Annotated in this window: 87 protein-coding genes and 2 pseudogenes; 34 read left to right on the forward strand and 55 right to left on the reverse strand. The window is 66.6% G+C overall.

Annotation, left to right across the window (positions count from 1 at the left end; all coding sequences use genetic code 11):
* Positions 1-43 precede the first annotated feature (43 nt).
* Positions 44-154: pseudogene (locus tag PVW49_RS15035) on the reverse strand (SDR family NAD(P)-dependent oxidoreductase); the annotation flags it as partial.
* 32 nt (positions 155-186) lie between these two features.
* Between PVW49_RS15035 and PVW49_RS15040 the strand changes: the two are divergent.
* Together PVW49_RS15040 and PVW49_RS15045 are read left to right on the forward strand one after the other, a co-directional pair.
* Entirely contained in the window at positions 187-543 is a 357-nt protein-coding gene (locus tag PVW49_RS15040; RefSeq protein WP_274590919.1) for a hypothetical protein, read from the forward strand.
* A gap of 132 nt (positions 544-675) precedes the next feature.
* On the forward strand, positions 676-2,511 hold the full coding sequence (locus PVW49_RS15045; RefSeq protein ID WP_274590920.1) for a sigma-54-dependent Fis family transcriptional regulator: 1,836 nt from the start codon (positions 676-678) through the stop codon (positions 2,509-2,511).
* Positions 2,512-2,513: 2 nt separating this feature from the next.
* Here the strand turns inward: PVW49_RS15045 and PVW49_RS15050 are convergent, their stop codons facing one another.
* From PVW49_RS15050 to tnpC, 11 genes are all read right to left on the reverse strand, one after another.
* On the reverse strand, positions 2,514-3,755 hold the full coding sequence (locus tag PVW49_RS15050; protein WP_274590921.1) for a HupE/UreJ family protein: 1,242 nt from the start codon (positions 3,753-3,755) through the stop codon (positions 2,514-2,516).
* Positions 3,756-3,810: 55 nt separating this feature from the next.
* Positions 3,811-4,395 carry a VOC family protein gene (locus PVW49_RS15055; RefSeq protein WP_274590922.1) on the reverse strand — a complete coding sequence of 195 codons (585 nt, stop codon included), beginning with the start codon at positions 4,393-4,395 and terminating at the stop codon, positions 3,811-3,813.
* A 125-nt stretch (positions 4,396-4,520) separates the two neighbouring features.
* Entirely contained in the window at positions 4,521-6,098 is a 1,578-nt protein-coding gene (locus PVW49_RS15060) for a GMC family oxidoreductase (RefSeq protein ID WP_274590923.1), read from the reverse strand.
* A 12-nt stretch (positions 6,099-6,110) separates the two neighbouring features.
* Positions 6,111-6,698 (reverse strand): hypothetical protein, encoded by a 588-nt coding sequence (locus PVW49_RS15065; protein WP_274590924.1) that lies wholly within the window; start codon positions 6,696-6,698, stop codon positions 6,111-6,113.
* 77 nt (positions 6,699-6,775) lie between these two features.
* The gene (locus tag PVW49_RS15070) at positions 6,776-7,078 is read right to left on the reverse strand and encodes a DUF1330 domain-containing protein (protein WP_274590925.1); all 303 of its coding nucleotides are present in this window, start codon (positions 7,076-7,078) and stop codon (positions 6,776-6,778) included.
* Positions 7,079-7,128: 50 nt separating this feature from the next.
* The gene (locus tag PVW49_RS15075) at positions 7,129-7,827 is read right to left on the reverse strand and encodes a lipoate--protein ligase family protein (protein WP_274590926.1); all 699 of its coding nucleotides are present in this window, start codon (positions 7,825-7,827) and stop codon (positions 7,129-7,131) included.
* Positions 7,824-8,504 (reverse strand): 2-oxo acid dehydrogenase subunit E2, encoded by a 681-nt coding sequence (locus tag PVW49_RS15080; protein WP_274590927.1) that lies wholly within the window; start codon positions 8,502-8,504, stop codon positions 7,824-7,826. Before PVW49_RS15080 ends, PVW49_RS15075 begins: the two co-directional genes overlap by 4 nt.
* Positions 8,501-8,734, reverse strand: a complete 234-nt coding sequence (locus PVW49_RS15085) for a lipoyl domain-containing protein (RefSeq protein WP_274590928.1) — start codon at positions 8,732-8,734, stop codon at positions 8,501-8,503. The genes PVW49_RS15080 and PVW49_RS15085 overlap by 4 nt, the downstream gene beginning before the upstream one ends.
* A gap of 72 nt (positions 8,735-8,806) precedes the next feature.
* A complete protein-coding gene (locus tag PVW49_RS15090; protein ID WP_274590929.1) occupies positions 8,807-9,835 on the reverse strand; it encodes an alpha-ketoacid dehydrogenase subunit beta in 1,029 nt (342 codons plus the stop codon).
* 13 nt (positions 9,836-9,848) lie between these two features.
* Entirely contained in the window at positions 9,849-10,838 is a 990-nt protein-coding gene (locus tag PVW49_RS15095; RefSeq protein ID WP_274590930.1) for a thiamine pyrophosphate-dependent dehydrogenase E1 component subunit alpha, read from the reverse strand.
* Between the two features lie 475 nt (positions 10,839-11,313).
* Complete coding sequence (gene tnpC / locus PVW49_RS15100) at positions 11,314-12,417, reverse strand: IS66 family transposase (protein WP_274590931.1); 1,104 nt, start codon at positions 12,415-12,417, stop codon at positions 11,314-11,316.
* On the opposite strand from tnpC, the gene PVW49_RS15105 reads away from it, so the two are divergent.
* On the forward strand, positions 12,373-13,425 hold the full coding sequence (locus tag PVW49_RS15105) for an IS110 family transposase (protein ID WP_074837893.1): 1,053 nt from the start codon (positions 12,373-12,375) through the stop codon (positions 13,423-13,425). The genes tnpC and PVW49_RS15105 overlap by 45 nt on opposite strands.
* A gap of 265 nt (positions 13,426-13,690) precedes the next feature.
* Here the strand turns inward: PVW49_RS15105 and PVW49_RS15110 are convergent.
* The 8 genes and pseudogenes from PVW49_RS15110 to PVW49_RS15145 form a co-directional block, all read right to left on the reverse strand.
* Positions 13,691-14,308, reverse strand: a pseudogene (locus tag PVW49_RS15110) (IS66 family transposase zinc-finger binding domain-containing protein); the annotation flags it as partial.
* Positions 14,309-14,370: 62 nt separating this feature from the next.
* On the reverse strand, positions 14,371-14,718 hold the full coding sequence (gene tnpB, locus PVW49_RS15115; RefSeq protein WP_067921507.1) for an IS66 family insertion sequence element accessory protein TnpB: 348 nt from the start codon (positions 14,716-14,718) through the stop codon (positions 14,371-14,373).
* Positions 14,715-15,089 (reverse strand): IS66-like element accessory protein TnpA, encoded by a 375-nt coding sequence (tnpA, locus tag PVW49_RS15120; RefSeq protein ID WP_274590932.1) that lies wholly within the window; start codon positions 15,087-15,089, stop codon positions 14,715-14,717. Before tnpA ends, tnpB begins: the two co-directional genes overlap by 4 nt.
* Positions 15,090-15,246: 157 nt before the next feature.
* Positions 15,247-15,468 carry a hypothetical protein gene (locus tag PVW49_RS15125; protein WP_274590933.1) on the reverse strand — a complete coding sequence of 74 codons (222 nt, stop codon included), beginning with the start codon at positions 15,466-15,468 and terminating at the stop codon, positions 15,247-15,249.
* Entirely contained in the window at positions 15,438-15,824 is a 387-nt protein-coding gene (locus tag PVW49_RS15130; RefSeq protein ID WP_274590934.1) for a winged helix-turn-helix domain-containing protein, read from the reverse strand. The genes PVW49_RS15125 and PVW49_RS15130 overlap by 31 nt, the downstream gene beginning before the upstream one ends.
* A 233-nt stretch (positions 15,825-16,057) precedes the next feature.
* Positions 16,058-17,575, reverse strand: coding sequence for a tripartite tricarboxylate transporter permease (locus tag PVW49_RS15135; protein ID WP_074836086.1), 1,518 nt, complete (start codon positions 17,573-17,575; stop codon positions 16,058-16,060).
* A 12-nt stretch (positions 17,576-17,587) separates the two neighbouring features.
* Positions 17,588-18,070 carry a tripartite tricarboxylate transporter TctB family protein gene (locus tag PVW49_RS15140; RefSeq protein ID WP_274590935.1) on the reverse strand — a complete coding sequence of 161 codons (483 nt, stop codon included), beginning with the start codon at positions 18,068-18,070 and terminating at the stop codon, positions 17,588-17,590.
* A gap of 266 nt (positions 18,071-18,336) precedes the next feature.
* Entirely contained in the window at positions 18,337-19,317 is a 981-nt protein-coding gene (locus PVW49_RS15145) for a tripartite tricarboxylate transporter substrate binding protein (RefSeq protein ID WP_048533361.1), read from the reverse strand.
* Positions 19,318-19,426: 109 nt separating this feature from the next.
* On the opposite strand from PVW49_RS15145, the gene PVW49_RS15150 reads away from it, so the two are divergent.
* The 3 genes from PVW49_RS15150 to PVW49_RS15160 are packed head-to-tail and all read left to right on the forward strand — an operon-like array spanning position 19,427 to position 22,469.
* Positions 19,427-20,092, forward strand: a complete 666-nt coding sequence (locus tag PVW49_RS15150) for a response regulator transcription factor (protein WP_048533360.1) — start codon at positions 19,427-19,429, stop codon at positions 20,090-20,092.
* A complete protein-coding gene (locus PVW49_RS15155; protein WP_048533359.1) occupies positions 20,089-21,465 on the forward strand; it encodes a sensor histidine kinase in 1,377 nt (458 codons plus the stop codon). The genes PVW49_RS15150 and PVW49_RS15155 overlap by 4 nt, the downstream gene beginning before the upstream one ends.
* Positions 21,435-22,469, forward strand: coding sequence for an ABC transporter substrate-binding protein (locus PVW49_RS15160; protein WP_074836083.1), 1,035 nt, complete (start codon positions 21,435-21,437; stop codon positions 22,467-22,469). Before PVW49_RS15155 ends, PVW49_RS15160 begins: the two co-directional genes overlap by 31 nt.
* 51 nt (positions 22,470-22,520) lie before the next feature.
* Here PVW49_RS15160 and epsE read toward each other — a convergent pair whose 3' ends face one another.
* A complete protein-coding gene (gene epsE / locus PVW49_RS15165; protein ID WP_274590936.1) occupies positions 22,521-23,780 on the reverse strand; it encodes an exopolysaccharide biosynthesis GT4 family glycosyltransferase EpsE in 1,260 nt (419 codons plus the stop codon).
* Between the two features lie 96 nt (positions 23,781-23,876).
* Here epsE and PVW49_RS15170 point away from each other — a divergent pair, with 96 nt between their 5' ends.
* From PVW49_RS15170 to PVW49_RS15195, 6 genes are all read left to right on the forward strand, one after another.
* Positions 23,877-24,716, forward strand: a complete 840-nt coding sequence (locus tag PVW49_RS15170) for a glycosyltransferase (RefSeq protein WP_274590937.1) — start codon at positions 23,877-23,879, stop codon at positions 24,714-24,716.
* A gap of 8 nt (positions 24,717-24,724) precedes the next feature.
* Positions 24,725-26,092 (forward strand): oligosaccharide flippase family protein, encoded by a 1,368-nt coding sequence (locus PVW49_RS15175; protein WP_244526461.1) that lies wholly within the window; start codon positions 24,725-24,727, stop codon positions 26,090-26,092.
* A gap of 104 nt (positions 26,093-26,196) precedes the next feature.
* Complete coding sequence (locus PVW49_RS15180) at positions 26,197-32,613, forward strand: type I polyketide synthase (protein ID WP_274590938.1); 6,417 nt, start codon at positions 26,197-26,199, stop codon at positions 32,611-32,613.
* A gap of 2 nt (positions 32,614-32,615) precedes the next feature.
* A complete protein-coding gene (locus PVW49_RS15185) occupies positions 32,616-33,608 on the forward strand; it encodes a glycosyltransferase family 2 protein (RefSeq protein WP_074836077.1) in 993 nt (330 codons plus the stop codon).
* Positions 33,605-38,149, forward strand: coding sequence for a MupA/Atu3671 family FMN-dependent luciferase-like monooxygenase (locus tag PVW49_RS15190; RefSeq protein WP_274590939.1), 4,545 nt, complete (start codon positions 33,605-33,607; stop codon positions 38,147-38,149). The genes PVW49_RS15185 and PVW49_RS15190 overlap by 4 nt, the downstream gene beginning before the upstream one ends.
* A 243-nt stretch (positions 38,150-38,392) precedes the next feature.
* On the forward strand, positions 38,393-39,700 hold the full coding sequence (locus PVW49_RS15195; protein WP_274590940.1) for a GumC family protein: 1,308 nt from the start codon (positions 38,393-38,395) through the stop codon (positions 39,698-39,700).
* 24 nt (positions 39,701-39,724) lie between these two features.
* Here PVW49_RS15195 and PVW49_RS15200 read toward each other — a convergent pair whose 3' ends face one another.
* From PVW49_RS15200 to PVW49_RS15225, 6 genes are all read right to left on the reverse strand, one after another.
* Positions 39,725-40,807 (reverse strand): CpsD/CapB family tyrosine-protein kinase, encoded by a 1,083-nt coding sequence (locus tag PVW49_RS15200; protein ID WP_274590941.1) that lies wholly within the window; start codon positions 40,805-40,807, stop codon positions 39,725-39,727.
* Between the two features lie 105 nt (positions 40,808-40,912).
* The gene (locus PVW49_RS15205) at positions 40,913-43,006 is read right to left on the reverse strand and encodes an NAD-dependent epimerase/dehydratase family protein (protein ID WP_274590942.1); all 2,094 of its coding nucleotides are present in this window, start codon (positions 43,004-43,006) and stop codon (positions 40,913-40,915) included.
* A 5-nt stretch (positions 43,007-43,011) separates the two neighbouring features.
* Complete coding sequence (locus tag PVW49_RS15210; protein WP_274590943.1) at positions 43,012-43,986, reverse strand: glycosyltransferase; 975 nt, start codon at positions 43,984-43,986, stop codon at positions 43,012-43,014.
* Complete coding sequence (locus tag PVW49_RS15215) at positions 43,983-45,218, reverse strand: glycosyltransferase (protein ID WP_274590944.1); 1,236 nt, start codon at positions 45,216-45,218, stop codon at positions 43,983-43,985. Before PVW49_RS15215 ends, PVW49_RS15210 begins: the two co-directional genes overlap by 4 nt.
* On the reverse strand, positions 45,215-46,171 hold the full coding sequence (locus PVW49_RS15220) for an NAD-dependent epimerase/dehydratase family protein (protein ID WP_274565768.1): 957 nt from the start codon (positions 46,169-46,171) through the stop codon (positions 45,215-45,217). Before PVW49_RS15220 ends, PVW49_RS15215 begins: the two co-directional genes overlap by 4 nt.
* The gene (locus PVW49_RS15225) at positions 46,159-47,280 is read right to left on the reverse strand and encodes a Gfo/Idh/MocA family protein (protein WP_274590945.1); all 1,122 of its coding nucleotides are present in this window, start codon (positions 47,278-47,280) and stop codon (positions 46,159-46,161) included. The genes PVW49_RS15220 and PVW49_RS15225 overlap by 13 nt, the downstream gene beginning before the upstream one ends.
* A 237-nt stretch (positions 47,281-47,517) precedes the next feature.
* Between PVW49_RS15225 and PVW49_RS15230 the strand changes: the two genes are divergently transcribed.
* Complete coding sequence (locus PVW49_RS15230; protein ID WP_274590946.1) at positions 47,518-48,291, forward strand: WecB/TagA/CpsF family glycosyltransferase; 774 nt, start codon at positions 47,518-47,520, stop codon at positions 48,289-48,291.
* A 33-nt stretch (positions 48,292-48,324) separates the two neighbouring features.
* Here the strand turns inward: PVW49_RS15230 and dxs are convergent, their stop codons facing one another.
* The 6 genes from dxs to PVW49_RS15260 form a co-directional block, all read right to left on the reverse strand.
* Positions 48,325-50,253 carry a 1-deoxy-D-xylulose-5-phosphate synthase gene (dxs, locus tag PVW49_RS15235; protein ID WP_274590947.1) on the reverse strand — a complete coding sequence of 643 codons (1,929 nt, stop codon included), beginning with the start codon at positions 50,251-50,253 and terminating at the stop codon, positions 48,325-48,327.
* An 18-nt stretch (positions 50,254-50,271) separates the two neighbouring features.
* Positions 50,272-51,141, reverse strand: a complete 870-nt coding sequence (locus PVW49_RS15240; RefSeq protein WP_274565771.1) for a polyprenyl synthetase family protein — start codon at positions 51,139-51,141, stop codon at positions 50,272-50,274.
* Positions 51,142-51,235: 94 nt separating this feature from the next.
* Positions 51,236-51,478 (reverse strand): exodeoxyribonuclease VII small subunit, encoded by a 243-nt coding sequence (locus PVW49_RS15245; protein ID WP_048533345.1) that lies wholly within the window; start codon positions 51,476-51,478, stop codon positions 51,236-51,238.
* Positions 51,475-52,401 (reverse strand): histone deacetylase family protein, encoded by a 927-nt coding sequence (locus PVW49_RS15250; protein ID WP_274590948.1) that lies wholly within the window; start codon positions 52,399-52,401, stop codon positions 51,475-51,477. The genes PVW49_RS15245 and PVW49_RS15250 overlap by 4 nt, the downstream gene beginning before the upstream one ends.
* 235 nt (positions 52,402-52,636) lie before the next feature.
* On the reverse strand, positions 52,637-53,338 hold the full coding sequence (locus tag PVW49_RS15255; RefSeq protein WP_048533343.1) for a response regulator: 702 nt from the start codon (positions 53,336-53,338) through the stop codon (positions 52,637-52,639).
* Positions 53,335-53,829: a MarR family winged helix-turn-helix transcriptional regulator gene (locus PVW49_RS15260; RefSeq protein ID WP_274590949.1), complete on the reverse strand. Its 495-nt coding sequence runs from the start codon at positions 53,827-53,829 to the stop codon at positions 53,335-53,337. The genes PVW49_RS15255 and PVW49_RS15260 overlap by 4 nt, the downstream gene beginning before the upstream one ends.
* Positions 53,830-53,990: 161 nt before the next feature.
* Here PVW49_RS15260 and PVW49_RS15265 point away from each other — a divergent pair, with 161 nt between their 5' ends.
* Positions 53,991-54,860: a branched-chain amino acid aminotransferase gene (locus tag PVW49_RS15265; RefSeq protein WP_274590950.1), complete on the forward strand. Its 870-nt coding sequence runs from the start codon at positions 53,991-53,993 to the stop codon at positions 54,858-54,860.
* A gap of 325 nt (positions 54,861-55,185) precedes the next feature.
* Here the strand turns inward: PVW49_RS15265 and PVW49_RS15270 are convergent, their stop codons facing one another.
* The gene (locus tag PVW49_RS15270; RefSeq protein ID WP_048533340.1) at positions 55,186-55,872 is read right to left on the reverse strand and encodes a response regulator transcription factor; all 687 of its coding nucleotides are present in this window, start codon (positions 55,870-55,872) and stop codon (positions 55,186-55,188) included.
* Between the two features lie 152 nt (positions 55,873-56,024).
* Between PVW49_RS15270 and ribA the strand changes: the two genes are divergently transcribed.
* Together ribA and PVW49_RS15280 are read left to right on the forward strand one after the other, a co-directional pair.
* Positions 56,025-57,119, forward strand: coding sequence for a GTP cyclohydrolase II (gene ribA / locus PVW49_RS15275; RefSeq protein WP_074836113.1), 1,095 nt, complete (start codon positions 56,025-56,027; stop codon positions 57,117-57,119).
* The gene (locus tag PVW49_RS15280) at positions 57,119-57,598 is read left to right on the forward strand and encodes a L,D-transpeptidase family protein (protein WP_274590951.1); all 480 of its coding nucleotides are present in this window, start codon (positions 57,119-57,121) and stop codon (positions 57,596-57,598) included. The genes ribA and PVW49_RS15280 overlap by 1 nt, the downstream gene beginning before the upstream one ends.
* Positions 57,599-57,601: 3 nt before the next feature.
* Here PVW49_RS15280 and PVW49_RS15285 read toward each other — a convergent pair whose 3' ends face one another.
* From PVW49_RS15285 to sfsA, 8 genes are all read right to left on the reverse strand, one after another.
* Entirely contained in the window at positions 57,602-58,090 is a 489-nt protein-coding gene (locus PVW49_RS15285; protein WP_148562898.1) for a hypothetical protein, read from the reverse strand.
* 3 nt (positions 58,091-58,093) lie between these two features.
* Positions 58,094-58,585, reverse strand: a complete 492-nt coding sequence (locus PVW49_RS15290; protein WP_274590952.1) for an RNA pyrophosphohydrolase — start codon at positions 58,583-58,585, stop codon at positions 58,094-58,096.
* A 58-nt stretch (positions 58,586-58,643) separates the two neighbouring features.
* Positions 58,644-59,978 carry a S41 family peptidase gene (locus tag PVW49_RS15295; protein WP_048533337.1) on the reverse strand — a complete coding sequence of 445 codons (1,335 nt, stop codon included), beginning with the start codon at positions 59,976-59,978 and terminating at the stop codon, positions 58,644-58,646.
* Between the two features lie 7 nt (positions 59,979-59,985).
* Positions 59,986-61,107 carry a murein hydrolase activator EnvC family protein gene (locus tag PVW49_RS15300; protein ID WP_074836058.1) on the reverse strand — a complete coding sequence of 374 codons (1,122 nt, stop codon included), beginning with the start codon at positions 61,105-61,107 and terminating at the stop codon, positions 59,986-59,988.
* Positions 61,104-62,627 carry a 2,3-bisphosphoglycerate-independent phosphoglycerate mutase gene (gpmI, locus tag PVW49_RS15305; protein ID WP_274565776.1) on the reverse strand — a complete coding sequence of 508 codons (1,524 nt, stop codon included), beginning with the start codon at positions 62,625-62,627 and terminating at the stop codon, positions 61,104-61,106. Before gpmI ends, PVW49_RS15300 begins: the two co-directional genes overlap by 4 nt.
* A gap of 107 nt (positions 62,628-62,734) precedes the next feature.
* A complete protein-coding gene (gene map / locus PVW49_RS15310) occupies positions 62,735-63,547 on the reverse strand; it encodes a type I methionyl aminopeptidase (protein ID WP_074836055.1) in 813 nt (270 codons plus the stop codon).
* Positions 63,548-63,665: 118 nt separating this feature from the next.
* The gene (locus PVW49_RS15315) at positions 63,666-64,523 is read right to left on the reverse strand and encodes a DMT family transporter (protein WP_074836053.1); all 858 of its coding nucleotides are present in this window, start codon (positions 64,521-64,523) and stop codon (positions 63,666-63,668) included.
* Positions 64,524-64,549: 26 nt separating this feature from the next.
* Positions 64,550-65,257, reverse strand: a complete 708-nt coding sequence (gene sfsA / locus PVW49_RS15320) for a DNA/RNA nuclease SfsA (RefSeq protein ID WP_274590953.1) — start codon at positions 65,255-65,257, stop codon at positions 64,550-64,552.
* 45 nt (positions 65,258-65,302) lie between these two features.
* Between sfsA and PVW49_RS15325 the strand changes: the two genes are divergently transcribed.
* Positions 65,303-66,025 (forward strand): competence/damage-inducible protein A, encoded by a 723-nt coding sequence (locus PVW49_RS15325; RefSeq protein ID WP_074836050.1) that lies wholly within the window; start codon positions 65,303-65,305, stop codon positions 66,023-66,025.
* On the forward strand, positions 66,022-66,750 hold the full coding sequence (locus tag PVW49_RS15330) for a GNAT family N-acetyltransferase (protein ID WP_274590954.1): 729 nt from the start codon (positions 66,022-66,024) through the stop codon (positions 66,748-66,750). Before PVW49_RS15325 ends, PVW49_RS15330 begins: the two co-directional genes overlap by 4 nt.
* 55 nt (positions 66,751-66,805) lie before the next feature.
* On the opposite strand, the gene PVW49_RS15335 is transcribed toward PVW49_RS15330, so the two are convergent.
* Positions 66,806-67,159, reverse strand: a complete 354-nt coding sequence (locus PVW49_RS15335; RefSeq protein ID WP_048533329.1) for a PRC-barrel domain-containing protein — start codon at positions 67,157-67,159, stop codon at positions 66,806-66,808.
* A gap of 194 nt (positions 67,160-67,353) precedes the next feature.
* Here PVW49_RS15335 and PVW49_RS15340 point away from each other — a divergent pair, with 194 nt between their 5' ends.
* The 7 genes from PVW49_RS15340 (at position 67,354) to PVW49_RS15370 (ending at position 74,965) form a co-directional block, all read left to right on the forward strand.
* Complete coding sequence (locus PVW49_RS15340; RefSeq protein ID WP_048533328.1) at positions 67,354-67,926, forward strand: peroxidase-related enzyme; 573 nt, start codon at positions 67,354-67,356, stop codon at positions 67,924-67,926.
* 47 nt (positions 67,927-67,973) lie between these two features.
* Positions 67,974-68,843 carry an OmpA family protein gene (locus PVW49_RS15345; protein WP_274590955.1) on the forward strand — a complete coding sequence of 290 codons (870 nt, stop codon included), beginning with the start codon at positions 67,974-67,976 and terminating at the stop codon, positions 68,841-68,843.
* A gap of 218 nt (positions 68,844-69,061) precedes the next feature.
* Complete coding sequence (locus tag PVW49_RS15350; protein WP_170850524.1) at positions 69,062-70,480, forward strand: pyridoxal phosphate-dependent decarboxylase family protein; 1,419 nt, start codon at positions 69,062-69,064, stop codon at positions 70,478-70,480.
* A gap of 179 nt (positions 70,481-70,659) precedes the next feature.
* The gene (locus tag PVW49_RS15355; protein WP_048533325.1) at positions 70,660-72,144 is read left to right on the forward strand and encodes an AMP nucleosidase; all 1,485 of its coding nucleotides are present in this window, start codon (positions 70,660-70,662) and stop codon (positions 72,142-72,144) included.
* A gap of 131 nt (positions 72,145-72,275) precedes the next feature.
* Positions 72,276-72,566 carry an HU family DNA-binding protein gene (locus PVW49_RS15360; RefSeq protein WP_048533324.1) on the forward strand — a complete coding sequence of 97 codons (291 nt, stop codon included), beginning with the start codon at positions 72,276-72,278 and terminating at the stop codon, positions 72,564-72,566.
* A 138-nt stretch (positions 72,567-72,704) separates the two neighbouring features.
* Entirely contained in the window at positions 72,705-73,619 is a 915-nt protein-coding gene (locus tag PVW49_RS15365; protein ID WP_074836044.1) for a cation diffusion facilitator family transporter, read from the forward strand.
* Positions 73,620-73,756: 137 nt separating this feature from the next.
* Positions 73,757-74,965 carry an aminopeptidase P family protein gene (locus tag PVW49_RS15370; RefSeq protein WP_274590956.1) on the forward strand — a complete coding sequence of 403 codons (1,209 nt, stop codon included), beginning with the start codon at positions 73,757-73,759 and terminating at the stop codon, positions 74,963-74,965.
* 474 nt (positions 74,966-75,439) lie between these two features.
* Here the strand turns inward: PVW49_RS15370 and PVW49_RS15375 are convergent, their stop codons facing one another.
* Entirely contained in the window at positions 75,440-76,357 is a 918-nt protein-coding gene (locus tag PVW49_RS15375; protein ID WP_048533321.1) for a DMT family transporter, read from the reverse strand.
* Between the two features lie 147 nt (positions 76,358-76,504).
* Here PVW49_RS15375 and PVW49_RS15380 point away from each other — a divergent pair, with 147 nt between their 5' ends.
* From PVW49_RS15380 to PVW49_RS15390, 3 genes are all read left to right on the forward strand, one after another.
* Positions 76,505-78,667, forward strand: coding sequence for an esterase-like activity of phytase family protein (locus PVW49_RS15380; protein WP_274590957.1), 2,163 nt, complete (start codon positions 76,505-76,507; stop codon positions 78,665-78,667).
* 142 nt (positions 78,668-78,809) lie between these two features.
* On the forward strand, positions 78,810-79,565 hold the full coding sequence (locus tag PVW49_RS15385; protein ID WP_274590958.1) for a class II aldolase and adducin N-terminal domain-containing protein: 756 nt from the start codon (positions 78,810-78,812) through the stop codon (positions 79,563-79,565).
* Positions 79,562-79,978: a DUF1810 domain-containing protein gene (locus PVW49_RS15390; RefSeq protein WP_274590959.1), complete on the forward strand. Its 417-nt coding sequence runs from the start codon at positions 79,562-79,564 to the stop codon at positions 79,976-79,978. The genes PVW49_RS15385 and PVW49_RS15390 overlap by 4 nt, the downstream gene beginning before the upstream one ends.
* An 11-nt stretch (positions 79,979-79,989) precedes the next feature.
* On the opposite strand, the gene PVW49_RS15395 is transcribed toward PVW49_RS15390, so the two are convergent.
* On the reverse strand, positions 79,990-80,472 hold the full coding sequence (locus PVW49_RS15395) for a lytic transglycosylase domain-containing protein (protein ID WP_274590960.1): 483 nt from the start codon (positions 80,470-80,472) through the stop codon (positions 79,990-79,992).
* Between the two features lie 134 nt (positions 80,473-80,606).
* On the opposite strand from PVW49_RS15395, the gene PVW49_RS15400 reads away from it, so the two are divergent.
* Together PVW49_RS15400 and PVW49_RS15405 are read left to right on the forward strand one after the other, a co-directional pair.
* Positions 80,607-81,467: an SDR family oxidoreductase gene (locus tag PVW49_RS15400; RefSeq protein WP_274590961.1), complete on the forward strand. Its 861-nt coding sequence runs from the start codon at positions 80,607-80,609 to the stop codon at positions 81,465-81,467.
* Positions 81,464-82,057, forward strand: coding sequence for an exopolysaccharide biosynthesis protein (locus PVW49_RS15405; RefSeq protein WP_274565783.1), 594 nt, complete (start codon positions 81,464-81,466; stop codon positions 82,055-82,057). The genes PVW49_RS15400 and PVW49_RS15405 overlap by 4 nt, the downstream gene beginning before the upstream one ends.
* On the opposite strand, the gene PVW49_RS15410 is transcribed toward PVW49_RS15405, so the two are convergent.
* Both PVW49_RS15410 and PVW49_RS15415 read right to left on the reverse strand, forming a co-directional pair.
* Positions 82,026-83,342 (reverse strand): glycosyltransferase family 4 protein, encoded by a 1,317-nt coding sequence (locus PVW49_RS15410; RefSeq protein ID WP_274590962.1) that lies wholly within the window; start codon positions 83,340-83,342, stop codon positions 82,026-82,028. The two genes, PVW49_RS15405 and PVW49_RS15410, sit on opposite strands and share 32 nt — an antisense overlap.
* A gap of 5 nt (positions 83,343-83,347) precedes the next feature.
* On the reverse strand, positions 83,348-84,769 hold the full coding sequence (locus PVW49_RS15415) for a hypothetical protein (protein ID WP_274590963.1): 1,422 nt from the start codon (positions 84,767-84,769) through the stop codon (positions 83,348-83,350).
* 214 nt (positions 84,770-84,983) lie between these two features.
* Here PVW49_RS15415 and PVW49_RS15420 point away from each other — a divergent pair, with 214 nt between their 5' ends.
* Together PVW49_RS15420 and xsc are read left to right on the forward strand one after the other, a co-directional pair.
* On the forward strand, positions 84,984-86,141 hold the full coding sequence (locus tag PVW49_RS15420) for a glycosyltransferase family 4 protein (RefSeq protein WP_274565786.1): 1,158 nt from the start codon (positions 84,984-84,986) through the stop codon (positions 86,139-86,141).
* 144 nt (positions 86,142-86,285) lie between these two features.
* The gene (xsc, locus tag PVW49_RS15425) at positions 86,286-88,055 is read left to right on the forward strand and encodes a sulfoacetaldehyde acetyltransferase (RefSeq protein ID WP_274565787.1); all 1,770 of its coding nucleotides are present in this window, start codon (positions 86,286-86,288) and stop codon (positions 88,053-88,055) included.
* Between the two features lie 42 nt (positions 88,056-88,097).
* Here xsc and PVW49_RS15430 read toward each other — a convergent pair whose 3' ends face one another.
* The gene (locus PVW49_RS15430; protein WP_274590964.1) at positions 88,098-88,946 is read right to left on the reverse strand and encodes a phosphate acyltransferase; all 849 of its coding nucleotides are present in this window, start codon (positions 88,944-88,946) and stop codon (positions 88,098-88,100) included.
* A 32-nt stretch (positions 88,947-88,978) separates the two neighbouring features.
* Between PVW49_RS15430 and PVW49_RS15435 the strand changes: the two genes are divergently transcribed.
* Both PVW49_RS15435 and PVW49_RS15440 read left to right on the forward strand, forming a co-directional pair.
* Positions 88,979-90,115, forward strand: coding sequence for a citrate/2-methylcitrate synthase (locus tag PVW49_RS15435; protein ID WP_274590965.1), 1,137 nt, complete (start codon positions 88,979-88,981; stop codon positions 90,113-90,115).
* A complete protein-coding gene (locus PVW49_RS15440; RefSeq protein ID WP_274590966.1) occupies positions 90,112-90,570 on the forward strand; it encodes a hypothetical protein in 459 nt (152 codons plus the stop codon). Before PVW49_RS15435 ends, PVW49_RS15440 begins: the two co-directional genes overlap by 4 nt.
* A 6-nt stretch (positions 90,571-90,576) precedes the next feature.
* On the opposite strand, the gene PVW49_RS15445 is transcribed toward PVW49_RS15440, so the two are convergent.
* The 7 genes from PVW49_RS15445 to PVW49_RS15470 form a co-directional block, all read right to left on the reverse strand.
* Complete coding sequence (locus PVW49_RS15445) at positions 90,577-91,215, reverse strand: DUF1523 family protein (RefSeq protein WP_048533307.1); 639 nt, start codon at positions 91,213-91,215, stop codon at positions 90,577-90,579.
* A 154-nt stretch (positions 91,216-91,369) separates the two neighbouring features.
* Positions 91,370-91,645 (reverse strand): hypothetical protein, encoded by a 276-nt coding sequence (locus tag PVW49_RS15450; RefSeq protein WP_274590967.1) that lies wholly within the window; start codon positions 91,643-91,645, stop codon positions 91,370-91,372.
* 3 nt (positions 91,646-91,648) lie between these two features.
* Positions 91,649-92,983, reverse strand: a complete 1,335-nt coding sequence (locus PVW49_RS15455) for a DUF6638 family protein (RefSeq protein ID WP_274590968.1) — start codon at positions 92,981-92,983, stop codon at positions 91,649-91,651.
* A gap of 3 nt (positions 92,984-92,986) precedes the next feature.
* On the reverse strand, positions 92,987-93,394 hold the full coding sequence (locus PVW49_RS23750; RefSeq protein ID WP_350153864.1) for a hypothetical protein: 408 nt from the start codon (positions 93,392-93,394) through the stop codon (positions 92,987-92,989).
* Entirely contained in the window at positions 93,382-94,092 is a 711-nt protein-coding gene (locus tag PVW49_RS15460) for a hypothetical protein (RefSeq protein WP_274590969.1), read from the reverse strand. Before PVW49_RS15460 ends, PVW49_RS23750 begins: the two co-directional genes overlap by 13 nt.
* Positions 94,093-94,478: 386 nt before the next feature.
* Positions 94,479-96,416: an AAA family ATPase gene (locus PVW49_RS15465; protein WP_274590970.1), complete on the reverse strand. Its 1,938-nt coding sequence runs from the start codon at positions 96,414-96,416 to the stop codon at positions 94,479-94,481.
* 44 nt (positions 96,417-96,460) lie between these two features.
* Positions 96,461-97,579, reverse strand: coding sequence for a hypothetical protein (locus PVW49_RS15470; RefSeq protein ID WP_274590971.1), 1,119 nt, complete (start codon positions 97,577-97,579; stop codon positions 96,461-96,463).
* Between the last annotated feature and the right edge of the window lie 393 nt (positions 97,580-97,972).

Raw genomic sequence — 97,972 nt, forward strand, 5'->3', positions numbered from 1 at the left:
TTAGTTTACGCCAGATCCTGTCCAAAAGATGGGGAGTAGCTCAGTCGGCGTTGCGGCCGTGCAGCAAGACGCTGTGGCCCTCGTCAGCCAGCGTCTTGGCGGTCAGCAGGCCTATTCCGTCGGTTGCGCCGGTGATGAGAATGGTCTTGGTCATGGGGGGCCTCAGTTGAAGGTCGGCGGTACGTGATGTGCCGACTGTTCAAGGGCGGTCTTGACGGGCGCGGGGTTGAAGCGCAGGTTCATCGCGACGTGGTTCACGCCGATGGTCTCCAGCTGTTGCAGGCACCCTGTCAGCCAGCGGCGTCCCGTCTGCATCTCGCCTGGACCGATTCCGGAACACCTCGGCTGGTCAGCGCGAATGGACACACGGCAGAGCTCGACCTGGCGCAGATGCGCTGCCGGGCGATCTTCGACGACTGCGCCTCCTTGCGGGCGACGACACTGGCGAAAATGGGGCTGTCGGTGAACCCGGTCTGGAGCGTGGCGCGCGAGATCGCTGCGGGGCGGCTGGTGCATGGCTTTCATCGTGTGGGCTCGTGTTGAGACGATTTCGCAACAGAGTTTCTCTTTTCCGAAATGGGACATAACCCGCCTGAGCAGGAGTTCAGTTTTCCGAAATCGTGTATAATATTCGGCGCCGTTTGCCTTTAGTATCGGGACGACGGAGGAGACATGATGACCCTTGCCCCACATCCGGGCCCCGAGGCCGCGCTTGGCGCGTCCTGGCAACGCTGCGAATTGAAGTACAAGCTGGCGCGCGACACCGCTCGCCCGATCCTGCGCATGCAATCTTCGGAGGTGACGCCCAGGCTCCAAGAGATGATCGAGCGCACCGGCGGGCGAAACGGCATCTTCCGGCAACTGGCCGGTATCGCCGCCGAAACCGGCGCCTGCCTCGTGGTCACCGACGCTGACGGCGTGCTGGTGCGGCTGGAGGGCAAGCAAGGCAGCCGCGACCTGTTCGAGCGCAAAGGCATCGCGCTGGGCTCGGTCTGGGATGAGCGGGTGGCCGGCACCAATGGCGTCAGCATGGCGCTGTCGGAGAGGGCGGCCTTCACCGTGCGCGGGCAGGATCACTACTTCTCTCTGCTGAAGCCGTTTTCCTGCACCGCCGTGCCGCTTTTCGATGCCGAGAACGAGATAGTGGGAGCGATCAACTTCTCGATGGTGGACCGTGGGAATCACGCGGATTACCTCTTTGCCCGGCAACTGCTGGGAGCTGCGGCCGACCGGGTGCAGCGGCTGCTGTTCGAACGCCGGTTCGACAGTTCGATGCTGGTGACGGTCGCCCCCGGTGCCGGTCGTGACCTGCTGCAGAACAATGAGCTGGTGGCGGTCAACGAAGACGGAATCATCCTTGGGGCCACGGCGCGCGCGCATCTGCTCGCGGGCAGCGAGGCACCTGCGAAGCTGAAGGGTCAGTCCTTCGAAACGGTGTTCGGCGCGGAGCCCGCCTCGCTGGTCCAGGTGCCGGACCGCGTGTTGAGTGTGCGTCACGGCGGCGCCTCGCTTGAGATCACCGCGCGCGTCCCGTCCGAGCGGCGCGTGGCCGGCAGACCGCCGAAACCCACGCCACAGGCGGCTCCGGCCAACCCCCGGCGGCGCCAGCTGGCTCCGTCGCTCAATCGCCTGTCGCTGGGTAGCGAACGGATGGCAGCCATGTGCGCCCGGGCGCAGGCCTACTACCGCCGGGGCTTGCCCTTCGTGATTGAAGGGCCATCGGGCACCGGCAAGTCCAGCCTCGTGGCGGCCCTGACCGACGACGCCGGATCGGCGCAGATGATGACGGTGGATTGCGCCACGCTCGACGATATCCCGGAAGACCGCGCCTATTTCAAGACCCTTGTAGGGCAGGCGCAGGTCGCAGGCGCGCTCTCGGACAGCCTCCGGGAGCCGGTCACTATCGTCTTCGAGAATGTCGACGAAATGCCGGGCTTTGCGCAGGCCGGGTTGCGCGCCGTGCTTGAGATCTTCGACGCGACCGAGGGCACCGACATGCCCCGTATCATGGCCACCAGCCGCCATTCTCTGAGACAGAACGTCGAGCAGGGGCTGTTCCGCGACGACCTCAATTTCCTGCTGGCCCGCGCGGTGGTGGCGCTGCCTGCGCTGGCAGAGCGCGAGCGGATCGACGCCCTCGCGCGCGACCTCGCAGGGTCACTGGCTGGCGCGGAGGTGGAGATCACCGAAGAAGCGCTGGCGGTGCTGCGCGCCCATCCCTGGCCGGGCAACCTGCGCGAATTGCGGAACGTCCTGCAACAGGCGCTGATGGAGGGCAACGGGAGGCGGATTTCGGCCGTCGAGCTTCTGGACCTGGCACCCCCCGCGACCCTGCAAGCCGGCGCACCCGCCGTACCAAGATCCGTGGCAAACTACGACGAACGCAGCATGATTGAGGACGCTCTGGCCGGCGCGCGCTGGAACGTCAGCCAGGCCGCGCGAACCCTCGGCATGGGCCGCGCGACCATCCATCGCAAGATGAAGCAATTCGGGATTTCCCGGCCCGCCTGAGCTCAGGCAAAGGCGCTGGTCGCGAGCCCCATGCGCGCCCATGTCTCCGACAGGGCCAGCAGCGCGACCCCGAGCGCCATCCCCCGCCGCCAGGCCGAGGTTCTCGTGGGCAGGGCGTGGTCCAGCACCCGGACGATCGGCAATAGCAGCGCGTAGAGCGCGAACTGGCAGATCTCCAGCCCCAGTGCGAAGGCCACCAGATTCGAGGCATCGAAATCTCCGGCGAAGGTCGCCGTGGAGGCGGAGGCGGCAAAGCCATAGCCATGGATCAGCCCGACGATCAGCAGTGCGACCGGGCCGAAATCGGCAGGCTTGCGGGCAAAGATGGCGATCCCGGTCACGACGATCGACAGGGCGATGGCCAATTCCACCAGCGGGATGAACCAGCTGGCCTGAGGCGCCACGCCGTAGAGGCCTGCGGCCAAGGTCGCGACATGCCCGAGGGTGAAGGCCGAGGCCCAGCCCAGAGCTTGCCGCCAGCCGCGCGCCGCGAGGGCGATCAGCAGGATCAGGGCAAGATGGTCGGCACCGTTATAAATATGCTCGGCTCCGCTGAGCGCCGTCTGCGTCAGCTGCGCAACACGGGTGGTCGCGGCGGCAAAATGAACGTCGAAGGGGCCCAGCACCGCTTGGGTCTCTGTGACCTCTGCGCGGTACAGCTTGAGGACGGTGCCGAAGCGGTCCATCACCGCGAAACGCGCACCGAGATCGGAGGCGAGGCGGAGGTCGCTGTCGAGGCCCCCCGGGGCCATCAACAGGAGATCGAGCGTGGCGTCGAAGTAGGGAACCGGGCCTGTTCCGGCGGGGGCGGCGAGGGCAGATCGCGCGGTCTTGAGGGTGCCGAAACGCGGACGGGCGTCATCGTCATGAAGGCGGATCGCACGGATTTCCGGGGTCACCGCGCGGCCATCGATCTCAAGCATCAAAAGGCGGCTCAAGGCGGCCTGCACTCCAGGGTCGGCAAGGTCGAGCGCGTTGGGATCGATCAAGGCCTCATCGCCCATGGCAAAGGCAAAGGGCGGTAGACCTGTCTCGGCCCGGCCCTGCCAATCGTCGGGCAACAGGGCCAGAGGCGCCGGCAGGCGCATGAGGACCGCCAGTTCGCCCCGGGTTTCGGTGACATGGATGATCCGCGGATCGGAATAGCTGAAATGCGCGCGGGCGATATGCGGTGTGGCGAAGGCCAGCAGCGCCCCGATCAGCAGCGACAGCCAAGGCGCAAGCGCCCGGTTCGGCAGGCTCATGACAAGCTCCTTTCCGAGGTAAATTCCCGGTCGCAGCGGGTCGGGGCGAAGCAAATTAATCGCGCGGGTCCCAGAACCGCTTGTCGGTTTCCTGCTCGTACACCATCCCGTCGGGGTAGCTCACCAGCTCCATCTGCATCCCCCAGGGCGACAAGAAATAGACCCATTCCTGCCCTTCCGAGCCGGTGCCGGTCAGCGGATGCGGGTCTTCAAGAACGTGGACGTCATTCGCGCGCAGGTAGTCCACGGCCTCGCGGATGTTATCGACGTAGAATGCGATGTGATAGCCGCCGATGTCGCTGTTCTTCGGCGGCTCGGGAGCCTGATCGGGAGAGGAATACTTGAACACCTCCAGTGCCGGGCCGTTGCCGCATTTGACCATGGTGATCAGCTCGATCACCGCGCGCGGATTGACGTTGAGGTTGTCTTTCATCCAGTCGTTCTCGAAAGGGCCGAAGGGACCGAAGGAATAGAAGCTCTCGCAGCCCATCACGTCGACAAGGAAGCTCACCGCCTTGTCGAGGTCGGGCACGGTGATGCCGATGTGCTGGGTGCCGCGCATGCCGGGCAGCTGGGCTTTTGCGGCGGCGGGCAGGGTCAGCGCCGCGGCAAGGGCGGCGGCGGTCAGGATCTTGCTCATGTCTTTTCTCCTTGAAATTGGGCGAGCGGTCGGCGCGCGCGGGATGCAGCCTGCGCGTGTGGGGCCTTTGCCTCCCAATGCAGCCGGGTCCGGAGACCCGACCACACCGGGGAGGAACCGCTGGTTCAGATGTTCTGCGCGTTCATTTCCTGCGCGATGTACTCGGCCTGCCGGATCGCCAGCGCAACGATGGTCAGGGTCGGGTTGCAGGCCGCGGACGAGGTGAACTGGCTGCCGTCCGACACGAAGAGATTGTCGATGTCGTGGCTTTGGCCATGGGCATTGACCACGCCCTTCGAGGCATCCGCGTGCATCCGGTTGGTTCCCATGTTGTGCGAGGCCGGATAGGGCGGCAGTTCGTAGATGTCCGTCGCGCCCACAGATTCGTAAATCTGCGACGTAGACTCGACCATATGCGCGGTCATCGCGTGGTCATTGTTGTGTGGCGTCTTGGCGACGATCGGCACCGGCAACCCGTGCTGGTCCACCTCGCTGCCATGCAGGGTGATGGCGTTCTGCTCCTGCGCGAGGTCTTCGCCCAGTGCCCAGACACCCGACATCTGGTCATACTGCTCCATCGCGCGCGAGAAGCTGCGCCCCCAACCGGTGTTGCCGGGCTCCAGAAAGGCCGCCATGAAGGGCAGGCCCAGCGACAGGAACTCGAGGTAGTAGCCGCCATTGAAGCCCCGCCCGGGATCGTGTTTCACGTCATCACCGACGACCCCGGCGACCGAGGTGCCACGAAACATGCGCACCTTTTCCGGCATCACCGCGTAGATCCCCGTCGAGGTGTGGCACATATAGTTCTTGCCCACCTGGCCGGAGGAATTGGCCAGCCCGTCGGGAAACATCGACGAGGCGCTGTTGAGCAGCAGACGTGGGCTTTCGATGGAATTGCCGGCGACGCAGACGATCCGCGCCTTTTGAAGGTGCTGGTTGCCCTCGCTGTCGGCATAGAGCACGCCGGTGACCTTGCCAGTCGCGTCATGCTCGATCTTCAGCGCCATGGCGTCGGTACGCACTTCGCAAAGCCCGGTGTCCTCAGCACGCGGCAGTTCGCTGACCATGGTCGACCATTTCGCGCCGATGGCGCAGCCTTGCATACAGAACCCGATCTGTTGGCAGGCCGGTCGGTCATCGCGGTCAACCGAGTTGATCGCCATGGGACCGGAGTTGTAATCCGTCCGCCCGGTGCGGCGGCAGCCCTCGGCCAGAACCCGAAAGCCGTTGTTCCAGGGCAGGTGCGGCATGCCGGTGGTCTTGCCGGTGACGCCCATCTTGAGCTCGGCCTTCTCGTACCACGGCTCCAATTCCTCGAGGCTGACCGGCCAGTCCTCGACATTCGCGCCCTCGACCGTGCCATAGGTGGAGCGGGTCTTGAACTCCCACTCCTTGAAGCGAAGGGCGACACCTGCCCAATGCACGGTCGAGCCGCCATAGCCTTTGACGATCCAGGCCGGCAGCGTCGGGTGGTTGACCGCCCCGTGCCAGCCGCCCGCCGAGTGACGCTTGTCGAGCCAGGAGATCTTCTGGAACATCGTCCATTCGTCGTTCTCCATGTCCGAGCTGTCGAGCCGCTTGCCGGCCTCCAGCACCACGGACTTGATCCCCTTCTGCGCCAGCTCGTTGGCGAGTGTCCCGCCCCCCGCGCCGGAGCCGATGATGACGACCACGCTGTCGTCTGTTTTCTCGAAAGTTGTCATGATCCGCTCCCCTCAGCTCTGCACGTTGGCCATGCGTTCTTCGAGGCTCGGGCCCTCGGGAACGAAGGTGATGTCTGAAAAGCCGCGGTCGATGTATCCGCCGTATTCGACCGACGATCCCTCGTAGCCGAACAGCGGCCAGACATCGGCGTTGTTGTAGATGGCGAAATAGGCGGTCCAGCGGACGCCCTGGAAAAAGCCGTCATGCTGGAAGGCGCGCAACACGCCTTCGCGGGCGTCGGTATCTTCGATCTGTACGTAAGGTGTGCCGAAGAGGCTCTTGGCCTGAGCGTCGATCCGGGCGAGGCCGTCGCGCAGGTCGCTGACCGCCGCGGCATCGCCCTCGGCGTTCGCGATCACTGCCTTTGCGATCTCCTCGTAGTGGCTGATCTCAAGCAGGTCCGGATGCGGATAGATGTCCTGGATCATGCGCAGGAGCGTGGCGTCCTGGCCCGTATCAAGCGGAGTAGCGAAGGCGCGGTTGCCAAGCATTGTGCCGGTGGTCACGCCTGCCATGGCGGTGGTCATCAGGAACATGCGGCGGCTCAGGCCGAGGTAGTCCTTCTTCGACTGTTTCAGCCGGTGGAAGCGGATGGTCATCGGGTCTCCTCCCGTTCGTGCGTGGTGGTGTCGCGCCAGTCGCGGTCTCCTCAGGCCGCGAGCTGCCGTTCGCGGGCTCAGGCGAGGTCGTCCTTGCCCTCGATCAGGAAGTGCTCGCTGACCGATCCCGCGTGCCGCTTGGCAAGCTGCGGCGCATACTCGGGATCGTTCATGAAGGCTCTGGCAGCCTCTTCGGAGGGCCATTCGAGGATGATGCGCAGCCCGGCGGGGCTGTCATCGCCCTCCAGTTGCGCGTGGCTGGTGGTGCGGGCGAGGTATTTGCCGCCGTGCCTCTCGATGATCGGCCCGGCGACGGGCAGGTAATCGGGGATCCAGCTGTCGTCGGTGGGGGTGACGGCGAGTACGGAGTAATAGGCCATTTGGGGTCTCCCTTGGTGTATGCCTGCCCGCTCCTCCGGGCAGGGTGGTGTCAGGCCGCCTTGCGGTCGGGGCCTGTGAGATGCCGCAAGCGGTCCTCGGCCCCGCGCAGCAGGGCGCCTTGCAGCGCCTTTGCGGGCATGGTGGCGGGCAGCAGTTCGCTCAGCGCCACATGCACCTGCCGGCGCGGCGGGGTGATGCCGCCGGCGTGGGTTTCGATTGCGCCGAGAACGGGCCATACGGTGTCGGGTGGGTGGCTGGCGAAGATTGCGGCATGGATCAGCGCGTGGCTGCGGCCGTTCCCAATGGGCCGCCAGCGCTGCGCCGTGCCGGCGAGTTTGCGCCCGCCCACCGTGACATTCCAATCGCCATCGCAGAAGGCGGCATCGACCGCGCCGGTGTCGCTGGCCACCTCGAAGCGCATCAGCGCCTCGGAAATCGCGCCGCAGATCAGGCGATAGCCGTCCTCGATCCGCGCGCCCTCGGGCATCGGCGTGACCATGGCGAGGTTGATCGTCGCCGGTCCCTGCGGCACCGCGCCGCCGCCGCTGGCACGCAGGGTGAGCGGCCAGCCGGCGCGGGCGGCGGATTGGGCAAGGCCGACGAAACCGGCCTGTCGCGCGCGGCTGCGCGGCACGACGATGGCAGGCTCGACCGCGCGCCAGAGCAGGAGCGCGGGCCGCCCGGCGGCAAACAGCGCCTCCTCGCGCGCCACGCCCTCGGCGGCGGTCTGGAGCTCGACGCAGGTCATGGCGCGAAGCTTTCGATCTCGACGCAGATTTCAGTCAGCAGGTCCCCAGCCGGGGCACCGTCGAGCGCACGGTGATCGAAGGTCAGCGACAGGCCGACATGCGGCCGCAGCTCGATCCCGCCGTCCGGTCCACGCAAGGCACGGTCGGTCAGCCGCCCGACGCCGAGGATGCAGATCTGCGGCGCATTGATGATCGGGGTGAAATGCTCGACCCGCGTGAGCCCGAGATTGGAGACGGTGAAGGTGCCTCCGGTCATCTCGGACACGCTCAGCTTGTTGGCCTTGGCCCGCGCCGCCAAATCCTGCCGCGCGGCGCGCAATTCGCTGACGGTCATGGCACTGGCCCCGAAAATCGCCGGTGCGACCAGCAGGTTGCCGGGCAGCGCGATCGCCACCGACAGGTCGACAGTGTCCGACAGCTTGATCTCCTTGCCCTCGACCCGGCCATTGGCGTCCGGGTGGTTCGTCAGCGCCCGGATCACCGCCAGCATCAGCAGGTCCTCGACCGAGACCTTGGTGCCCGCCTCCGCCATCCGCGCCTTTTCGGCCAGAAGGACCGAGGCATCGGCGCTGGCGTGGTGAGTGAGCTGCGCCCCGGTTTGCAGGCTCTGCACCATCCGGTCGGCGATCATGCCGCGGACGCCCTTGAGCGGGACGCTCCTGATCTGAGCGGTCATCCGACCTGTCCGATGACCGCGCCCTTGGCGACGACGGCATCGGCCTCTTCGGTGATCGTCACGGTGCCCGAGGCGGGCGCGTGGATTTCGTATTGAACCTTGGCGGTCATGATCTCGGCGATCAGCGCCCCTTTCTCGACGGTGGCGCCATCGTCGACCAGCCATGAGGTGATGACGGTTTCCTCGTCTTCTTCCCAGAGATCGGAGGGGATGGTGATATCGGTTGCCATTGGGGCAGTCCTTCTCTGATCGGGGACGCGAGACGCGCCCCCGGTGATATTGGGTTCCGTGAGTGTGTGCGGTCAGGCGGGCTGAAGCGCGCCCATCTCGTTCCAGGCGGCGACGATCTTGTCGGGGTTGGGCAGGCAATGCTGCTCCATCACCCGGGCAAAGGGGATCGGCACATCGGGGAAAGCGACACGTTTGGGCGGGGCCTTGAGCCCCGAGATATTGTGCTCGGTGACCGATGCGATGATCTCGCCAGAGACGCCGTAGGACATGTAATCCTCGTCCACCACGATCAGCCGGCCGGTCTTGGCGACACTGTCGCGGATGGTCTCGCGGTCGAGCGGCACGAGGCTGACCAGGTCGACCACTTCGGCGCTGACGCCTTGCGCGTCCAGCGTCTTCGCGGCCTTCAGCGCATTGTGGACGCCCATGCCGAGGCTGACGATGGTAACGTCGCGACCTTGGCGCACGACCTTGGCCTTGCCAATCTCGACAGTATAGCTTTCCTCGGGCACATGGACCGTCGCCCCGGGTTCGGTGCCGAGCCAGCCCATGCCTTGCAAGCCTTTGTGGTACATGTAGACCACCGGGCTATCGTCGCGCATGGCGGCGGTCATCAGGCCCTTGGCGTCATAGGCATTCGACGGTGCCACCACCTTCATTCCCGGCAGATGCGCAAAGGTGCCGTAGACACATTGCGAATGCTGGCCGCCGTCGGAATAGCCGCCGCCGGTCGAGGTCATCAGCACCATCGGCACCTTCACGTTGCCGCCGGAGAAATAGATGTTCTTGGCCATCAGGTTGTAGATCGCGTCAAAGCAGACGCCGAAGAAATCGACGAACATTAGCTCGACTACCGGCCGCATCCCGTCCATCGCCGCGCCCACGGCGGCGCCGATGAAGGCGGTCTCGGAGATCGGCGTATCGCGGATGCGCTCGGCGCCGAATTCGTCGATCAGGCCGCGGGTGTTCCCATAGACGCCGCCCAAGGGGCCGATGTCCTCGCCCATCACGAAGACATTAGGATCGATCCGCATTTCCTGCGCGGTGGCCTCGGCCATGGCGCGGGCGATGGTGAGTTTTCTTTCGTTGCTCTTGGTCATTGGTCTTACTCCCTCAGGCCGCGAAAACGGCGGTCAGCGCGTCTTCGGGCGCCGGGTCCGCGCTGTCGCGGGCATATTTGATGGCGGCGTCCACACGCTCAGTCGCCTTTGCCTCGATCCGGTCGAGCTCGGCCTCGGTGGCCGTGCCTTCGGCCAGCATTCCTTGACGCATCTTCGGGATCGGGTCCTTGGCGAGAAGGGCATCCTTCTCGCCCTCTGGACGGTAGCCTTCCGCGTCGCCCATGAAGTGCCCGGCCAGGCGATAGGTCTCGACCTCAAGAAGTGTCGGACCGTCACCGGCACGCGCACGGGCGATGGCCTCGCCCGCCGCCTCGTAGATTGCGAAGGGGTCGTTGCCTTCGATCCGCTTGCCGGGGATGCCGTAGGCGGCGGCGCGGTCCGCGTTGTTCTCGATGGCGGTAGCCGTGCTCTTGGCGACCGAGATGCCCCAGGCGTTGTCCTCGATCACGCAGACAAAGGGCAGCTTCCACACGGCGGCGAGGTTCATCGCCTCGTGCCAGGCGCCCTGGTTGACCGCGCCTTCGCCGAGGAAGGCCACCGCGACGCCGGGTTTACCCTGCATCTTGCGCGACAGCGCCGCGCCCACCGCCGGGCCCATGCCCTGCGCGATGATGCCGGAACAGGCGAAGTTAACCTCCGGGTCGAAAATGTGCATATGCCCGCCACGGCCGCCCGAAAGACCGGTGGCCTTGCCAAAGATCTCGGCGGCCATTTTGTTGAGGTCCACGCCCTTTGCAATGGCCTGGTGATGCGGGCGGTGGGTGGCCGTGACCACGTCATGGGGAGCAAGATGCGCACAGACCCCCACCGCCACCGGCTCCTGCCCGTCGGACAGGTGCATTTCGCCGGGGATCGGCCCGTTGGCCATATTGAACACCGGCTGTTTTCCTTCGAAATAAATCTGCGCGATGGTCTCTTCGAACCTGCGGCTCGTGACCATGTTGCGATACATCCAATGCTGCTGTTCGCGTGTTGGTGACATGAACTCCTCCTCCCATGGCTGCGGCGGGTCTGCCGCATGAAGCTCTGAAGTCAGGATTGTTCAGCACTGTCGTTTCACGCAACGCCGGGTCTGGCCGGGCGGTCGGGGAGGGCGCTTTGTGTCTCATAGTGAGACAGGATGAGACACATCGGGACATCCGGCAGACGGTTTCAGAAGCGCAACGGCTTGCCTGGCGATCAACCTGCGCGCCGGTTTGGATCGGTGCTCTTCTTAAATAGATCTATCGCACTCCCTTGATCGACAGGTCAATTTCGCGTCGTTCATTGGGAGGGCGCCGCAGGTCGCATGGAATGGCCGCTTCATTCTTATCGACTTTACTATTTGCGCCAGCCGCTAAAGCCCGCTCCCCCCTCCCTGTCGGAGGTTTTCGCGACCGCAGCGAAATCTGAAGGTCCGCAGCGAATGGCAGGTTAGTCCGCTCTGCGGACCGTAACCGCCCGATTGATACCGCCGCTTAGACGTCGGGCGCCCAGTTCCACGGGAGCAGTTCGCCGAGCCGATTGATCTTGTGGTCGTGGATGCGCTTGAGCACGTCGGCGAACCAAGCCTGTGGGTCCAGCCCATTCATCTTCGCGGTCTCGATGAGCGTCATGGCGCGGGCAAGGGTTTCTCCGCCGCTATCCGAGCCGGCAAAGAGCCAGTTCTTCCTTCCGATGCCGATCGGGCGCATGGCGCGCTCAGCCGGGTTGTTGTCGATGCCAATGCGTCCGTCCTCGAGAAGCCGCTCGAAGGACGGCCAGCGGGACAGCCCGTAGCGGAACGCCTTGGCGAGGTCGCCCTTGCCGGGAATACGAAGCAGCTGGGTTTCGGCCCACGCCTTGAAGGCGTCGACCATGGGTTTGGAATGCCGCTGCCGCGCGGCCTTGCGCATCTCGGCGGACTGGCCGGCGATCTCTCGCTCGACGTCGTAAAGCCTCCCGATCCGGTCGAGTGCCTCCCGCGCGATCTCGGACTTCGTGGCCTCCCAGACGTCGTGGAAGTCGCGCCGCAGGTGCGCCCAACAGGCAGCCTCGCGGAACTGGCTGCTGCCGTCTGCGCGTCGCTCGTAGAGCTGGCCGAAGCCCGCATAGGCATCCGCTTGAAGGATGCCAGCACTGCCTTGGAGGTGCTGCCGGGGATGCTCGCCTTTCCGATCCGGTGAGAAGCGGTAGACCACGCCGGGCGGAGCCGTGCCGGCCCAGGAACTCTGGTCCGAGACATAGGCCCAGATCCGTCCCTGCTTAACCCCCTTGCCCAAACCGCGGTCGCGGCGGGACCGGTCCAGGACGCGGATCGGCGTGTCGTCGGCGTGCAGGACCGGCGCGGCCATGACCTCGGCTTCGATCCTGTCGATGATCGGCTCGAGCACCTTCATGGCCCGGCCGCACCAGTCCAGCAGCGTGCTGTCGGGCACGTCCGCACCCATGCGGGCGTAGATCTCGTTCAGGCGATACAGATGCGCTGATCGGGCTTTGCGCCAGACCGCAACGTTGGGACCATGTCCTTCGTTGCAACCGATCAAGGAGTTCAGACCATGGAATTTTTTGTTGGCCTCGATGTGTCCCTCGACGAGACGCACATCTGCGTTATCGACGAAGGTGGCCGCATCATCAAGGAAACGCGTGCGGCGAGCGAGCCGGACGCGATCGCAAAGGCTATCCGCCATCAAGGTCGCCGCATCGAACATGTGGGGCTGGAGGCTGGAAATCTTTCGCAATGGCTCTTCGAAGGCCTCATGAAGGAGGGCTTCTCGGTGTCTGTGATGGAGGCGCGCCATGTCCGGGCCGCCTTTGCCGCCATGCGTGTGAAGACGGATCGTCACGACGCGCGCGGCATTGCCCAGTTGGTCCGCCTGGGCTGGTTCAAGCGCGTGCACGTCAAGTCGCTCGACGCCCAGGAGACCCGCGCCTTGCTCACCGCGCGCACGTTCCTGGTGGAGAAGGTGACGGCCACCGAGAATTCCATGCGGGCTGCACTCAGGAACTTCGGGCTGAAGATGGACGCTGCGACACGAAGAACCTGGGAGGCACGTGCCCGTGAACTCGCTGACGGCCACGAGGTTCTCGAGGGCATCGTGGAGGCGATGTTGCGCGTCCGGGCACTGCTGCTCATTGAATTGGCTAAGATCGAGGGCCAACTCACTGCGCTCGCAAAGTCCGATCCGGTGACACGGATTTTGATGACGATGCCCGGCGTCGGTGTCGTTGTGGCGCTGAGCTTCCGCAGCGCGGTCGATGATCCGGATCGGTTTCCCCGGTCCCGCGACGTCGGCGCCTGGCTCGGGCTGACGCCCCGACGATGGCAGTCCGGCAAGACCGATATTGTCGGACGCATCACCAAGGCGGGCGATGCACGCGTGCGCACGATGTTGTTCGAGGCTGCCGCCACCATTCTCGGCCGCGTCCGAATCATGTCGCCCCTCAAGTCCTGGGGTCTTCGGATCGCGAAGAGAACCTGCATGAAGAAGGCCATTGTGGCCGTGAGCCGGAAGCTCGCCACGATCCTTCTGGCCATGTGGAAATCTGGGACGGCCTATTGGGCGAAAGCTCATCCGCCGGCATGCGCCGCGGATGTCGCAGTCGCATGACCTACGAACAGGTCATTCTCCACGGGCCGCCCTGACGACACTCAATAACTAACTGAGATCCGGCACCTACGGGTGGCGGTGCGACGTCCCGGGCAGGGACGATGGACGGGATCAGCTCGGATCTACCCATGGAGCCATGAGCACGAGGTAAAGCTTAGGAGCATCCCGACCTCCACAGTTCGCATCTTGTGGCGGCGTGCCGACCACGGACAGAAGTATGGACCTGCTCGATGGACGCTTGACCAAACCCGCCCGATCACAGAAACGGCAGGTGGTCCGCGAACTTCGAGACCAACACATGCGCCAGCAGACCGGGCCCGGCCATGCTGCCGGGGATCGGACGGCTCGGGGCGGCAGGCTGCACCATCTTCTCGCACCGGCGACAGGATTTCTTCAGCCGCGCGATCTGGATTACCTTCATCTGCGCCGCGACCATGTCGAGCAACTCGCTCACATCCTCGCCGACCACGCGGAGATCGCCGCCGCAATCAGGACAGCAGGCGCCGGGATCGAGCTCGCAGCGTTCGCGGGGAGTGGCGTCGGACACCCGTGGCCTGCGACGGGGGCGCAGTTCGGCGATCCCGGCAACAGCGGCCAAAGGCTCCCCGTCCTCTTCGCCGGTCGGTTCACTGCGCTGCTCGGCGGCCGCGACCAGCAGGTCTTCCAGCGCCAGTTCGAGCTGGGCGATCTCTCGTTCGATCTTTTCCGATGACTTGCCGAAGGCCTGTTTCTGGAGCCTGGCGATCCGCAGGCGCAGCGCCTGGACCAGCTGTTCATGGGCTTGGAGCGTGGCTGACATGCGCGCATTCTCCGCCTGAAGCGCGGCTATCATCGCTTTCAGAACGGCAGGATCATCGGAGAGAATGGCAGCGTCTTCGGACATGCCGACAAATACCATGCGGCATTCGGAATGACCAATGAAACAAGGGCTTTGAGTAGAACAAACTACCCGACGCGGGCCGGCGGCGCGCCCCAATCCGGACGCCGCCAATCGATGCCTTCCCATAGCATCGCCAGCTGCGCGGAGGTGAGCCGGGCAGCACCACCCTCGGCACCAGGCCAGGGAAAGCGGCCGCGCTCAAGCACCTTGTAGTAGAGGCAGAAACCTTGGCCATCCCAGTAGAGCAGCTTCAGGCGATCGCCCCGGCGCCCTCGGAACGCGAAGACCGCGCCGCTTGCGGGCTTCTGGTGCAGGACATCCTGTGCGATGGCGGAAAGACCGGCGATGCCCTTCCTCATGTCAGTGACGCCGCAGGCCAGATAGACCCGCACCCCCGTTCCGGGCCCGATCATGCCGCCTCCACCGCCCGGATCAGCCGGGTCAGCGCGTCACCATCCATGCTGCTGTCGAACCTCAGGCACCGCCCGTTGCTCAGCCGCAGTTCGATCAGGACAGGCCGCGAAGGTGTGGATGGGTGCGCGCTGGCAGGCTCGGGAATTGCCGCGAGGTCTACCGGAAGAAAGACAGCCCCGCAGTCCGGCGACCATAGCCCCTTCTTCTTCAGATCCCGACGCCACCCATAGATCTGCGAACGAGTGAGTTCGTGGCGCTGCGCGACCTGCGTCACCGTCGCACCGCCAATGCCGACCTCCGAGAGGATATCGAGCTTCTCGTCATCGCTCCACCGACGGCGCCGCTCGACGCCCAGAACTTCGCCCAGCATGACCCCTCCAGATAAGACACGTCGTTAACGACGCCGTTATGCACGTGTCTTAGAGCAGAGAGCCCCAGTCAGGCAGGCGGTCTCAATCGGGCGGTTCCTGCGGACCCTAGAGCACTTCTGGATTAACCTGGCGCATATCCGGCCACGCGAAACTAGTTCATGCATTCGTCAGGAGTGAACAGGTCGCATATTCTTCGGAGGGCGCTGAATACCTTAGTAAACGTCCGCGCAGCCGGGTGAGATTGGTTTTGACGGAGGTTTCGTCAAGGAACACAACGCGTTCGGGCATCGCCTGCATCGCCTGCATCGCCGGGATGCGATGCACAAACCCGTCCTTGCGCTGCTGTCTTACCTGTGCACGGCGGCGCTCGGTGGCCACCAGCGACTTTTTTTATACGTGTAGCCCAGCTTCGACAGCAGGTCGGAGATCGAGGAATGGTGCACGATGACACCCTCGGCTTCGGACAGCGCGTCGCGCAGCTCATGGAGCGTGATGTCGGGGTCCTGGGTGACCAGTTCTTCGAAGAAGTCGGTGAACGGCTCCAGCTTGCCGCCGCCTTTCGGGCGGCCCTGCGACCCGGGATCGGCGTGGCCTCTGGTGCGCACGGACCTTGCCCACCTTGTGCCTGTCGAGGCCGAGAGCTTGAGCCGCAACGCCGCCGCGCGTCCGCTTAACCCTTCCTCAATATATTTCTGAAACCGCGACCGAATCGCCCCTGGCATTGGGGCCGACATGAAACATCCTCGCCACCGGATGAACCACAATCGGCCAATCAAGGGAATCCCCGCGACTCAGGGTTTCCCCGAAATGCTTTGGCGGCTGGATGCTCTCGCGGCGTGACCGGCATCCCGCCGCCCTGGCAACCGACCCTGCCGCCGGCCATGGGCCCCGCGCGGACCGCGCGGGTCTTAACTCCAGAGGCGCACGGAGGGGCACCGATTGCGCCGCGCTCGGCCCCGCCGCTCGTTCAATCGCCGTCGGCGATGCCGGCCTGCCGGGCCCTGGCGCGGCGGGCGCGGTAGCTGGGCACCACGACCAGCAGGATGGCCACCACCAGCAGGCCCAGCGTCATCGGCCGGTCGATGATGAAGCTGACGCCGTCGTAGAGCTGCATCGAACGGGCGAAGTTGTCTTCCAGCATCCGGCCGAGGATGAAGCCGATCAGCAGCGGCGCCAGCGGGTAATCGGCAAACCGCAGGATGGTGGCGCAGATCCCCATGCCGACCAGGATCAAGAGCTCGGTTGCGTTGTTCTGGCCGATGTAACTGCCCATCAGGGTAAAGAACAGGATGAAGGGAATCAGATAGTTGCGCGGGATCGCCAGCACCTTGGCGATATAGGGGATCAGCGGCAGATTCAGCACCAGCAGCACCAGGTTGCCGATGTACATCGAGATGATCACCGCCCAGAAGATCTGCGGCTCGTCGATCATCAGCCGCGGTCCCGGCGTGACGTTGAGCGCGATCAGCGCGCCCAGCAGGATCGCAGTGGTGCCCGAGCCGGGAATGCCCAGCGTCAGCAGCGGCACGAAAGAGCCGGTGCAGGCTGCATTGTTGGCGCATTCCGGCGCGGCCAGGCCCTTGACCGATCCCTTGCCGAACTCGGCCTGCTCGTCCTTGGAGGCGATGTTGCGCTCGACCGCGTAGCCGAGGAACGAGGCAATGGTGGCCCCCGCCCCGGGCAGGACGCCGATGAAGAAGCCCTGAATCGACTGGCGGCCGATCACCGGCGCGATCTGGCGCGCCTCGGGGCGCGAGATGCGCAGGTTCTCGATCTTGCCGTTGCCGCTGCCCTGGGCCGAACGCGCCGGGTTGAGTACAAGGAACAGCGCTTCCGGCAGGGCGAACATCGCCATTGCCAGGGTGATGAAGCTGAAGCCGGATTGCAGATCCATCAGCCCCATGGTGAACCGCGGCATGTTGAACAGCGCGCCTTCGCCCACGGTGGCCATGATCAGGCCAAGCAGCGTCATCAGCACCGCCTTGGCCACGTTTCCGGTGCCGGCAAAGGCGGCAATCGCCGAGAGCCCCACCACCATCAACGCGAAATATTCCGCCGAATGGAACAGCAGTGCCACGGTCGAGAGCATCGGTGCAAAAACCATCAGCAGGATCGCCCCGATGGTGCCGCCGCAGAACGAAGCGATGGCGGCGATGGTCAGCGCCTTGCCGGCCTGGCCGCGGCGGGCCATGGGATAGCCGTCGAAACTGGTGGCCACGGTGCCGGCCACGCCGGGCGCGTTGAGCAGGATCGACGAGGTCGAGCCGCCGAAGATCGCGCCGTAATACACCCCGGCCAGGAGGATCAGCGCTGCGGAAGGATCGCCGATGGTGATCGCCACCGGGATCATGATGGCGATGATCGACATCGGGCCCAGCCCCGGCAACATGCCGATGAAGGTGCCGATCAGACAACCGGCAATCACCATGATCAGGTTTTGCAGCGAAAAGGCAGCGCCGAGGCCGATGAGAAGACCTTCAATCATGTCTCGTGCTCCTTACAGGAAAAATGGCAGCGGGCGCAGGAAGATGCCCAGGACCTGCTCGACCAGGTACCAGACCACGCCGGTGGCGAGGCCGGCGACCGGCAGCAGGATGTGAAACTTGCGTTCGCCCAGAATGGCCCCGCCCAGGGTCAGGAAGCCAGCGGTGGCCAGCAGGAACCCCGCCGGGCGCAAGAGCAGCGCATAGGCCGCCATCAGCGCCAGCAGCGCCAGCGCCGGGACCAGGTGGTAGTCGGGCAGGCGACGGTAGTCGATGTCGGGCGCCTTGTCGCTCTCGGGCGCTTTCTCGAGCCCCAGCAGGATCACCAGCGCGGCGAGAATGGCCAGCACCGAAAGCACCTTGGGAAAGGTGCTCGGCCAGATCGGATTGCGCTGCATGAAAGGCGGCAGCAGATGGTCCATGGTGAAGAACGCCGCATAGGCGTAGGCGAGTGCCACACAGAGTATGACGAAGGCGATCCAGCGATCGAGGGCCATTCCAGGTCTCCTGAGGGGTCTCTGCCGGCCTCGGTTCGGGGCGCTGCCCCGCCGCCTGCGGCGGCCCCCGAGGGTATTTTCGGCAAGAGGAAAGACAAATTTAACCAAATGCGCGGTAATCTGGGTCCACGGTACAGGCTGAGGAGCCGATGACCGTGCAAGGGGAAGGCGCTGCCTTCGGGAAGGGGAGACATGGCGTCCCCCCTTCCTCTTGCTGCAAATACCGCGGGGAGCGCGAGGGGCTGGCCCCTCGCCCCGGTGGCGGATCAGAGGAAGCCGAGCTTCTTCATCAGATCGCCGATCACCTTTTCCTGGCCTTCGAGGAAGGCTTTGAACTCATCGCCGGGGTTGTGGATGTTGACCCAGCCGTTGCGGGCGCGCACGGCTTCCCATTCCGGGGTGTCGTACATCTTGGCGATGGCGTCCTGGTAGAGGGCGACCCTGTCTTCCGGCATGCCGGGGGCGCCAAAGAAGCCGCGCCAGTTGATGAAGGTGGTCTCGATGCCCTGTTCCTTCATCGTCGGCGCATCGGCGTAGGCGTCGACGCGTTCGTCGGAGGTGACGCCGATGATCTTGACCTCACCCGCCTCGGCCAGGGCCACGGCTTCGGAAAAGCCGGTCGACAGCGCCTTGATCTCGCCCGAGAGCAGCGCCGCCATGGCCTTGCCGCCGGCGTCATAGGGGATGTATTTGACGTTCAGCGCGTCCTTGCCGGCCGCTTCCATCACCATGGCCGCGACCAGGTGGTCCATGCCGCCGGGCACCGAACCGCCGCCGATGGCGGTGGCATTGGCATCGGCGTCGAAGGCCGCCAGCAGATCTTCCATATTGTCGATGTCGCTGTCGGCGTTGACCACCAGCGCCGCATAATCGCCGATGGTGCCGGCCACCAGCGTCAGGTCGCGGAAGTTGTGCGGGAAGACGCCGGTGAGCGAGCGGATGACGATCGGGGTCGAATTCACCATCAGCGTGTCATGCAGGCTTTCGGCGTTCTCGATCAGATAGCCGATCGCCTTGCCGCCACCGCCGCCAGACATGTTTTCGTAAGATGCGGTGCCTGCGAGACCCGCCTTGGTCAGCGCCTCGCCGGTGCCGCGCGCGGTGCCGTCCCAGCCGCCGCCGGCGCCGCCGGGGATCAGGAAATGCACCTTGTCGAGCACCTGGTGGCTTTCGGCCAGCGCCGACCCGGTGAATGCGACGGCCGCAGCCGCGGCCAGAAGGGCGCGACGGCCCAGTTCGAATGTCATAAGTTGTTCCTCCCGTTTGACGGCATGGCATATGCGCGTCATGTGAGAGGGGTTTGGTCCCGTAACCTGACACCAAGCTGACACGGGACGCGGAAGGGTAGGGAGCGGCGTGCGTTTTTTACTGATCGAGGACAATGCGCCGCTGGCGGCGGCGGTGGTCGACCGGCTCAGTCTCGACGGCCATGTCGTCGATCATGCCGGCGATCTCGAGACCGCGCGGGATTACGTGGCGACCACCTCTTACGATATGATTTTGCTGGATATTATGTTGCCGGACGGTGACGGAAGCAGCTTTCTCACCCACCTGCGGCTGACCGAGAACCGCACCCCCACCATCGTACTGACCGCCCGCTCGGAAATCTCGGACAGGATCAGCCTGCTCGATCTCGGGGCCGACGATTACATGGTCAAACCGATCGATTTCGCCGAGCTCGAGGCGCGGTGCCGGGCGGTGTTGCGGCGCCGGGGCAGCAGCGCCAGCAGCGTGCTGAGCCTCGGGGCGATTCGTTTCGATTCCGCCTCCGGCGTGCTGCATGTCGGCGCCGCCGCGACCCAGTTGCGCACCAGGGAGCTGCGGCTCTTTGAGGTTCTGATCAATGCGCCGGGGATGATCTTTTCCAAGCCGGCGTTGGTCGACCGGCTGTTTTCGTATGACGAGGAGGTCTCGGAAAACGCCATCGAGGTCTATGTGGCGCGGCTTCGCAAGCATCTGGCCGGCTCGGATGTGACCATCACCACCGTGCGTGGTCTGGGCTACAAGCTGGAGCAGACATGACCCGGCCGGTGGTCCAGGGCTCGATCCGCCGCCGGCTGCTGGTGCTGCTGCTCTGTGCCTCGGCGGTGCTGGCGGTACTGGTCTATTTCCTGGTGCAATCGGTGGCACGCCAGGTGGCGCAGCAGAGCCAGGACAATATCCTCACCGCGTCGGCGCTGTCGGTGATCGACAGCGCCCGGATCGTCGATGGCTCGGTCATGGTCGACCTGCCTTATGCCGCGCTCTCGATGCTCGACAGCATCACCGACGAGCGGGTGTTCTATGCGGTGCGGCTGGGGGACGAGCTGCTCACCGGCTATGCCGAGCTGCCGCGCCCGCCGCGGGTGGGCGCGCGGGGCACGGCGCAGCTCTCGGCGGAATTTCTTGGCGAGGCGGTGCGGATCGCCGCCGTCACGCGGCCCTTCGCCACCGATCTCGGCCGCAATGTGCTCGAGGTCAGCGTCGCCCAGACTTTGTCGGGCCAGCGCCAGACCCTGGCCTGGACCTCGCGGCTGTCGCTTGCCGTCGGTGCGGGGTTCTTTGCGCTGACCGTGGTGCTGGCGCTGCTGATCGCCCGCGCCACGATCCAGCCGCTCGACCGGCTGACCGCCTCGGTCTCGCGCCGCGGCCCGACCGATCTGCGCCCGGTAAACGCGCCGGTGCCGCAGGAAATGGCGCGTCTCGTGACCTCGCTCAACGGCTTCATGGCGCGGCTCGAAGCCTCGCTCAACCGGTCCGAGGATTTCATCGCCGAGGCTGCCCACAGGGTACGCACGCCGCTGGCAGTGGTGCGCACCAAGGCCGAGATCATCCAGCGCCAGATCCACAAACCCGAGAACCGCAAGGCCATGGCCGAGATGATCGAGGCGATCGACGAAAGCTCGCGGACCGCGGGGCAGTTGCTCGATCACGCGATGGTCTCGTTCCGGCTCGACAGCCTGCCGCGCGACAGGGTCGATCTCAGGGCGCTGATGCGCGACGCGGTGGAACGCATCCGCCCGGTGGCCGAGATCGCCGACATCGGGCTCGACATCCCCCATGCCGACCCGGCGACGATCAGCGGCGATGCCATCCTGCTGCAAAGTGCCGTCCGCAACCTGCTGGACAATGCCGTCAAATACAGCCCCGCCGACACCAGGATCGAGATCTCGCTGCGCCGCGACGCGCGGGCCGTCCGGCTCGAGGTGCGCGACGAGGGCCCCGGCTTTCCGCCGGGCACCAGCGCCGCCCTGACCGAACGTTTCGCGCGCGGCAGCAATGCCAAGGGCGTCATCGGCTCGGGACTCGGGCTGACCATCGTTCAGGATGTTGTCACCGCCCATGGCGGCCGGCTGCACCTCGACAATCAACACGGAGGCGGTGCATGCGCCAGTCTGCTCTTTCCCTTGCCCTGAGGTCTGTCCCGGCCGCGCTGCTGATGATCTGCGCCAGCCTGGCGGCGGCACTCGAGATCGAGGATCGCCGGCGTTTCGGCCCCGCGGATGCCGCGCGCAGCCTGCGCATCCTCTCGACCACCGACACCGCGATCTTTGCGCCGCGGATCGAGAGCTACCTTCGCACCGCGCCGGAGATCGGCATCGACTACATCGTCGCCAGTTCCACCGATGTGATGCAGGCCGCGACCGACGGGGGCGATGCCTATGACCTGGTAATTTCCAGCGCCATGGATCTTCAGACCAAGCTGGCCAACGATGGCCATGTGCAGCGCCACAGCTCCGAGGTGACGCGCGAGGTGCCGGCCTGGGCCAAGTGGAACGACATGGTCTTTGCCTTCACCCAGGAGCCGGCGGCGATTGTCGTATCCGACGCCGCCTTTGCCGCCGAGGGCATTCCGCGCAGCCGCCAGGACCTGATCGACGTGCTGCGCCGCAATCCCGAGCGGTTTCGCGGCAAGGTGGGCACCTACGACGTGCGCGAATCGGGTCTGGGCTATCTCTTCGCGACGCAGGAAAGCAGGGTGTCGGAAACCTACTGGCGGCTGACCGAGGTGATGGGCGGGCTTGGCGCGCGGCTCTATTGCTGCTCGTCGCAAATGATCGATGCGGTCTCCGGCGGCGATCTGTTCGTCGCCTACAACGTGCTGGGCAGCTATGCCTTGCAACGCCAGGACCTGTCGGGGATCAGCATCATCCTGCCGTCGGATTTCACCACCATCATGCTGCGCACCGCCGTCATCCCGCAGGGCGCGCCGGAGCCGGAGCTGGCCGGCGATTTTGTCGATCACGTTCTGGCCCAGGCCTTTGGCCGCGATCCGCTGCTTTCGGTCGACCGCTGGCTGAGCAACAGCGAGATGGCGCTGAGCCGGATCAACCTCGGCCCCGGGCTGCTGGTCTATCTCGACCGGCTCAAACGCGCCGCCTTCGAGAACGAATGGACCAACGCGATCTTGCAGGAGTGAGGCGCGCGCCCCTGCGCCCGCCCGTCCCGGAGCCACTCCGGGACCGCTTCGTCAGTGCCCACCGGGAGGCCCCGGATCAGGTCCGGGGCGGGTGTCGGCCCCCTCGCGCGTCAGGGCCTTGCGCATCTGATCGACGATCACCTCGGCCCCGAGCCGCGCGGCGTAGTCGCGTTCGATCCGGGCGCGGCCGGTGGCGCTGAGCCGTTGCGCAAGCTGCGGATCCCCGGCGATCCGCAGCAGCGCGGCGGCCAGGGCCGCGGGTGCTTTCGGCGGCACCAGCAGCCCCTCGACCCCATCGTCGATCAGCTCGGGCACGCCGCCGGCTTCGGTGCCGATGGTGGGCACGCCGCAGGCGATCGCCTCCATGTAGGCCACGCCCAGCGGCTCGTGCCAGCTCGCCAGCGCAAAGACATGCGCGTCGAGCAGCTTGGCCTTCACCGCCGCCGCGTCGATCGCGCCCAGCAGGCGCACGTATTCGCCCAGCCCGTGCTGCCGGATCAGCTGTTCCAGAACCAGCCGGAACCCGCTGCCGCCGGCGTCGTCCTGTCCGGCGATCTCGAGGCGGACGTCATGGCCGGCGGCGCGCAGCTGGCGCACCGCCTCGATCAGATCCTGATGGCCCTTGACCACGTTGAGCCGGCCGCAGGCAAAGACCCGCAGCGGCGCGCCGGGTTGCACCGGTTCGTAAGGTGTGTCGCGGCGCAAGTACTCGGTGTCGACCCCCATCGGCCGCAGGATCATCGGCGGCAGATCCTCAGGTTGTTCGGCCTGCATTTCGGCGATCAGCCTGCGGGTGATCACCGTGGCAAACCGGGCGTGCCGCCATTTGTAGCGCTGGCCCCGGCCGTAGTCGGAAAGCGGCCCATGCAACGTCAGCGAATAGCCCGGACCGCCCAGATGCCGCGCGAAAGCGGCGATCAGGGCACCCCGGGCACAGGAATGCACATGCACATGCGAAACCCCCTCGCGCTGGCAGTGATCGCGCAGCGCGTCGCCGGCGGCGGCGCAGATCAGCACGTCTTTCAGCACCGAGGTGCCGTCGCGCCCGACCTCGCGCAGGAGTTCGCCCCAGGGCAGCCGCGGCAGGACCCGAAGCGCCCGACGCAGCGAGACCTCGCCGAGATAGGTGGTCCGCGCCATCGCCGCCTGCGACCAGTCGTGGGCGATCAGTCCCGGTGGCGGGCGGCGGGTGGAAAACAGCACCGGCGCCACGCCCATCGCCTCGAGCGCGGCAATCTCGCGCCAGAAAAAGATATGTGTCTGCCCCGGAAACTGAGGCACGAGGTAACCGAGCTTTTGCGGCAGGGACATATGCACTTTCCACAGATTTTCTGCGCTGCATCATCGTTTGGCCACAGTTGCATGTATAGTCTGGATGCAGAACTTATTCGAACAAGAGGCCCTGCCGTGCCACCTGAGGCTTCTTTCGACCTGACCGTCGTCATTCCCGCACATGACGAGGCGGCTTGGATTCGGGCTTGCCTCGTCGCGGTTCTGGCGTCACGGGGGCCGATGCGGGCGCAGGTCGTGGTTGTGGCCAACGGCTGCCGGGACGCGACCGCCGATCTGGCGCGCGCGATGGGCCCCGGCTTTGACGCCCGGGGCTGGCGGCTCGACGTGCTGGAACTGGCCGAGGGCAGCAAGATTGCGGCGCTCAATGCCGGCGACGCGATTGCCGCGGCGCCGGTGCGTGCTTATCTCGATGCGGATGTGACGGTTTACGAGGACGTTTTGGGACAATTGGCAGAGCATCTGAGCGGCCCCGTGCCGGCCTATGGCAGTGGCACGCTGGAGATCGTCCAGCCGCGCAGCGCCGTCTCGCGGGCCTATGCCCGGGTTTATCGTCAGGTGCCCTTCATCGCCCGGGGCGTGCCGGGCTGCGGATTGTTCGCGGTGAACGCCGCGGGGCGCGCGCGCTGGGCCGACTGGCCGCCGATCATCTCTGACGACACCTTTGCCAGGCTGCATTTCAGCGCGGCCGAACGCCATGCCGTGCCGGGCCGCTATCGCTGGCCGCTGGTCGAGGGGTGGCGCGCGCTGGTGCGGGTGCGGCGGCGGCAGAACATCGGCGTGACTGAGATACGGCGGTTGTATCCGGCGCTGGCCGCCAATGACGAAAAACCGCCGCTGGGCGCCGCCGGCAAGCTGCGCCTGGCGCTGAACGATCCGGCGGGGTTTGCCGTCTATGCCGGCGTCGCCCTGGCCACCCGTCTTGGCACCGACAAGGGCTGGAGCCGGGGCCGATGATCGCGGTGATGCAGATATTCCGCGGCAGCTCGCTGACGGCCCGGGCGCTGCGTTCGGCGCTGTTCACCCTGGGCGGGTTCGGCAGCGCGCAATTGATCCGGCTGGCCTCGAACCTGATCCTGACACGGCTGCTGTTTCCCGAGGCTTTCGGCATGATGGCCCTGACGATGGTGTTTCTTCAGGGTTTGCAGATGTTTTCCGATGTCGGCGTCGCCCCCGCGATCCAGCAGAGCAAGCGCGGCGACGATGCCGATTTCCTCGACACCGCCTGGACCATCCAGGTGGTGCGCGGTTTCTGTCTCTGGCTGGCCGCCTGCGCTCTGGCCTGGCCGGTGTCGCAGATCTACGGCGAGCCGATGCTGCTGTTGCTCTTGCCCGCCATGGGGCTGACCCTGATCGTGCAGGGCTTCAACCCGACCAAGATGGAAACCGCCAACCGGCATCTGATGCTGGGTCGGGTGACGCTTCTGGATATCGCGACCCAGGTGATCGGCATCGTCACCGCGGTGGCGCTGGCCTTCTGGCTGCGCTCGGTCTGGGCGCTGGTCGTCTCGGGGCTGCTTTCGGCCCTGGTCCAGCTCTGGCTCAACACCGCCTTTCTGCCCGGGCGCCGCAACCACCTGCGCTGGGAAAAGCCGGCGGCGCAGGAGTTGATCCATTTCGGCAAATGGATCTTCCTGTCGACACTGGTGGGCTTTCTCTATCATCAGGGCGACAAGATCATCCTTGGCCGCTATCTGCCGATCGATCAGTTCGGCGTCTACAATATCGGCTTTTTCCTGGCCTCCTTTCCGATGCTGCTGGGGCTGATGATCACCCGCAAGGTGCTGATCCCGATCTATCGCGAAACCCCGCCTGGCGCCGATCCGGCGAATTTTGCCAAGCTGCGCAAGATGCGGGGTCTGGTCTCGACCGGGCTGATGGCGCTTCAGGCGGTGTTTGCCGCCTCGGGTGTCTGGCTTGTCGACCTGCTTTACGACCCGCGTTATGCTCTGGCCGGGCCGGTCGCCGTGGTGATCGCCATCGCGCAGATTCCGCTGATCGCGGCGCTGACCTATGACCAGGCTGCCGTAGCCGCAGGCGACAGCCGGCGTTTTTTCTTGCTTCAGGCGACGCGGGCCTGCCTGATGGTGACAGGACTGCTGGCCGGGCTGCAATTCGGCGGCTTGCTTGGGGCGCTGGCCGGGCAGGGGATCGCGATGATCGCGGTCTATCCGATGGTGGTGCGGCTGGCGCGCAAGATGCAGGCCTGGGATCCGCTGCATGACATGGTCTTTGCCGCTGTCGGTGTGGGGATCGCGCTGGGCGCCTGGATGATCAATGGCGACGCGATCCTGCGGCTGATGCCCGGGGTGATGCCGGCGGCACTGCCATGAGCGACAAGGGGAGGAAAACGCGATGACGCTTCAACCGGAAGGCGCCGCAATTTTACCTCAATTTGACTGTACCTCCGGGAGCCGGGGGCAAACGGGATTACCGGATGTCTGTTGATTACGACCTCGCATCCATAAGCGAGACTGATATTGCCATTGTCGGCATGGCCGCGCGCCTGCCCGGCGCCGCATCTGTCGATGCCTTCTGGGACAACCTGCGCAGCGGACGGTCCTCGATCACGCGGCTGAGCGACGCGGCGCTGCGCGAGGCCGGCGAAAGCCCGGGCCTGCTGCGCCATCGCAACTACGTGCCCTTTGCCGCGCCGCTCGACGGGTTCGCCGATTTCGACGCCGAGTTCTTTGGCCTGTCGCCCAAGGACGCGGCGATCATGGATCCGCAGCATCGCCAGTTCCTCGAATGCGCCTGGGAGGCGCTGGAAACCGCCGGCCGCATCCCGGAGCCAGACAGCGGCCCGGTGGGGGTTTTTGCCGGTTGCGGCATGGGCAGCTATTTCTACTTCAATCTCTGTTCCAACCCCGATCTGGTGGATCAGACCGGCATGTTCCTGCTGCGCCATACCGGCAATGACAAGGATTTCATGGCCACCCGCCTGAGCCATATCCTCGATCTCAAGGGCCCCTCGCTCAATCTCCAGACCGCCTGTTCCACCTCGCTGGTGGCGACACATTACGCCGCCCAGTCGCTGATCAACGGCGAATGCGACATGGCGCTGGCCGGCGGCGCCACGATCGAGCTGCCGCAAGGCCGGGGGTATCTCTACAAGGAAAACGAGATCCTCTCTCCCGACGGGCAATGCCATGCCTTCGATCACCGGGCGCAGGGCACGGTCTTCGGCTCGGGCGTCGGCGTGGTTGTGCTGCGGCGGCTCAAGGATGCGCTGGCCGAGGGCGACCCGATCTGGGCTGTGATCAAGGGCTCTGCGGTCAACAACGACGGCGCCGCCAAGGCCGGCTACCTTGCGCCTTCGGTCGAGGGTCAGGCGGCGGCGATTGCCGAGGCGCAGGCGATGGCCGGAGTGAGCGCCGAGACCATCGATTACGTCGAATGCCACGGCACCGGCACCTATCTGGGCGATCCCATCGAGGTGGCCGCCCTGACCCAGGCCTTCGAGGAAACCACCGACGAAACCGGCTTTTGCCGCATCGGCTCGGTCAAGACCAACATCGGCCATCTGGATACCGCCGCCGGTGTGGCGAGCCTGATCAAGACCTCGCTGGCGCTGCACCACCGGGAAATTCCGCCGAGTCTCGGCTATGAGGCGCCCAACCCGTCGATCGATTTCGAAAACTCTCCGTTCCGCGTCAACGACCGCCTCTCGCCGTGGCAGAGCCACAAGGGTCCGCGCCGTGCCGGGGTCAATTCGCTGGGGGTCGGCGGCACCAACGCGCATCTGGTGGTGGAAGAAGCGCCCGAGCGTCCGGCCTCGGAGGAAAGCGACTGGCCGTTTCAGATCCTCACCGTCACCGGCCGCAGCAAGGCCGCGGTCGAGGCCAATGCCCGGCGCCTGGCCGCGCATCTGCGCGCCCACCCCGAGCAGACCCTGGCCGATGTGGCCTATACCCTGGAAACCGGCCGGCGCAAGTTCGAGCACCGCCGGGTACTGGTGGCCGAAAGCCACGACCAGGCCGCCGACCTGCTGGAAACGCTCGATCCGCGCCGGGTCTTTGCCCATAGCGCGCTCGATGCCACGCCCGAGGTGGTGTTCATGTTCCCCGGCGGCGGGGCGCAATATGCCGGCATGGCACGCGATCTCTACGAGACCGAGCCGGTCTTTGCCGACTGGATCGACCGCGGGCTGGCGATCCTTCAGCCGAAGCTCGACTACGACATCCGCGCGCTCTGGCTGCCGCGCGCGCAGGACCGGGCCACGGCCGACCAGCGGCTGACACGGCCTTCGGTGCAATTGCCGCTGATCATGATCGTCGAATTCGCGCTGGCCAGGCTCTGGCAGAGCTGGGGCGTCACGCCGGCCGCGCTGGTCGGCCATTCGATGGGCGAAAACACCGCCGCCTGCTTCGCCGGGGTGATGTCCTTCGAGGATTGCATCGGTCTCGTCCACCTGCGCGGCCGGCTGTTCGACAGCGTGCCAGAGGGTGGTATGCTTTCGGTCTCGCTCTCGGCCGAGGCGTTGTCGCCCTACCTTGGCGCGGATCTCGACCTTGCTTCGGTCAACGCGCCCGAGCTTGCCGTCGCCTCCGGCCCGCAGGCGGCGCTCGAGGCCTTGCAGGCGCGGCTGACGGCAGAGGGCATCGACTGTCAGCGGGTCGCCATCGACATTGCGGCCCATTCCGCCATGCTCGACCCAATCCTCGACGACTTCCGCGCCTATCTGCAAGGCATTGCGCTGCATCCGCCGCAGATCCCGATCATCTCCAACCGCTCCGGCCAGCCGCTCACCGACAAAGAGGCCACCGACCCCGACTATTGGGTCGGCCATCTTCGAAACACCGTGCGGTTCGCCGATTGCATCGGCACGCTGGCGCAGGGCCAGCCCCGGGTCTTTCTCGAAGTCGGACCGGGCAAGGCGCTGGCCTCGCTGGCCCGTCTGCATCCCGATCTGCCGGCCAATCAGGTGCTGGGCACATTGCGCCATCCCGAAGACAGCATCGAGGATGACGCCTATTTCCTTGCCGCGCTCGGCCGTCTCTCGGCGCTGGGGGTCGCGGTCGACTGGGCGCAGATCTGGGGCGAGGCGCGGCGCAACCGCGTGGTACTGCCGACCTATGCCTTCCAGCATCAGACCTATTTCATCGAACCGGGGCAGGTACGCGAGAGCGGGGCCGAGCGTTTCCTCACCCGCTCGGACGAGATCGACACCTGGGCCAGCCGCATGGCCTGGGTGCCGGGACTGGCGGCCTGCGAGGTGGATGTCGAGGCCGAACTGCATCTGACCGCGCCGGAAACCTGGCTGATGTTCATGGATGACGCCGGCCTGGCGCGGCGCACCGCCGAGCGGCTGCGCGCCGCCAATCACACCGTGATCGAGGTCTGGCCCGGCGATGCCTTTGCCCGCTCGGACGACAGCGCTTACGTGCTGGCGCCGGAACGCGGCCGCGAGGGGTATGACCTCCTGATCCGCGATCTGATGGCGCGCGGCATGGTGCCGGGCCGGGTGGCGCATTTCTGGCTGGTCACCCGCGACGAGAGCCACCGCCCCGGCTCGTCCTATTTTCACCGGGTGCAGGAGCACGGGTTCTATTCGCTGCTGTTTCTCGCGCAGGCCATCGAAGAGGAAAACTTGCCCAAGCCGCTGCACATCACCGCGCTGACCAATGGCGCGGCCCGGGTGCGGCAAGAGGCGCTGCGCTGGCCCGAGAAATCGACGCTTGCCGGCCCGCTCCGGGTGATCCCGCGCGAGTTGCCCGGCGTGACCACCGCCATGATCGATCTCGAGCTGCCCGAGGGCCGCGGCAGCAAGGACCGGCTCGACGCGCTGGCCCTGCATGTGCTCGAAGACCTGCTGGCGCCGCCGACGACCGCCGAAGCCGCGCTGCGCGGCGCGCGGCGCTTTGTCCGCGCCCCCCGGGCCTTGCCGCTCGCGGCCGCGCCGGCGCCGCAGATCCGGGACGGCGGCAGCTACCTCATCACCGGCGGCTTTGGTGGCATCGGCCTCAGCATCGCCCGCCGGCTGGTGGCCGAAGGCGCGCGCCATATCGTTCTGGTGTCGCGCGGCGCACTGCCGGCACGCGACACCTGGGACCGGTATCGCAAGAGCCACGGGCCACAGGACGCCACCGCTCGCCGGATCGAGGCGGTGCTGGCGCTCGAAGCGCAGGGCGCTGAGGTTCTGCTGGCCGAGGCCGATGTCAGCAACCTGCAACAGATGCAGGCCGTGGCCGCCGATGCCCGCGCCCGGTTTGGCGCGCTTCATGGCGTGATCCATGCCGCCGGCGTGGTCGATGACGCGCTGCTGCTGACCAAGACGCAGATCGGCATCGAAAACGTTCTGACGCCGAAGATCCACGGCACAAAGGTGCTGGCCGAGGTCTTTCCCGACGGCACGCTCGACTGGCTGGTGCTGTTTTCTTCCAGCTCGACCGTCACCGCCCCGGCCGGTCAGGTGGATTACGTCGCCGCCAATGAATACCTCAACGCCTTTGCCCAGGCCCGCCGCGACGGCAAGACCCGGGTGCTGGCGCTCAACTGGGGCATCTGGTCCGAGGTCGGCATGGCGGCCCAGGCCGTGGCGGAACGCACCGGCGATCTGCCGGAGCCGCCGCGCGAACCGGTCGGCCTGCCGCTGCTCGACATTGCCACCTTTGACGACACCGGTGCGCGGCTCTTCGAGGCGAGCTGGCGGCCCGCCGAACGCTGGGCGCTCGATGAACACCGCACCCGCGACGGCCAGGCGCTGCTGCCCGGCACCGGCTATCTCGAGCTGGCCGCCGAGGCGCTGGCGGCGCAGGGCGAGACCGGGCCTTTCGCGATCCGCGACCTGACCTTCCTGCGGCCGCTTTATACCCCCGACGGCGCCGAAACCGAGGTGCGCCTCTACCTGCGCCGCTCCGACGCAGGCTATGCCATGCAGGTGCGCAGCGCCATTCGCCACGAGGGCCGCACCGGCTGGCAGCTTCATGCCGAGGCCGAGCTTGCGCTCCGGCCGCAGCGCGCGCCGCCGCCGATCGACCTGGCCGCCATTCGCGCGCGTTGCGAGGGCGGGCATCTCAGCGATATCCCGCTGCGGTCGGCGCAGGAGATGCATCTTGATTTCGGGCCCCGCTGGCGGGTGCTGCGGGCCACGGCGCTGGGCGCCGGCGAGGGCATCGCCGATCTTGTGCTGCCGCCCGAGGCGCAGGAGGATGGCGCGCCGCTGCACCCGGCGCTGATGGATATTGCCACCGGCTGGGCGATGGAGCTGATCGCGGGCTATGACCGGGCGGCGCTCTGGGTACCGATGTCCTATGGCCAGGTCCAGGTCTTTGGCCCGCTGCCGGAGCGGTTGGTGAGCTGGGTGCGCAACGCCGGGGCGAACAGGGCCACCGATCCCGTCGCCCGGTTCGACATTACCCTGACCGACGCGCAGGGCCATGTCTGCGCCGTCATCCAGGGCTTTTCGATCAAGCGGCTCGACGCCGGCGGGTTGGCCGCGGCGCCCCGGCCCACCGCCGCCGATCTGCGCTTTGACCGGGCGCAGGACATCCAGCCGCTGTCGCCGGCCGAGGAACGCCTGCACCACAATCTGAGCCAGGGCATCCGCCCCGACGAGGGCGCCGAGGCCTTTCTGCGCGCCCTGGCGACCGATCTGCCGCAGCTGGTGGTCTCGTCGCTCGACCTGCCGGCGCTGATCGCTCAGGCGGGTGAGACCGGCGCGCCGCAAGGCCCGGGCCAGCAGTTCGAGCGCCCCGACCTCGACACCGATTTCGTGCCGCCGGAGACCGATATCGAACGCACCCTCGCAGGTTTCTGGCAAGAGCTCCTGGGGGTCAGCGAGATCGGTGCCGAGGACAATTTCTTCGATCTCGGCGGTCACAGCCTGATCGCCGTGCGGCTGTTCGCGATGATCAAGAAGACCTATCGCACCGAATTCCCGATCTCGGTGCTGTTCGAGGCGCCCACCATCCGCGCCTGCGCCGCGCTGATCGAGGCCCGCGTCGGCCCGCAGGAGGGCACGACAGCGCCACAGCGGACCGAAGAGGACCAGCGCCGCTTTACCCATGTGGTGCCGATGCATGAAGGCGAGGGCAGCGACCGCACGCCGTTCTTCCTTGTCGCCGGCATGTTCGGCAATGTGCTCAACCTGCGCCATCTTGCCAATCTGATCGGCAGCGATCGGCCCTTCTATGGCCTTCAGGCGCGGGGACTTTATGGCGACGACCAGCCGCACCGCGATATCCGCGAGGCCGCCCGCGACTACATCGCCGAGCTGCGGCAGGTACAGCCGCGGGGCCCCTATCTGCTTGGCGGGTTCTCCGGCGGCGGCATCACCGCCTACGAGATGGCCCATCAGCTCGAGGCGGCGGGCGAGGAGGTGGCGCTTGTGGTCATGCTCGACACGCCCCTGCCGGTGCGCCGCAAGCTGACATTGAAGGACCGCGCGCTGATTCAGGTACAGGAGCTGCGGCGCGGCGGCGTGACCTATCCGCTGCGCTGGGCGGCGCGGCGCATCCGCTGGGAGTTCGACAAGCGGCGGCGCCCTGTGGCCGAGGCGGCGCCGGAGCACCAGTTCCACAATGCCGCCATCGAGGCGGCGTTCTACGAGGCCATCGCCCGCTATCCGCTGCGCGGCTGGACCGGAAATCTGCACCTGTTCCGGCCGCCGCTGCGGGGCAAGTGGCAGGTGTCGGGCGGGCGCCTGGTGGATGCCGACCGGGCCTATGTGCTGCCCGACAACGACTGGACGAGCCGGGTGCCGGGCCTCCAGGTCGAAGAGGTGCCGGGCACCCATGATTCCATGGTGCTGGAGCCCAATGTCCGCGTCCTTGCCGCCCGCATCCGCGCCGCGATCGAGGCGGCGGAAACGCCGACCCCTGTGTTTGTCCCGAGTGAGAAAGCGGCGGAGTGACCATGAGCCAAGCGCGCCTGTTGTGTATCCTGTTGAATTATCGCACCGCCGAGCTGTGCCGCCGGGCTGCGCGCACGGCGGTGACGGCGTTGCAGGGGCTCGATGCCGAGCTGCTGATCATCGACAATGACAGCGGCGATGGCTCTTTCGAGCAGTTGACCGCCTTCGTCGCCGCCGAGGGCTGGCCGCAGGTCCGGGTGATCTCGGCCGGGCGCAACGGCGGTTTTGGCGCCGGCAACAACCACGGCATGCGCGCCGGTCGCGACGATGGCCAGCCGGCCGATTACATCTATATCCTCAATCCCGATGCCTTCCCCGAACCCGAGGCGATCCGGGTGCTGGCCGATTGGCTCGACAGCCATCCCGAGACCGGTATCGCCGGCAGCCTGATCCGGAGCGAGACCGGCGCACAGGAATATACCGCCTTCCGCTTTCCCTCGATTGCCGGCGAATTCGAACATTCGGTGCGCTTCGGCCCGGTCAGCCGTCTGCTGCACAAGGCCCGCGTGCCGATCGATCTGCCGGACCGGCCGCAGCCGGTCGACTGGCTGGCCGGGGCCTCGATGATGCTGCGCCGCGAGATGCTCGACCGGATCGGGCTGTTCGACGAGACGTTCTTTCTGTATTTCGAGGAAACCGACCTCTGCCTGCGCGCCGCGCGCGACGGCTGGCAGACGGTCTATCTGCCCGAAAGCCGCGTCACCCATATCGGCTCGGTCTCGACCGGCATGAAGTGCTGGGACCGGGTGCCGCGGTATTGGCTGGATAGCCGGCTGCATTATTTCACCAAGTCCCACGGCGGCGCCTATGCCGCGCTGGCCACGCTGACCCATGCCACCGGCGGGCTGATGTGGCGTCTGCGCAAGGTTCTGCAACGCAAACCCGACGCCGATCCGCCGCATTTTCTGCGCGATCTGGTGGCACATCATGTCCGTGCGCTGCTGTCCCGGTCCGAACGCCGCGCCACGCCGCAACCCGCCAGGAGGCTGCCATGAGTGCATTCACCGCCATCGTCGTCGGAAACGACACGCTCACCCGCGCCTGCGCCGAACAGATGCTGGACCGGGGCCATGCCATTGCCGCGCTTGTCACCCGGTTGCCGGAGCTGCGGGCCTGGGCCGAAGCGCAGGGGGTGCGGGTCGAGACGCCGGGGAAGGATCTGCCGGCCCGGCTGGAGGGGCTGGCCTGCGACTGGCTGCTCTCGATTGCCAATCTGGATGTCTTGCCGGCCGAAGTGCCGGCGCTGGCCCGCCGCGGCGCGGTGAATTTTCACGACGGCCCACTGCCGCGTCATGCCGGTCTGAACGCGCCGGTCTGGGCGCTGCTGGCAGGTGAGGCGCACCATGGCATCACCTGGCACATGATCGCGGGCGGCATCGACGAGGGCGATATCCTGGTGACGCGCGAGATCGCGCTGGCCGCGGACGAGACCGCCCTGAGCCTCAACCTGAAATGTTATGCCGCCGGGGTCGAGAGCTTCCCCGCGCTGCTGGATCAACTGGCCGGCACGCCACAGCGTCAGCCGCAGGATTTGAGCCAGCGCAGCTATCACGGGCGGACCGCCCGGCCCGAAGCCATGGGCCTGCTGCAATTCGACCGGCCGGCGGACAGGGTGGCGCGGATGGTTCGGGCGCTGGATCACGGCGATTATCCCAACCCGCTCTGCATTGCAAAGGTCAGGATCGCGGGCGAGGCCTATGCGGTTGGCCGGGCCCAGCCCGTCGCGGGGCAGGGGGCGCCGGGCGAGGTGCTGGCGGTGGCCGAGGCCCTGACCGTCGCCTGTGGCCAAGGTGCGGTGCGGCTGGCCGGGCTGCGGCGGATGGACGGCAGCGTTCCCGAGATCACGGCGCTTGCGAAGCCCGGCGACAGGTTGGCCCCTGTCGCGCCCGAAGAGGTGCAGGCGCTGACCGGTTTTGCCGAGGCGCTGGCCCCGGCCGAACCTTTCTGGCGCCGCGCCTTCGCCGGTTTCACGCCCGCGACCCTCGCCGGCGGTGGGCAGGGCGCCAGTGGCACCGAAGAGATCGCTTTCGACTGGCCGGAGGCGCTCGACCTGCAACAGAAGGCCGATCTTGTCCGGCACTGGGCGGCCCAGGCCAGCGGCATGCCCGACGCCGGGATTGCGCTGGTGCATGCCGGGCTTGAGACGCGCGGCGGATTGGCCCTGCCCTGGGTGCCGTTCCAGCGCGGCGATGACATCGCGCGGCTGCAAGCAAGACCCGCCGTGCCCGCCGATCTGGCGCTGCGCAGTCCGGAGATCCCGGCGCTGCGCCTGCCGGATGTGGCCTTTGCGCTGGACGTCCCCTCCGAGGCTCCGCTCACCGTCACCGCCGCCGGCAGGCTGGTCTTTGACCGCGCCCGGATCAGCCCCGCGATGGGCCGCATCCTCGCCGACCGTCTCGCCGCCATGGCCGAGGCCCGTATCCAGGGCGCGGCGCTGCCCGACATGCCGCCCGCCGAGCGCGATCTGGTGCTGTACGGCTGGAACCGGACCCAAGCCGATCATGACCGCAGCCTGACGATGCAGACCGCCTTTGAGGCGCAGGTCGCCCGCACGCCCGAGGCCACGGCGCTGGTGGTCGGCCGCGAAGAGATGAGCTACGCCGCGCTCAATGCCCGCGCCAATCGCGTCGCGCATGTACTGCGTGGCATGGGGGTCGGCCCCGGCACGCTGGTCGGGCTCTGTACCGCGCGCAACATCCATCTGGTGGTTGGCGCGCTGGCGATCCTCAAGGCCGGCGGCGCCTATGTGCCGATGGACCCCACCTATCCCGCCGACCGGCTCGCGCTTTACCTCGAAGACAGCGGCGCGCCGGTTGTGCTGACGGAACAGGCGCTGAAGGACCAACTGCCCGAGAGCGCCGCCCATGTTCTCACCCTGGACGCCGCTCCGGAGATCGAGACCGCGCCTTCGGACGACCCCGCGCCGCAGGCAAGCCCCGAGGATCTCGCCTATCTGATCTATACCTCCGGCTCCACCGGCCGGCCCAAGGGCGTCATGGTGGAACATCGCAATGTGGTGAACTTCTTTGCCGGCATGGATACCCGGATCGGCCGCGAGACGCCGGGCACATGGCTGGCGCTGACCTCGCTCAGCTTCGACATCTCGGTGCTGGAATTGTTCTATTCGCTGGCGCGCGGTTACAAGCTGGTGCTGGTCAACGAGGAACAGAAGCTCGAGACCACCCAGCCGGGCGAGGGCATGGACTTCAGCCTCTACTACTGGGGCAACGACGATGGCGTCGGCCGCGACAAATACCGCTCGCTACTGGAAGGCGCGAAATTCGCCGATCAGAACGGCTTTTGCGCGGTCTGGACGCCGGAACGGCATTTCCACGCCTTCGGCGGGCCTTATCCCAACCCTTCGGTCACCGGCGCGGCCGTCGCGGGCGTCACAAAAAACATCGCCGTGCGCGCCGGCAGCTGTGTCGCGCCGCTGCATCATACAGCCCGGATCGCCGAGGAATGGGCGGTGATCGACAATCTCACCAATGGCCGCGCCGGGATGGCGATCGCCAGCGGTTGGCAGCCCGACGATTTCGTGCTGCGCCCCGAGAACACGCCGCCCGAGAACAAGCCCGCCATGCTGCGCCAGATCGAAGAGCTGCGCCGGCTCTGGGCCGGCGAGGCGGTGGAATATCCCAAGGCGGACGGCACCCTGCATGCGGTGGTGACGCAGCCGCGACCGGTGTCGAAAAAGCTGCCGATCTGGGTGACGACGGCGGGCAACCCGGCGACCTGGAAAGAGGCCGGCAAGATCGGCGCCAATGTGCTGACCCACCTGCTGGGCCAGACGGTCGAGGAAGTGGCGGGCAAGATCGCGCTGTACCATGACGCGCTGCGCGAGGCCGGGCATGATCCTGCGGAATTCACCGTCACGCTGATGCTGCACAGCTATGTCGCCGAAACCCGCGAGGCCGCGCGCGAAGTGGCCCGCGAGCCGATGAAGGACTACCTGCGCTCGGCCGCTGGGCTGATCAAGCAATATGCCTGGGCCTTTCCCGCCTTCAAGCGGCCCGAGGGGGCCAAGAACGCCTTCGACCTCTCGCTCGACGGGCTCACCGAGGAAGAAATGGACGCGATCCTCGATTTCGCCTTTCAGCGCTATTTCGAGGACTCGGGGCTTTTTGGCACGGTCGAGGATGCGGTGGCGCGGGTCGAGAGCCTGAAAGAGATCGGCGTGACCGAGGTGGCCTGCCTGATCGACTATGGCATTGATGTCGACACCGTGTTGGCCGGGCTGCACCCGCTGGCCGAGGTGCTGCGGCGCTGCAATGCCGGGGTCGAGCGCGATTATTCCATTGCGGCGCAGATTGCCCGCCATGGCGTGACCCATCTGCAATGCACCCCTTCGACGATGCGTCTGTTGCTGTTGTCGCCGGAGACCCGCAAGGCGCTGGCCCAGGTCGAGCGGATCATGCTTGGCGGCGAGCCGCTGGCCGGGGCGCTGGTGGACGAGCTTCACGGGCTCACCGACGCCCGGATCGAGAACATGTACGGGCCGACCGAAACGACGATCTGGTCGTCCACCGGCCCGGCCCGTGGCGGCGAAGCGATCTGTGGCATCGGCACGCCGATTGCCAACACACAGCTTTATATACTTGATAACAAAGGAAACCCCGCGCCGGTTGGCGTTACCGGCACGCTTCATATCGGCGGCGAGGGGGTGACCCGCGGGTATTGGCAGCGCGCCGGGCTGACAGCGGAACGCTTTGTCGCGAACCCCTTTGCCGACGGTCGCCTCTACGACACCGGCGATCTGGCGCGCTGGCAGGCGGATGGCACGGTGGATTTCCTCGGCCGTGCCGACACCCAGGTCAAGCTGCGCGGCTATCGGATCGAACTCGGCGAGATCGAGGCCCGGCTCGAGGCGATGGAAGGCGTGACGCAGGCGGTTGTGGTGGTGCAGGACGGCCAGACGCTGGTGGCCTTCCACGATGGCCCGGCCCCGGCGGGTGCGCTGCGCCGGGCGCTGGCGGAGGCGGTGCCGGGGTACATGGTGCCGTCGCGGTTCGAACATCTGGCGGAATTCCCGCTGACACCCAACCGCAAGGTCGACCGCAAGGCATTGGCCACGCGCGCACCGGCCGCCGCCCCTGCCGCCCCGGCCCAGGCGCCGCCGCCCGCGGCCGGTGCCGATGCAACGGCGGTTCAGGCGCAGGTGGCCGAGGTCTGGCAAAGGGTGTTGGGGCTGGGCGAGATCCCGGCGCAGGGCAACTTCTTCGACCTGGGCGGTCATTCGCTTCTGGCGGTGCAGGCGCATCGCGAGCTGCGCAAGGAGCTGGGGCTGACACGGCTCAGCATCGCCGATGTCTTCGGCTATCCGACCCTGACCGGCCTGGCGGCGCGCATTGCCGAAATCGGCGGCGCGAAACCGGCGGCCAGACCACGGCCCGAGGCGCAGCGGGCGCCGCCGCCGGCCAATGGGCAGGCCGAGCCGCGCAGCGAAGCGCCCCTGCCGGAGCACCCCGGTGCCGCGGCGCGGAAAGAAGCGATGGCCCGGCGTCGCGAGATGCGTGCGCGGCGGCAGGCGGGGTAAGCGCCTCCGGCCGCTGGCAGAACCGTGATGAGGTCGGTAATCACTTGGATTGTTTATGAAAAAGCCTGTCAGGAAACGGAGTGTTTCCGGAATTCCGGGCTGAAGTAGTGGCGAATTTTGGACAATTCGCCTAGATTGCAGATGGGGCAAATCACCGGGGCCTTCTGCCGACCTGTTTCGGCAGGCGCGGCCGGCTCGGTCAGGTGAACTGCCCCCCGCGGGGGCGCGTGTTGGAGCTAAAAGATGAACCAGTTGGGATCGTTTGCCGATCTGAGAAACGTGCTGCGCCGGCGGCTGCCCCTGATCATGTTGATCACGCTTGTGGGCTGTGCGCTGTCGATCCATTTCGCCCTGAGACAGCCCAAGGTCTATGAGGCGATTGCCGTCGCCCAGATCGAGGATGCCACCATCATCGACAGCCGCACCGGCCGCACCTATGCCGCCCATCGGCTGACGCTGATCGAACAGCGGATGATGGCCCGCGACAACGTGATCGAGATCATCGAGGATTTCGGCCTCTATCCCGATGAGGAAGACTCGATCGGCTACAAGGTGGCGCTGTTCCGCGAGGCCACATCGATCATTCCGGTGATGGACAGCACCCAGCCCTGGCTGACCAACGGCAGCCCCACCGGCCTGACCATCCGCGTCGCCATGTCCGATCCGGAACAGGCGGCGGATGTGGCCAACGAGCTTTTGGCACGGGTGGTCGATCAGGGCCGCTCGCAACAGGAAACCCAGACCGAACAGGCGCTTGTGTTCTTCAGCGGCGAGGAACAGCGGCTCACCGCCGAGATCATCGCGCTCGAAGAGCGGCTGGCCCGGTTCAAGCAGGAGAATGCCGACAGCCTGCCGTCGGTGATTACCGGCCAGCGCAGCCGGCTCGACACCCTGCGTCAGACCGAGCTCGATATCGAACGCGACATCATTCAGCTTCAGACCAGTGCGCGGCGGTCGCGTGAAGGCGTGCTCGAGGCGCAGATTGCCCAGCTCGCCGAGCAGCGCCGGCTGGTGCAGGAGCGCATCGCCGTGGTCGAGGCGGCGCTGAGCAACAGCCCGCAGGTCGAGCAGGAGCTGAACGCGCTCGATCGTGAGCTGACCCAGCTGCGCGATCAGCTGAGCCAGATCACCGCCAGCAAGGTCAAGGCCGAGACCGATCGGACCTTGCAGCAGCAAAAACAGACCGAGCGGTTCGAGGTGCTGGAAACCGCGCTGGTGCCCGAATATCCGGTGTCACGCAGCCGCAAGAAGACGGCGTTCATGGGCGGCGTGGCCAGCATCGTCTTTGGTGTCGGCCTGGCTCTGATCCTCGAGATCATGAACCCCGCGATCCGCAACGCGACCCAGCTTGAACGCGCGCTTGGCATTCAGACGGTGGTGTCGATCCCGGTCGTCCAGACGCAGCGCGAACAGCGAATGCGCAATGTCATGATCCTGGGCTGGCTGTTGGGAATGCTGGCGTTGGTCCCGGCGGCGCTGCGGGTGATCAACGACCGATGGCCCAATATCAACCCTTTTGACACGGGCGAACGCCAGGCGGCCCGGCTCTGACCCCCAGCCCCGCGCGGCGCGGTCTCAGTAGCTGTAGATCTGCGCGGCCTCGCCTTCGGAGCGGTTGAGCACGACGCCAAGCAGCGGCGTCTCGGTGCCGAGCCTGCGCTCGACATCGCGGACCTGCTGCGGCTTGGTGATGCCGCCGCCGACAACGAGGATGATACCGTCGAACAGCGGCCGCGCGGCCAGCACATCGTCATTGACCAGCGCCGGCGGCATATCGAACAGCACCACATCGGGCGCCAGCGCCGCTTCCATCCCGCTCAGCACGGCGGCGGTGTCGGGGTCTTGCAGCAATTCCGCGGCATAGGGTTCACGCCGGGCATTGACGCCGAAAGCCACCTGATCGCCGATCTTGAAGTCGTTCGCCGCCGGGCGGCGCAGCAGATCGCCGAGCGGCAGGTTGCCGCGCAGAAAGGCCGGAAGGTCGGGCGCATCGGGGATATTCAGAACCTTGTCGAGCGTCGGGTGACGCATGTCGAGATCCAGCATAACTGAGCGGCAATTGCTCTGCCGCGACAGCGAAATCGCCAGGTTGGCGGCGAGGAAGGTCTTGCCGCAGCCTTCGGTGGGCGAGGTGATGGCGACGCGGGTCCAGCGATTTTCGCGCAGCGCCCGCAGGAGCTTGGTGCGCAAGACGTCAAAGGCCGAATGCACCGGGTCTTCGCGGGTGGCGGTGATGATGCGATTGCGCTCGAGCTTGCGGGCATTGACGTGAAAGCTCGGCAGCGCCGCCCAGGCCCCGGGTTCTCCGCGTTTGCGGCGGGGGGGCGGGGCGGGCTCCGCTGGCTGATCAGGCTCCGGCGTCTCAGCGGCAGGAGCCGGGGCTGGCTCTGGTACGGGCTCTGGCGGCGCGACGGCGGGCCGCGCGTCTGTCGCGGGCGCCCTGGGCTTGGCCTCGGGCGAGGGCGCCGCTTCAGATGTACGCTCTGCCTCGGATCTGACGTCCGCCGGTGTGGGCGTTTCCGGTGGCGTCAACTCTTCCGGCTCCAGCGGCGTTTCGCGTTCGGGCGCCAGGTGGATCGGCCCGGTCAGCGCCGGTTTCGGCGCCGGTCCTCCGGCCTCGCGCGATGCGCGTTTCTTCCTCGTCCAGCGTTTTTCCATGATCAATCGCTCTTGCCCCGGCGGGGTCCGATGTGTCCCGCCTTGTCACTCTCCGGCAGCAAACACCGAAAATCAGGCAGAAATAAGCCTATTCCTTGGACCTTCTCAGAAACCAAAGAGGTTGGCTCGGGTGATTGCCTTGTCCACGAACCTCGCACGGTCGGCCTCGGGCTGCCAGCCCAGCAGGCGCTTGGGCTTGGCATTGTCGAAAGGCGAGAGATGCGCCCGGCTCTTCCAGTCGCGCAACGAGGCGCGGAGTGCGTCCCGGCGTCCCAGGGCATGTCGTTTCAGCCGGTATTTCACTGCATCCGCCGCCCAGAACAGGTGCAGATTGCCCGGCTTCACCGCGATCCGCGCGCCGGTGGCCTGATGGATCGCGTCGAAATAATCGCGCGCGCTCATCATCGGCTCGCCCACCAGGGTAAAATCTTCGCCCACCGCCTCGGGGTGTTCGCCCATGGCGATCAGCCCGTCGCAGACGTCGTCGATCAGCACGAAGGGCAGGATATTGTGCCCCTTGCCCCAGATCCGCACCGCGCCGGCGCCATGCCAGCGCCCGATCCCCCAGTGCTGCAAGGGTCCGCCGGGGCCGACGACGATACCGGGCCGGGCGATGGTGACCGGCAGGCCGCTGTCGCGATGCATCTGCATCAGCCGGCGTTCGCATTCCGCCTTGGACCGGGCGTAGAGGTTGCGGTCTGCCATGTCGGCGCCAAAGCCGGTGGTCTCTGTGATCGTCTGGCCCGGATCGGACATGTCATACGAGGCGATGGTGCCGGTATAAACCAGCCGCTTGACCCCCGCCGCCTGCGCCGCCTCGGCTACGCGCAGGGCGACACCCACGTCGTTCTCGAGCGCGGCCGCCCAGGTGGTTTCGAGCGCGCGGGCGAGGTTGTAGACCACTTCGATCCCTTCCATCGCCGCCCGCAATCCGGCGTCATCCTTGAGCGAAACCGCCACCGTCTCGACCTGATCCGGCAGGTCGCCAAATGGCCCGTTACGCCCGCGCGACAGCACCCGCACATCGGTGCCCCGCGCCACAAGCGCCCGGGTCAGGTGTCGGCCGATAAAGCCGGTGCCGCCGATCACCAGCGCCCTGGGCTGCGGATCGCGGGTTCTGGCGGGCAGATTCGGGCCGACCAGCGCGGGCAGCCTGTCCAGCGTCGCATCGATCGCCCGGGTGACCGTCAGCGCGGCTTCGGGGCCAAAGCGTGCATCGACCGGCGTGCCGCTTTCGGCGGCAGCATAAAAGGCCCGGACAAGGCCCTGAAACGATAGCGCATAAGGTTGCTTGCGGTTCAGCGACAGCATCTGCCGCGTGCCGTTCACCATACCTTCGCGCAGCGCCTGACCGGCGAGACCCATCTGCCGCAGAAAGGGGTTGGCGACGATATCGGCGGTGTTGTCGCGGCTCACCTGCAACGTGTCATTGGCGTAATCCAGCCGCGCCATGGCAGAGGAACCCCGGATCGTGACCGAGCGGTCATCCATGATCTCGACCAGCGAGATGTTGAACGCCAGATCCACCGAGCCGGCCCGCGCCAGTATCCGCCAGACCTGCGGTCTCTCGCCCATGCCGGGCAATGCTACCGGCTTGGCGACATCGAGAAACACCACCTCGACCGGGCCAAAGAGATCGACGGCGAAAGCGAAGAGATGCGGCCCCAGCTCCTTGAGCAGATTGCCCGGCTCGCGCAGGAGCCAGAGGCCGTATGGCCCCGAGCGCAGTGGCGGCAGCGGGAAATGCCAGTTGATCTCGGCCTGTGCCACACGGCCCAGCGCGCCGGAGCGGAGCATGGATTTCAGACGCGCATAGCTCGGTACGCCGAGGAAATTGTGGCCGGCCGCCAGGATCTTGCCCGAGGCCTCGGCCGCCCGCGCCATCTCTTCCATGTCCGATACCGAAAGCGCGACCGGCTTTTCCACCAGGCAATGCAGCCCGCCCTCCAGGCATTGCACCGCCAGCGATGTGTGCAGCTGCGGCGGGGTGCAGATATGTACGGCGTCGACCACGCCGGCCGCGATCATCTCGTCGACGGAGGTGAAGACCTGCGCGCCATGTGCTGCCGCCAGCGCGCCTGCCGCATCGGCCGAAAGATCGCAGACCGCCGTCAGCCTGGCGGCGCCGGTCATCTTTACCGCATCCGCATGCCAATCCGCGATGTAGCCCGCGCCGATAATACCTGTTCTCAAAACCATTACGCTCACTTGTATTCGATGATCCGCATGTCCCGCCCCATCCACCTGCGCAGATGAAACCGGAGCATCCCGATCAGGTTGGGAAATTTCGACAGCGTCAGAAAGACCGCGTGATGCAGCGCCGTGGCGCGCGGCAGGCCTTCCTGTCGCATCAGCCCCCGCACTGTGCGAAGCCAGGACAGGACATAGGCCAGCAGCACCAGCGCCGTCAGCCAGGGCGCCGCAAACAGGCCGACGAGCGCCAGAACCGGCGCCAAGAGCCCCCAGAGCCAGCTGCGCATCCGCTCGCGGCGGAAGTAGTCCGGGTGCAGATGGCCGACCTGGGCAAAGCCATGCCCGGTCCGCACCGCCCGCTGCCACCAGGCGCCAAAGCGTGTCATCGCGGCGTCATGCTGGGTCATCTCTTCGGGGATGCGCAGCAATTGCCAGCCGGCCTTGCGCAGCCGGCAACACAGCTCGTCATCCTCGGCCGCGATCACCCGCGCGTCGAAGCCGCCGGCCTCGAGATAGGCAGTGCGGCGCAGCATCATGTCGCCTCCGCAGGCGCGGATTTCGCCCGCCGGCCGGTGCCATTCCACCTGCGCCAAGGCATTGTAGACCGAGGCCCCGGGCGCGATCTCGCGCCGCCAGCCGGTGACCAGCCCGCGCTTGGGCTCGGCCAGAAGCGCGGCGCGCGCGGTCTCGATCCAACCCGGTGCAATGGCGCAATCGCCGTCGATGAACTGGACGATCTCCGCCGCGCCGCCGGTGGCTTCGAGATGCAGGAACCCTTGGTGCCGAGCGCGCGCCGCGGTGAAGGGCCGGCTGAGGTCGAGATGTACCACTTCGGCCCCGGCCGCCTCGGCCGCGGCGACGCTGCCGTCGGAAGATCCGCTGTCGACATAGACCATCCGCCGCGCCTGCCCCTGCGCCGAGGCCAGACAGCGCCGCAGCCGGTCGCCCTCGTTGCGGCCGATCAGGATCAGGTCGACCGCGCTCATGGCCGCTTGCCCGGATGCGCCGCGCCGTCGGCGTAGACCTCGAACAACCGGCCGAGCCAGGCCGCCTCCTTGCCGATGTCGAAGTCCTCGACGACGCGGGTGCGCCCGGCCCGGCCCATTTCGACGCGGCGGTCCGGGTCGGCCAGAACGGCGCGGATTGCCTGCGCCAGCCGCTGCGCATCGCCGGGCGGCACGAGAAAGCCGCTCTTGCCGTGCTCGACCAGTTCCGAGACCCCGGCGACGCCGGTGGTGATCACCGGTCGTCCGGCCGCCATCGCCTCCATCAGCACCACCGGCACGCCCTCGGCGAAGCTCGGCAACACCAGCGCGTCGGTCACCTTCAGCGCCCGGGCGACTTCGGACTGGCTGCGATAGCCGGCAAAGTCCACCATATCGCGCAGACCGAGATCCGCCGCGTCCTGCTCCAGTCGCGCCCGTTCCGGCCCGTCGCCGATCAGGGTGACGCGCAGCCCGGGCAGCTCGCCTTTCAGGATGCTCAGCGCCTCGAGCAGCACCGGCACGCCCTTGACCGCCGCCAGCCGTCCGACAAAGGTCAGATGCGGCGGGCCCTGGCGCGGGGCCGGATCGTAGCGTGCCGGATCGATGCCGCAATGCACGATGTGCAGCTTGTCCCAGAGCGCGCGGTCGGAAAAGATCATCGCCTGCGCCCGGCAGAATTCGGAGATGCAGGCCACGAAACGCGCCCGGGCGATCTTTTCGTCGAGCCGCCAGTGGTCCGGGGCAAAGAAGATATCCGGCCCGTGCAGGGTAAAGCTGTAGGGGATGCCGCTGAGCTCCGAGGCCAGCATCGCCACGGTGCAGCTCGCCTTGGCGATATGGTTGTGCAGGTGGCGCACGCCATGGCGCTGCATGTGATCGGCCAGCATGATGGCCTCGGCGAAATAGAACATCTGCCAGAGCCAGTTGCGCAATCCCCCCGGCGCGGTGCGCCAGGCCAGGGCGAAGGCGCGAAAGAACCGCCCCGGATGGCGCAACAGGCGGAGCTTGGCGGCGGCGAGCCGCAGCGGATGTTTCGCCGCCTCGAGCACGTGAAAGGTCTGCGCCGCCTCGGCGATCTGTTCCTCGCCCACCAGATGCTCTGGCCCGGTGCGGCGGATCGAGGCGGTCATGATCGTGATACCCTGCGCCCTGAGCGCCGCGACCTCGCGCTGGATGAAGGTATCGGTGACGCGGGGGTATTCGCCGGTGAGGTAGAGGAGGGGGCCGGTCATCCCTGGGCCTCATGCATCAGCGCCTCGAAGCTCTTCGCCTGCCGCAGGCCCAGGGTCTCGCGCATCCGGCTGTTGTCGTAACACAGCGGCAGAAACCGCGCCCGCAGCACCTCGGGGCGCAGCAGGCCGGGCAGCCTGTGGCGTGGCAGCACCGTCGCGGACAGCCGTGCCAGGGGCATCACCCAGCGCCAGTTGAGCGGCAGGACCAGCGGCGGCGTACCGGCGAGATTGGCGAGATAGCGCTGCCGGGTCGGCAGGTCTTCGTCGAGCACGTTGATCGGCCCGGTGGCCGGGTGTTCGGCGGCCTTGATCAGCGCCCCGGTGCAGGTGGAGATATGGCACAGCGGGATCTCGCCGCGGCCTGCCAGGCGCAGCAGCACCGGCCCGAGGGCAAGACCCAGATGCGCGTTCCAGAGCCGACCCGGGCCGAAAACCGCCCCGGCCCGCAGGATGGTGACACCGTGGCCCCGTGTCTTGGCGGTATCGGACACCAGCCGTTCCTGAGCCGCCTTGTTGGTGGCATAGGCATCGGCCCTGGCTCCGGCGTCCAGCAGCGCCGAATTCTCGGTGATCATCGCGCCCGGGTCGGCGTGGGCCATGTCATAGACCGCCATGGAACTCATGTGCACCAGCCGGGTGCCGTCGGGCAGGGCGGCCAGCAGGCTCCGGGTCGCCTGCAAGGTATCGCGCGCCTGCCGCGTGGCATCGCCGGAGAGCGAGGCCGCCAGATGCAGCACCACGTCGGCCAAGGCGCAGGCCGCGGGCAGGGCGGGGCAGTCTGTCAGGTCGCCGGCAATCACCGTGATACCGGCGTCGTCGCGCCAGCTCTCGGGGGCGGCGCTGGCGTCGCGCAGCACGGCGATCACCGCGTGGCCCCGCGCCCGGGCGGCCGCGACGCTGTGGCGGCCGACATAGCCTGCCGCGCCGGTGATCAGCAGGGTCAGCGCGCCCATGGCATCGGCTCCGGTTGGGGACAGGTGGTTGTCATGTCCTGCGGTCCGGTCTCTTCGCCGGCGTTCTGCATTGCCAAGATCACCTCGGTCAGATGCAGCGCGAAATCGCTGTCGAGCCGGCAGGCGCGGCCCTCGGCAAGCGCGTCCAGCATCTCGACCGGGCCGAGCGCGAAATTCATCGCCGCTGCGCCCCTGCGCGAGACCTTGGGATGGGTCGGCCCGCCGGGCCTGCACCGCCGCCCGAAAGGCAGTTCGAGCAGCCGCCGCCGCAGGTTGACCCGCCGGTGAAAGCGCACCGGGGCGGCATTGTTCCAGGCCTGTTTCACCTCCAGCACGCCGGCATCGCCGATGGCGCGGATGCGGTGATCATGCGGCGCGGCGATCGAACAGGTCAGCCGCGCCACCGGTCCCGCGTGGAAAAACAGCGTGGCGGTGGCGAAATCGGGGGTGTTTGCGCCGCCGGGCTTGTCGGGGATCACCTCGGCCGAGGCCGCCACCACGCGCCTGACCGGCCCGAAGGCGGCGATCAGCCATGTCAGGTAATAGCCCGCGTGCTCCAGCGTGCAGCCGGTGCGAAACTCGTCCTCGGCCGGCCAGGGCGCGCCGCTTTCGCTGATCCAGCTGCCATGGCGGGCCTGCGGCACAAAACCGTCGTCAAGCTCGGCATAGACCAGCCGCACCGGGCCGGCGGTGCCGCGGCGTATCTCGCGCAGAAAGACCTGTGCCGCCTCGCCCAGCACGCTGCTCGGCGCCGAGGCGAGCATCAGCCCGGCGTCATCGGCCATGGATTTGAGCGCCTTGGCTTCCTCCATCGTCAGCGCCAGCGGCTTTTCGCACCATACATGCCGGCCGGCGGCCAGGCAGGCGCGGTTGACGGTATAATGCGCGCCCGGATTGGTCAGGTTGAGCACGATGGCGCCCTCGGGCAGCGCGGCGAGGAAGTTTTGTAGATCGGCCTGCGGCGGCACGGCCCAATGGGCGCAAAAGGCGGCCAGCCGCGCGGCGTCGGTGTCATGCGCGGCGACAACCGACAGATCGTCATAGAGCGCCAGCGAGCGCATGTAGAGATCGGCGACAAAGCCGCAGCCGATGAGGCCCACGGCGCGCATCAGCACGGCCCCCCGCGCAGGGCAGGGCCAAGGGTCGTGCCGGTCCGTATCAGGGGCATGCGCGCGCGGGTCCGTCTGGTTGCTGTCAGGCGCGGTTTAATCACCCGAAGATGGCAATTTTTCGGCTGTCGCCGGCGCGGGGGCAAAAAATGCCGCGGCGCCGCGTGGAATCTGCGATTTGTCCTTACCTTCGCCATCTTGGACCCCGATGATATGCCCGACCATGCGGAGGACAACGTGTACTTTGAGGTAGGGAATTACCAGCTGGCAATCAACATGCCCCGGCGCGCCGGGCTGATGGCCGAGGTCGCGGCGCGCCTGGCGCGGGGCGAGGGCTTTGCCCTCGCGACGGTCAACCTCGACCACTTGGTGAAACTGCGGCAGAGCGCGGAATTTCGCGAAGCCTATCGGGCGCAGGATCTGGTGGTGGCCGACGGCAACCCGCTGGTCTGGCTGTCGCGTCTGGCCGGTGATCCGGTCGAGCTGGTCCCCGGAGCCGACATGGTGGTGCCCCTGGCCGCGCTGGCGGCGCGGCAGGGTGTGCCGGTGGCCCTGCTGGGAAGCACCGAGGCGGCCCTTGCCGGCGCGGCAGAGGCGCTCTCGGCCCGGGTGCCGGGGGTGCGGGTGGCGGCGCGGATCGCGCCTCCGATGGGGTTCGATCCGGCGGGGCCGGGCGGCGACGCGGTGCTGCGCGAGGTCGAGGCTTCCGGCGCGCGGCTGGTCTTTCTGGCGCTGGGCGCGCCGAAGCAGGAGATCCTGGCGGCACGAGGCCGGGTGATCACGCCGGGGCTCGGCTTCGCCTCGATCGGCGCCGGGCTCGATTTCCTTGCCGGGGCGCAGCAGCGCGCGCCGCGGATCATACGCCGGCTGGCGCTGGAATGGCTCTGGCGGATGCTGTCCAATCCCCGCCGGCTGGTCGCGCGCTATGCGCAATGCGCCGCCATCCTGCCCGCGCATGCCATCAAGGCCCTGCGCCAACGCCACACCGGGGCCCGAGAGAGAACGCCGTAGGCGGGGCTTCCGCCTGGCTCCCTCCGCCCGCCGTCACGCCCGCGAGGACTTGATCTCCGTCACGCCCAGCACTTCGAGTACCTTGGCTTCGATATCCTCTGCGTTGAGCCCGGCCACGGCATACATGTCGCGCGGGCTGGCCTGATCGATGAAGATGTCGGGCAGCACCATCGAACGGTACTTGAGCCCGTTGTCGAAGACGCCTTCTTCGGCCAGAAGCTGCGCCACATGGCTGCCGAAACCGCCCACCGCGCCCTCTTCGACGCAGATCAGCGCCTCATGCTCGGCGGCAAGCTTGAGGATCAGCTCGCGGTCGAGCGGCTTGGCAAAGCGCGCGTCGGCCACGCTCGGGCTGATGCCCCTGGCCCCCAATGCCTCGCAGGCGTCCAGCACCTCCTTGAGCCGCGCGCCAAACGACAGGATCGCCACGCCCTGACCTTCGCGCACCATGCGGCCGCGGCCGATTTCCAGCGGCACGCCCTGTTCCGGCATCTCGACGCCGACGCCTTCGCCGCGCGGATAGCGAAAGGCGATGGGGCCGTCGTCATGCGCCGCGGCGGTGGCCACCATATGCACCAGCTCGGCTTCGTCGGCGGCGGCCATCACCACCATTCCCGGCAGGTTGGCCATGAAGGCCACGTCGAACGCGCCGGCATGGGTGGCGCCATCGGCCCCGACAAGCCCCGCGCGGTCAATGGCGAAGCGCACCGGCAGGCGCTGGATCGCCACGTCATGCACCACCTGATCATAGCCGCGTTGCAGAAAGGTGGAATAGATCGCGCAGAACGGCCGCATGCCGCCCGCCGCGAGCCCGGCCGAGAAGGTCACCCCGTGCTGTTCGGCAATGCCCACGTCGAAGCAGCGGCTGGGATAGCGTGTGCCGAACAGATCGAGCCCGGTGCCATCCGGCATCGCCGCCGTCACGGCGCAGATCCGGCTGTCCCTTTCGGCGGCCTTGATCAGCTCCTGGCCGAAGACCTTGGTATAGGCGGGCGCGTTGGACGGCGCTTTCTTCTGCTTGCCGGTGACGACATCGAATTTCGCGGTGGCGTGGCCCTTGTCGTCGGCGTTTTCGGCCGGGTGATAGCCCTTGCCCTTGCGGGTCAGCGCGTGGATCAGGATCGGCCCGGTGGCCCGTGCCTGCACCGTGCGCAGCACCGGCAAGAGCTGGTTGAGGTCGTGGCCATCGATCGGCCCGAGGTAGGAAAAGCCCAGCTCCTCGAACAGCGTGCCGCCCACCGCCATGCCCTTGATCATGTCCTTGGCGCGCTTGGCACCTTCGCGGAACGGCTCTGGCAGCAGCGAGACCGCGCCCTTGGCCGCGGCCTTGAGATCCTGGAACGGCGCCTCGGCATAAAGCCGCGACAGATACGACGACATCGCCCCCACCGGCGGGGCAATCGACATTTCGTTGTCGTTGAGGATGACGATCATCCTCTTGCCGAGGTGGCCGGCATTGTTGAGCGCCTCGAAGGCCATGCCGGCGCTCATCGCGCCATCGCCGATCACCGCGATGGCATCGCCATGGCCGGTGTCGCAGGCGCCGCCGAGATCGCGCGCCACGGCAAATCCCAGCGCGGCGGAAATCGAGGTCGAGCTATGCGCGGCGCCGAAGGGATCGAAGGGGCTTTCCGAGCGTTTGGTGAACCCCGAGAGCCCGTCTTTCTGGCGCAGAGTGCGGATGCGGTCACGGCGGCCGGTGAGGATCTTGTGCGGATAACACTGGTGCGACACATCCCAGATGATCTTGTCGCGCGGCGCGTTGAACACCGCGTGCAGCGCTACGGTCAGTTCCACCACGCCAAGGCCCGCGCCCAGGTGGCCGCCGGTCTCGCTCACCGCGCTGATGGTTTCCGTGCGCAGCTCATGCGCCAGCCGCACCAGTTCCGCGTCGGAAAAGCGTTTCAGGTCGGCGGGGCCGTGGACAGTATCCAGCAGCGGGGTTTCCGGGCGGTCAGACATGCGCGGCTCCTTGGCCTCTCAATTGTCGCGCGAGATAACGAAGCGGGCGGCCTCGCGCAAGGTTCGGGCCCGGGGCCCGTAAGGCGAAAGCGCGTCGCAGGCTTCGGTGACAAGCTCCTGCGCCCGCAGGCGCGCGGCTTCGAGCCCGAGCAGCGAGACAAAGGTCGCCTTGCCCGCCGCCGCGTCCTTTTGCAGCCGTTTGCCGGCCTTCTGCGCATCGCCTTCCACATCCAAGATGTCGTCGGCGATCTGAAAGGCAAGGCCCAGCGCCTGCGCATAGTGCCGCAAGGGGGCGGTGTCGGCGCGGGCGAGCCGCGCCCCGGCTTCGGCCGACCATTGAATGAGCGCGCCGGTCTTGCCGGCCTGAAGCCGGGTGATTTCCTGAAGGCCGAGCGGCGCATCGGCGCTTTCGGCCGCGATATCAAGCGCCTGGCCCAGCACCATGCCGCGTGCGCCCGCCGCCCGTGCCAGCGAAAGCGCCAGCTCGGCACGGACTTCGGCGTCGGGGTGGCAGCGCCGATCGGTGACCATCTCGAACCCCAGGGTCTGGAGCGCATCGCCGGCCAGCACCGCCGTCGCCTCGTCCCATCTGACATGCACGGTGGGCTGACCGCGGCGCAGATCGTCATCGTCCATGCAGGGAAGGTCGTCATGCACCAGACTGTAGGCGTGTACCGCCTCGATCGCCCCGGCGGGCCAGAGCGCATGGGTCTCGGCGATGTCGTGCAGCCGGGCGCTTTCCATCACCAGAAAGCCGCGCAGCCCCTTGCCGCCCGCGACCGCATAGCGCATCGCCCGGGTCACCGGCAGGTCGTCGATTCCGGCGATCACCAGGTCGAGATGGGCCGAGACGCGCGCGGCGTCGGATTTCAGGGTATCGGTGAACATCCGGGGCGGTCCTCTTGGCGGGCACACGCAGGTGGGGCGGCCTCTGCGGGGCCTCCGGCGTGTGTCGGGCTGGGTGAAGCCGGTGCGCCGGCGCTCAGAGGCCTTCGACGGGCTTGGTGCCGGTGGCATTGCCCTCGGCGTCGGTGGTGATGGCGTGCACCTTTTCCTCGGCGTCCTTGAGCTTTTGTTCGCAGCGTTTCTTCAGCGCCGCGCCGCGCTCGTAGAGCTTGATCGAATCGTCGAGAGCCACGTCGCCCCGTTCCAGCTGGCCGACCACGCGCTCCAGCTCGGCCATGGCCTCTTCGAATGTCAGTTCGTCTACCTTTTTCTCGCTCACGCCGCGGCCTCCTGAAGCGTTTTCACATGGGCGGTGACTGCCTCCGCCAATGCGGCGAGATCATAACCGCCTTCCAGAACAGAGACCACCCGGCCCTCGCAACACTCTTGCGCGACCTGACAGATCTCCTGCGTCAACCAGACGAAATCCTCGGTCGACCAGTTGAGATTGGCCAGCGGATCGTCGCGATGGGCATCGAACCCGGCCGAGATCAGGATCAGCTCCGGGGCAAAGTCGCGCAAACGGGGCAGCACGTCATGGGTATAGGCGTCGCGCATCTCGTAGCCGTCCGAGCCGGGGGCGAGCGGAATGTTGCACACATTGTCATGCGCGCCGCGTTCCGACGGGTCGCCGCTGCCGGGCCAGAGCGGCATCTGCTGGCTGCTGATCAACAGCGCGCGCGGCTCGTCCCAGAGCAGCGCCTGGGTGCCATTGCCGTGGTGAACGTCGAAATCCACCACCGCGACGCGCGCAAGGCCGTGCCGTTCGAGCGCGTGTTTCGCGCCGATGGCGGCGTTGCCGAAGAAGCAAAAGCCCATCGGCGTTTCCTGTTCGGCGTGATGGCCGGGCGGGCGCATGGCGCAAAAGGCGTTTCGCGCGTCACCGGCAAGCACGCGGTCCACCCCTTCGCGCACCGCGCCGACGCCGTGCCAGGCCGCGGCCAGGCTGCCGGGCGATATCCAGGTGTCTGCGTCGAGCTGGTGCAACCCCTCGGCCGGGAGCGCCGCCTCGAGCCGGGCGATGTACCGCTCGGGATGGCAGAGCAGCACATCCTCGCGCCGGCCTTCGGGCGCGGTTTCCACTGCGATGTCGTTCTGGCGGAAGGCGTGCAGGATGTGCTCGAGCCGTGCCACCTGTTCGGGGTGGCCCTGCGGGGTTTCATGCCGCAGCCCGGTCTCATGGGTCAGTACCAGCGTGGTCATGGTCTCTCCTCCCTCTGGGTGGCGGTTTTGCCGATCTGGCAGGTTTCGGGGGCGGGTTGCAAGCTGGGCGTTGCGGGCGGTGGGTTGAAAACTCACCCTACAGGGGTGGCCGGCCGTGGGCTGGGGTGGCAACCTGTTGCGTGGTCATGAAGCGGGCGTGGGGTGGGTGCGCGGCCCTCCGCCGGGTCACAACTCGGCCGTAGGGTGGGGTTGTGAACCCACCATCGCCTGCGGCTCAGTCCGGCGCCAGCATATAGCCCGCGCCGCGCACGGTTTGAAGGTAGCGCGGCTGTTTCGGATCGGCCTCGAGCTTGCGCCGGAGTCGGGTGATCTGCACGTCGACGGCGCGTTCCTGGCTCTGCCCCTTGTCGCGGCCCAGGTCCTCGACCAGCTGCGCGCGGCTCACCGCCTCGCCCGGCCGGGCCGCAAAGATCCGCATCAGCTGGCTTTCTGTGGCGGTCAGGCGCACCGCGTCCTCGCCCTGCCACAGTTCGCCGCGCTCGATGTCGTAGCGCAGCGGCCCGAGCGACAAAAGCTTGGGCATGGCATTGGTCTCCGGCGCTTCCGGCATGCGGCGCAGGATGGCGTTGATCCTGAGCAGAAGTTCCTTGGGTTCGAAAGGTTTGACAAGGTAATCGTCGGCCCCGGCCTCGAGCCCGGCGATGCGGTCTTCGGTCTCGCCCTTGGCGGTGAGCAGCAGGATCGGCGTGGCCGAGTCCTCGCGCAGATCGCGGGTCAGGCTGATGCCGTCTTCGCCGGGCATCATCACGTCCAGCACGATAAGATCGAAATCCAGCCCCGAGAGGATGCGCCGGGCATGGCCGGCGTCCCGCGCGGCAGACACCAGGAAACCGTTGCGAATCAGGAATTTCTGCAACAGCACCCGGATGCGTTCGTCGTCGTCGACGATCAGAAGATGCAAATCCTGCGCGCTCATGTCCTGGGCTCCCGCAGGGCGCGGTAATTGCGCCGCATGTCGGCGTCCATCATCGCCTCGAGCACCTGGCGAAAGCCGGCCACGGCCTCCGGCCCGGCTTTGCGATAGGCGGCGCGCATCCGCGCTCTCTGGGCATCCGACAATTTTGCCTCCAGGGCTTTTCCCTCCTCGGTCAGGTACAGGTGCCGTTCGCGTTTGTCCAACCGGCCGACCCTGCTTTCCACAAGACCGTCCGCGATCAACGTGCGCAACACACGGTTCAGCGATTGTTTCGTGACTCCGAGGATATTCAACAGGTTGTTGACCGTCGTGCCGGGGGCGCAATTGATGAAATGCACCGCCCGGTGATGGGCGCGGCCATAAGACAATTCGTCGAGGATCCGGTCGGGATCGGCGGTAAAGCCGCGATAGGCAAAGAACATCGCCTCAATCCCTTGCCGAAGCTGTTCGTCGGTCAGATAAAGCAGCTGTTCTCCGGTGGGCTCTGCCATGCCTCTCCCTTGTGTACTGGCTCTGTTGGGTCACAGTACGTCAGCCTTGTTGACATTCCAAGTCTCAACTGGTAGCGACTCACAGTTTTTGCGCAATATTATGTCCACACCGGACCAAATCCGCGCAACATATGGAAAATGAAGGGCTTTGGAGGAGCGACATGGCTGGCTCATATGATGATCGCGATGGCAAGATCTGGTTGGATGGCACGCTTGTCGACTGGCGGGATGCAAATGTGCATATCCTGACCCACGGGCTGCATTACGCCAGCTCGGTGTTCGAGGGCGAGCGCGCCTACAATGGCAAGATTTTCGAGAGCCTGCGCCATTCCGAGCGGCTCCTGGCCTCCGGCGCGCTGCTCGACATGCCGGTCCCCTATTCGGTCCTAGAGCTCGAGGCGGCGAAATACGAGGTGCTGAAGGCCAACGGGCTGACCGACGCCTACGTTCGCGTGGTGGCCTGGCGCGGCTCGGGCGAGGACATGGGGGTCGCTTCGGCCAAGAATCCGGTGCGGGTCGCGGTCGCGGCCTGGGAATGGGGCGCCTATTACGGCGATGCCAAGATGAAAGGCGCCAAGCTCGACATTTCCAAGTGGAAACGCCCAAGCCCGGAAACCATCCCGACCTCGGCCAAGGCCGCCGGTCTCTACATGATCTGCACCATGTCCAAGCACGCCGCCGAGGCCAAGGGCTGCTCGGACGCGCTGTTCATGGATTATCGCGGCTATGTGGCGGAAGCGACCGGGGCCAACATCTTCTTTGTCAAGGAAGGCGAGGTGCACACGCCGCTGCCCGACTGCATTCTCAACGGCATCACCCGCCAGACCGTGATCAACATGCTCCGGGACCGTCAGATCAAGGTGCACGAGCGCCACATCATGCCGGAAGAGATGGAAGGCTTCGAGCAATGCTGGCTGACCGGGACGGCGGCAGAGGTGACACCGGTGAGCCAGATCGGCGACTACACCTTCGAGGTCGGCGCGCTGACCCGCGAGATGTCGGACGCCTATGAGAAGCTGGTGCGCAACTGACCGATCGGTCCCGCGCCACCCGCCCCGGCCCCCGCGCCGGGGCCTCCCGCTACAGGCCAGGCGACCGGCCCGGCGCAATGTCCCGGATCAGGTCCGGGGCGCAAGACACTCCGGCCCCTCATTGGAAAGGAGAGCGGTCCCGCCACCCGGCTCCCGCTGGATGACACCGCCGCCGGAAGCTCCGGCAAAAAAAGACCCGGGCCGGGGCCCGGGTCAGTCCAACAGGGAGGAGCATGTGATAACCCGCACATGCAACGGGATCTCTGTCACCTACAAAAGGTGACCGTAACATAGCACTTTATCGCCCTTCGATCTATGCGCCCTTTCAGGCATTGAGCCGATATCCGCCAGATTCGGTTACAAGGAGGCGGGCGTTCGAGGGTTCCGGCTCGATTTTCTGGCGCAATCTGTAGATGTGCGTCTCGAGCGTGTGTGTCGTCACGCCTGCATTGTAACCCCAGACCTCGTGCAGCAGAACGTCGCGTGGCACGACGCCTTCGGGGGCGCGATAGAGGTATTTCAGGATGTTGGTCTCTTTCTCGGTCAGCCGGATCTTCTTTTCGTCTTCGGTCACCAGGGTCTTCATCGCCGGCTTGAACGTATAGGGGCCCAGCGCAAAGACGGCGTCCTCGCTCTGCTCGTGCTGGCGCAGCTGGGCGCGGATACGGGCCAGGAGCACCGGGAACTTGAACGGCTTGGTGACATAATCATTGGCCCCGGCGTCGAGGCCGAGAATGGTGTCGGCATCGCTGTCATGGCCGGTCAGCATCAGCACCGGCGCCTTGACGCCCTGCTTGCGCATCAGCCGGCAGAGCTCGCGGCCATCGGTGTCGGGCAGGCCCACGTCGAGGATGATCAGGTCGAAATGCGAGGCCTTGACCCGCTCCATCGCCTCGGCGCCGTTGGAGGCCTCGAAGACCTCGAAATCCTCGGTGATGATGAGCTGTTCGGCCAGCGCCTCACGCAGGTCGTCGTCATCATCGACAAGAAGCAGGTTCTTGAGCTGTGCCATCTCGGTCCTCCAAATCTCTTCTTCGTGAGATTGGGGCGCAGCCGGCGAGGGGCAAGATTTGCTGCAAGCCGTTCACGCGCTCGTGTGAATATCACCCGGGAGGCGAGGAAATGTTTCAATTCCCGATCATTACCGGCTACATGACAGGCCTGATGACTGGACATTTTGCACCTGACACGGCGGAGCTGATCAACCGCGCCCGCGCCGATCTTCGGATGGGGGTGCCGGTCGTGCTCTGCGGTCACGGCAGCGCCGCGCTGGTGCTTGCGGCCGAAACCATGGGGCCGGCGCGGCTGGCCACCCTGCGGGCGCTGGGCGGGGCGCCGGTGCTGGCGATCACCGGACGCCGGGCCGAGACGCTGAAGGCGCGCCCCTATGACGGCGATGTCGCCCGGCTGCCGCTGCCGGAAGAGGCCGATTGCGCCTGGATCCGCGCCATCGCCGATCCGGCCGATGATCTGCGGACACCGATGAAGGGCCCGCTGTTCGCCTTGCGCGAAGGCGATGCGGCGCTGCACCGGCTGGCGGTGTCGCTGGTGAAATCGGCACAGCTCCTGCCCGCCGCCGTGGTGCTGGAAACCGCGGTCGAGAGCCTGCCGGAAGCCGCGCTGCTCACACGGCTCGAGGCCGGGAGCGCCGGGCCGCTGCTGCTGCGGGCCACCGATCCGCATCCGGTGGTGGCGGCGCGCCTGCCCACCCGGCTGGCCCATGGCGGACGGTTGCACATCTTCCGCCCCGATGATGGTGGGGTCGAGCACTACGCCTTCGAGATCGGCCGCCCGGATCGGGCGCAGCCGGTGCTGGCACGGCTGCATTCCGCCTGTTTCACCGGCGATGTGCTGGGCTCGCTGAAATGCGACTGCGGCCCGCAGCTTCATGCCGCCCTGGCGCAGATGGGCGACGAGGGGCAGGGGGTGCTGCTCTATCTCAACCAGGAGGGTCGCGGCATCGGGCTCGCCAACAAGATGCGCGCCTATTCCTTGCAGGATCAGGGCTTCGACACGGTCGAGGCCAATCACCGGCTGGGCTTCGAGGATGACGAACGCGATTTCCGCATCGGCGCCGATATCCTCAAGGCCATGGGCTTTGCCCGGGTCCGGTTGCTGACCAACAATCCACGCAAGATCGCAATGATGCAGGGCGCCGGTCTCGCGGTGACCGAACGGGTGCCGCTCAAGGTCGGGCTGACCGATCAGAATGCCGCCTATCTCGCCACCAAGGCGGCGAAATCGGGGCATCTGCTGTGATGGTCCTCACCCCGCGCGGGCTGCGCTTTGCCGGAAGGCTCTGGCCCTGCACCATCGGCCGCGGCGGGCTGACCGCGGACAAGCGCGAGGGCGATGGCGCCACCCCGCGCGGCCGGCACCACATCACCGGGCTGCTGTATCGCCCCGACCGGATGGCCCGCCCGGCGCCCTGGGCCGAGCCGATCCGCCCCGGCGATCTGTGGTCCGACGAGCCGCAAGACGAGGATTACAACACTTTGGTCCGCGCGCCTTACACCGGCTCGCACGAGGCGCTGCGCCGCGCCGATCCGCTTTATGACCTGGTGCTGCTGACCGATTGGAACTGGCCCGATGCGACGCCCGGCCGTGGGTCGGCGATCTTCCTGCACCGCTGGCGGCGGCCCGGCTTTCCGACCGAAGGCTGCATCGCCTTCCGCCCCGACCACCTGCGCCAGATCGCGGCACTGGCCGCCCCCGGCACAAGGCTGATCGTGCCCTGAACCCTAGCGCTGCCTGCGCGGCGTGCAGTCGCCGCCGGTGTGACAGGCGATCACCTGTTCGGTCATCTCGGGCGTGGGTCTGGCAAAGGCAAAGCCGCCGCAGGGGGTGATCGTCACCTCCGGGGAGGCGGCGTCGAGATTGACGAAGGCCAGCACCGGATCGCCGCTCTTGGCCCCTGCGCACCACGGGCCGAAACATTGCACGTTCAGCACGATGTCCGCGTCATAGGGATGGATGAATCCGGCGCGGCTCAACGCGTCGCCGGTCAGACGCGCCGGAATTCGGGTGTCGGGCGGAGTGTTGGCCTGATCGGTCATATCGGTCTCGGGCAGCCGCGTCGCGTCAAAGCTCATCCGGCCCAGCACCACCATGTAGCGATCCTCGCTGTCTCTGGCATCCTGGTAGACAGCGGCCACGTCATGCGGCAGGCAGGTCAGCGCCTGCGCCCCGGCGGCCCAGACAAGCAACGGCAGACAAGTCAAGAGACGCATCACTCACCTCTCAAGATAGGGGCGGAACTCCTCGACCACGCGGGCATAGACCTCGCGCTTGAACGGTACGATATGATCGACGAGCCGGTCGTGCGGCAGCCAGCGCCATTCGGAAAACTCCTGATGATCGTCGGCATCCAGCCGCACCTGATCGTCGGTGCCATGGAAACGCATCAGGAACCATTTCTGTTCCTGGCCGCGAAACCGGCCTTTCCAGATATTCGGCACCAGATCATGCGGCAGGTCATAGGGTATCCAGGCCCGGGTTTCCGCCTCCACGGTCACCAGCTCGGGCAGGACACCGGTTTCTTCCTGCAATTCGCGCAGCGCGGCGGCGCGGGCGTCCTCGCCCTTGTCGATGCCGCCCTGCGGCATCTGCCAGGCCGGCATTTCGCTGTCGATCCGCTGGCCGACAAAGGCCTCGCCCGCGGCGTTGACAAGCATCACCCCGACATTGCGGCGATAGGGCAGGCGGGCGATGTCTTCGGGGGTCATGCGGGCCTCGCGGTCACTCGAGATCGCCCCCGGCACGGCGGCCGGGGGCAGAGCAGTTTCACTCGTCTTTCGGACCCAGCGCCGACAGGCCCTTGAGGATGTCGATGGCATAGGCCAGCTGGTAATCCTCTTCGCGCAGCGCGGCGGCGGCTTCGGCCTTGGCGCGGTCGGCTTCGATCTGTTCGATCTCGTCCTCGCTCAGGCTGTCATTGTCGAGCGAGCCGCGCAGGTCGGCCTCGGAACGCGAATTTGGGGTGGTTTCCTCATCCTCTTCGTTGGCCACCCGGCGCGGCTGTTCGACAACGATGTCGGGCGAGACGCCGAGCGCCTGGATCGACCGGCCCGACGGCGTGTAATAGCGCGCCGTGGTCAGCCGCATGGCGCCGTCTCCGCGAAGCGGCATCACGGTCTGCACCGACCCCTTGCCGAAGGATTTGGTGCCGACGACGATGGCGCGGCGGTGATCCTGCAAGGCACCGGCGACGATTTCCGAGGCCGAGGCCGAACCGCCGTTGATCAGCACCACCAGCGGCTTGCCCTCGGCAAGATCGCCGGGCGTGGCGTTGTAGCGCTCGCCGTCCTCGGGGTTGCGGCCGCGGGTCGAGACGATCTCGCCTTTCTCGAGGAAGGCATCCGACACCCGGATCGCCTGGGTCAGCAGACCGCCGGGGTTGTTGCGCAGGTCGAGCACGATGCCGTTGACGTTCTCGAGCCCGCCGGCGGCCGCGATCTCCTCGGCCAGTCCCTCTTCGAGATTGGGCGTGGTCTGATCATTGAAGGTGGTGACACGCAGCACCACGGTCTCGCCTTCAGTGCGGGTGCGCACGGCGGTGAGGGTGATGGTGTCGCGGATGATCGAGACATCGAAGGGCTCGGGCTGATCCTCGCGGACCACGGTGATGATGATCTCGGAGCCGACCGGCCCGCGCATCATCTCGACCGCCTCGTCCAGCGTCAGGCCGAGCACCGATTCGCCATCGACATGGGTGATGAAATCGCCGGCCTCGATCCCGGCGGCATCTGCCGGGGTGTCGTCGATCGGCGACACCACCTTGATGAAGCCCTCTTCCTGGGTCACCTCGATGCCCAGACCGCCGAACTCGCCCCGGGTCTGCACCCGCATGTCGGCGGCGTCATCCGGCGACAGATAGCTGGAATGCGGGTCGAGCGAGGTCAGCATGCCGTTGATCGCGGCCTCGATCAGCTCGCCTTCGTCGACCTCCTCGACATATTGCGCGCGAATGCGTTCGAAGATGTCGCCAAACAGGTCAAGCTGCTCGTAGACATTGCCCGATGAACGCTCTTCCTGGGCCAGCAGCGGGCCGGCAAGCTGGGTGGTTGCGACAATGCCTGCCAGCGTACCGCCGACGGCGGCCATGACGAACTTCTTCATTGGTGTCTTATCCCTTGTCGGTGGTGCGGAACCAATCTTGTGGGTCCACAGGCTGATTCAGCTCTCTGACCTCTATATAGAGCGTTTCCGGGCGGGCGTTTCCAGCCCCATCACCCGATAGTGACACATCCGTCCGCAACTCTCCGCCCATCAGCCCTAGAGGATCGCCCGCCGGCAGGACCTGGCCGGTCTGGCCAAAGACCGCCTCGAGCCCGGCAAAGATGAACAGCGTGTCGGCCTGCGGCTCCAGAATGGCGACCAGCCCGTAGTTCAGGAGCGGCCCGGCATAGCGGATGGTGGCGGCGGTGGGGGTCGTGACCACTGCCTGCGGCCCGGTGGCGATCAGCAGCCCGGGGCGGCGCACACCGGCGGCATCGGCCTCGCCGGCGCGGCGCAGGAGCTGGCCCTGCACCGGCAGCGCCAGCTTGCCCTTGCGGTGGCTGATGTCGGGCAGGCTGCCCGGCGCCTCGTCCTCGGCGATGGTGCTGAGACCGCTGGCAAAACCCTCCAGTGTTTCGGTGGCGGCGATCAGCACGGCGGTCTGCACCGGGTTCTCCACAAAGCGGCGCGGCAGATCGGTACGGTCGGCCACCGCCTTCGACAGCGCGGTGCGCGCCTCCTGCGCACCTTCGAGCCCCTCTTGCAGCTTGGCCGCGGATTGCGCCTGCAACAGCCGCAGCGCCTGCACCTCCTCGAGATCGGCGCGCAAGGCATCGGCGCGGGCCTTCAGCCCCGGCGTCACATCCGACAGCAGCATGCCGGCCCGTGCGGTGCCCGTCGGGCCCGAAGGATGCAGCAGGGTGACCGGCGCCGGCGCCCGCGAAATGGATTGCAGCACGCCCAGAAGCCGCGAGATTTCCTTGTCGCGGGCCTGGAGATCCTCGGTGAGCTGCGCCTCTTTCAACGATGCCGCGCGCATGCCGTCGCGCAGCGCCGCCAGACCGGTCTCATAGCCCTTGACGATTTCGGTCAGCGCCTTGACCCGCTCGCGCCCGCCACGGGCCTCGCTCAGCGCCTGGGCGCTTTCCTCAAGCATGCGCACGGCATCGCGCGCCGCTTCGGCTGTGGTCATCTGCGCCTGCGCCGCCCCGGCGAACAGGCACAGGAGGGTCACGGCGCGCAGGATCATGCCAGCAGGCTTTCTCCGGTCATTTCCTCGGGCGTGTCGAGCGCCATCAGCGCCAGAAGCGTGGGCGCCAGATCGGCCAGCCGCCCGCTCTGCCGCAGCCTGGCCCCCTCGGGCCCGCCGACCAGGATCACCGGCACCGGGTTGAGCGTATGGGCGGTATGCGGCCCGCCGGTCTCGGGGTCGACCATCTGCTCGCAATTGCCGTGGTCGGCGGTCACGATCATCGCGCCGCCGGCCTTGTCCAGCGCCTCGAGCGCCCGGCCGAGGCCGGTATCCACCGCTTGACAGGCCGCCTTGGCCGCCTCCAGATCGCCGGTGTGGCCCACCATGTCGGGGTTGGCAAAGTTCACCACGATCAGGTCATAGCCGGTCTCGATTGCCTTCACGAACTGGTCCGAGACCTCCCCGGCGCTCATTTCGGGCTGCAAGTCATAGGTCGCCACCTTGGGCGAGGGCGCCATGTAGCGGTCTTCGCCCTCTTCGGGCACCTCCTTGCCGCCATTGAGGAAGAAGGTGACATGCGGGTATTTCTCGGTTTCGGCCAGGCGGAACTGCTTCAGCCCCTTCGCCGCGACCCAGGCGCCCAGCGTGTTGACCACGACCTTCTTGGGATAGGCGGCGGCCATGAAGGTGTCATGGGTCTTGGAGTAATCCACCATGCCCAGGATCGAGGCCCATTGCGGCCGGTTGCGGCCGTCGAAGCCGTCAAAGTCATCCTCGCCCACCGCCAGCAGGATCTCGCGCGCCCGGTCGGCCCGGAAGTTGAGGCAGAAGAAGCCGTCGCCATCCCGGGCACCGTCGTAATTGCCGATCAGCGTGGCGGGGATGAATTCGTCGGTCTGATCGCGGTCATAGGCCTCTTTCACCGCCGCCACGGCGGTGCCGGCCTTGTGTTCGGCGGCGCCGCCCACCATGGCGCGATAGGCCTGTTCCACCCGGTCCCAGCGATTGTCGCGGTCCATGGCGAAATAACGCCCGGTGACGGTGCCCACCCGGGCACCCTCGGGCAGCTTCGACACCAGCGTCCGCAGGAAGTCCTCGGCCGATTTCGGCGCCACGTCGCGGCCATCGGTGACCGCATGCACCACCACCGGCACCCCGGCGCTGACGATCATTTCGACGGCGGCCAGCACATGGTCGATATGGCCATGCACGCCGCCATCGGAAATCACCCCCATCAGATGCGCGGTGCCGTCGTGGCCGCGCACGCTCTCGATGAAGGCATGGATCGCCGCGTTGGAAAAGAACGAACGGTCCTCGATCGCGAGATCGATCTGCCCGAGGTCCATCGCCACCACCCGGCCGGCGCCGATATTTGTGTGGCCGACCTCGGAATTGCCCATCTGCCCGCTGGGCAGGCCGACGTCATTGCCATGGGTGGTCAGCGTGGCATTCGGGCAATTCGCCATCAGCCGGTCGAAATTCGGCGTCTCGGCCAGCGCCACGGCATTGGCCTCGGTTTCGTCCCGCAGGCCCCAGCCGTCGAGAATACACAGAACCACGGGTTTCGGAGCAGGCATCAAAGGTTCCTCGTTCTGATCGCGCCCCGGGCGGTGACACCCTGCCACCGAAAGGGGCTTCTTCTCTTATCAAATACGCATCTCGGCCCGTGACACGGGCGCGCGGCTTATTCGGAATAGGTCGGGTGAAACAGGCCGCCGGGCGAGAGCGTGAAGATCTCGGCGCCCTCCGCGGTCACCCCGACCGAATGTTCGAACTGTGCAGAAAGCGACTTGTCGCGGGTCACAGCGGTCCAGTCGTCCGACAGCACCTTGGTCTCGGGACGGCCGAGGTTGACCATCGGCTCGATGGTAAAGAACATGCCTTCCTCGAGCACCGGCCCGGTTCCCGCGCGGCCGTAGTGTAGCACGTTGGGCGGCGCGTGAAACACCGTGCCCAGCCCGTGGCCGCAGAAATCCCGCACCACCGACATGCGCTGGCCTTCGACGAAGCTTTGGATCGCATGGCCGACATCGCCAAAGGTGTTGCCGGGCTTGACCGCCTCGATGCCGCGCATCAGCGCGTCATGGGTCACCTGGATCAGCCGCTCGGCCTTGCGGCTGAGCTTGCCGGCGACGAACATCCGGCTGGTGTCGCCGAACCAGCCATCCTTGATGACGGTCACGTCGATATTGAGGATATCGCCGTCCTTCAGCTTCTTGTCGCCGGGAATGCCGTGGCAGACCACGTGATTGACGCTGATGCAGGAGGCGTGCTGATAGCCCTTGTAGCCGATGGTGGCCGATTTGGTGCCCAGCTCGCCCACCCGCTTCTCGATGAAGGCATCGAGCGCGCCCGTGGTCTGGCCGACCTCGACCAGAGGGGCCACTTCGTCGAGGATCTGGGCTGCGACCCGGCCGGCCTCGTGCATGCCGGCGAAATCCGCCTGTTCATGGATCCGGATCCCGTCGCGCGTCATGCGCCCCTTGTGACGGTTCATGCAATTGCTCCGTAAAAAACGTCTTGCTGGCTGTCTTATGCGTTTGCAGCGTAAAGAGCCAGCCCGCGCGGGACAAGTTCCCGTGCTGCCGCGGTGAGGGGGCGCCGCCGCGATGCAATCAAGAGGTGACCAGAACGCCCATGCCGGCCAGAATCACCCCCGCCCAGATCATCCGGTGGCGAAGATGGCCTTCGCCCAGCAGCAGGCTGCCCGCCAGCACGGTCAGCAGCACGCTGACCTCGCGGGTGGGCGCGACATAGGCCACCGGGGTGAATGTCAGCGCATAGAGCACGAGGATATAGGCCAGTGGATTGAACAGCGCGATGATCACCAGCCCCGCGCGGTGATCGCGCCATTGCAATCGCATGACCGCGCGGCGTTTCAGGGCCATCGGCGCCAGCAGCACCGATCGCGCCACGCTCGAGACGTAATCGAGCAGCAGCGGCGGGATCAGCAGCGCCGAGACCGCATAGGCGTCCCAGACCGTATAGCTGCCGATCAGCCCGCCGGCGGCCAGGCCAAAGAGGAGCGAGGTCGAGATCTGCTGGCCCTTCACGCGCCCGCCGGTTGTCAGCATCAGCACGCCAAAGACGATGCCGACCGCGCCAAGCGCCATCTGCGCGCTGACGATCTCGCCCAGAAAGAGCACGGCAAAGCTGGTGGAGAGCAGCGGTCCGGTCGAACGGGCTGTGGGATAGACCAGCGACAGATCGCCCTTGCGATAGCCGACCTGCAAGAGCAGGAAATAGGCCATGTGCAACGCCGTGCTGCCGGCCAGCCAGATGAGTTGCTGCGGCCCGAAGCTCGGCGCCTGTGACACCAGCACCCAGAGCGCCAGCGGCGCATAGATCACCACCGTCAGCGCCGAGAAAAGCCAGACCAGCTCCGGCCCGCCGCCGATCCGCTTGAGCTGAAAGTTCCAGGTCGCATGGCAGACCGCGGCAGCGAGAACGAGGGCCAGACCAAGAAGAGACATGCAAGACCTCGCCGTCGGAGATGCGGTTACGCCGGAGTGAAATCCATCCGCCCGCCGGGCCGGATAGCCTCGGGCGTCAGTTCGCAGCCCAGTACCATCACCTCGACCCCGGCGGCGCAAGCCTCGACAAAGCCTGCCGCATAGGCCGGGTCGATATCGGCGGCCAGCCGCATCGTGGTGCAATCGTTGCGCTGCACCAGATAGAGCATCACCGCCCGGTGCCCGGCCTGCGCCATCGCGGCAAGATCGGCCAGATGCTTGGTGCCGCGCGCGGTCACGCTGTCGGGAAACTCCGCCATGCCGTTTTCGCGGCTCAGCGTGACCGATTTCACCTCGACATAGCAATCGCGCCGCCCGTCGGCCTGCAACAGGAAATCGATCCGGCTGTTCCGGCTGTATTTCACCTCGGGACGCACCGTCCGGTAGCTTTCGAGCCCCGGCACGCTGCCGGCCTCGAGCGCCCCGCGCAGCGCGCGGTTCGGCACCGAGGTATCCACCCCCACCAGCACGCCCTCGGCGGGCGAGATCAGCCTGAGGCCGTAATCCAGCTTTTTCTTGGGATCGTCGTTGGGCTCGAGCCAGACCCGAAAGCCGGGGTCGGCAAGGCCGAGCATCGAGCCGGGGTTGGCGCAATGGGCCACAACCTCGCGGCCGTCATCCAGCCGGCAATCGGCGAGGAAGCGTTTGTATCGCCGCAGGAGCGTGGCCGGAACAAGAGGGGTTTGAAAGCGCATGCGCCCGGCCTATACCTCTGAAAATCTGCATTCAAGGAGGCCCCGATGGCCAATCCCACCGCCGCCATGCTGGTGATCGGCGACGAGATCCTCTCGGGCCGCACCCGCGACGCCAATATGCATTACCTCGCCGGCGAGCTGACCAAACACGGCATCGACCTCAAGGAGGTGCGCGTGGTCAGCGATGACGCGCCCGCCATCGTCGCGGCGGTCAAGGCGCTCTCGGCGGCGGTCACCCATGTCTTTACCTCCGGCGGCATCGGCCCGACCCATGACGACATCACCGCCGATTGCATCGCCGAGGCCTTCGGCGTGCCTATCGACGTGCGCGAGGATGCCCGCGCGCTGCTGGCCGAGCATTACGCCAATACCGGGCGCGAGCTGAACGCCGCCCGCCTGCGGATGGCCCGCATCCCCGATGGCGCGACCTTGATCGACAACCCGGTGTCGATCGCGCCGGGCTTTCTCTTGGGCAATGTGCATGTCATGGCCGGCGTGCCCAGCGTGTTTCAGGCCATGGTCGCCTCCGTCCTGCCGACGCTCACGGGGGGCGCGCCGCTGCTGAGCCAGACCCTGCGGGTGCAGCGCGGCGAAGGCGATATCGCCGGGCCGCTGGCGGCGCTGGCGGAGGAATTCGACGACCTGTCCTTCGGCTCCTATCCGTATCAGCAGAACGGGGCCTATGGCGCCAATATCGTGATCCGCGCGCAGGACGGGGCGAGGATCGATCTGGCGATGACCCGGCTCAAGGCGCTGTTTTCCGAATGAGGCCCGGCGCCGATCAGCTGATGGCGCTTTGCGAGGCGACATGGCCCCCGGCGCGCAGCTTTGCCAGCGGGGCCTTCCTGCTGCGCGATGGCGCCGGCGGCGGCAAACGTGTCTCGGCGGCGACGCTTCTGCCCGGCGCCAGCTGGTCCGAGGACGATCGGCTGCGGGCCGAGCAAGAGATGCGCGCGCTGGGCCAGCAGCCGCTGTTTCAGATAAGGGCCGGCGAAGAGCGGCTCGATGCCACGCTCGAGGCCGCCGGTTACCGGATCGTCGATCCGGTCAATCTCTATGTCGCCCCGGTGCAGGATCTGACCGACCGGCCCATTCCCCCGGTCACCACCTTCTGCATCTGGGAGCCGCTGGCAATCATGCGCGAACTCTGGGCCGCGGCGGGCATCGGCCCGGAACGGCTGGCGGTGATGTGGCGCGCCACCTGCGACAAGACCACCATCCTGGGCCGGATCGAGGACAGCCCCGCTGCCACCGCCTATGTCGGGCTGGTTGAGGGGCTGGCCATGCTGCATGCGCTCGAAGTTGTCCCGGCCAAGCGCCGCAAGGGACTGGCGCAGTGGATGATGCGGCAGGCGGCGGTCTGGGCGGCAGACCGCGGCGCCACGCATCTGTCGGTGCTCTGCACCGAGGCCAACACCGGCGCCAATGCGCTTTACGCCGGCATGGGCTTTGCCTGCGTCGGCCATTATCACTACCGGATCGCCGAAGCCTGACGCACAACCGCCCCCCGACAGCATCGAGGGGCGGAGAAGTCATCTGTCTGACCGGTCAGATCCAGTACATCGGCGCGCCGTAGTGCTCATGCACCCGCTGCTCCCAGGCGCGGTCGCGGTGCCAGTCGCTGGTCCGCTCCGGTGCGCCCTTGACCTCGGCTTCGGTCAGATCGGTGGTAAACCCATCGCGGCTGACGTCATAATTGAGCTTGCCCCAGGGCACCGGGTGGTGTTCTTCGCCAAGCCCGAGAAAGCCGCCAAAACCCATGACCGCATAGGCCACCTTGCCGGATTCCTTGTCGATCATCAGGTGATCGATCGTGCCGATATGCGTGCCATCGCGGCTGTAGACGGCGGTGCCGTTCACGTCGGACGAGGACACAAGACTGTGGTTCCCTTCGGTACTCATCACTAATTCCTCCAATCGGTGTGCAGAAGAAACCGCCGAGCGCCGCGGATGTTCCGACGTGGTGCTCCGCCACGGCGGATACTCGCCCGGCGTCACGGCGGCGAAAAGCCAGCCGAGACCGGGAGTTGAATGCCCGCGCGTTTTGCGATTTGCTGCGTCGGGCACCAAACAGGCACGCAACCGGAGCCCTGCCCATGTCCGCCTCTGACCAGCCCACAGCGCTCGACCTTCCGATGGTCGATCCGCTGCCCGACGAGACCCGCAAATATTTCGATGTCTGCGAAGACAAGCTTGGCATGGTGCCCAATGTCCTGCGCGCCTATGCCTTCGACATCGACAAGCTCAACGCCTTTACCGCCATGTACAACGACCTGATGCTGGCCGGCAGCGGGCTGAGCAAGCTCGAGCGGGAAATGATCGCCGTGGCGGTGTCGTCGATCAACAAGTGTTTCTATTGCCTCACCGCCCACGGTGCCGCCGTGCGGCAGCTGTCCGGCGATCCCGAGCTGGGCGAGCTGATGGTGATGAACTGGCGCGCCGCCGATCTCGACAAGCGCCAGACTGCGATGCTGGAGTTTGCCGAAAAGGTGACCAAGGCCAGCGCCGAGATCGCCGAGGCCGACCGGCAGGCGCTGCGCGACGCCGGCTTCTCGGATCGCGACATCTTTGACATCGCCTCGGTCGCCGGGTTCTTCAACATGTCGAACCGCGTGGCCAGCGCCACCGACATGCGGCCCAACCGCGCCTATCACGCGATGGCGCGCTGAACTTGCGGGCGCTCGCGCTCATCGCCTGTTGCCTGGCGGGGCCGGCCGTGGCGCAAGACCTTGGGCTGCCGGCCGGGGCGGTGCTGACCTACGAGGAAAAGCGCGATCCGGGGTCTTATGCGCTGCCGACGGGAGCCTTTGCCGAGGGCGCGATTCCGGCCGAGGTGATCGAGGGCGCGGTGCTGCGGCAATCCTACCGGGTGCCGGGGGACATCCGCACCACGCTGCAACTGCTGGCGCCGCTGAGGACACAGATTGCCGCGTCGGGCTATGACATCCAGTTCGACTGCAAGACCCGGCGCTGTGGCGGCTTTGATTTCCGTTTCGGCACCGAGGTGCTGCCCGGCCCGGGCATGTATGTCGATCTCACCGATTTCCGCTTTCTCGCCGCGCGTCACCCCGATGGCGGCGCGGTTTCGGTACTGGTCTCGCGCAGTGCCGCGGCGGGCTTTGTCCAGATCATCCGGGTCGGCGATGCGGCCGAAGGCGGGGTCAGCGCCGCGCCGGGGCCGGTGGCGCCGACCCCGGCGGGCGACAGCGGGCAGATTGCCAGGCAGCTCGAAAGCCTCGGCCGGGTCGTGCTCGCTGATCTGTCGTTTCAGACCGGTTCCTCGGCGCTGGGCGAGGGGGATTTCGACAGCCTGACCACGCTTGCGCGCTATCTCGCGGCCTTTCCCAACCGGCGGATCGCACTGGTCGGCCATACCGACGCGGTGGGCTCGCTGGACAACAACATCGCGCTGTCGCGCCAGCGGGCGATGTCGGTGCTGGACCGGCTGGTGCGCGAGCACGGCGTCGACCGCGACCAGCTCGAGGCCGGCGGCATGGGCTATCTGGCGCCGCTGACCAGCAACCTGACAGCCGAGGGCCGCGAGGCCAACCGAAGGGTCGAGGCGGTGCTTGTCTCGACCGAATGACGCCGGCCGACCTGCCGTGACGTTACCCGGGTAAGGCGAGTCGACTTGCGATATTCGAAGCGCTTTCAGGGGAATATATCTGCCAAGCTTCCCGTGAAAAGTGTCGCAAGTGTGCGCCATATCATCCGGGACCGCAAATTTCCCGCGCTAGGTTTTGACCTGACTGCAAGGGGCGCGGCCCCGTGATTCGCGAGGGACGACGTCAGTTGGACATGAGAATGACAGAGCTTTCCATGGGCTTGACCGTCGAAGAACGCGCCGCCCTGGCTACCGCCTATTCCGCGGCGCTGTCCTATCGGTCGAACCTGCCGCATCAGCCGGTGCGGCCCAGCGTCGGGCTGGACGAGGCGGTGGCGCGGTTTCGCCAGCCTCTGAGCGAAACGGGAGAGCCTGCGCCGCAGGTGATTTCCGGGATCACCGCCGGCGCCGACGGCGCGTTACACGCAATGACCGCGCCGGGCTTTTTCGGCTATGTCCTGGGCGGCTCGCACCCGGTGGGCGTGGCGGCGGATGCGCTGGTGTCGGCCTGGGGGCAGAACGCCGGCTCGGCCAGCGAAACCCCGGCGATCACCGGCATGGAGCGCACGCTCTGCGACTGGCTGGTCGATCTCTTCGGCCTGCCGCAAGGCACCGGGGCGGGGCTTGTCACCGGCGCCAGCGCGGCGAATTTCTCGGGGGTGCTGGCGGCGCGGCATGCGCTGCTGGCGGCACAGGGCTGGGATGTGGAACAGGACGGGCTGATCGGCGCGCCGGCGATCCCGGTGCTGATCGGCGCGGAGGCGCATTCGGCGGTAAGCGCGGCGCTGCGCTATTCCGGGCTTGGCGCCGGCCGAGCCCGGCGGGTGGCGACCGACGATCAGGGCCGCATCGACCCGGCGGACTTTGCCGAGAAACTGGCGCAATGCGAGGCGCCGCCGCTGGTCATCCTGCAAGCCGGCCAGATCAACACCGGCGCCTTCGATCCCTTCGAGGCGCTGATCGCGCAGGTCCATGCGCGGGGCGGCTGGGTCCATGTGGATGGCGCCTTCGGCCTCTGGGCGGCCGCGGTGCCGGAGCTGGCGCATCTCTGCGCCGGGGTGGCGCGGGCCGACAGCTGGGCCGTCGATCTGCACAAGGGGCTGAGCGCGCCGTTCGACGCCGGCGTGGTGCTCGTGCGCGACCGGGCGGCGCTGGTGGCGGCAATGTCGGCGCGCGGCGCCTATCTGCCGAGCCGGAATGACGACTGGGAGCCGTCCGACAGCACGCCGGAGCTGTCGCGCCGCGCCCGCGGGGTGCCGAGCTATGCCATTCTGCGCCATCTCGGCCGCTCCGGCCTCAGCGCGCTGATCCTGCGGCATCACCAGCTGGCGGCGCGGATTGCCTGCACGGTGGCGGCCGAGCCGGGGCTGACCGTGCTCAACGACGTGGTGTTCAACCAGGTGGCGCTTTGCTGCGGTGCCGGGGCCGAGGGCGACCGGCAGACCGAGGCCGTGCTGCGCGAGGTCCAGGCGCGGGGGCGGGTCTATCCCTCGCATGGCGTCTGGCGCGGGCGGCAGATCATTCGCATCTCGGTCTCGGGATATGCCACCCAGGCCGAACATGCCGACCTGGCGGCGCACGAGATCATCACGGCCTGGCGCGGGCTGCACGCCGGCTGAGGGCCGGCGGCTTTGCCTCCCGGACCCCCTACGGTTTTATTCAACAGAAGAAGCAGGGGGCGCCTTGCGGCAGAGGCCGGGGAGCGGCCGGTTGCGACGGCTTGTTGCGTGCTGATGGTTGAAGTCCCCCCCGGCCTAAGCCAATGTCGGCGGCAACAGGCGCAAGGACGGGGATCGGCATGGCGGGCAGCGACAGAAACAGGGCGGTGCAGACCCCCGAGCTTGGCAGCGAGACATTCTTTACCGATGCCGACAAGGCGGTCGACCAGCTCTGTATGCTCTATGAGAAGGCCACCGCCTTTCTGGCCGATGCCTTTCGCCGGGCGATGGTCGAGGGGCAGCCGGCCACGCGGTATCGCGCCTTCTATCCCGAGGTGCGCATCACCACCACCAGCTTTGCCCATGTCGACAGCCGGCTGAGCTTTGGCCATGTCTCGGCGCCCGGCACCCATGCCACCACGGTGACGCAGCCGCGGCTGTTCCGGCGCTATCTGCGGCAGCAGATCCACCTGCTGATGGAAAACCACGGCGTGCCGGTCTGTGTCGCGGTGTCGGACACGCCGATCCCGGTGCATTTTGCGGTTGCCGCCCAGACCGATGTGACCGTGCCGCAGGAAGGCGCGGCCGAGTTCATCCTGCGCGATGTCTTTGACGTGCCCGATCTGAGCACCACCAACGACGACATCGTCAATGGCACCTATGACACCGCGCCGGGCGATCCGGCGCCGCTGGCGCCCTTTACCGCGCAGCGGATCGATTATTCGCTGGCCCGGCTGGCGCATTACACCGCCACCGACCCCGGGCATTTCCAGAATTACGTGCTGTTCACTAACTACCAGTTCTATGTCAGCGAGTTCGAGGCCTTTGCCCGCGCCATGCTGGCCGATCCGGACAGCGGCTACACCAGCTTTGTCTCGACCGGAAATGTCGAGATCACCGCCGCCGATCAGGAGATTCCGCCGACGCTGAAACAGCCGCAGATGCCGACCTATCACCTCAAGCGGCCGGGTGATGCGGGTATCACCCTGGTCAATATCGGCGTTGGCCCGTCGAACGCCAAGACCGCCACCGACCACATTGCCGTGCTGCGGCCGCATGCCTGGCTGATGGTGGGCCATTGTGCCGGCCTCAGGAACACCCAGGCCTTGGGCGATTTCGTGCTGGCGCATGCCTATCTGCGCGAGGACCGGGTGCTGGACGACGATCTGCCGGTCTGGGTGCCGATCCCGGCGCTGGCCGAGATCCAGATCGCCCTCGAAGAGGCGGTGGCCGAGGAGACCCAGCTCAAGGGCTACGACCTCAAGCGGATCATGCGCACCGGCACCGTGGCCAGCGTCGACAACCGCAACTGGGAGTTGCGCGATCAGGAGGGACCGGTGCAGCGGCTCAGCCAGTCGCGCGCCGTGGCGCTCGACATGGAGAGCGCGACTATCGCCGCCAACGGCTTTCGCTTCCGGGTGCCGTACGGCACGCTGCTCTGTGTCTCGGACAAGCCGCTGCATGGCGAATTGAAGCTGCCGGGCATGGCCAGCGCCTTCTATCAGACTCAGGTCGCGCGGCATTTGCGCATCGGAATCCGGGCGATGGAACGGCTGCGTGAGATGCCTTTGGAGCGGATTCACAGCCGGAAATTGCGGGCTTTCGACGAAACCGCCTTTCTGTGACGTTGGGTCAACCGGCAAAACCCCATATTTTTAAGGCCCGACGTGCCACTAATCGTTGTGTCCCCCCGCAACATGACGTTTAATGCGTCCGATGAGGCCCAAGTGCTGGGCAGACTGAAGGAGACCAGAAAATGGCAAAACCGTTGACCAAGACCCAGCTCGTTGCGGCTCTGGCAGAAGAACTCGATTCCGACAAGAAAGCCGCGACCGCGGCGCTCGACGCGGTGTGCAACATCATCACCCGCGAAGTGGCCGGCGGCGGCGCGGTGACCCTGCCGGGTGTCGGCAAGTTCTATCTGAAAGAGCGTCCGGCGCGGATGGTGCGCAACCCCGCCACCGGTGAGCAATTCCAGAAAGAGGCGGACAAGGTCGTCAAGGTGACCATCGCCAAGGCTCTGAAAGACAGCGCCAACGACGAGTGATCCGCCGTTCGGCGCCCGGGGCGCCAACCGGAGAATTTTGAATGGCCGGCGCCCCTCGCGCTGGCCATTTTTCGTCTTGACCTTCCAGCGGTGGCCATAGGTTTCTGGGAACCCGACCCCCGCGAAAGGACGCCACCCATGCCGCATGATCATGGCCATGCCCATCTCGACCCCGGCTCCGGCGACCGGCGGGTGGCGATTGCGATCTGGGCCAATGCGGCGCTGACCCTGGCGCAGATCCTCGGCGGGCTCCTTTCCGGCAGCCTCGCGCTGATCGCCGATGCATTGCACAACCTGTCGGACATGGCCGCGCTGGTGATCGCCTTTGCCGCGCGCAAGATCGCCCGGCGGCCGGCCGATGCGCGGATGACCTTTGGCTATGGCCGGATCGAGGTGGTGGCGGCGCTGATCAATTATACCACGCTGATCCTTGTCGGGGCCTACCTGATCTACGAGGGCGGGCTGCGGCTGATCGATCCGCCGGCGGTGGCGGGCTGGACCGTGGTGATCCTGGGCGGTCTGGCGCTGCTGGTCGATGCGCTGACCGCCGGGCTGACCTGGAGCATGCAGAAACACAGCGTCAACATCCGCGCGCTGTTCCTGCACAACCTGTCCGATGCCCTGGCTTCGGTGGCGGTGATTGTCGGCGGCACGCTGATCCTGCTCTATGATCTGCGCTGGGTCGATCCGGCGATCACCATCGGCATCGCGCTTTATATCCTCTACCTCGCCCTGACCGAGATCGGCGGCCCGATCCGCACCCTGATGCTGGGCAGCCCGCCCGAGATCGACGCCGCCGAGGTGATCGCGGCGCTTCAGGCCACCGACGGCGTCGAGGATGTGCACCATGTCCATCTCTGGCAGATGCAGGAGGATGCGGCGGCGCTCGATTGCCATGTGGTGCTGACCGCAGCCGGTTGGGGCCGGCTGGAGGCGATCAAGTCCGAGATCAAGGCGCGGCTGGCGGCGCGTTTCGACATCACCCATTCCAGCCTGGAATTCGAACATGAGGCGCGCTGCGGCCGCGATGCCCGTCTTTACGGCCACGGCTGAGGCCGCGGCGCCGCAAAACGCTTGCCTTTTGACGCCGGATCGCCAATCTGGCCGCGGGCCGGGCGATGGCGTCGCCCCTCAGGGCCTTTCCCCAAATTCCTGAACGCCGGGAGCTTTCCTTGACGAGGAGGGTCGCCATGACGGCACGTCCTGATTTCTATCGGTTTCACAACGGCCAGAAGGCCCCGCTGCAATTCTCCGAGGCGGAATACGAGGCCCGGCTGGCGGGGCTGCGCGCCCGCATGGCCGATCTCGGCTGCGAGGCGGCGGTGCTGACCTCGATGCACAATGTCAGCTATTACAGCGGGTTCACCTATTGCGCCTTTGGCCGGCCTTACGCTCTGGTGGTCACGCCGGAAACCAGCGTCACGATCAGCGCCGGCATCGACGCCGGCCAGCCCTGGCGCCGGTGTCACGGCGACAACATCACCTATACCGACTGGCAGCGCGACAATTACTGGCGGGCGATCCTTTCGGTCACCGGTCCGGGGCGTGCGCTGGGCTATGAGAGCGACCACCTGACGCTCTTGCAGATGGGCAAGCTCGAGAGCTTCCTGCGGCCGGCGCAGATGGTCGATCTCTTTGACACGACGATGCGGCAGCGGATGATGAAAAGCCCGGCCGAGATCGCGCTGATCCGCGCCGGGGCGGCGGTGGCCGATGTCGGCGGCTATGCGATCCGCGAGGCGGTCAGGCCCGGCGCGCGTGAGATCGAGGTCGCCATGGCCGGGCGCGATGCGATGGAACTGGAGATCGCTCGGCGCTTTCCAGAGGCGGAATATCGCGACACCTGGGTCTGGTTCCAGTCGGGGCTCAACACCGACGGGGCGCACAACCCGGTGACCGCGCGGGCCTTGCAGCGCGGCGATATCCTGTCGCTGAACACCTTTCCGATGATCTCGGGTTATTACACCGCGCTGGAACGGACGCTGTTCGTGCAGGAGGTCGATGCCGCTTCGCTGGCGCTCTGGCAGGCCAATGTCGGCGCGCATGAGCTGGGGATCTCGCTGCTCCGGCCGGGGGCGCGCTGTTCCGAGGTGACCGAGGCGATCAACCGGTATTTCGAGGAGCGCGACCTGCTGCAATACCGGACCTTCGGCTACGGTCATTCCTTCGGCGTGCTGAGCCATTACTACGGCCGCGAGGCGGGGCTGGAGCTGCGCGAGGATATCGACACGGTGCTGGAGCCGGGGATGGTGATCTCGATGGAGCCGATGCTGACGATTGCCGAAGGCCAGCCCGGGGCCGGGGGCTACCGAGAGCATGACATCCTGGTGATCACCGAGGACGGGAACGAGAACATCACCGGCTACCCCTATGGGCCGGAATTCAACGTGGTGGGTTAGGTCGCCCCGCGCCCCGGCCCCCGCGCCGGGGCCTCCCCGTTGGCCGCGAGGTCCCGGGACGGGGACGGTTCGAATGGCGGACCAATGGACGACAGGTTCACATCAGCCGCTCCACGCCCCGGCCACCGCGCCGGGGCCTCTCCGTTGGCCGCGAGGTCCCGGGTCGGGCCCGGGGCGGGGACGGTTCGGGTGTCGGGCCAAGGGGTCACATGTTCACATCCGCCGCTCCACGCCCCGGCCCCCGCGCCGGGGGCTCTCCGTTGGCCGCGAGGTCCCGGGTCGGGCCCGGGACGAGGACGGTTCGGGTGTCGGGCCAAGGGGTCACAGGTTCACATCAGCCGCCCCGCGCCCCGGCCCCCGCGCCGGGGCCTCTCCGCTGGCCGTAAGGTCCCGGGTCAGGCCCGGGACGGTTCGAATGTCGGGTCAAAGGGCGACATGCACCTTTCAGGACCCGCACCCCGAACGTGCCGGCAATCAGCCCATATGGCCCATTTTCGAACGTGCCTTGCCGCGCTCGAGGCCCAGCTGGCGTTCGCGCCAGATGATCAGAACCCCGGCGGCGATCACCACCAGCGAGCCCCAGATCGTCGCCGCGGTCGGGATCTCGGCGAACAGCAGATAGCCCGCCGCCACCGCGAACAGCATCTGGCTGTAATCGAAGGGCGCCAGCACCGAGGCCGGCGCAAAGCGATAGGCCGAGGTCACCAGGATCTGCCCGATCCCGCCGATCACCCCGGCGGCGACCAGCATCGCTGTCTCGGTGGCATTCGGCACGGTCCAGCCGAAGGGCAGGGTGAAAAGCGAAAAGCCGGTGGCGGTGAGCATGAAGTAGAACACCACCGCCGCCGCATCCTCGGATTGCACCAGCCGGCGGATATGCACCTGGGCCAACGCCCGCAGCCCGGCCGAGATCAGCGCCACGATGGCGCCGATGGTGGCCAGCCTGTCGGCGGTGCCGTCAAGGCTCAGCCGCGGCCAGAGGATGATCATCACCCCGATCAGCCCGATCGCCACCGCGCTCAACCGGAACAGCCGCACCTTTTCGCCCAGCAGAAGCGCCGCAAGGATCACCGTCATCAGCGGCGCGGCAAAGCCGATGGCGGTCACCTCGGGCAGCGGCAACAGGCCCAGCGCGGCAAAGCCCAGCCCCATCGACGACACGCCGATCACCCCGCGCCAGACATGGCCCATGACATTGGCGGTGCGCAATCCGGTGCGCAGCTCGCCGCGCGCGACCAGCCAGATCAGGATCACCGGGATGGAAAAGGCCGAGCGAAAGAAGACGGCTTCGCCGGGCGGCACCGCGTCCGAGGTTGCCTTGATGAGAACGGCCATGATCGTGAACACGGCAAGAGCGGAAATTTTGAGCGCGATACCGCGACTGATGAACATGGCGGCAGTTAGCCCTCGTCTTCGTCGAAGGTCAATGGCCACGGCCTCCGGGCGGAGTTTTGTCACCAAGGCGTCTTTGCTCCGTCATTCCAGCGTTACATCGCCGGCGCAGGAGATCTGCGACATTGTCCTACCAGGAGACGTTTCATGGGCTTTCGCAGCATCTGTCTGACTTCCGTCCTCGCGCTGAGCGCCGGGTCGGCCATGGCCGAGATGAATTTCAACCGCGTTGCATCCTTTCCGGTCATCGCCAACATGGCTGCGGGGGAAGACACCGGCCGCGAAAGCTCGCCGGAGATCATCGACGTCACCGCCGACGGCATGACGCTGGTCTATACCGACAGCCCGCTCGAGGTGATCGGCCTGATCGACATCACCGAACCTGCCAATCCGCAGCCCAAGGGCAATATCGCGGTCGGCGGCGAACCGACTTCGGTGGCGGTGATCGGCACCACCGCCTTTGTCGGCGTGAACACCTCGGAGAGCTACACCGCCCCGTCGGGCCGGATCGCGGCGATCGACACCGCCAGCGGCACCGAGATCGCCACCTGCGATCTCGGCGGTCAGCCCGACAGCCTCGCCAAGGCGCAGGACGGCTCGTTTGTTGCGGTCGCCATCGAGAACGAGCGCGACGAAGACCTTGATGGCGGCAGGCTCCCGCAGATGCCCGCCGGCACGCTGGCCCTGGTCAATGTCACCGAGGGGCGCCTCGATTGCGGCTCGATGCGGTTTGTCGATCTGACCGGCCTGGCCGAAGTTGCCGGCGAGGACCCCGAGCCGGAATATGTCTCGATCAATGCCAAGGGCGAGATCGTGGTGACCCTTCAGGAAAACAACCACATGGTCGTGGTGTCGAAAGAGGGTGAAATCCTGTCGCATTTCTCGGCCGGCACGGTGGATCTCGACGGCATCGACGCCACCGACGAACGCGGCGCGCTGATCTTTAGCGAAAGCCAGAAGGCCCGCAAGCGCGAGCCCGACGCGGTGGCCTGGATCGACGAGGACCACTTTGCCACCGCCAACGAAGGCGATTATCAGGGCGGCGCGCGCGGCTGGACGATCTTTCACAAGGATGGCACCGTCGTTCATGAAAGCGGCACCAGCTTCGAACAGGCGATCATCCAGATCGGCCATTACCCCGACAAGCGCTCCGACAGCAAAGGCGTGGAGCCGGAATCCGTGACCTTCGGCCGATTTGGCGAGACGCCTTTTGTCTTTGTCGGTGCCGAGCGTGCCTCGGTGGTCGGCGTCTATGACGTGACCGACCCGGCCGCTCCGGTGCTGAAACAGCTGCTGCCCTCGGGGGTCGGCCCGGAAGGATACGTCGTCATTCCCGAGCGCAACCTGCTGGTCTCGGCCAATGAATCCGACCTGATCGAAGATGGCGGCGCCCGCGCGCATGTCATGCTCTTCGAATACCAGGAGGGCGCGGCGCAATATCCGCATCTCACTTCCGAAGGCATGGCGACGCTGACCGGCTGGGGCGCGATCTCCGGCATGGTCGCCGGCGACGGCAAGACGATCCATGCGGTCAACGACAGCTTCTATGGCTACCAGCCGACGATCTACACCATCGACGCCGGCCAGACCCCGGCGCGGATCACCGCCGCGATGCAGGTCACCCGTGCCGGGCGCGTGGCGCAGAAACTCGACCTCGAAGGCATCACGCTGGACGGAGAAGGCGGCTTCTGGCTGGCTTCCGAAGGGCGCAGCGACCGGCTCATCCCGCATGCGCTTTATCACGTGACCGCCAAGGGCGAGATCGACCGGGAAATCGGCCTGCCGGCAGAGCTGATGGCGGTGGAGCGGCGCTTCGGCTTCGAAGGTGTGACCCGTGTCGGCGACACCCTGTGGATGGCGGTGCAACGCGAATGGAAGGACGACCCCGAGAATCACGTGAAACTGGTGGCCTACAATACCGAGACCGGGGATTGGGGCGCCGTGCTCTATGAGAAGGCCGCGCCCGAGACTGGCTGGGTCGGGCTGTCGGAAATCACCGCTTTCGGTGATCATGTCTATGTGGTGGAACGCGACAACCAGCACGACGACCGCGCGGTGACCAAGAAGATCTATCGCATCGCCCTGTCCGAGATGCAGCCGGCGCCGCTGGGCGGCCCGCTGCCCGTGGTGGCCAAACAGGAGGTCCACGACCTGATCCCCGATCTGAAATCGACAGGCGGCTATGTGCTCGACAAGGTCGAGGGCCTGGCGATCACCGAAGACGGCGAGATCTTCGTCTCGACCGACAACGACGGGGTCGACGATCATTCCGGAGAGACCATGTTCTTTTCGATCGGCGGCGCGATGTAGGTCGCGGCTGACGCGCGACACCGGCAGCGGGAGAGCCCAGGCTCTCCCGTTTGCATTTGGGGGCTGGGCTCCCGATCTCCGGCCGGGCTTGGCGCGGCGGTCGAAGGCTGGCACTGTGGCGCCAGACAGAAGGAGGCCCGAGATGTCCGTCACCGAAATTCGCCCCAACATGCAGCATTGGCAGGAGCGCGTCGATCTGGCCGCCGCCTTTCGCTGGACCGCCCGGCTCAACATGCATGAGGCCGTGGCCAATCACTTCAGCCTCGCGGTCGATGACCAGGGCACGCGGTTCCTGATGAACCCGAACCAGATGCATTTCGCCCGCATCCGGGCCAGCGACATGATCGAGGTCGATCTGGACGACCCTACGGCGCAGGAAGGGCCGGATGCGCCGGATCCGACCGCCTGGGGGTTGCATGGCGGGCTGCACCGGCACTGTCCGCAGGCGCGCTGCGTCATGCATGTGCATTCGATCTTTGCCACCGTCCTGGCCAGCCTGGCCGACAGCCGGCTGCCGCCGATCGACCAGAACTGCGCCACCTTCTTTGGCCGCTACGTGATCGACGAAGGGTATGGCGGGCTGGCCTTCGAGGACGAGGGGGAGCGCTGCGCCCGGCTCTTTACCGATCCGAAGCAGAAGGTGATGATCATGGGCAACCATGGTGTGCTGGTGATCGGCGCGACCGTCGCCGATACCTTCAACCGGCTGTATTACTTCGAGCGGGCCGCCGAGACCTATATCCGCGCCTTGCAGACCGGCCGGGAGCTGCGGGTGCTCTCCGACGCGGTGGCGGACAAGGTGGCGCGCGAGGTCGAGACTTATCCCGAGCAGGACATTCGGCATTTCGCCGAGCTGAAGGCGATCCTCGATAGCGAGGGTTCGGATTACGCGGCATGAGCCTGTCGCGCTTCATCGCCGCGCAGGATGGCATCTGGGAGCAGGCGCTGGGCGAGTTGCAGGCCGGGCGCAAGCGGAGCCACTGGATGTGGTTCATCTTTCCGCAACTGGCCTCGCTCGGCCGTTCGGCCAAGGCGCAGCGTTACGGTCTCGCCGATCTGGCCGAGGCGCGGGCTTATGCGGCGCATGCCGTGCTTGGCCCGCGGCTGCGCGAGGCGGGCGCCGCGGTGCTGGCCCATCGCGGGCGCGCGGCAGAAGAGATCCTGGGCGGGATCGACGCCCTCAAGCTGCGCTCCTGCGCCACGCTGTTCGAACGTGCGGACCATGGCAGTGACGTGCATGCCCGGCTGATCGATAACTTTTACGGCGGCGACCGCTGCCCCCTGACGCTGGCAGAGATCGGCGCGGCCTAGCCGGGGGCCGGTCAGCCCGGCCGCAGCCCGGTTTCCACCAGCATGCCGCGCCGCTTGGCCTCGTAATAATAGCCGCGCGCGTACCATTTGATCGCCGTCGCCTCGCTGCCGTCTGACAGGAGCCAGGCACCGCGCAGGTATTTGCCGGCATATTGCAGGTTGGTATCGGCATCGAGCAGGTCGGCGGGTTTGCCGCGAAATCCCATGGTGCGCGCGGTCTGCGGCAGGATTTGCAGCAGGCCCCAATAGGGCCCGTTGCGCGCCCAGGGCCGGTGCGTGCTCTCGCGGATCGCCAGCTTGTGCAACAGCGTGCGGGGGATCTCGTAGTGATCGGCCCATCTGTTGATCTTCCGGCGCAGCTCGGGCGTCTCGTTGGGATGGAGCGGCGGGTTGAAGGCGGCGGGCGGCGCGGGTTCTGGCGCGCGTTGGCGGCCACAGGCGGCGAGGCTGGCAAACGCGCCGAGAAGCAGCGCGCGGCGGGAGAGGTGGGGCATCCGGACGACTCGGTCAGTGGCAGATGGCGCGAGCCTAGCGAGGCCGGGGCAAGGTTGCATCCTCCCGCCGGAAAGCTGCGCGGACCGCCGCCGAAACGCTTGCCTTCGGGCGCCGCTGCGGACAGGTTGCGCGCATGACACACACGCTTTTGTCTTTTGGCCATGGCTACAGCGCCCGCGCCCTTGCCCCTCTGCTTCTGGCCGAGGGGTGGCGCGTCATCGGCACCACTCGCAGCCCCGACAAGCGGCCGCAGCTCGAAGCCGAGAGCATCGAACCCGGGCTTTTTCCCGGCGACGACCTGCGCCCGGCGCTGGAGGCCGCCGATCACCTGCTGATCTCGGCCGGGCCGGATGCGGCGGGCGATCCGGTGCTGGCCGCGCTGGGCCAGGAGATTGCCGCGCGCGCCGGGCAATTCGCCTGGGTGGGCTATCTCTCGACCACCGGGGTGTATGGCGATCACGGTGGCGGCTGGGTGGACGAGGACACGCCGCTGGCCCCCTCGACCCGGCGCGGCGTCTGGCGCCAGCAGGCCGAGGCGGCCTGGCAGGCGATCCCCGGCCTGCCGCTGCATATCTTTCGGCTGGCGGGCATCTACGGGCCGGGGCGCGGCCCCTTTGCCAAGGTGCGGCAGGGCAGCGCGCGGCGGATCATCAAGCCGGGGCAGGTGTTCAGCCGCATCCATGTCGAGGATATCGCCCAGGTGCTCAGGGCCTCGATCGCCCGGCCCGACCCGGGCGCGATCTACAACCTCTGCGATGACGATCCGGCGCCGCCGCAGGACGTGATCGCCTATGCCGCCGAGCTTCTGGACGTGCCCATTCCCGAGGCGGTGCCGTTTGACAGCGCCGAGATGACGCCGATGGCGCGCAGTTTCTATGCGGAAAGCAAGCGGGTGCGAAACGACCGGATCAAACGCGAACTGGGGGTGACGCTGAAATACCCCGATTACCGCAGCGGTCTGCGCGCGCTGCTTGACCGGGATCGCGGAAAGTGACGCCGCCGCGCAGCCTCGGCGAGGTACTGAGCGCCATCGAACCCGAGGCGGATTGCGCCGACAAGGTCACGGTTGCGGATCTGTTGCAGGAAATCGGCGAGCGCTCTTTCGCGCCGCTGGTCCTGGTGGTGTCGGTGCTGCTGGTCACGCCGCTCTCGGGCATTCCGGGGACGCCCACCATCGGGGCGCTGATTGTCGTGCTGATCTCGGCGCAATGGCTGACCGGGCGGCGGCATCTCTGGCTGCCCGGTTTCGTGTTGCGGCGGGCGGTGACCGGCGCCAGGCTGGCCCGCGCGATTGCCTGGCTCAGGCCGATGGCGGCATGGGTCGACGCGCGCAGCCAAAGCCGGCTGCGGCCGATGACGGCGCCGCCGATGGCGCTGGTGACCAAGCTGCTGATCCTGTTGATCGCGCTGACCTGGCCGCTGCTCGAGCTGTTGCCGATGGTCACCTCGGTGGGCGCTATGGCGGTGTCGCTGCTGGCCTTCGGGCTGATGGTGCGCGATGGCCTCTGGCTGGTGGCGGGCTATGCCACGCTGGCCGCCATGGCGCTGCTGGTCAGCTGGTTCGCCGGGCAGGTGCCGGCCTGAGCGCCAGCGGATCGGGCCGGGTGGCGGCGGGGGTGAGCGTCCACTCATAGACATCCGCCACCTGCCGGGCCTTGGCGTGCCAGGTGAAATGGTCGAACACCCGGGCGCGGCCGGCCTCGGCCATCGGTCCGAGCTGGCCCGGATTGGCCACCACGTCCTTGAGTGCGGTGCGCAGGCCCTTGATGATCGCGGCCCGCGGCCCGATCGGGATCTTGAGCCCGGTGCCGGCGGTGACAAGCTCGCCCGGGCCGGCGTAGTCGACGATCAGCGGCACCAGCCCCAGCGCCATCGCCTCGAGAACCACGCCGCCGCCGAATTCGCGGATCGAGGGGAAGGTGAGCATATGACAGCGCCCGGCGACGCTTTCGACCTCGCCGTGGGGCAGCCAGCCGTGAAAGGTGACGGCCGCGTCGGTGCCTTCTTCGGCGACCTGGGCGCGCAGCTCGTTCATCATCGGGCCATCGCCGATCATCTCGAGGGTCATGGCCCCTGATTGCAGCAGCGGCGCGGCGGCGGCGAGCAGCATGTCGGGCCCCTTGTACGGCACCATGCGGCCGATGAAACAGGCGCGCAACGGCTTCGGCCCCGGCCGCGACAGGCGCGAGAATTTCGCCGGATCGACGGCGTTCTCGGGCAGATAGACCACCTTGTCCTGGTAGCGCGCCGGGATCTCGGACTGGGTGTGGCGCGATCCGGTCAGGATCGCCGCCGCGTGGCGCAGGGTGCGGGCGCGGCCGGGCAGGTAGCGATAGGCCGACCGCAGATAGCTCAGCAACTCGCGTTCGCGCAGGCGTTCGCTGTTGAACCCCTCGGGCCAGGGCACGCCGCCATTGAGCGGGCCAAGCACGAAAGGCACGCCGGCGCGCGCGCAACGCGCCGCGACGGGGCTGGCGATGGTCGGGCTGAGCGGCGTGATGCGGTGCACGATGTCATAGGCGCCGGCCTTGATCTCGGCCCCGAAGGCGCGCCAGACCAGCCGTTCGAAATGCGGATAGGCCAGTGCGTTGAGCGCCTGGATCGTCGTCCAGCCCTTGCCCTGGCCCATGCGCAGCGCCTCGCCCAGCTGCCACAGCGGGCGGGCCAGCCTGTCGCTGTCGATAAAGGTCACCTCGCGGCCTTCGACATAGCCGGCATCGAGAATCGCCGCGCGGTTGCGGGCATGGGTGACCAAGTGGACATCGGCCACCTCGCGCAGCGCATGCGCTAGCGACCAGCCCACCAGCGGCACCGAGACCCAATCGGGATTGGCGGCCTCCGCAATCGCCAGAACGCGGCGTCTTGTCATACCATCTACTCCATCACCGGGCGCCATTTCAGCGCGAACCGCGAATTGCGCCCCTTGAGCGCGTCTTCCCGAAGCCGCAGTCTTTCGCGGCGCAGGGTTTCGGCATAGCCCATCAGCGCGCCGGACAGCAGCCAGGTCAGCGGCGTCAGCGTGGCATTGGGCACAAGCTCGGCGGCATTGGCTGCCAGCATCAGCGTCAGCGGGCCGACAAACGGCGAGATTTCGTCGGGTTTGCGCGCCAGCATCTCGCGCCAGAGCAGGAAGATCGGCAGCACCAGCAAGCCGAATTCGGCCAGAAAGCCCAGCCAGCCGTATTTGCCCATGACGATGATCCAGCGGCCATCGGTGATCGTCTCGATCGCGCCGGTGATGTCGTTGTAGATCATGTTCCGACCCCAGCTGCCCCAGCCGAAGACCGGCTTTTCATAGGCGCGCTCCAGCAGCATATCCTCGTTGTCGAAGCGGAACTTGAGCGAATTGGCGCGCTCGGTCTCGATGCTGGCGGCGGCGGCGAGCAGCCGTTCGCTGGGGATCATGTCGACCGCCTTGAGCATCGGATAGCCGATCGCCAGCAGCGCCACCAGCGCCGCGACCTTGAGCTGCGCCCGCACGCCAAAAAGCAGCACCACGGGGATCAGCGCCGCGGCAAAGAGCATGGCGCCGAGCGATTTGTACAGCACCAGGCTCGCTCCCAGCCAGAGCGTCAGCCCGGCATACATCAGCTTGCGCTTCTTTTCGAACTTGAACAGCGCCGCCGCGGCGGTCAGGGCCATCATCCCGAAAAAGGCCAGCCAGATGCCGTGATACAGGAACACCGTCGGCCGCCAGCCGCCAAAGCGCATGGTCTGGGCGAAATCATGCTGGAAATATCCGTAGATCCAGATGTTGAGCTGCGGCGAGAGCCGGGTTTCGAGCAGCGCCGGGAAGCTGTAGGCAAAGCCGGCCCACATCAGCACCAACAGCACCATGCGCTGCGAGGCGGCCTCGACCAGATACTGACGGGCCAGCACGAAGGGAATGAAGATCAGGATCTGGGTCAGCGTCAGGGCGATCGCGTCGGTCACCAGAAGCCCGGGCAGATGCAGCACGTCGCCCCAGCGCACCGGCTCGGTATTGGTGATCACCGTGGCGATGGGTGAAAAGATGAAGATCAGCATCAGCGCCTTGCCGAGAAGCGTGTCGGGCAGCACCGATTTGCGCAGGCCGTAGGTGGCAATGGCCATCATCAGCGCGGTCAACGCCGGGATAGAATGCTTGTCGAGCGGCGGCAGCAGCGGAAAATCGAAGGCGGCCGGTGGCGGCGGCAGGATCAGGAAACCGCTGACCAGACAGATCACCAGCGCCTGCGGCAGGGACAGGCGGCGAAACAGGATCACCGTCACCACTGGCCAGACAGCCAGCATCAGATTGGCCAGGATATTGGGCATCAGCGCGTCTTTGGTTGCAACAGCGGAACACTAGAACAGGAATGCGGCAGGTTTTGGGCCGGTCGCAGTCTAGCCGCCGGCGGCCGGTTTGGGAAAGGGGGCGTTTGCCCGGCGCCATACGCGCCGAAATGGCGCAGGGCAGATTTTTCGCTTGCACTCGGCCCGGCGCTTGGCCAGCGTATGCGCGATTGTCCCTAATTCATACAAGACTCCATTGCCCGACCGCCGCAAGATAGCCTATCTCTGCGATCTTTCTCCGCAGGATCCGCTGACCTATTCCGGCGGCAATGCGCGCATTTTCTCTGCCTTGCAGACCCATGTCGGCGATGTCTCGGTGCTCGATCCCGGCTGGGGCCGGATCGATCCGTTGCGTCGGCTGATCTGCGCGCTGCCCGAACCGGTGACCATTCGCGCGCTGTGGCGCGCCCGGCTGGGGCTGTCGCGGCTGATCGCGCCGGAGCTTCAGAAACAGCTGACCCGGGGCCGCTATGACGTGCTGTTCTGCGCCTATGCCTTTCACGCGCTGGCCGGGCTGCGGGTGCCGCCGGGGGTGTTCTCGATCTATTCCTCGGACGCCACGCCAACCACCTACAAGCGCTCCGAGGTGGGGCAATCCTTCGGTTCCTACCTCAGCCTCTCGCGGATGTTCGATCCGATGATCCTGGGCGCCGAGCGGCGGGTGTTCCGGGCGATGGACCTGCTGCTCTGGCCGACGGAATGGCTGAAATCGGGTGCGGATGTGCTTTACGAGCTGGCCCCCGAGCGATCTGTCATCCTGCCCTGGGGCGCCAATGTGGCCGATCCCGGCGCGGTCGATGTCCCGCCGGCGCTCAGCCGTGGCGCCCGGCTGCGCTTTGCGCTGATCGGTCGCGACTGGCACGCCAAGGGCGGGCCGCTGGTGCTCGAGACTGTTGAGCTGCTGCGCGCGCGGGGGGTGGACGCGGTGCTTGATGTGATCGGCGTCACGCCGCCAGAGGCGGCCGGCGCGGAGTACATCACCGCGCATGGCGTGCTGGACAAATCCCGCCCCGAAGACATGGCGCGTTTCGCGGCGGTGATGCGCCGGGCGCATTTCCTGTTTCAACCCTCTTTCGAGAGCTTCGGCTTTGCCTTCTGCGAGGCCTCGGCTTATGGGCTGCCGGCGCTCTGCCTGCGCATTGGCGGCGTGCCGGTGCGCGAAGGCGTCAATGGCCATGCCCTGCCGCTGGGCACCGGCGCCGAAGGCTTTGCGGCCCGGGTCGAGGCCTATCTGGCGGCGCCGCAGAAGTACGAGGCGCTGCGCCGGTCGTCCCGGCGGGAATACGAAGAGCGGCTCAACTGGGATGCCTGGGGTCGGTCGGTCGACGCTCATCTGCGCGCGCGGCACCGCTAAGAGCGCCCAGAGCGCTTTGATTTACCGAAACTGGACCTATCCGCTGGAATTCACTGGCGCTATCGCGGGCGCGGTCAAAGCTTTAGCCTGCGGCCACACAATGGGCGCCGTCCGTTCCACAGATTCTTCAGGAGATGCCGACCGATGAAAATGACCACCGAAGAAGCCTTCGTGAAAGTGCTTCAACGCCACGGGATCGAACATGCATTCGGCATCATCGGCTCGGCTTTCATGCCGATTTCGGACCTGTTTCCCAAGGCCGGCATCCAGTTCTGGGATTGCGCCCACGAAGGCTCGGGCGGGATGATGGCCGACGGCTACACCCGCGCCTGCGGCAAGATGAGCATGATGATCGCCCAGAACGGGCCCGGCATCACCAATTTCGTCACCGCCGTGAAAACCGCCTATTGGAACCACACGCCGCTCTTGCTGGTGACGCCGCAGGCCGCCAACAAGACCATCGGCATGGGTGGTTTCCAGGAAGTCGAGCAGATGAAGCTGTTCGAGGACATGGTGGCCTATCAGGAAGAGGTGCGCGACCCGTCGCGCATCGCCGAGGTGCTGAACCGGGTGATCCTGAACGCCCATCGCGCGTCTGCTCCGGCGCAGATCAACGTGCCGCGCGACTACTGGACCCAGGTGATCGACATCGAACTGCCGGAGATGGTCTCCTTCGAGCGGCCCTCGGGCGGCGAAACCGCGATTGCCGAGGCGGCCAAGCTTCTCTCCGAGGCGAAATTCCCGGTGATCCTGAACGGCGCCGGCGTCGTCCTGGCGGATGCCATCGACGACTCCATGCAGCTGGCCGAGCGGCTTTCGGCGCCTGTCTGCGTCGGCTATCAGCACAATGACGCCTTCCCAGGCTCGCATCCGCTGTTTGCCGGGCCGCTGGGCTACAATGGCTCCAAGGCCGGGATGGAGCTGATTTCCAAGGCCGATGTGGTGCTCTGTCTCGGCACGCGGCTCAACCCGTTCTCGACCCTGCCGGGCTATGGCATCGACTATTGGCCCAAGGATGCCAAGGTGATCCAGGTCGATATCAACCCCGACCGCATCGGCCTGACCAAGAAGGTCTCGGTCGGCATCGTCGGCGATGCCAAGAAGGTGGCGCAGGGCATCCTCGCGGGGCTGGATGACAGCGCCGGCGACGACGGCCGCAAGGACCGCGAAAACCTGATCATCCAGACAAAATCGGCCTGGGCGCAGCAGCTCGCCTCGATGGACCATGAGGACGACGACCCCGGCACCACCTGGAACCAGCGCGCCCGCGACGCCAAGCCCGACTGGATGAGCCCGCGCATGGCCTGGCGCGCGATTCAGAATGCGTTGCCGCGCGAGGCGATCATCTCGTCCGACATCGGCAACAACTGCGCCATCGGCAATGCCTATCCGACCTTCGAGCAGGGCCGCAAATACCTGGCGCCCGGCCTCTTTGGCCCTTGCGGTTACGGACTTCCGGCGATCATCGGCGCCAAGATCGGCTGCCCCGACACGCCGGTGGTGGGTTTTGCCGGCGACGGCGCCTTTGGCATCGCGGTGACCGAACTGACCGCCATCGGCCGCGCGGAATGGCCGCCGGTGACCATGGTCGTCTTCCGCAACTACCAATGGGGCGCCGAAAAGCGCAATTCGACGCTGTGGTACGAGGACAATTTCGTCGGCACCGAGCTTGACGACGGGGTGAGCTATGCCGGCATCGCCCAGGCCTGCGGGCTCAAGGGCGTTCAGACCAAGACCATGGACGCACTGACCGAGGCGCTGAACACCGCGATCAAGGATCAGATGGAGAACGGCAAGACCACCTTGATCGAGGCGCTTATCAATCAGGAGTTGGGCGAGCCCTTCCGCCGCGACGCGATGAAGAAACCGGTGGCGGTGGCCGGGATCGACCGGGCCGACATGCGCCGTCTTTAACGGCGGGGCGGGGCCCTGATCCGCCAAGGGGAAAGGGCCCGGCTAAAGCGCCAGCGTCACCACGGTTGCGGCGACGATATCCGCGACCGTCGCCCCGCGGCTAAGATCGCAGACCGGGCGGCGGAACCCTTGCAGGAAGGGGCCGATGGCCTGGGCGCCGGCCAGTTCCTGCGCCAGCTTGTAGGCGATGTTGCCTGCGTCCAGAGAAGGGAAGATCAGCACATTGGCATCGCCCGCGCCCGCCCCCTTCTTTGCCGCGATCCGCGCATTGAGTGCCGCATCCGCCTGGACCGGCCCGAGAAAGCCGGTGGCCTCGGCCGCCGCGCGCACCATCTCGACGCCGGGCCCGCTGCCGCTGCGGCCGGTGGAATACGACAAGAGCGCGACGCGCGCCGGGCCGAGCAGCGCCTCGCAGGAGGCTGCCGACGCCAGGGCGATGGCGGTCAGGCCCCTGGCATCCGGGGCGACGGTGACCGCGCAATCGGCAAAGATGATCTCGCGCCCGTCGGGAAAGACCATGACAAAAAACGACGAGGGCTGTGCCACGCCCTCTGCCAGGCCGATGGCCAACCCGGCCGCCTCGATCACCTTGGCGGTCGGGCTGTCGGCGCCGGCGACCATGGCATCCGCCTCGCCCGCCGCCACCATCGCCGCCGCCCGGATCAGCGGCCGCGTCAGCATCCGCTGGGCGATCCCTTCCTTCATGCCACGATTGGCCGCCAGTGCCGCGATCTGCGCCTCGCTCACCGGGCCCAGGCCCACCGGCTCGGCCAGGCCCTGCCGGCGCAGCCGGGCGCAGGCTTCGGCGACGCGCGGCTCGTCGATCTCGGGGAAGACCACGCGGGCTCCGCGCCCGCGCACGGCCTCGTATGCCTTTTCAAGAACTGCCATGCCCCGCCTTTCCGCATTTCCAGGAGACCATGATGACTGACGACGTGAAGATCAACCGGGGCCTCAAGGGCATCTACTTTGAACGCTCCGGCGTCAGCCATATCGACGGACGGGCCGGCGAACTGCTGTACCGGGGCTACACGATCCATGATCTGGCCGAGCACAGCACCTTCGAGGAGGTCTGCTATCTGCTGATCCATGGCGAATTGCCCGGCGCCGCTGAGCTGGACGCCTTCGACGCCGCGCTCAGGGCCGCTCGGCACCTGCCGGCGGCAGTGCATGAAATCATTCGCGCCACGGCCGACGGCCACCCGATGGATGTGTTGCGCACCGCCGTCTCGGCGCTGGCGGCGCTGGAGCCGGACAGCCGCGAAACCGGCGCGGAGGCCTTTCTGCGCAACGGCATCCGTCTCGCCGCCCAGGTGCCGATGATCATTGCCGCGCATGAGGCCATCCGCAACGGCCGCGACCCGGTGGCGCCCGATCCGGCGCTGGGTCATGCCGCCAACTGGCTCTGGATGCTGACCGGTGAGAAGCCCTCGGCCGAGGCGGCGCGGCTGGCCGATGTCGATTTCATCCTGCACGCCGAGCACGGCGCCAATGCCTCGTCCTTCGCCGCCCGGGTCACCGTCGGCACCGAGGCCAATCTGCACGGGGCCATCGTCACCGCCCTGGCCACGCTGGCCGGGCCGGCGCATGGCGGCGCCGCCGAGGACGTGATGAAGATGGTGCGCGAGATCGGCACGCCGGAGAACGCCGCCGCCTACGTCAAGGCCAAGCGCGCCGCCAAGGAGCCGGTTACCGGATTTGGCCACCGGGTCTATCGCGCCGAAGACCCGCGCGCGCGCCACATGCGCGACGGCGTGCGCAAGCTGGGCGAGGAAAAGGGCGCGCCGGAGTGGTACGAGATCTTGCAGGCCGTGGTCACGGCGATGCAGCCCTATGCCCGGCACGGGCTGAACGTGAACGTGGATTTCTACTCGGGGGTCGTCTATCAATTGCATGGCATTCCGATGGATCTCTACGTGCCAATCTTTGCCATCGGTCGAATGCCCGGATGGATCGTGCAATGCCTCGAACAGCAGCAGAGCAATATCCTGATCCGGCCGCTTACCCTGTACAACGGGCCGCAACGGCGCGCCTATGTGCCGCTGGGAGACCGCGATTGACCCGCAAGCCGCCCACGCTCCGCCCCGACAGTCGGCTCAGCGAATGGTTGGGCCGATGGCGTGGCATGGCGGTCAGCGTCGCCGACCCCGACCTGCCGCGCTCCAACGCGCCCGAGGCGCCGCCGGCCGCCGCCGCGATGCTCGGGTTGGGGCTGCGGGCCTTCGACCGGGTGGTGCTGCCCAAGGCGGTCAGTGCCGCGATCGCGGGCTGCAAGCACCGCTTCGGCTGGGTCGCGGGGCCGCCGATCGAGGAGTGGGAGCCGATCGCGCTTCATATCGATGCCGAGGCGCGGCTCTGGCTGGCGGTGCAGGATTACGAGACCGACGAATATGCCATGTGGATCGTCGGCTTTGACGACGATCTCGCGCCCCGCAGGCTGCGCCGGGCGCCGGATCTTGCCGGTGCCGCCCAGCCGCCCCTGCCGGAGCGGGGCGACGAGGTTCTGACCTTCTGAGGGGGCTTACTTGCGGCCGCCGAACCAGCCGCGCATCCGGCTTCCGGTGCCTTTCACTGCGTCGGAGGCATCGGCAAAGCCTTCCTCGACATCCTCGAGCATCGGATCGATGCGCCGTCTACGGAACCGCCGCCAGCGCACGTAGATCGCCCAGAACACCAGCGCCGTCAGCGTCAGGATGATGATGTTGGTCCAGGGGATGATCGTCACGTCGGGGCTGTCCACCCGCCGCACGTCGACGGCGTTGGGATAGATCGACAGAAATTCGTTGCGCCAGCCGTAATGTCTGATCACCACCCAGCGCGGGTTGTCCGAGGTCGAGCGCAGGTCGGCGGCCTCGGTTTGCAGGTTGGCGGTGTCGAACTTGAAATAGGGCGGCCAGCCCCAGCCGGTATCCTCGTTGCGATAGACCATCGGCCGGCCGTTGTCGCGGATCGTCTGGATGAAAAAGACGTCGCGGTTGACCTGACCGGTGGCATTGCCGCTGTCGGGGCTGGACCAGAAGATCGAGTTCTCGCCGAAATCCACCCGGCGGATCTCGGTATCGGTGATCCGCGCCACGTCATGCTGCGGCAGGGTGTAGTGGAAAAAGGCGCCAACCAGGGCCCAGAAGGCCAGGATGAAGAACCATTTGATGTAACGCATGTGAGAGGCCCCGTGATTTACTGGATATGTAGTGCCTTGCCGGGCATTTGGAAACATCTGCCGGCGGCTTGAGCCCGCCCGCCGGAGATTTTCAGACCGCGACACAGGGGCGCGCGACGATGGTTCGGCCCGCGAGGGGCTGGGCCGGCGGACGCTAGTGGAAGTTGGTGAAATAGATCACCGCGGTGATCAGCGCCAGCGGCACGACATAGACCCCGAGGATCAGCTTGCGGCGCAGGGATTTGTCGTATTCGGCAAGCCCGTCCTCGACAAAGGAGCGGCGGGTCGCCTCGTCGCCTTCGAAACCGTCGGCCTCCCATTGCGCCTCGAGCTTGTCGCGGCGGATCGCGCGGGAATAGAGCGACAGGCAGATATAGACCACGGTGAGAAGGAGAAAGCCCAGGCCCGCGAGTTTCAGGAATGCCAGCATCGTCTAACGTCCTTTTACCGCGCCCCAGGGGCCGACCCGGGCGATCAGGTCGTCGCCAGGCTCTTGCATCGGGGGCTCATGGCCAAAGAGTGCGGCACGCGCCCCGGCCTTGTCCACCTGATATTCACGGGTCAGGAAATCGACAACATAGCTGCGCTTGGTCTCGGACCAGGCGCGATAGAGCTGATAGAACAGTTGCTTGTGGCAGATGAAGAGCTGGCGGATGTCGCGCGGGGCCAGCTCGGCCAGCAGCATGTTGACGAGGTCGCGGTCGGGTGTGTCGGCGGCGCGCAGCGACAGGAAATAGGACGGGTGCTCCGAGGTGATGCGCGGCCAGTCGCCGGCGCCCTCGGCCCAGTGCACCAGCCGGCCCAGCCCGTGATAGGCCTCGGGCAATTGGCCGGCGTGGCGCCGCGCCAGGTGGCGAATGTCGCGCCGCGTCGCCCCGGTGAGATCGATCCCGGCGTCCTGGGCGGCGTCGACGACGATGAAATCCATCTTTTGCCGCAGGATGGCGGCGGCGTCGAGGCCGGGCGCGGTGACGATGGATTCGACCAGGCGGTTGCTTTCGAGAAAGCGGGCGATGCGGCTGCGGTCCGACAGGTCGAAAACCGCGCCGATCGGCAGGTCTTGCATTGCGGTCTTGTCGCCGGCGGTGATCAGCGCCGGCCGATCGACCGCGCGGAACAGGTAGAAGCCTCCGAAATGGCTGGTCCAGAAGTTCTGCGTCTCGAAGCTCATGGTCTCGAGCAGCACCGGGTTGCGCAGGATGTCGCCGGTGTTCCGCGCCGCGCCGATCATCCGTGCGATCAGCGGGTCATCGAACCAGGCATCCTCGCGGGTCTTGAACTCATCGACCATTTCCGCCAGCTCCCGCGCCTGCCGCAACGTGCCGCCGGTGGTGTCGGCCTCGACGGTGATCTTGCGGATGTCGAGCAGGCGGGCGGGCGTGGTCAGGCTGAAGATCGAATTCACCAACTCGCCGGCGACGGCATCGCGGGCGGTGAGCGCAAAGAGCTGGGCCTCGTTGGTTTCGATGAACTGTCTGAGAATGGTGCGGCTGGTGGAGAAGGTGGCATCGAGCAGCGGCGCGGTCTTCTGCTCGGTGGTGAGCAGGATGAACTGCCGGTTGACGCCATGGTGGTTGAGATAGAGCGGATCGCCCAGCTCGTCGCCGATTTCCGGGGAGAAGCCGGAGATGTCGATGTGGAATTCGGTGAGGGCGGTCTGCGTGCCGGCCAGATGCCGGAGCGCGCGGTTGTAGCGGTCGATGAGCGCGGGGCTGTCGACGCGGATCAGGTTGCCGAACATGAGGCCGGATTGGATGAGGCGGTTCATGGTTTAGGATTCATAGATCACCTTGATCTTACCCGATTTAGAAAGGGATCTGATGAAGCATCCTCCCGCACCGCGCACTTCTAACTCTATCTTTTTATGAAACCTGGCAAACGTGCACACGGTCTCCCAGACGGTTTCGTCCGCACAAGGAAAATAAAAGCACTGGACGGAATGCTCTCTAATAGCTGCCATCTCATGCTCGAACCCCGGACGATGGAACTTGTAATCTTGAGTTATTACAACCCATCTACGTTCTCCTGCGATTGCTAGCCATTCATCGTCAGGCGTCTTCTGATGGAACCCCTCGCCTTTGGGGTGGCGAACCTGAAACGGGGTGCCCCGAAGACGATCGAGGGTTCTAGGTAGTGTCTGCCCGAAGGTTCTGTCAAAATAGTAGGTTAGTTGATCCATCGCGATAGACGTCGGTCTTCTGGAAAAATTCTTTCAAACAATAATGCCTCGATAACCTGACCTTCTTCCAGTCCATAATCACTGGCGATTTCATCAACTTCTTCTCCGATTGCGAACCGGGTCTTTATCAAGCTGGTTTTCACGCCGCCGACCTGCGGTGCGCCAAAAGAAAGCTTAGGATTGATCTCAACTTCTTTATCCGATCCCGCAACTTTCCAGCTAATGGCGGTTCCATCGTCGTCGTAGTTAAAAGCCTCGAGTTTTCTTTGGATGAACGCGGTCCAAAAGTATTGACCGCCGTGATTGTGGGCCAGCAACCTATCAGTCAACACGTCACCAAGCGGACCTTCAACTTCGCGGAAAATGTCCGCACCATCGGTCTTGAATTTCAGCTGCGCGAAAGGATAGGCCAGCCCCGTTTCGCGGATCATATCCTCTCGGGCTTCCCGAATTTCTTTTAGCTTGACGCCAGCTCGCCGCATATCAGCTACGACGGCCATTTCTATCAGCTGAAGAAAGGATAGCGCACGATTTGGTTCTTTTTCGGAAAGAGTCGAGCGGGCATCCTTGCCACGGGACTTGTGCCACGCTGATACGGTCTGCGGTGAAATACGAGCATAGCACGCGGCCTCGCCGATCCGGTATGTCGGGATCGTGAGCCTATTCTTCCAAGCAGCCGACCCGTGTTGCACACTCATTTTACTCGCTCCTCAGAGTGTTAGATAATGCTTGTAGATGGTCTTGTCCAATCCTGAGGTCGCCCTTGTCCATAACTTGCGCTTAATTGCGCTTTCTCCGCCCACTCCCTACCCTTAAGGTCCGGGACGGGAAAACGCAGGGATCTTCCCTTGCCCTCCAGATATCGCCGCTTTGCCTCTTCCTGCCGGCCATACTCCCGCACCATGGCCGCCTCGTCGGATTTGTCGGCGTGGCGGTTGATCTCCTGGGCCACCATCTCCGGCGTCACCGGTACTCGCTGCGCAGCCCTCGGCGCAAGGTCGCCCGTCCCGGACTTGATCCGGGACCTCTTGGCCAACGTCGCGATGAGGTCCCGGATCAGGTCCGGGACGGCGAAGCACCAAACTCATCCCTTGCCCTCCAGATATCGCCGCTTTGCCTCTTCCTGCCGGCCATACTCCCGCACCATGGCCGCGATGGCCGCCTCGTCGGATTTGTCGGCGTAGCGGAATTCGCTGTCGGCGTAGCGGTTGATCTCCTGGATCACCATCTCCGGCGTCACCGGCACGCGCAGCTCGGAAATCATCGCCAGCTTGGTGTCATAAGGCTGGTGCAGGAACAGCGTCGGGTCCTCCATCCATGTGTCCGGAAGCTCGAAATCCATCGAACGCACCTTGACCGCATCGGTGATGTTCTTGATCGCCCGGCCGGTAAAGCGCGGGTCGGCCTGCTGGATGGCCTTCAGATAGCTGCCCATCCTGGCAATCGTGTCCAGCGCGCCGACCTGCGCGTGCACCCGGTCGAAGACACGCAGCAGGCCCTCCTCATGCGGACGGGCGTGGCTTTCGAAGCTGACGGCGACGGCGCGTTTGATCTCTTGCGCGGCAAAGGCCTGGTGGTCGCCCAGGGGGATATCGTGGCCCTTGCCCATCAGCAGATGCAGGATGTCGATGTAATCCTCGCGCGTTTGCGGCCCGTCGACGAGAAACCGCGCCCCGGCGCGCTGGCGCAGCGCGTCGTCGACGTTCTCGGGGTAGTTCGAGAACATGCCGAAGGTGCAATTGCCGCGCACCACGGTATTGGCGCCGGCAAAGCTCTCCATCAGGACGGCGGTGATCTCGAGCTGGCCGGCCGAGGACTGCCGGTCGCCGCGTTTGCCGGCAAGCTGGTCGATGTCGTCGATGGTGCCGAAGCCGATGACGTTCGGGTCGACGATCGTGTTGATGAAGGCCTTGGCGTTCTGGCCCGATTTGCCCTGGTAGCTGTCGATGTTGTCAGTTGACAGATTCTGGTAGCGGAACGGGTAGTCGGCCACCTTGCAATAGTCGTTGATCAGCCCGGCCATCATCTGGATCAGCGTGGTCTTGCCGGTGCCCGGCTTGCCGTCGCCCATGAAGGTGAAGATGAAGCCGCCCAGTTCGGCAAAGGGGTTGAGCCGGCGCTCGAAGTCATAGGCCATCAGCATCTTCGACAGCTTCATCGCCTGGTACTTGGCGATATGGTTGCCGACCACCTCATGCGGCTTCTTGAAGGGCATGGTGAGCGTGGTGGATTTGGCCTTGGCCGCCGGGGTGAAGCCGCGGATCGTCAGACCGTCGACCTCGACCTGCCACGTCGCGTTCTGGAACGGCGCGAGGTGGGGGGCGGCCTGGCTGCGCAAGCTCACCTTGTCCATCACCTGCTCGGCAAAGGCAGTCAGGGTGGCAATCAGATGGGCATCGTCGGGGGCGTGGGTGTCGATGTCCTGTTCCAGTTCCCACAGGAGGCCGTGCAGCGCGATCTGGGCATTGTCGGGGATCAGCTCCTCGACCTCGCCGACCTCGACGCTGGTTTCGGAGGCGTGGGGCGACAGCAGATAGGCGGTGGCATTGGCCCAGCAATGGGCGGTGATCAGCGCCTCGGCACTCAGACGCTCGGAGAATTCGGTCTTGCGGTTGGCGGGCAGGGCATGTGCGAGGTTGGCGCGTTTCAGATCGGCAAGGCCGGTGGCCTCGGCATAGGCCTCGCCCATGGCCTGGGCGATGGCGATGGCGCGGCGCAGGGCGTGCAAAGCGGTGGCTTGCAGGGGCGTCGTAAGGGCATCGTCGGCGTCTGCCGCCTCGATCGTGGCGCGCAGGCTGACGCCGTGTTTGGCGGCGGTGCGGCGGGTGGCGAGGCCGGGGGTGGTGGAGCGGAACCGCGAGCTGCGGGGAATGCCGGGGGAGCGCTCCTGCGCCCTTGCGGGAGCCGTGGCGGTGGCAATGCGCGGGGTGTGATCGAACCCGGTCAGAAGCGCCGTGGCGGCGGGGTAGTGTTTCCGGATGTCCTCTTCGCGAAGCTCCATCTGGTCGGTGGTCTGGCTCATGCGATTTTCTCCAAACGGGGCCGGGCCTTTGCCCGGCGTCCGGGTCAATAGGACAACACCCGTCCGCCCGGGCTGACGACGAACTTGCGCACCGCGGCAAAGCCCGGTGGGTTCTTTTCCGCCAGCACCTGAAACGGGCGCTGGGGCAGGATGATGGCGCGCTGGGTCTCGGTGGCGCCGGTGTCGACGCCCCGGCCCGAGAAGGGATCGAGCGCAAACACCTCGCGCTCCACGGTCGAGAACCAGCCGGCACGGGTTTCGGTCACGTCTTCGCTGCGCAGCATTTCCGAGGTCCACGCGAGCGTCCAGTCTTCGCCCGGCGGCGATTTCGCCTCGGCCAGCACGTCGCGGATCGGCCCGGACTGGCGGGTGAAGCTGTGCGAATACATCGGCCCGATGTGGAACCGGCGCAGGCGTTTGGGGTGGAGATCGTCAAAGCTCTCGTCGAAGCCCCGGGCGATGGTCAAAAGCTTCAGCGCGCCAAGCGATTGCGCCATCAGATGCCGCTGCACCTCGGGCCAGCGGCGCTCGTCCTTGGGCAGGGCGGTGCGGCCGGTGTCGTCCAGTTCGAGCACGTAGATCGTCGGCAGGTTAATCTGGCTGTCATAGACCGCCCAGTAAATGCGGTACTTGCGCCGCCCCTCGAAACCCTCGACCCAGTCGATGCGCGGGTCCATCCGGGCCCAGAACAGATGGCCCCCGAGCAGCTCCTCGTAATAGAGCCGCTGCGACAGGGCGAATTGCAGCCGGGTCGGGATCGCCTGTTCCGAGACGATCTGGCGGACCATCCGGTCCTTCAGCGCCGCGATCCCGGGCATGTTTTCCAGATGCGCCTCGGCCTGCTGCGCGTCATTGGCCATGACCAGCAGCTCCTGAAAGGTCGGAAAGCCGCTCTCGGTGGCGTCGATGGCCAGCGAGCCAAAGAACTGGCCGGTGTCGCGGCCGACCAGCAGGTACTTCATGCTCAGCGCCTTGAAGGTGTAGGCGATGCCGCGAATGTAGCGCGCGAGGATCTTGACGTCTTCGCGGCTCAGGCTGCCCTCAGCCTCCATCACCGCCGCCACCCGGCCGAGATGGGTGGTGATCGTCTCGAACTTGCGGAAATAGCGGCGCGAGGCGAGGAGGTCGGTGAGGCCGCGATGGTCCTGGGCCGGGTTGGTCACGATGCCACCTCGCGCCCCGGACGTGATCCGGGGCCTCGTGCCAATGGTGAGCCAAGAGGTCCCGGGGCAGGCCCGGGAAGGGGGCGTCGGGAGCGGGGCGGGCGGTGTGTCGCGTGGGAGACAAGGCCGCGACCGGTTTGGCGGCTCCGCCGTGATCGGATGCCGCCTCGCGCCCCGGACCTGATCCGGGGCCCCGCGCCTGTGGCGGGCCAGGAGGTCCCGGGGCGGGCCCGGGACGGGGGTGTCGGGGGCGGGACGGGCCGTGCGTCGCGGTCGGGCGGCGGTTGCATTGGGCGGCTCAGGGATGTCGAAATGTCACCTCGCGCCCCGGACATGATCCGGGGCCCCGCGCCTGTGGCGGGCCAGGAGGTCCCGGGGCGGGCCCGGGACGGG

The sequence above is a fragment of the Marinovum sp. PR37 genome (genome assembly GCF_028807375.1).
Lineage (GTDB): Bacteria > Pseudomonadota > Alphaproteobacteria > Rhodobacterales > Rhodobacteraceae > Marinovum > Marinovum algicola.

Coding starts and splice junctions, on each gene's coding strand:
- PVW49_RS15095 (WP_274590930.1), bottom strand. CDS start 10,838: ATGTCACCAACACGCGAACAGCAGCATTGGATGTATCGCAACATGGTC.
- PVW49_RS15460 (WP_274590969.1), bottom strand. CDS start 94,092: ATGAGTGTGCAACACGGGTCGGCTGCTTGGAAGAATAGGCTCACGATC.
- PVW49_RS15195 (WP_274590940.1), top strand. CDS start 38,393: ATGAACCAGTTGGGATCGTTTGCCGATCTGAGAAACGTGCTGCGCCGG.
- PVW49_RS15290 (WP_274590952.1), bottom strand. CDS start 58,585: ATGACCCCCGAAGACATCGCCCGCCTGCCCTATCGCCGCAATGTCGGG.
- PVW49_RS15370 (WP_274590956.1), top strand. CDS start 73,757: ATGACGGCACGTCCTGATTTCTATCGGTTTCACAACGGCCAGAAGGCC.
- PVW49_RS15190 (WP_274590939.1), top strand. CDS start 33,605: ATGAGTGCATTCACCGCCATCGTCGTCGGAAACGACACGCTCACCCGC.
- epsE (WP_274590936.1), bottom strand. CDS start 23,780: ATGTCCCTGCCGCAAAAGCTCGGTTACCTCGTGCCTCAGTTTCCGGGG.
- PVW49_RS15240 (WP_274565771.1), bottom strand. CDS start 51,141: ATGTTCACCGATACCCTGAAATCCGACGCCGCGCGCGTCTCGGCCCAT.
- gpmI (WP_274565776.1), bottom strand. CDS start 62,627: ATGCCTGCTCCGAAACCCGTGGTTCTGTGTATTCTCGACGGCTGGGGC.
- PVW49_RS15375 (WP_048533321.1), bottom strand. CDS start 76,357: ATGTTCATCAGTCGCGGTATCGCGCTCAAAATTTCCGCTCTTGCCGTG.
- PVW49_RS15055 (WP_274590922.1), bottom strand. CDS start 4,395: ATGAGCAAGATCCTGACCGCCGCCGCCCTTGCCGCGGCGCTGACCCTG.
- PVW49_RS15160 (WP_074836083.1), top strand. CDS start 21,435: ATGCGCCAGTCTGCTCTTTCCCTTGCCCTGAGGTCTGTCCCGGCCGCG.
- sfsA (WP_274590953.1), bottom strand. CDS start 65,257: ATGCGCTTTCAAACCCCTCTTGTTCCGGCCACGCTCCTGCGGCGATAC.
- PVW49_RS15140 (WP_274590935.1), bottom strand. CDS start 18,070: ATGGCCCTCGATCGCTGGATCGCCTTCGTCATACTCTGTGTGGCACTC.
- PVW49_RS15045 (WP_274590920.1), top strand. CDS start 676: ATGACCCTTGCCCCACATCCGGGCCCCGAGGCCGCGCTTGGCGCGTCC.
- PVW49_RS15130 (WP_274590934.1), bottom strand. CDS start 15,824: ATGTCGGCCCCAATGCCAGGGGCGATTCGGTCGCGGTTTCAGAAATAT.
- PVW49_RS15075 (WP_274590926.1), bottom strand. CDS start 7,827: ATGACCTGCGTCGAGCTCCAGACCGCCGCCGAGGGCGTGGCGCGCGAG.
- PVW49_RS15360 (WP_048533324.1), top strand. CDS start 72,276: ATGGCAAAACCGTTGACCAAGACCCAGCTCGTTGCGGCTCTGGCAGAA.
- PVW49_RS15205 (WP_274590942.1), bottom strand. CDS start 43,006: ATGGTTTTGAGAACAGGTATTATCGGCGCGGGCTACATCGCGGATTGG.
- xsc (WP_274565787.1), top strand. CDS start 86,286: ATGAAAATGACCACCGAAGAAGCCTTCGTGAAAGTGCTTCAACGCCAC.
- PVW49_RS15185 (WP_074836077.1), top strand. CDS start 32,616: ATGAGCCAAGCGCGCCTGTTGTGTATCCTGTTGAATTATCGCACCGCC.
- PVW49_RS15330 (WP_274590954.1), top strand. CDS start 66,022: ATGAGGCCCGGCGCCGATCAGCTGATGGCGCTTTGCGAGGCGACATGG.
- PVW49_RS15060 (WP_274590923.1), bottom strand. CDS start 6,098: ATGACAACTTTCGAGAAAACAGACGACAGCGTGGTCGTCATCATCGGC.
- PVW49_RS15400 (WP_274590961.1), top strand. CDS start 80,607: ATGACACACACGCTTTTGTCTTTTGGCCATGGCTACAGCGCCCGCGCC.
- PVW49_RS15175 (WP_244526461.1), top strand. CDS start 24,725: ATGCAGATATTCCGCGGCAGCTCGCTGACGGCCCGGGCGCTGCGTTCG.
- PVW49_RS15085 (WP_274590928.1), bottom strand. CDS start 8,734: ATGGCAACCGATATCACCATCCCCTCCGATCTCTGGGAAGAAGACGAG.
- PVW49_RS15040 (WP_274590919.1), top strand. CDS start 187: ATGTGCCGACTGTTCAAGGGCGGTCTTGACGGGCGCGGGGTTGAAGCG.
- PVW49_RS15210 (WP_274590943.1), bottom strand. CDS start 43,986: ATGAGCGCGGTCGACCTGATCCTGATCGGCCGCAACGAGGGCGACCGG.
- PVW49_RS15395 (WP_274590960.1), bottom strand. CDS start 80,472: ATGCCCCACCTCTCCCGCCGCGCGCTGCTTCTCGGCGCGTTTGCCAGC.
- PVW49_RS15260 (WP_274590949.1), bottom strand. CDS start 53,829: ATGGCAGAGCCCACCGGAGAACAGCTGCTTTATCTGACCGACGAACAG.
- PVW49_RS15390 (WP_274590959.1), top strand. CDS start 79,562: ATGAGCCTGTCGCGCTTCATCGCCGCGCAGGATGGCATCTGGGAGCAG.
- ribA (WP_074836113.1), top strand. CDS start 56,025: ATGACTGGACATTTTGCACCTGACACGGCGGAGCTGATCAACCGCGCC.
- PVW49_RS15450 (WP_274590967.1), bottom strand. CDS start 91,645: ATGCTGGCATTCCTGAAACTCGCGGGCCTGGGCTTTCTCCTTCTCACC.
- PVW49_RS15435 (WP_274590965.1), top strand. CDS start 88,979: ATGACTGACGACGTGAAGATCAACCGGGGCCTCAAGGGCATCTACTTT.
- PVW49_RS15355 (WP_048533325.1), top strand. CDS start 70,660: ATGGCGGGCAGCGACAGAAACAGGGCGGTGCAGACCCCCGAGCTTGGC.
- PVW49_RS15455 (WP_274590968.1), bottom strand. CDS start 92,983: ATGAACCGCCTCATCCAATCCGGCCTCATGTTCGGCAACCTGATCCGC.
- PVW49_RS15465 (WP_274590970.1), bottom strand. CDS start 96,416: ATGAGCCAGACCACCGACCAGATGGAGCTTCGCGAAGAGGACATCCGG.
- PVW49_RS23750 (WP_350153864.1), bottom strand. CDS start 93,394: ATGGATCAACTAACCTACTATTTTGACAGAACCTTCGGGCAGACACTA.
- map (WP_074836055.1), bottom strand. CDS start 63,547: ATGAACCGTCACAAGGGGCGCATGACGCGCGACGGGATCCGGATCCAT.
- PVW49_RS15335 (WP_048533329.1), bottom strand. CDS start 67,159: ATGAGTACCGAAGGGAACCACAGTCTTGTGTCCTCGTCCGACGTGAAC.
- tnpB (WP_067921507.1), bottom strand. CDS start 14,718: ATGATCGGGCCCGGAACGGGGGTGCGGGTCTATCTGGCCTGCGGCGTC.
- PVW49_RS15315 (WP_074836053.1), bottom strand. CDS start 64,523: ATGTCTCTTCTTGGTCTGGCCCTCGTTCTCGCTGCCGCGGTCTGCCAT.
- PVW49_RS15445 (WP_048533307.1), bottom strand. CDS start 91,215: ATGCGTTACATCAAATGGTTCTTCATCCTGGCCTTCTGGGCCCTGGTT.
- PVW49_RS15385 (WP_274590958.1), top strand. CDS start 78,810: ATGTCCGTCACCGAAATTCGCCCCAACATGCAGCATTGGCAGGAGCGC.
- PVW49_RS15380 (WP_274590957.1), top strand. CDS start 76,505: ATGGGCTTTCGCAGCATCTGTCTGACTTCCGTCCTCGCGCTGAGCGCC.
- PVW49_RS15155 (WP_048533359.1), top strand. CDS start 20,089: ATGACCCGGCCGGTGGTCCAGGGCTCGATCCGCCGCCGGCTGCTGGTG.
- PVW49_RS15350 (WP_170850524.1), top strand. CDS start 69,062: ATGACAGAGCTTTCCATGGGCTTGACCGTCGAAGAACGCGCCGCCCTG.
- PVW49_RS15280 (WP_274590951.1), top strand. CDS start 57,119: ATGGTCCTCACCCCGCGCGGGCTGCGCTTTGCCGGAAGGCTCTGGCCC.
- PVW49_RS15265 (WP_274590950.1), top strand. CDS start 53,991: ATGGCTGGCTCATATGATGATCGCGATGGCAAGATCTGGTTGGATGGC.
- PVW49_RS15145 (WP_048533361.1), bottom strand. CDS start 19,317: ATGACATTCGAACTGGGCCGTCGCGCCCTTCTGGCCGCGGCTGCGGCC.
- PVW49_RS15365 (WP_074836044.1), top strand. CDS start 72,705: ATGCCGCATGATCATGGCCATGCCCATCTCGACCCCGGCTCCGGCGAC.
- PVW49_RS15050 (WP_274590921.1), bottom strand. CDS start 3,755: ATGAGCCTGCCGAACCGGGCGCTTGCGCCTTGGCTGTCGCTGCTGATC.
- PVW49_RS15270 (WP_048533340.1), bottom strand. CDS start 55,872: ATGGCACAGCTCAAGAACCTGCTTCTTGTCGATGATGACGACGACCTG.
- PVW49_RS15135 (WP_074836086.1), bottom strand. CDS start 17,575: ATGATTGAAGGTCTTCTCATCGGCCTCGGCGCTGCCTTTTCGCTGCAA.
- PVW49_RS15300 (WP_074836058.1), bottom strand. CDS start 61,107: ATGATCCTGCGCGCCGTGACCCTCCTGTGCCTGTTCGCCGGGGCGGCG.
- dxs (WP_274590947.1), bottom strand. CDS start 50,253: ATGTCTGACCGCCCGGAAACCCCGCTGCTGGATACTGTCCACGGCCCC.
- PVW49_RS15200 (WP_274590941.1), bottom strand. CDS start 40,807: ATGGAAAAACGCTGGACGAGGAAGAAACGCGCATCGCGCGAGGCCGGA.
- PVW49_RS15285 (WP_148562898.1), bottom strand. CDS start 58,090: ATGCGTCTCTTGACTTGTCTGCCGTTGCTTGTCTGGGCCGCCGGGGCG.
- PVW49_RS15325 (WP_074836050.1), top strand. CDS start 65,303: ATGGCCAATCCCACCGCCGCCATGCTGGTGATCGGCGACGAGATCCTC.
- PVW49_RS15180 (WP_274590938.1), top strand. CDS start 26,197: ATGTCTGTTGATTACGACCTCGCATCCATAAGCGAGACTGATATTGCC.
- PVW49_RS15415 (WP_274590963.1), bottom strand. CDS start 84,769: ATGCCCAATATCCTGGCCAATCTGATGCTGGCTGTCTGGCCAGTGGTG.
- PVW49_RS15215 (WP_274590944.1), bottom strand. CDS start 45,218: ATGACCGGCCCCCTCCTCTACCTCACCGGCGAATACCCCCGCGTCACC.
- PVW49_RS15430 (WP_274590964.1), bottom strand. CDS start 88,946: ATGGCAGTTCTTGAAAAGGCATACGAGGCCGTGCGCGGGCGCGGAGCC.
- PVW49_RS15065 (WP_274590924.1), bottom strand. CDS start 6,698: ATGACCATCCGCTTCCACCGGCTGAAACAGTCGAAGAAGGACTACCTC.
- PVW49_RS15255 (WP_048533343.1), bottom strand. CDS start 53,338: ATGAGCGCGCAGGATTTGCATCTTCTGATCGTCGACGACGACGAACGC.
- PVW49_RS15070 (WP_274590925.1), bottom strand. CDS start 7,078: ATGGCCTATTACTCCGTACTCGCCGTCACCCCCACCGACGACAGCTGG.
- PVW49_RS15105 (WP_074837893.1), top strand. CDS start 12,373: ATGGAATTTTTTGTTGGCCTCGATGTGTCCCTCGACGAGACGCACATC.
- tnpA (WP_274590932.1), bottom strand. CDS start 15,089: ATGCTGGGCGAAGTTCTGGGCGTCGAGCGGCGCCGTCGGTGGAGCGAT.
- PVW49_RS15340 (WP_048533328.1), top strand. CDS start 67,354: ATGTCCGCCTCTGACCAGCCCACAGCGCTCGACCTTCCGATGGTCGAT.
- PVW49_RS15080 (WP_274590927.1), bottom strand. CDS start 8,504: ATGACCGCTCAGATCAGGAGCGTCCCGCTCAAGGGCGTCCGCGGCATG.
- PVW49_RS15295 (WP_048533337.1), bottom strand. CDS start 59,978: ATGAAGAAGTTCGTCATGGCCGCCGTCGGCGGTACGCTGGCAGGCATT.
- PVW49_RS15225 (WP_274590945.1), bottom strand. CDS start 47,280: ATGCGCGCCGTGGGCCTCATCGGCTGCGGCTTTGTCGCCGATCTCTAC.
- PVW49_RS15090 (WP_274590929.1), bottom strand. CDS start 9,835: ATGACCAAGAGCAACGAAAGAAAACTCACCATCGCCCGCGCCATGGCC.
- PVW49_RS15250 (WP_274590948.1), bottom strand. CDS start 52,401: ATGACCACGCTGGTACTGACCCATGAGACCGGGCTGCGGCATGAAACC.
- PVW49_RS15410 (WP_274590962.1), bottom strand. CDS start 83,342: ATGACAAGACGCCGCGTTCTGGCGATTGCGGAGGCCGCCAATCCCGAT.
- PVW49_RS15220 (WP_274565768.1), bottom strand. CDS start 46,171: ATGGGCGCGCTGACCCTGCTGATCACCGGCGCGGCAGGCTATGTCGGC.